Source organism: Ruegeria sp. AU67, assembly GCF_900312795.1.
Lineage (GTDB): Bacteria > Pseudomonadota > Alphaproteobacteria > Rhodobacterales > Rhodobacteraceae > Ruegeria > Ruegeria atlantica.
This window is the reverse complement of the sequence record NZ_OMPH01000040.1, coordinates 1-115,343: the sequence shown is the minus strand read 5'-3', so window position 1 is coordinate 115,343 and position 115,343 is coordinate 1. Positions and strand designations below refer to the sequence as shown.

Sequence of the window (115,343 nt, the reverse complement as noted above, 5' to 3'; positions counted from 1 at the left end):
TCGGATACGAACCGGGCAAAGGTGCGGATCACGTTTCAACTCTTGCGCAGATAGCTGGCGCCGGCCAATCCAGCGCACTGGCCGCGCACTGCCATCTGCCGTGATCACTTCGTCTTCGGGTTCCAATGTTTCAATTAGGCGTCGACCTGACGGCGTAAGGATCAGGGACCCGGAAGTAAAGCAAACGAAAGTTGGAAGTGTATCGTAGACCGAAGGCGACGCAGGGTTTTGTGTCAGTGTGTTGCCTGACAGTACATCGTTGACCGCAACCTGACCGGATGTGACGACGATGTACTGAGTTCCTTGCCATTGCAGCAAAGTAAATGTAACTGGCGATCCGCCGACATTGGCAGTGTAATTCTCAAAAACCTGGAAATCTTCGGAAGTATTCAACCCAGCGATGCCGCTCACATCAAATTGCTGGCTGCCATCGGCGTCCGGGTTTTCAAGTTGGTTGTCATTGTCCGTAATTGCCACCTGAAAGGCGTTCGTGACTGTGACATTCGGATTAAAAAGCGGATCGGCGCTTATTTGATATAGCGTAAAAAAATTCATCGATTAACAATGCCCCTGAAATTGAAACACTCATCTTCGTACCCACCAGAATACACGCAATGCGTGTTTTATATAAGGTGCTGATTACTTGTTTCGGGACCTACGGCACCAATGGCAGAGAGAGACGGGTTAAGTAAGTTCTGAGCATCAGACCTAACCAGAGGGCGCAAAGACAAAAAAAGGCCCCGGTTAATCGCCGGGGCCTTTCTGCATTCAAAGAGGGGCAGATTACTCTGCGCTTTCCTCTTTCTTTTCTTTCTTCTCGGGAACGATCTCTTCGCCGGTTTCCTGATCGACAACTTTCATCGACAGGCGGACCTTGCCGCGATCGTCAAAGCCCAGCAGCTTGACCTTTACTTCCTGACCTTCCTTCAGAACATCCGACGGATGGTTCAGGCGGCGGTTTTCGATCTGGGACACGTGAACCAGACCGTCGCGCTTGCCAAAGAAGTTCACGAAGGCGCCGAAGTCGACGATCTTCACGACTTTACCTGTGTAAACCTGACCTTCTTCCGGCTCAGCGACGATCGAGTGGATCATCTCATAGGCCTTCTTGATCGATTCACCATCAGGCGAGGCGATCTTGATGACGCCGTCGTCGTTGATGTCGACCTTGGCGCCCGACACTTCGACGATTTCGCGGATGACCTTACCGCCCGAACCGATCACTTCACGGATCTTGTCGGTCGGGATGTTCATGGTCTCGATGCGCGGTGCGTGGACCGAGAAATCGTTGGTCTCGGACAGGGCTTTACCCATCTCGCTCAGGATATGCATCCGGCCGTCCTTGGCTTGCGCCAGGGCTTTCTCCATGATCTCGGGCGTGATGCCCGCAACCTTGATGTCCATCTGCAGCGAGGTGATGCCGTTTTCGGTACCCGCAACCTTGAAGTCCATGTCGCCCAGGTGATCTTCGTCACCCAGAATGTCCGACAGGATGGCATAGTCGCCGTCATCTTCCAGGATCAGACCCATGGCCACACCGGCAACCGGTGCTTTCAGCGGAACACCCGCATCCATCATCGACAGCGAACCGCCGCAGACCGACGCCATCGAGCTGGAGCCGTTGGATTCAGTGATCTCCGACACGATACGGATCGTGTAGGGGAAGTCGGTCGCCGCAGGCAGAACCGCCTGCAACGCGCGCCATGCCAGCTTGCCGTGGCCGATCTCACGACGGCCCGGGCCACCCACGCGGCCAACTTCACCAACCGAGTAGGGAGGGAAGTTGTAGTGCAGCAGGAAGTTCGATTTGAAGTTGCCGTGCAGCGCGTCGATGAACTGCTCATCGTCGCCAGTGCCCAGCGTGGTTACGGCCAGCGCCTGCGTTTCACCGCGGGTGAACAGGGCCGAACCGTGCGTACGCGGCAGCATCGAGGTTTCTGCAACGATCGAACGGATATCGGTGGTCGACCGACCGTCGATCCGCTTGCCGCCTTTGACGACGTCGCCGCGCAGAATGCCAGCTTCCAGCTTCTTCATTGCGGAACCGAGGTTGCCGTCTTCCAGCTGCTCTTCGGTCAGTGCTGCTTTGATTGCTTCACGCGCAGCGGCAACAGCGGCGGTGCGCTCTTGCTTGTCGGTGATCGCGAAAGCGGCGCGCATCTGCTCTTCACCGGCAGCTTTGACAGCGGCGGACAGCTCCGAGTAGTCGGGCGCCTGGAAGTCGAACGGCTCTTTCGCGGCGTCTTCGGCCAGCGCGATGATCAGGTCGATGACCGGCTGAATCTGCTCATGTGCGAATTTGACCGCACCCAGCATTTCGGCCTCGGACAGCTCGTACGCTTCCGATTCAACCATCATCACGGCGTCTTTGGTGCCGGCAACAACCAGGTCCAGGCGCTGTTCAGGGTTCAGGCGCAGGTCCTGCATGTCATCGACGGTCGGGTTCAGAACGTATTCACCGTCCTCAAAACCAACGCGGGCACCGGCGATCGGACCCATGAACGGCGCGCCGGAAATAGTCAGCGCAGCCGAGGCAGCGATCATCGCAACCATGTCGGGGTCGTTGACCAGATCGTGGGACAGCACGGTGCACATCACCAGAACTTCGTTTTTGAAGCCGTCAACGAACAGCGGGCGGATCGGACGGTCGATCAGACGCGCAGTCAGCGTCTCTTTTTCAGTCGGGCGCGCCTCGCGCTTAAAGAAGCCACCCGGAACCTTACCGGCGGCATAGTATTTTTCCTGATAGTGGACGGTCAGAGGGAAAAAGTCCTGACCCGGTTTTTGCTGCCGTGCAAAGGTCACGTTCGCCATGACGCTGGTTTCGCCCAGTGTCGCGATCACGCTGCCGTCGGCCTGACGGGCAACCTTGCCGGTTTCCAGTGTGAGCGTCTCTTCGCCCCACTGCATAGATTTTTTCGTTACATCAAACATATGCGTATCCTAGATGGGAGCACTCCCGCCCCTGCGGGTCTCCCGTTTGCATGGCGGCCCCATTGCCGCCGATCCCATTTTAGCTTTCGTCTGAGTGCCGGGATCAGGGCACAACGTCTCAGATACCGCGCGCATACATGAGATTGGTGTAGAAGGAAAGGGGAACCGCGCAGGGCCGGTGGAGGACCGCGCAGCCTGCGCCCGATCCATTTTGGACCGGGCCAGAGCTGTTCAAAAGAGTGCGTGCGCGAGGATCATCAGCACGCCGCATCCCAGAGCATAGCCAGTATCGACCATGATCGCGACACGCTTTTTTGCGCCCAGGCCCGGACCGAGGCCGTCTGCGCCGCCGCTGCAAGGATGGCCAGAAGGGCGACGCCCAGGCTGTTGGTGGTTTCGGTGAGCGCGATCACAGTGGCCAGCAAGATCAGGAACACGATCTGCGCGGCCATCTGAGGCAATGGCGGCGATTCCGGCGGTGTCGGATCAATCCGCGTTCCTTCGGCCCAGCGTTTCTGGAATCCGGCCGGTCCATAGACCAGCCATCCCAGCAGAAAGGCCGCGATCACCCCCGCTGCAAGGGCCAGCCAGTTGATCATAGCGCTGTCTCCAGCGCTGCAAGGATCGCAGCCCATCCGCCCTCATGATTGTCGCGGCTTTCCTGTGATGGGAATCGGACGTGATGCAGGCGCAATTCGGTCCCTGCATCGGTTGGCGTGAAATCCAGCGTCACGGTGGAATCATCCTGACTGTACGGAGAATTCCACGTAAATTGCAGCCGGTTCGGGCGGTCGATGACCTTGTATTCGCCCTCATGTGACAAATCCCCGGCCTCGGGAGCGCGCATTATGATCTTGAACCGTCCACCGACCTTTGCATCGGAATGCGCCTCGGGCACCGTCATACCCGGCCCCGGCAAAATGAATTTGGCCACATATCCGGGTTCAGCCAGGCGTCGAACACCTTTTCAGGTGGGTGCGGGATTGCGCGTGTAATTTCAAGAGACAGATCCGTCATCTTCTGGGTCCTCCAAAGCAGTTCCCAAAGCGTCCAGCCGAAGCGCCCAAATCGAACGCAAACCGGCAAACCATTCATCCACGGCTGACAAGGGATCCATTTGAACCTCGATCAAATGCACGCGCCATTCCGTCCGGCGCCGCACCAGTTCGGCGTTTTCCAACACCTTGATGTGCTTGGATACCGAATTGAGGCTCATATCGAATTGCCGCGCGATGTCCGTCACCCGCAAGGGTCCCTGCTGAGCAAGCATTGTCAGGATCGCACGGCGGGTCGGGTCGGACGCGGCCTTCAATATCGCGCTCAGGTCAGAGCGACTCTCTCGTTCAACCATATGGATGAGTTACTTCCTTCTTCTGCTTCAGTCAACCATTTGGGTGAATAACGCGGATGAAGCCGCTTGGCCAGAAGTTGGGACCAATGATCTCGGTGCCGTCCAAAGTCGTTAATCTAGTCAGATAAATTCACTAACGGGAATGCGTTTGGTGAAATTATGTCGTCAGTGTAAGCTGTTATCGCGAAGCCCGCGGTCGAATTGACGGAGAAACGCCAAGGGACAAAATCTCGTTTCCGTCCGCTGGTCGAATACCTTGGCGTTTGCACTTAGCGAACAGAAGGGCAGACGAATGGCACAAACCAAGAAAATGCTGGATCCGGACCCCCGGATTTATGACTTCGAGACCGAATACGAGCTTGGGCAAGACAACGTCCGGCCATTCGGTCTGGACATCCACAACCCGGTCTTTTTGATCTCGAGTATCCTGATCTTCGCGTTCGTTCTGATCGCGTTGGCCAACCAAGAGGGTACCGCGGCACTGTTTGGCTGGCTACGACCATGGCTCACCAGCACGTTTGACTGGTTCCTGGTCCTGTCGGTCGACGCAATCACATTGTTCTGTCTTGTTCTGATCGTGTTGCCGGTTGGCAAGGTGCGGATCGGTGGCAAGGACGCAAAGCCCGACTATTCCTATGCCGGATGGATTGCGATGATGTTCGCGGCTGGTATCGGCATCGGGCTGTTGTTCTTTGGAGTGATGGAGCCCGTCTATTACAATTTTGCCGAAGACGGCAACGCGGTGCCACTGGGCATCGACATCGCTGTTCCGGGCAATGAATATGCTGGAGTTGTCGGTACAATCCATCACTGGGGGCTGGAAGGGTGGGCGGTCTATGCCGCTGTTGGTCTAAGCCTGGCCATCTTTGCCTATAACCTTGATCTGCCCCTGACCTTGCGTTCAGCCTTCTACCCGATCCTGGGCGAACGCGTCTGGGGTTGGTGGGGCCATATCATTGATACCCTGGCTGTATTTGCGACGCTCTTTGGCCTGACCACCTCGCTGGGTCTTGGCGCGCAGCAGGTTGCGGCGGGCCTGAATGAGGTGTTCGGCATCGAACCCAGCCCAACCGTCACAGTCCTGCTGATCATCGGTATCACGTTGATTGCGTTGGGTTCGGTCCTGATGGGGATGGATGCTGGCGTCAAACGGTTGAGTGAAATCAACATGATCATGGCCGTGGGCCTGTTTATCTTCGTGATTGTTGTTACTGGCGTCGGCACGGCCATCGCACGGTATTTCAACGTGATGGTGGATTATGTGTACCACCTGCCGGCGCTGTCGAACCCGTTCGGACGCGAAGACACCAGTTACTTCCACGGCTGGACGACCTTCTATTGGGCCTGGTGGATCGCATGGTCGCCCTTTGTGGGCATGTTCATCGCCCGCATCTCAAAAGGTCGCACAGTGCGCGAGTTCATCCTTTGCGCCCTGCTGGCACCGACGGCTGTTTGTGCCTTGTGGATGTCGACCTTTGGCGGTGCCGCCATCGACATGTTGAACGCAGGTGGAGCCGAAGGTGTGCGTGCCACAGTGATCGACAGCTACGCCCCTGAAGGTGCGCTGTTCGGTTTCCTCAAGGAACTGCCCCTTTATGGCATCGTGGCCCCGATCGCTTTAGTCCTGATCGTGATCTTCTTCGTCACCTCGTCGGATTCCGGTTCACTCGTGATCGACACGATTACTGCGGGTGGCAAGATGGACGCCCCGGTTGTGCAGCGGGTGTTCTGGTGCACGCTTGAGGGTCTGGTCGCCATTGCGCTGTTGCTTGGCGGCGGTCTTTCCGCCCTGCAAGGCGCCGCGGTCTCGACCGGTATCCCGTTCACGCTGGTGGTTCTAATCATGTGCTACTGCTTGTGGCTGGCGCTGAAATCAGAACGGGCCAAGATGTAAGTTCTTGATCTAGGAACCTTTAAGCGTCCGCCTTTTGGCGGGCGCTTTTTTGTCGCCGGACAACCGAAAAAGCCCGGAAACTTCGAGGCCAAATGGCACGGAACTGTGGCCCTGTCGCTTATGCTTTGGCGTCATTCACGGCAGTTTCTAGCGCCTGATCAAGACTGTTCGCCACTTGATCTACATCGTCGAGTGACAAACAAAGCGGTGGCACCATCCGCAGGCATTGTTGAAACGGACCGGACTTTGACAGGATAATTCCTTGTGCGCGGCAGGCTTCGAAAACCTCTGTGGTCACGTCCTTGCCCGGCGTTTTGCTATCCCGGTCTTTCACGAATTCCAGCGCAAGCATAAGGCCTTTCCCGCGAACATCGCCGATGACCTGATACTTGTCTTTCAAGCCGTGCAGCCTTTCCAGCAAGGCGGCCCCCACTACGCGGGCGTTTTCCTGCAACCCTTCGTCCCGCATGACGGCAAGAACCGCACGGGCTGCCGCCGCCGAGGTCGGGTTGGCACCATAGGTGTGGAACATAAACCTCTCTGCCATGGGCTCGGCGATGTGCTTCTTGGCCACGACCGCCCCGATCGGGAAGCCATTTCCCAGACCCTTTGCCATGACGACGATGTCGGGCACGACGCCGTCCGCTTCGAACCCCCAGAAATTTTCGCCAGTGCGGCCAAAGCCCGATTGAACCTCGTCCGCGATATAAAGACCTCCTGCCGCGCGCACGCGTTCGGCCGCGCCGGACATATAGCCGGGCGGCATTTCGATGATGCCGCCATAACCCTGCACGCTTTCCACAAAGATACCTGCCACCTTGCCGGATGTGGCTGTGGCGATGGTGCGATCGATCTCATCCAGATAGGGCTGGGTTCCAGGTCCAAAGATGCCGCGGTATTGGTTGGGTTCAGGCACAAACGCCACGTTGCCGGGCATGCCCGGGTGGCGCCAGTCCGAGATGCCGGTGATCGATTGCGCCGCAGCGGTCGGACCGTGATAGGCGGTGCGCAGCGCCAGCAAATCCAGATTTCCAGTGTATGTGCGCGCCATGGTCATCGCCAGATCAACCGCCTCGGATCCGGAGTTTGTAAGGTGCACGACCCAGTCATGTCCTTTGGGCATCGTTGCGGCCAATTCTTCGGCCAGATGCGCAGGTGTCGGGTGATAGAACATTGTCGTGCAATGGGTCAGCTCTTGCGCCTGCGCGGTTGCCGCCGCCACAACGCGAGGATGCGAATGTCCGACCGAGATACAGACATTCATGCCCAACAGATCAGTGTATTTCCGCCCCTCCGTATCCCAAAGGTATTGGCCCTGACCTTTCTTGAAAACGATCGGTTCGCGAAACGGCGTGAACCGCGTCAGCGAGGCGGCATAATACTGGTCCCGTCGCGCGGCTGTGTTCGAGAAGTCCCAGTCGGTGTGAAGGGGGTGGTCGGTCATTTGGAACCTCCGGTTTTCAGGCGTGAGTTTTCGGGGTCAAAGGGGGCCTCAGGCAGGATCGTTGCCGGACGATGCTGGCCCAGTATTGAGATGGTCAGCCCCTCGCGCGCGGTCGGGTCACGCAGATAGGCCAAAGCCAAAACCTTACCGGTCCGGTGGCCATAGGCACCCGAGGTGGCGATGCCGACCGGCAGACCGTCTTTCCAGACCGTGTGCGCGTAGAACGGATCTATCTCACCGGCGTCGACCTCAAGCAGTACCATTTCCCATGCGTTGTCCCTTGCTAGTTCGTCGCGTAGGTCCTTGCGGACAAACGGGGTCAGACCTGCCTCAAATGGGCTGCGTTCGGTCGTCAGATCACTGCCCCAACCGCGATAGCCTTTTTCAAGACGCATGGAGTTTGCAGCATAGGCCCCGTAGAATCCCAGACCATGAGGTTTGGCGATCTCTTCAAGCGTCATGAAAAGTTGCACGGCATGTTCTTTAGCCACGTGCAGTTCCCAACCGCATTCGCCCAGATAGGACACTCGCAAGGCGCGCAGGGGAAACCCCGCTACATGGATCTCTTGCGCGGTGAGCCATGGCATATGGTTCAACTCAGGCAACACATCGGCGGATTTGGGCCCCATGACGCCGATAACTGCCAGATTCTCAGAGACGTTTCGGATGGTGACGTCAAAGCCTTTGGCAACCTGTGTCAGAAGATCATGATCGATCTGCTCGGCCGCGGCGGCGCTGGTCAGATAGGCGTGATCCTCGGCCAAGCGGGTGACGGTGAATTCCGACAATACGCCGCCTGCAGGGGTCAGCGCATGGGTCAGGCCGATCCGGCCCGGCGGGATCGCGCGGTTCGCGCCCAATGCTTGTAGGAAGGCCGCGACATCGGGGCCGGTGACGTCGAATTTAGAAAACACCGACAAGTCGGCCATGGCGACGCGATTGTGCGCGGCCTCGACCTCTCGCGCCACGGGTTCGAACCAATTGGCGCGGCGGAAAGTTTCTTCGGCGATTGCTCCGGGCGTGTTTGAGAACCAATTTGGACGCTCCCACCCATAAACCGCGCCCATCACCGCGCCACGTTTGACCATCAGGTCGTGCAGCGGGGACAGCCGCAGGCCGCGCCCTGCGGGCCGTTCCTCATGCGGATAGTGCACACCGAATTGCAGGCCGAAACGCTCGACGGCCTTAGCCACGCGGTAATCGCGATCCGCCCATGACCCGAAACGGCGGCTGTCGACGGCCAGCGCATCCATCGGCGGGGCACCGTGGGTCATCCAATGGGCAAGGAACCATCCGGCGCCGCCACCCTCCATCACGCCCATGGACGAACCGGTCAGCAGCCACGCATTTTCCAATCCATGCGCAGGCCCGATCAGTGGGTTGGCGTCAGGTGTAAAGGTGATCGGTCCATTGATCACCGATTTTACACCACCGGTTTCCAGCGCCGGTATTCGTTCCATTGCGGCCATAATGATGTGTTCCACACTGTCCAGATCCGGCGGCATCAGGTCCGCGCCAAACTCGGGTGGCACACCATCAACGGACCAGACCTTGGCGTCCTTTTCATAAGGCCCCAGGATCAGCCCATCGCGTTCCTGCCGCACATACCAGCTTTCTTCAGGGTCGCGAATGATCGGCAGTTCGGGCAGACCCTCTTTGATCCGGGACGATACGGCCTCCACCGTGTCCGTCACCAGGTATTGGTGCAGCACCGGAACAGACGGGATGTTGAGTCCCATCATATGCCCGATTTCCCAGCCCCAGGTGCCTGCGGCGTTGACCACGTGGGTGGTTTCTATGATCTCCTTCGCAGTCTCAATCCGCCAATGATCCTGCTGACGCTCAATCGCGGTGACTGCGCAATTGCGTATGATCCGAGCCCCGCTACGCCGGGCAACCTCAGCCATTGCGTGGGTCGCCAGCGTAGGGTCTACATGGCCGTCATCAGGTTCATAAATCCCGCCGATCAGCCCATCCAGTTTGGCCAGAGGGAAGAGCTCGGCGATCCGGTCGGGCGTCAGGACCTCCAGCGGGTAGCCGGTGAATTCGGACAGACCGGCCACATGGCGGAACTCATCCATTCGGTCGGGGTTGCGGGTAATCCGCATCGCACCTGAGCGGTGAAAGCCGCAATCGCGTCCGGTTTCCCGCGGAAGTATATCGCGGTAAAGCCGAACAGAGGTGGCGCGCAATTCCTGAATGGTGGGATTATGCGCGAAATGGGTGCACAGTCCCGCCGCGTGCCATGTCGATCCATGGGTCAGGTCGTTTTTCTCGACCAGCAGAACATCGGACCAGCCCGCCTTGACCAGATGATACATCAGCGACACGCCCATCGCGCCGCCGCCGATGATGACAACCTGCGCCTTGATCATGCGCGCATCCTTTCGCCTGAGGGATCAAAGGGCGGTCGGAGCAATGGCTGCGCCAGATAGTCCTGCCCGGCAACCCGAACCGTGAATTTTCGATCGCATGTTTGGGTCAACGTCTCGCCCCGTTGGACCGCGACCATGGCGAAACACAGGTTCAGCCCCGTACGCGGCCCGCGCCCGCCCGAGGTTGTCAGCCCCACATGGGTGCTACCCTCGAACACCGGTTCGTCATGCAACATCAGGGCATTGCCGTGAACCTGCAGAAGGATCAGGCGCTGTTGCAAGCCGTTGGACTTTTGTTGTTCCAGCGCCGCTTTACCCTGAAACTCCTTGGACCAGTCGATGGTGAACCCCAGACCGGCTTCCAGCGGAGTGATCTTGGGGCCAAGTTCATGCCCCCAGTGTTTGAAGCCCTTCTCCAACCGGCAGGCATCCACCGCATAGTGGCCCAGCGGGCGCGCGCCTGCCCCGTGCAGTGCAGAGAACAGCTGAGGGGCCTGAGCGTTGGGCACGGTCATTTCCCAGCCCAACTCTCCGACGAAACTAACGCGCGTGGCGCGGCAGGTGATGCCTGTCAGTTCGGTGGCGGCGGCGTAGCCAAATGCCATTTCCGGGAGGCTGCCAAGACCCTGCAGCAGCGTCCGACTGCCACCTCCCATTACACCGATTGTGCAGAATACTTCGGTCAAATCCTTTACAGACACATCGCCCTTCAAATGCCTGCGCAGGAACATCCAATCGCGCATCCGCGTGGCGGCGCCCGAGGTTAGATGAAACGCATCCCTACCCAACCGCGTGATGGTCACATCCATTTCGATCCCACCGCGCGCGTTAAGTATCTGCGTATAGACAGCCCGACCAATGGGCACATCCATCTGCGCGGTCGTCAGGAGGTTCAATGCCTTCAGAGCATCCGGCCCGGTGATTTCCATTTTGGTAAACGGGCTTAGGTCAATCAGCGCAGTGCCCTGATCCAAGACCGCCGCTTCGGCCTCAACCAGCGGCCACCACACCTGATCTGTTGTTGAATAGGGCTGTGCCGGTCCGTAATACAGCCCGCGTTCCCAACTGGCCGTCAGGCCAAAATGCGCCCCAGCCTCAGCCCAGAAATCGTGCAGTGCTGTGGTGCGCAGACCTCGGCCGGCGTTGGGCTGTTTATATGGCCAATGCAAAGCGAAAAGATCCGCGACGGCCTCTTCCATGCGATCGGCCATATGTTCAGCGCTGGCTGTGTGCGGGTCGACCCGGGCGACATCGACCTCCCACATGTCCATCGGGGGGTGGCCGTCGACCATCCAATCCGCCAGCGCCCGCCCAATCCCCGCCGAAGACATGACCCCGACCGAGTTCATACCCGCAGCCACAAACAATCCATCGACCGTGGTTTCACCAACAAGCGGCCTTGTATCCGCGGTAAAGCTTTCCGGGCCATTCATGAAATGCTGAATGCCGACCGTTTCAAGGCTGGGGCACAGCTCTAATGCGGCCTCCATGAAAGGGGCAAATTGATCCCAATCCTCAGCCAGTTCAAGAAAGGGCCGGTCGCCTTCGGGGCCGTAGGCGTCCCAGCATTTGGCTTTGGGTTCAAAGCCGCCGATCACAAGCTTGCCCGCATCGCCCTTGATGTAGATGCCCCGGTCCAGATCTCGGATCACCGGGAACGTGTTGGGCAGGTCGGGCATGGGTTCGGTGACAACATACATGTGCTCGACCGCCTGTAATGGAAGCGCGACGCCAACATTGGCGGCCAGCTCACGTGACCAAGCGCCGGTGGCAAGAACGACCTGATCGGCGTCTAGTTCCGTCCCATCGGTCAGGGTTACACCCGTGATCCGCTGACCCTTTTTCCGCAGGGACTGAACCCCGGTGTGTTCGCGGATTGAAACGCCACGATCCCGTGCACCTTTGGCGTATGCCATGCACAAATCGACCGGATTCACATTGGCGTCTTCCGGCACATGCAGCGCACCGACATGGTTCCTCAGATCAAGGTGTGACAGGGGCACGTCCGAGGCCTCGATCATGCGTGGGGTCAATCCCAGCGTCTGGCCCAAATCCGCAATCCGGCGCAGCTCGTCCACGCGGGCAGGGTCGCGGGCCAGCCAATAGCCAGAGGTTTGGCAATATCCAGTGGACATGCCAGTCTCGGCCTCAAGGGCGGGAAAAACCTCAAGTGCAGCCATGGCCAATTGGGTCATACTTGGCGTCGCGCGCAGTGGGCCGACAATTCCAGCCGCATGCCAGGACGTGCCCGAGGTCAGCTGATTGCGTTCCAGAACCGTAACGCCGGTCGATCCGCGCTTGGCCAGATGGTAGGCCAGGCTCAGACCAATAGCGCCACCTCCGATGATCAAGATACGGCCCATCAGAAGTAATCCTGATCTGGCTTCTCGGCCTTGCGCTGCGCGATATAGTCCTGCAGTGCGGCGTCGATGCCGGGGTCGAGACCCGGGTCTTGATATGCGTCAAGCTGCTCTTTCCAGATTGCATTGGAGCGGGCTGCGGCATCCAACTCTCCGGTCGCGTGCCATTGTTCGAATGAATTGTCATCCGGGGTCCAGGGCCGGAACAATGCGGACATGAAATTGGCCTGCGTATGCTCGGACCCTAGGAAGTGTTGCCCCGGGCCGGTCGCGGCAATCGCCTCCATCGCCTGAGCGTTCTCGCTCATGTCGATGCCATCGAAGAATCGTCCAACTTTGCCGCACAGATCATGATCCAGGATTGTCTTTTCGAACGAGGTCACCAACCCACCTTCGAGCCATCCCGTGGCATGGTTGATCAGATTGGCACCCGCGAACATCGACATCATCAGGCCCCATGTGGCCTCTTGCTGGCTCTGAGCGTCCGGAACTTTTGAGGCGCTGAGCGTGCCAACCGTGTGCAGCGGCACCCCCAGCCTGCGGGCAAGCTGACCGGCCGCCAAAACCATCAACCCGGCTTCGGGCGTACCAAAAGTGGGTGCCCCGGACTTCATCGACATGGTTGAGGCGAAACTGCCCATCATGCAGGGCGCCCCGGGGTTTATAAGTTGGGTCAGCGTCATCGCCGCCATGGTTTCAGCCAGCACCTGCGCTAACGTACCGGCAACGGTGGACGGCGACATGGCCCCGGTCAGAACCCAAGGGGTGCAGGCAACCGGTTGCCCGGCACGGGCATAGGTTTTCAATGCGCCCGACATGTGGCTGTCCATCACCAGCGGCGCGTTTGTGTTCGAGACACAGTACAGCACGGCATTTTCCGCCACGAAGTCTTCGCCGAACACAATTCGTGCCATGTCGATCGCGTGACCCGCACGTTCAGCCCCGATAAAGGCCCCCATGAAGGCACGATCAGAATAGCGAATGTGGCCATAGAGCATCTCCAGATGGCGTTTGTTGGCCGGTAAATCCACCGGCTCGCAAACCACGCCGCCCGAATGGTGCAGCCAGGGCAGACTGTGATGCAGCTTGACCAGATCGACGAAGTCCCGATGCGAGGCATAGCGCCGCCCCCGGTCCAGATCGTGCACAAAGGGTGGCCCCCAAGCTGGGCATAGCACGCTGGCGTCACCGCCCAATTGAACACTGTTGGCGGGATTTCGGGCGTGTTGAACGAACTGTGCTGGCGCGGTCGCCATGATCGTATTGCGGCAGAACCCCGGCGCGAACCGAACGCGAGAGCCGTCGACGTCACAGCCTGCATCGGCAAAAATGCTCAGGATTTCCGGGTCGTCCTGAAACTCCATCCCAGTTTCAGCAAGAATGGTATCAGCATTGGCCTCGATCTGTTCCAACCCTGCCTCGTTGAGGACATTGAAGGTCGAAAGCTTGCGCAGAATGAACGGCGCGCGCGCCTCGGGAAGAGTGCGAGGTCCAGCGGCCTTGCGGCGTCGAGATGAGCGCGAACGTGTCATGGCCAAAGCGTTGACCGAGTGTTTGACGTAAACCAAGAAAATTCCAACAGTATAAACATTATTTATACTAAGGATGAGCAATGCTGGGTCATCGTAAACTCTCACCAAGTCTGATGCGTTCACTTGAGGTTTTCGTCGCCGTTGCGGAAACGGGTCAAATGCGGGCGGGCGCAAAACTTCTGAATCTGTCGCAGCCGGCGGCTTCCCAGCACGTCACTGCGTTGGAAAAGGCATTCGGCACTGTGCTTTTGGATCGCAGTACGCGTCCGGCGCGGCTGACCTATGCGGGTGCGCGTTTGCATGGAAGAGCGCAGAAAATTCTGGATGCACTTTCCGACATGGAAACGGAACTGCGCCACGTTGGCCAGAAATCCCTGACCTTGCTGCGGGTCGGCATTCAAGCCTCGATCGCCACGACGCTGACGCCCTCTTTGGTCGATTTCGCGCAGCGTGAGTTCAATGTCGAAGATATTACCCTGCATGCTGGCCAAAGCGGCAACCATGAACACCTGCTGCGGACGAAACAAGCGGACCTCGCGATCACATCAAATCCGTTTCTGGATATGGATGGCTTGGAGCGTCATCACGTTCTGACCGAACGATACCTTCTGGTTCTTCCCGAAGCATATGAAGGCCCGACAGACAGCCTGGAGGCGATCCAAACGCGGCTTCCTCTGGTGCGGTTCGGAGATACAACCAACGCGGGCCGCCAGATTGCGCAGCATCTGCGCCGATTGCGTTTTGAGCCCGACAAGGTCATCCAGGCGGACCGCTCCAGCATGGTTACGTCCTGTGTTTCTGCAGGTCAGGGGTTCAGCCTTTTGACGCCGACATTGCTGATCGATGGTCTGGTTGAGAATATGAGCCTGCAGTTGAAAGATCTTCCGGTCTCGGGCCTTTCGCGCACTTTAACTGTTGTCGCCAGAAAGGAAGAGCTGCAGAGTTTTCCGAAGGCGCTTGCAGACATGTCCAGGCAGAAATTGATGCAGCGCATCACCGGCCATATGGGTGACATCGGAGCAAAAAGCGTAGAGTACGATATGGTTTAGCGCGCCGTCACAAGCTGAACAGTGCGGGGAACTTCGGGCTAAGTTTTAGCCCAAAGTCGCTACCTGTTGATGAACTTCGACAACATTGCCTTCGGGGTCGCGAAAGAACACTTGGTGCCACTCTTTCGAAAAGGTAGTGCCATAGTCTGAATAAGGAACCGCGTTTTCATCAAGTATCCTCAGGACCGCGGCAAGATCATCCGTTCGGAACGCAATGTGCCCGCGGCTCACCGGATTGATGACCTGATCATTCTTGAAAGCGACGTCAAAGTCCCGTTCCGCAAGGTGCATCTGCATGCTGCCGTCCGTTGCAAAGCGGATTTGGCCGTCATAACCCGAGTCTTCGGTTGCTTCAGAACGCGGGAAATTCTGTTGCGGAATATCACCCAAACCCAAGACGTTTGTATAAAAGTCGTGTAGGCGGTCAACGTCGTCTGCGACCAGGTTAATATGATGAAATTCCAGCTTCATTTGGTTCCATTTTGCTTGTCGTCACACACTGGATGTGTGCTTGGGGGACTGAGGTATTGAGCAGCGGTTGATCAGGTCCCGGGATAGTGCCGACAGAGTTTGTGAACTGCAAGCCGGATTGAGTTCCACCATACCGCTATTCCGAGCGCGCGTTCCCAGATCCAACAAAAAACGCCCGCCAATTAGGGCGGGCGTCTAAAATCCAAAAGCGGCAGAAACCGGTATTAGCGGCGGATGCCCAGCTTTTTGATCAGGTCCTGGTAGCGCGCTTCTTCTTTGCCCTTCAGGTAGTCCAGCAGCTTGCGGCGCTGGGCGACCATTTTCAGCAGACCGCGACGACCGTGGTTGTCTTTTTTGTGGGTCTTGAAGTGCTCGGTCAGGGTGGTGATGCGCGAGGTCAGGATGGCAACCTGGACTTCTGGCGAACCGGTGTCGCCGTCTTTGGTGCCGAATTCTTTCATGACACGTGCTTTTTCAGCGGCAGTAATCGACATCGGGGTCTCCTTTAAAAGGTTAGAGTTGATGGCGCAGGCCGGGATGTCGTCCAGCACAGGCCCATGGAGAAAACCGCACCGATTCCAATGCGGATGGGCGCGTATAAGCGGATTTCAGGCAAATGGCAAAGGGATTCTATTGCTTCAACTCAGCGCATTGAGCTGCGACAGTTCCTGACCGTTGATCAATTGGATATAGTCCAGGGTCAACCCTTTGGCACCCAGCAGTTGGGCGGCGTCTTGTCCGTCGACCATGACACGGGTCAGGTTTTCGTTTTCAGTGTCTGTTTCAATGTTAATCTCCGGATCTTCCCCGCCTTCCCACGAGATCAACAGCTTGTCCTGCCCGGGTTCAAAATCCATGTCCTTGACGGCATCGTCAACCTGCTCGGGGTTCAGGTGGATGCTGTCAGCGCCTTCGCCTCCAGTTACGATATCACCGCTATGGGCAACAATTGCGTCGTCGCAGGCACCGCCATTCAGAAAATCCACGGAGTCCTCGTTTTCGCCATCCTCACCGGTCAGCACGTCGTCACCGTCGCCGCCAAACAAGACGTCTTCACCTGCGTCACCAGCAAGCTCATCGTCGCCATAGCCCACATGCAGCGCATCCTCGCCCGCGCCTCCGGTCAGCGTGTCGTTGTCCTGACCGCCGTACAACGCGTCATCCCCATCGCCGCCGTCCAGCCTGTCGTCGCCGAAATGACCAAAAAGCTTGTCGTCGCCATCATCACCGGACAGGACGTCATCGTTACCTTCGCCATGCAAAACATCATCGCCTTCGCCGCCCTGGATTGTATCAACGCCATCGCCGCCATGCAGGTTGTCATCGCCCATGCCCCCCGGCACAGTGTCGTCGCCACCGTAGCCGTTGATTTGGTCGTCACCATCTTGCCCGGTCAAAATGTTTGTGTCGTCGTCCCCGGCCACAACCAAATCGCCTTCGAATTCCGAGACTGTGGTCCCGGTCGAGGACCCTTCGACTTCGTCGATGTTTTCACCAATCTCAAGATACCTGCCGTCAGAGACCTCTTGCGGTTCATCTTCGATGATCTCGTCTTCTTCGGTGTCGTCGTCAGCCTCTATAATACCGCCCATCGCATAGGCTGCTCCGCCCATTGCGGCCAGGCTCAGCAATCCGAAAAGAAACATGGCAACCCTCCGAGAACGCACTGCTCCGAGGATGAAATATCCCATGTGATCAGTTAGTTGGTCAAAGCCAACCTGAACTTGTGGTTAACCGTTGGTCACCAAGGTTCGGGCTGTTGGGTATAGGCGATGTAAAGCGGGTGTTTGGGATGCCCGCCCTTGGTCAGCCCTAGATGAAACAGCGGCTGCCTGGTGTCGCGGAGAAGGGATTCAACTGCCGGGCCGCGGTCCAGATGCGCACCATGGGTGCCCCATGCGGCGATGACCTGATCGGCCCATTGAACACCATCCAATATGGCCGCGTCGTTCTCGGGTCCTACCGGGTCGGCAGCGGCGCGCATCTTGCGCGGGTCGGTGTCGCGCCATGCGAAGATGTTGGTTACCTGAAATGCTCCGAACCCCAGCGCCCGCGCGCGGCGTTCGCAACGTTCCACCGTCGGGTCGTTCTGAACCTCGGTCGCGGTTGACGGGTTCAGCATCACGAACAGCGCCTTGCGCCCCGCCGGATCCCAGATGCGGGTCAGGCTATAGCGATACTTCTCGCAATCGGAATAGATGGCGGTCGAGGGCGCGTCGCCCTTGGTGTGGGAACGGGTAATCATGCCCTTCGCCTAGCACGTGGCTTAGGTAACGAACACCCGGCTGGGGTGCAATTCGCCCGATTTGTAGATCCCCACCGCCACGGCCTTGCCGTCCAGCGAAGCCCAGGCTTCATCACCGTATTCGACATCCGAGGCCAGAACCATGCCCGGATTTCCGTTGCGCAGGCGGGTTGCGCCTTCGGGTGTGCATTTCAATTCAGGCAGATCGGCGAGGCCGGTTTCCAGCGGGAGCAGGTAGTCGTCCAGTGCGGTTGTCTTGGCCATTTCATCGATCTGTTCGATGCTCAACCCGTCGTCAACCTCGAACGGGCCGGACCAGACGCGGCGAAGAACTTTGACATGGCCGTGGCATCCCAGCGCCGCGCCCAGATCGCGGGCAATCGAGCGGACATAGCCACCCTTGCCGCAAGTCATCTCTAGCACAACGTGGTCCTCGTCGGGGCGGTCGACCAGAATCAACTCTTCTACCCAAAGCGGGCGGGCGGATAGCTCTACTTCTTCGCCGTCTCGCGCCAATTTATAGGCCCGTTGCCCGTCAATCTTAACGGCCGAGAATTTGGGCGGGACCTGCATGATATCGCCCAGAAACCGGGTCAACGCCTGTTTGATATCGTCATCCGAAGGGCGCGCATCGCTTTGTGCGATCACTTCACCCTCGGCATCGTCGGTGTTGGTTGCTTGACCCAAACGGACGGTGAAGGTGTAGGCCTTCAGCGCGTCAGTGATATAGGGAACGGTCTTGGTTGCCTCACCCAAAGCCACGGCCAGTACGCCGGTTGCTTCGGGGTCAAGCGTGCCCGCATGGCCCGCTTTTTTGGCATCCATCGCCCAACGCACTTTGTTGACCACAGCGGTCGAGGTCATGCCCGCGGGCTTGTCCACCACCAGCCAACCGGAAATGTCGCGACCTTTGCGTTTGCGTCCCATTCTACACCCTGAATCTAACCGAGGCGCGCGACCTAACGGATCGTTCTGCCACTGTCAATTTCAGGGCGTATCTTCGACCACACCTACAATAGGGCCAAGCGAAAACCCGACATCCGACCGATTTCCGGCGCGTTCATACATACGAGAGATATTGCCGTCGAAGAACAGGGCATTTGGCGTTTCAAGGACATCGCGGAACAGGCTGCCGAATTCGTGGAAGGTGACATAGTCATCCGAGATCGCAAAAACTGCCCGCGTGCCATCCGCGCTGGTACCAACGCCGTTGCGCACGTAGCGCGAGGTCGAATCGGGCAGGAATCGCGGGTGCAATTCCCCGTCGATAACCAGCATAGGACCGGATTGCGTGGCGAATTGGCATTGCGGAGCCTGATCAACGTAATCCAAGGTTTCGAACACGTCGGCACGGCCCCCGCGGATGCAAAACACCCCGTTCGGCAGCAAGCCGAAATTGCCGGGACCGGCATTCGGGATCACGCGCATCTGTTCCTGGCCGTCTTCGACGTAGTGCCCGACGGGCGAGCGGTCGTCATGATACATGCCAGCATTCATTGCAAATGCCAGACGCTTTCCTTGTGGGGCCAGTGCCTCGTTCACAGATGAGAAATGGCCCAGCACGTCGCCTTCCTCATCGTTGAGAAATAAACGCAGCTCTTCGCCTGCGGCATCCACCTCGCAAATGGTGTACCGCTTGTCATCATGGGTCACCTTCTCGCATGTGACCGCTGAGGCCTGCGCGGCCCAGAAGACCGCGCCCAAAATGACAAATGCGCGGATCACTCGTCCAGATCGCGGCGCACCGCGTCCTGATCGAACATGCGGCGGGTGTCATCCATTCGGTCAAACGTGTCATCCAGCCGGAACCGCAGATCGGGCGAGAATTTCAGGCCGACCTTCTTGCCGACCGCCCGCCGCAATTCACCCTTGTTGCGGGCCAGCAGCGCGATCACATCCTCCTGCCCCTTTCCGCCCAAGGGCAACACATAGGCGGTGGCAATCTTCAGATCGGGTGAGGTGCGCACCTCACCCACGGTGATCGACATGCGGTTCAGGTCGGGGTCGTGGACATCTCCGCGCGCCAGAACCTCGGACAGGGTGCGGCGGATCAGTTCGCCGACACGAAGCTGTCGTTGGGACGGGCCGGGGCCATCGTGGAATTTGTTCTTTGCCATATCCCCGATCTAAGCCCAAAGCAGGGCTTTGCCAAGCGGGCGCGAACGGGGTAGGAGGCTTTGAGCCGAATTCAACAAAAGGACCAGCGCAATGACCCATATTCCGGGGATCGTCATCACAGGGGCTTCGGGCCGTATGGGGCAGATGCTGATCAAGACCGTAACCGACAGCGATCAGGCGCGTTTGGTTGGCGTGGTTGAGCGGACGGGCCATGACTGGATCGGTCAGGATGTGGGCGAGGCGATGGGCGCTCAGGCGCTGGGCGTCACCGTCACAGACGACCCGCTAGAGGCGTTTTCGCAGGCGCAGGCGGTGATTGACTTCACTGCGCCCGAGGCGACGCTGGAGTTTGCCGCTTTGGCCGCGCAGGCACGTTGTGTGCATGTGATCGGCACCACTGGCATGTCGGATGAGCAGATCGCAGCGCTTGAACCGGCCTCTCGCCACGCGGTCATCGTGCGGGCAGGGAATATGAGCCTTGGCGTCAACCTGCTGGTGCAGCTGACCAAAAAGGTCGCCGCAGCGCTGGATGAAGATTTCGACATCGAGATCATCGAAGGGCACCATCACCACAAAGTCGACGCGCCCTCGGGTACTGCACTGATGCTGGGCGAGGCCGCCGCCGAAGGGCGCGGCGTCGATCTGGCCGATGTGTCCGATCGGGGCCGCGACGGCATCACCGGCGCGCGCAAGCGGGGCGATATCGGGTTCCATGCCATTCGCGGCGGTGACATCGTGGGCGAACACGACGTGCTGTTCGCAGCCCCCGGAGAACGCATCATCCTGCGCCATCTGGCCACCGACCGCGCCATCTTTGCCCGCGGCGCTTTGAAGGCGGCCCTATGGGGACAGGGCAAAGCGCCCGGTCAGTATGACATGGTGGATGTATTGGGGCTGTAAGGGATCCTACCTGAACGCGGCGATTCCCGGCGGTTCTGCATGCCCCAAGTCGATATGCGCGAACAGAGCGTCCAAACGCTGGTCCCATGTCGGGAACTGACCTGTCAACGCATAGGTCAGACGCTCTGCTCCGATTGATATGCCTAACGGTGCGGCCTCGCCGCCGATGATGATCTCTCCGATTTCGGTCCAGTTGGCAGATGGTGGATAGGACTCGGGTGCGGGTTCAGTTTGATTGCCGACGCGGTAATAAACGCCCATCGTGACCAAATAATCCTCGCCAAACGGATCTGGAAAGAAATAGCCTGAGGCGTCGCGGGCGGCCAATGCCTCGGCCTCATCGCGCAGCAGGACCTTTTGCGAGAACGGCAAGTTCATCCCATCCAGAACCGGGCGCACGTCATCGGCCTGAGGCACGCTGACAAAAGCAATGCGGGATGGGTCAAGGCTGAACTCTTCAGTCAGAAGACGCACCATAAGTTCCGTGGTGTCACGCCCGCTGACCGCGCCTCCTGGATGGCAGCCAACCTCGTGAAACAGGGGCAGGACATCGGGGCGGTTTTTTTCTTCCACATCTGCGACGCGAGCCAGCGGTTGTATGACGAAAGCGTTTGGGTGCAATTTCTTTTGCTCGAAATCGTGCCGCAGCCCGCCATTATAGTCGACGTTCCCGGTGACAATCGAAAAAGATTGTGACTCGGAAAACCCGAGCTTGGCGAACGCGGCTTTGAGACCAGCCAGTGTTTCGGCGAACTCGGCCTCGAACGCCTCATTCTGGCCAGTTGCGCCGACAGCAAATCGCGGTAGCGCCGCACTCGCGGTGGCTGCGGTGCCTAGTTGTACCAATTTCCGACGGTTCAATCCCATCTGCGCCTCCCTTGTGCACACACAGGGAGAGTATCACAGAAGTTTGCAGCAAAGGTTAAGGGAATCTGAAAAGCGCCGCCCGGAAGCGACAGGTTTGGCTACAGATCGCGTATCTTGTCCGCGCGCAAGGGGCAGGCAAGGTAAACGCCGAACTCTTTGCCGATATCGGCGCTGACCCGGGCGTGCACCCGGCCCTGCCGATCAAGGAAGCGCTGGTTGTCTTCGACGGGGAATATCCCTTCGTGCCAGATGCCGGGATGAATATAGAGGCCACGCGTGCCGTCACACCAGAATGCGACCACTTTTTCTGGCGTCAGGTTGTCGCCGGGCAGGGCGACAGGCACGATGAAGGGCTTGTTGTCCAGCGGCCAGAACATCTGCCCGCCATCGGGGTGGTAGTTCATGTGCCACAGTAGAACCTGATCGCGCGGTGCCGTCTGCAGGTCGGTCTGCGCCTGTTGTGGATCAGCGGACCAACCCAGAACATAGTGGCCTTTGACGGCCTCGTTCTCACCATAAAGCACGTCACCCTGCCAATCGCATTTGAACGTGCCTTCGACCCAGCCGCCCTCGTCGCCGGTGCCTTCGTCAATCTGGCGCCAGCCCTGTTGGGGCCAGCGAGCGATTTCAATCTCGAAGGTATCGGGGTCATCAACCAAACAGCCATAGCCTTTGACCGACGTGTCCGTGGCCCGGATCAGCGGAACCTCGTGCCAGGGAAGGGACGGTTTTGAACTGGCCTCGAAGATATATTCCGGCGCGCTCATGATGTGCCCAGATGCCTGTCGACCATGCGCTGTACCATCGGTGCGAAATGGGTGAAATCCGGCGTTTCCATGTCAGCCCTCTTGCCTGCCTCGTCCAGATAGCGCACCTGAATGATTTCTTTCAGGTTCGGATTACTCTCGAACTCTGCGACCTCCTCAGCGCTCATCGGCCCGCCCTGCAATTCCAGCGTATGGACCGAAGCGGTGGACAGGCGGTTGAAATATTCAGGCTTGGTGGCGCAGAGATACCGCTTGGCTGCCACGTGATAGCGGCAGCAATCGGTGATGACTGAGGGGAAGAACTGTTCCAGCACCTCAGCGCCCGCATCCTCGTGATGACGGTCCTCGGTGTCATCCGGGTGATAAGTGCCGAACTCAGAGGTGAAATGGCCGATATCGTGCAGCAATGCGCCGACGATGATTTCCTCGGGCTGGCCGTTCTGCTCGGCGATCGTTGCACCTTGCAACATGTGTTCAGCCATGGTGACGGGTTCGCCCAGATATTCCTCACCGCCGCGGCGGTCGAAGATATCGCCGATGAAGGCCACGATATTGCCCCGGCTCAGGGTCGAGAAATCGGGCTTCATTCTGCGGCCTCCGGTTGGCTCATTTCCATTGCGGCCAATGTGGACAGCAGCCCGTCCTTGTCGGCGTAACAGCCCTGCAACCAGCGTGAGCCCGCACCGGAATAGCCCAGACGCGCGTGCAGCACGCGGGTGTTGTCGACGATGAAACTCTCGCCTGGTTCCAGTTTGAACGACACGCCCATGGCAGGGTCGTCGATGATCTCGCCCAATTGACGATAGGCGGCGTAATAGGCCTCCATCTGGTCGAACGGCACGTCGACGAACGGCGCGGATGAGCGGTTGTTGAACCGGATACCGACCAATTCACCATCCGGTGACAGCTCAATCATCGGGCGGCGTGACCGTAGGCAGATACCGTCCGAGCCCTTGTATTCGAACCGGGCGGGATAGCCTGCAAGCAAAGCAAAGCCTTCCGGGTTCTGTTCGCGCAGCTTTTCAGCGGCGCGGAAGCCGTCAACCACGATGGAATCACCACCCTCGGCGCTGTTTTCCAGACAATAGAGGATTTGCAGCGTCGGAACCGGATCACGATAGGGGTTGTCGGTATGCGCCTGCAGACCAAGGCCGGTATAGGCGAGGTTGGTCGGGTTCACCTCGGTTCGGACCTCAAAATAGGGGCCATAGTTGGTTTCGCGCACATAGCCGAACAGATCGGCGACTTTCAGCAGGGATTCCGGTTCGGTCGGGCCGCCGGTCAGCTTGGCAAAGCCGTACTCGGCCACCGCAGCTAGCCATCCGCGTTTGGCGCTGGGATTGGCGTGGACCTCATCCCAATCAGCGCTGGGCGCGTCGATGCCGCGTCCCCAGGTGGTGATGTCGGGAGCCGTCCGACCCATGGGGCGGTTTTGATCGCGGTCATAGCTGTGCTCGGCCAGCCAGTCGGCGGGAAAGGTGACGGTCTTGCCTTCTGGCTGAAAGGTGACTGTCAGATCACCATTGCTGATTTCGGCGGCGCTAACCGAAATGTCTGAGGGGATATCACCGATGGTGATCAGACGTTGGCCATTGCCGGGCGCGCGCGTTTCGGGGTCCAGCGCGTTGTCGCGTAGCCAGATGGCATGAAAGCGAGCCTCTGTGCCGGTGTCGAATTCAACGGTCACAACCGAGGCGTCATGGGTGGCAGAGCGCAGCATGGGGGGTCTCCTGTTCAGCGCGGGCTTTGGTTGAGGAGATACGCCTCTTGTGGCATTACGACAATTAATCCTTCTTTCTGCTGAGGCTTGGAAAAACTTATGGATAAGAAAAAAATCGGGTTGCCGCCCTTGGACTGGCTGCGCGTTTTTGAGGCGGCGGGGCGTCTGGGCGGGTTTTCGGCAGCGGCGAGGGAATTTGGTCTGACACAAGCGGCGGTAAGCCAGCGCATCGGTAACCTTGAGGCCTGGCTTGGGCGCACGTTGTTTGTGCGTGAGGCACGTGGCGTGTCATTGACTGTCGAAGGGGAAAGCTATCTGCCACTAGTGCAAGACAGTTTGCAGGCGCTTGAACGCAATACCGAGGATCTGTTTGGAAAATCCCCGCGCGAATTGCGGGTGGCCGGTTTGTCATCGCACATCCATGCGCTTGTGGTGCCAAGTCTTGCCCGGTTTCAGGAGGTGCAGCCGAAGGTGCGTGTCCTGACCGATTCCGTGGCGCGGCGGTCGTCGCTGGATGAAGAGCGGACATGGCTGCAAATCCGCTATGGTCGCGGTGCCTGGCCCGGGCGGGATTCCGAATTGATCGCAGCCGAAGTGTTGGTGCCGATGGCGGCTCCGGGTGTTGAATGGGGCGCGCCTTTGATTGATCTGCGCGGAGAACGGCCGGGGTGGCGAGACTGGGCGCGAAAGGCAGAGCAGGGCGATGTGACGACGTCGACCATCAGCTTCGATTCAATGGAACACGCGTTGTCCGCGGCACGTCAGGGCATGGGCGTAGCGTTGGGGTCGGTGCCACTGGCCAAGGCAGATCTACAGGACGGACGGTTGCGCCGGTTGCACCTGCCCGAGCTGAAAACGAAGGATGGGTATTGGCTGACATGGCCGGAAGAACGGGCGAAATCAAAGAAGCAGCGCGCTCTTATAGTGGATTTTCTGGAAGCTTTGCGGGGATAGGCGATCAGAAATCGATCGCGATGCCTTTCTTCTCCCAATCGCCATAGCGGGCCGGGTCAGGACCGTCGCGACCGCCCAGTTCCCTTGGCATCTCTTTCGCTTTGGCCTCGGCCTTGCGACGGCGCTCTTCAGCCTCGGCCAAGGCGCGCTGGGCGGCGGGCGGCAGGTCTTTGCGGTCGTCACTCATGACATCGGGTTCCTTTCCGTGCATGGGCTTGATATACGCCCGCGTCCGCCATTGGCAATGCGGGCGAGGATTTATTCAAAGGCGATTCCATGTCCGACAACGCAACAGCGGCGCGACGCAGCGCGATCTATCTGCTGGATCAGATTTTGGGCGAAGGACGCCTGCTGTCCGAATGTCTGGCTGCCGGTGCGCTGGACCGGTTGGCCCCTGAAGATCGCGCGCGGGCGCAACGTCTGACGCTGGAAACCTTGCGCGGGTTGGAGCGTGCGGATCGTCTGCTGGAAAACCACCTGAACCGCACCCCCGCTTTGACTGTGCATAACGCCCTGCGCCTTGGCGCGGTCGAGCTGTGCCACGGTGAAGCGGCACATGGTGTGGTGAATTCAATGGTCGACATTGTAGGGCGTTCACGCAAGCACGGACGGCTGAAAGGCCTGGTGAATGCCGTGTTGCGTAAAGTGGCCGCCGAAGGGCCCGAAGCATGGCCCAAAATGCGCGTGCCGCGTTTGCCCGAATGGCTGCGTGATCCGCTAGTCATGGCTTGGGGTGAGGATGCAATCGCGGGAATGGAAAAGGCGCAATTTGCTGGCGCACCGCTTGACCTGACTGTGAAGCCGGGCGCCAGCGGACCGGGTGAAGTCCTGCCGACCGGTTCGACGCGGCTGCATGATGCCGGTCAAGTCACTGCCCTTCCGGGCTATGGCAAAGGTGATTGGTGGGTGCAGGACGCGGCGGCGGCTATTCCTGTGCGCATACTTGCCCCGAAACCGGGCGAAAAGATCCTCGACCTTTGCGCCGCTCCGGGTGGAAAAACACTGCAACTGGCGGCGGCTGGGGCCGATGTTACGGCGCTCGACGTCTCGGAAACGCGGTTGGCGCGGGTGCATGAGAACCTCAAACGCACCGGGCTGAAAACCACTGTCGTCGCGGGCGACGCGCTTGAACATCAGGGCCAGTATGACGCCATCCTTTTGGACGCGCCGTGTTCTGCCACGGGAACGATCCGCAGGCACCCTGACTTGCCTTTTGGCAAAGACGGATCGGAATTCGGTGAGCTGATCGAGCTGCAGGCCCGGATGCTGGCCCACGCCTGGAGCTTGCTGAAACCCGGCGGGCGGCTGGTCTATTGCACTTGTTCTCTCCTGCCGGATGAGGGCGAGGTGCAGGTCGAAGAAGCGCTGGACCAACACCCGGACATGTCGGTGGATCGGGCGGCTTTGAACATTGCCGGAATCGAGTCCGAATGGATCACCGAAGAAGGCGGCCTGCGCCTGCGGCCCGATTACTGGGCTGATCTTGGTGGAATGGACGGGTTCTATATCGCACGCCTGAACAAATCGGCGTAGTGGCACGCTTTTCGATGACTTGACGATCGCCCCGGTCTATCGTTGGGTCTCAGGCGCCAGCAGAGCGCAAGGGGCAGAGTAACGAGCGTCATGTCAAAGACAGATACCATGACCAATCGGTGGACACGGTTTCAGAACCGTCTCTATGCACGACTCAGCCAGCGGCGCAAAGCGGTCTCGGGGTTTGTTGGCGAGCCGGAACCACGCACGGTTGGCTCATTTGCGCGCGGACGTCAGTTGGTCGCCGGAAATCTGCTATTTGCGGGCTATCTGGTCGAAGCTCAGGATACCGAGCTATGGGATGTGGCCGCGCCCAGCACCGGGTTTGACAATGAACGCCACGGCTTTGCCTGGCTCGACGATCTGGCGGCTGTTGGCGATATGCGCGCGCGTGAAAAGGCCCAGCGGTGGGTCTGGGGCTGGATCAACGCGCATGGTCGCGGTCAGGGGCCGGGCTGGGCACCTGATCTGACCGGTCGGCGCGTCATACGCTGGATTAACCATGCGATTTTCCTGTTGCGCGGCGCAGATGAACATCAAAGCAGGATGTTTTTCCGTTCTTTGGCCCAACAGACATGGTTTTTGTCCAAGCGCTGGAAGGCAGCGACTCCCGGTCTTCCCCGGTTTGAGGCGCTTGCCGGGCTGGTGCAGGCTGGTCTGGCGCTGGAGGGGTTGGAGCAAATGGCTGATCCTGCCCTTCGTGCTTTGGCACGCGAGTGTGACAGTCAGGTAGACGAACAGGGCGGTATCCCAACCCGCAACCCCGAAGAGCTGCTTGAGGTCTTTATGCTGCTTTCATGGACTTCGGCCGCGCTCAGCGCGTTGGGCCGGGGCACGCCCGGGGCGCAGGCAAGTGCCATCAAACGCATGGCCCCCACCTTGCGCAGCCTGCGCCATGCGGACGGGGCTTTGGCCCGGTTTCACGGCGGTGGGCGCGGTGTCGAAGGGCGTCTGGATCAGGCACTGGCGCAAAGCGGTGTCAGGCCACATCACGCCACGGGGCTGTCCATGGGATTTGCCCGACTTTATGCGGCCAGAACCAGCGTGATTGTGGATGCCGCCACTCCACCCAAGGGGGCGGCGTCATACAACGCCCATGCCTCGACCCTAGCTTTCGAACTGACGTCGGGCCGCAGACCGCTGGTGGTCAATTGCGGGTCGGGCGAAAGCTTTGGGACGGAATGGCGACGTGCGGGTCGGGCGACACCGTCGCATTCGACACTGTGCCTTGATGGGTATTCAAGCGCTCGGCTGGCGCCACCGACGCAGGGCGCCGAACGCGAGGCACTGGTGGATGCGCCGCATGAGGTTCCCATTGATTTCGAGGACGCCTTTGAGGGCACGCGATTCATGGCCGGGCATGACGGGTATACCAAGGTCTTCGGACTGACACATGCGCGTACCTTTGAGCTGCGCTTTGATGGGCGTGAGCTGGCCTGCGAGGATATTCTGCTGACGGCCACCGACAAGGCAAAGCGCCAATTTGACAAGGCGATGGACGCCTCGGGCCTGAAAGGCATCGCCTTTGACATCCGATTTCACCTGCATCCAGACGTGGATGCGGCACTGGATCTGGGGGGGGCTGCGGTTTCGATGGCCTTGAAAAGTGGTGAGATCTGGGTTTTCCGCCATGATGGCGTGGGAAAATTGTCCGTAGAACCAAGCGTTTATTTGGAAAAAGGGCGTTTAAAACCACGCGCGACAAAACAGATCGTTCTATCTGGCCGCGCAATGGAGTATGCGACGCGCATCCGGTGGACGCTGAGCAAGGCCCAGGACACAGCCTATGCCGTGCGGGATATACACCGGGACGAGCCCGAGTTTGACTGACGCCAAAAGGACCTTTGACCCCATGACCGATCTTCACCCCGTGCGCCGCGCGTTGCTTTCCGTTTCCGACAAGACCGGGCTGATCGAGCTGGGCAAGGCACTGGCCGAGCGCGGGGTCGAGTTGTTGTCGACCGGTGGTACCGCCAAGGCGCTGCGGGATGCAGGGCTTGAGGTGAAGGATGTCAGCGAGATCACTGGCTTCCCCGAGATGATGGATGGCCGTGTTAAAACACTGCATCCCATGGTGCATGGCGGTCTGCTGGCACTGCGTGACAACGAAAGTCATGTAGCGGCGATGGATGAGCACGGCATCGGTGCGATCGACCTTCTGGTGGTGAACCTCTATCCGTTCGAGGCCACGGTAGCCAAAGGTGCGGGTTACGACGAATGCATCGAAAACATCGATATCGGTGGCCCGGCGATGATCCGCGCGGCCTCGAAAAACCACGCTTTTGTGAATGTAGTTGTGGATGTTCAGGATTACGACGCGCTGCTGGCTGAGCTGGCGGCTAACGATGGGCAGACTTCCTATGCCTTCCGTCAGAACCTGGCGCAGACAGCCTATGCTCGTACCGCCGCCTATGACGCGGCCGTGTCGAATTGGATGGCCGATGCGCTGGCCGCCGAGGCCCCGCGCCGTCGCGCCTTTGCCGGAGAATTGAAGCAGACCTTGCGTTATGGCGAAAACAGCCACCAACAGGCGGTTTTCTACACCGATGGCACCAACCGCCCCGGTGTGGCGACAGCGGTGCAGCATCAGGGCAAGGAACTGAGCTACAACAACATCAACGACACAGACGCGGCATTTGAACTGGTGGCCGAGTTCGATCCGGCGCAAGGCGCAGCCTGCGCGATCATCAAGCATGCCAACCCCTGCGGTGTTGCCAAGGGCGCGACTTTGATCGAGGCCTATAAGGCCGCGTTTGATTGTGACCGCACTTCGGCCTTTGGCGGGATCATTGCGCTGAACCAGCCGCTGGATGCCGAAACCGCGCAGGAAATCACCGGAATTTTCACCGAAGTTGTGATCGCCCCGGGTGCGTCGGATGAGGCCAAGGCAATCTTTGCCGCCAAAAAGAACCTGCGTCTGCTGACAACCGATGGTCTGCCGGACGTGACCGCAGGTGGCAAAACCGTCCGTCAGGTAGCTGGTGGCCTTCTGGTGCAGGATAAGGACAACGGATTTGTCGGCCTGGATGACCTGAAGGTCGTCACTAAGAAATCCCCGACAGAGGAACAGATGCGCGATCTTCTGTTTGCGTGGAAAGTGGCGAAACACGTCAAATCCAATGCCATCGTCTATGTCAAAGACGGAGCAACCGTGGGTGTGGGTGCCGGGCAGATGAGCCGCCTGGACTCGGCGATGATTGCAGCGAAGAAAGCCGGGCGCATGGCCGATGCTCTGGGCTTGGCCCAACCACTGACAATCGGTTCCGCCGTGGCGTCGGATGCGTTTTTCCCGTTCCCGGACGGTCTGATGGAAGCGGCCGAGGCCGGCGCGACCTGTGTTATCCAGCCGGGTGGTTCGATGCGCGATGAAGAGGTGATCGCAACCGCGGATGAGGCCGGTCTGGCCATGGTCTTTACCGGCATGCGCCACTTCCGCCACTGATGCGCTATCGTCTGCTTCTCTGGGCCGCACTGGCTGCGTTACTGATCGACCAAATCAGCAAGTATCTCGTCGTTCACGTGATGCGCGTGGCTGATGGGAACATTGATGTCCTGCCGCCGTTGCTGGTGTTCAAATACGGTGAGAATCGGGGCATCAATTTCGGCCTGTTTCAGGGCAATACCGATGCTGCCCGATGGGCGTTGATCGGAGTTTCCATGGTCATCGCAATCGGTGTGCTGATCTGGCTGATGCGCACAGCCCCGTCGAAACTGATGCTGGTTTGCGGCGGGTTGCTGATCGGCGGGGCGCTGGGCAACGTCGTGGATCGCCTGCTTTATGGTTATGTTCTGGATTTCCTGAACATGTCCTGTTGCGGCATCAACAACCCTTTCGTGTTCAACCTTGCTGATGTGTTCATTTTTGCGGGAGCGATTGGTCTGGTGGTGTTCGAAGGCAAAAAGGCCTCGTGACGCGCCATTTGAAATACGATAAAAGCGCCTGAAACAGGCTGGAGACTCTGATGCGGCTGCCGCGTTCCATATTTGCTTTGACATTGGCCTTTGCGGCTGCAGGCTGTTCCGATATCGGATTGCGCCACTTGGAAGCGCCCGGGCAGGGGCCGGACGAATTCTCGGTCCTGCCTGTCAAACCACTGACTCAGCCCAAGGATTACGCTTTTCTGCCTGCGCCCACGCTGGGTGGTGAGAACCTGACCGATCCGAACCCTAAGGCCGAAGCTGTCGTTGCCCTTGGCGGGAACGAATCTTCGCTGAATGCAAATACGGCCATCCCGTCCACGGACGCCGCCCTTGTGACGGCCTCCAGCCGGTATGGGGTTCCGGCAAATGCCCGGCAGGTGGTTGATGCCGAGGATGCAGAATTCCGCAGAAAGCAGAGCCGCCTGACGCGCTTGCGCTTGTTCAACGTGGATCGGTATTCGCAGGTCTACCGCCGCGAAACGTTGAATCCCGACCGTCAGAATGAGGCAGCACGCCAAGCCGGGATAGAAACACCTTCGGCGCCACCGGTAGATGAATAATCTTTAACTTTTCGTCATTGGCCTTGAACCCGCGTGGTGCCACCGTAGTTTGAACAGCATAAATCAAACGGAGGACGCCCTATGGTTCGGGCCCTGGCATTGTCGGCAGCCCTGATGGCCGCAACCCCTCTTGATGCAAGCGAGGGGCACGAAGCGGTCACGACCTTTACGTTGGACAACGGCATGGATGTCGTCGTGATCGAGGATCACCGCGCCCCTGTTGTGCAGCATATGGTCTGGTATCGCGCAGGGTCAGCAGATGAGCCCGTGGGATCATCGGGCGTGGCGCATTTCCTGGAACACCTGCTGTTTAAAGGCACGGACACTCTGGCCCCGGGCGAATTTTCGGCCACCGTTGCGGCCAATGGCGGCACCGACAACGCGTTCACTTCGTATGATTATACCGCGTATTTCCAACGGGTTGCCGCCGACCGGCTGGAACTGATGATGCGGATGGAAGCGGATCGGATGCGCAATATTCGCCTGAGCGAAAATGATATTGTCACCGAACGCGACGTGATCCTTGAGGAACGCAACCAGCGCACCGACAACAGCCCGCGCGCCCTGTTTGGCGAACAGATGAGCGCGTCGCAGTATCTGAACCATCGCTACGGCGTGCCAATCATCGGCTGGCGACACGAGATGGAGACGCTGGACATGGAGGACGCGCTGTCCTTCTACCAAACCCATTATGCGCCCAATAACGCCATTCTGGTCGTCACCGGTGATGTCGAACCTGACGAGGTCAAATCGCTGGCCGAGCAATATTACGGTGTGATCCCCGCCAACCCTGACTTACCCGAACGGGTCCGGTCGCAGGAACCGCCGCAAACGGCAGAACGCCGTCTAACATACAAGGATGCGCGCGTGTCGCAGCCTTATGTTCAGCGTAGCTATCTGGCCCCTGAACGAGATCCGGGCGAACAGGAGAAAGCAGCCGCTCTGTTTTTGTTGGCAGAACTGTTGGGCGGAAGCACGACATCCTACCTGAACGAAAAGCTGCAGTTCGAGCAGCAGAAGGTTGTCTACACCGGGGCGTTCTATCGGGGTGTCTCGCTGGATGATACGACCTTTGACCTTATCGTAGTCCCGGCCGCAGGCGTTTCCCTGCAAGAGGCCGAAGATGCAATGGATCAGGTGGTTGCCGACTTCATCGCTGAGGGTGTGAACGAAGAAGACCTCGATCGGATCAAGATGCAGCTGCGGGCGTCGCAGACCTATGCGCGCGACAATGTGGATGGGATTGGCAACCGCTATGGCCGCGCGCTGACCAGCGGCCTGACGGTTGAGGACGTGCAGGCCTGGCCCGATATTCTGCAAGCCGTCACTGGGGATGAGATCATCGCCGCTGCCCGCGAGGTAATACAACCGGAAACATCGGTCACAGGTTGGCTGATGCGCGATGACGAGGTGACGCAATGAAACGGATATTCGCAACCCTGATCGCGTTCGTTGTCGCTCTGCCCGCGTGGGCCGATATCGAGATCGAAGAGGTTACTTCTCCTGGTGGTATCACCGCCTGGCTGGTCGAGGATCACTCGATCCCCTTCACCGCGCTGGAGCTGCGTTTTCGCGGCGGCACATCGCTGGATGACGCGGACAAACGCGGTGCGGTCTACCTGATGAGCGGCCTGATTGAGGAAGGCGCAGGTGACATGGATGCCCGCACCTATGCGCGTGAGCTGGAATCGCTGGCGGCCTCGTTCCGGTACGGTGCAACCGATGACTCGGTGTCGATCACCGCGCAGTTCCTGACCGAGAACCGGGACAACGTGATCGACTTGCTGCGCACCACCGTTCACGAGCCGCGCTTTGATCAGGATGCAGTGGACCGGGTAAAGGCGCAGGTGTTGTCCGGCCTTAAATCCGATCAAACCGACCCGAATGACATTGCGGGTCGTAACTTTGCCCAAATGGCCTATGGCGACCACCCTTATGGCACCGAAGGTAAGGGTACGATCGAAAGCGTGACCGCGCTGACGCGCGATGACGTGGTCACCGCCTATCAGGATGTCTTTGTCCAAGACCGGATGTATGTCGGCGCGGTGGGTGACATCACACCCGAAGAGCTGGGCGCGTTGCTGGATAAACTGCTGGCCGACCTGCCAGAAACTGGCAAGCCGATCCCTGAACGTGCCGATGTGTCCATCCCCGGTGGTGTCAGCGTAGTCGAGTTCGACACGCCGCAATCTGTGGCCCTGTTCGGACATGCAGGCATTGACCGCGATGATCCCGATTTCTTTGCCGCCTTTGTTCTGAACCACATCCTTGGCGGGGGCGGGTTTGAAAGCCGCCTGATGCAGGAAGTTAGAGAAAAGCGTGGCTTGACCTATGGAATCGGCACTTATCTGGTGCCCAAGGACCTGGCCTCGGTCTATCTGGGGTCCGTGTCGTCCAGCAATGATCGCATTGCCGAAGCGGTCGAGGTGATCCGCGACGAGTGGGCTCGCGCCGCGTCCGAAGGTGTAACCCAAAAAGAACTGGACGATGCCAAAACCTATCTGACGGGCGCTTACCCTCTAAGGTTTGATGGCAATGGCCAGATCGCGGGGATCATGGTCGGGATGCAGATGGAAGATCTGCCCATCGACTATATTGCCACCCGCAACGACAAGGTGAATGCGATCACGCTGGAAGAGATCAACCGGGTCGCCAGCGAATTGCTGGACCCTGATGGGCTCCACTTCACCATTGTCGGCAAGCCTGAAGGTCTGGACGGCTAAACCCGTTCAGGCCGCGACGGGCTGTTTCTGTGCCCGAAGCGTATGCTTGTTGCTGCTCAGAAGCTTTTGCCGCGCATGCCTGAAATGCGCGGCTTTGAGCGCATCGTCGATATGCCGGTTGCGGCGTAGCAGGCGGGAAAGACGGAAATTGTCGAACACCAGGCAAGTTGTCGGCTCTGAGGCGATGACGGTGGCTGTTGCGGGCAAACCAAGACCGAATGTCAGCTCTCCCAGTGTCTCGTCCGAGCCGCAAATATTGATGACCTGACCATTTTGCAGGATGGTTGTTCGCCCGCTCAGGACATAACCAAGGAAATCTGTTGTTCTGGCTTCTTCGATCAGAATGTCGCCTTTGGCGAACTCCTGAACCGACGCAGTGTTCAATAGCTTTCGGGCGTGATGCGGTTTCAGTGACCCAAGATGATGCGAGATGAACTGGCGCTCGGCTGCGGAAAAGCGAATGAGATGCCGCGACAGGTATCCGCGCAGCAATCCGATGACCGAGATTGCGATATAGGCCATCTGTATGATCGAACCAGCAAGATTGAATTCTTCAACCATGCTGATCAGAACGCAGCTTGCGGCAACGATAACCAGAACCGGGTAGAGCACGCCATTGCCTCGGACTATGCCGATTTGCAGTAAAAAGTAGTTCAGAATGTAAAGGCCAGCCCCAGCCACGCCGATTATAGTGGCCAATTCGACAAACTCGGTAAATTCAAATGGACTATTCAGCATGTACGGACCCACCCTCGCAATGAATGGGTCTTACGCTGTGCCAATTACGTGAAGCCGTAAATGAATAACCTCACAGGTTAATGGGTTTTATGAGCGTACTTTCGCCTGCGCGCGCAACAGTTGCCCCATCATCTGTCCGAACTTGCCCGAACCACGCTGGTACAACGCGCCATCGACGGCCAGAACCGTGCCGCTGATATAGCTGGCCAGATCAGAACTTAGGAACATACAGGCGTTCGCCACGTCCTGCGGCTGACCCCAACGGCCCAAGGGGACGTCCTTGCGCAACGCTTCTCCAGCATCTGGCGTAGGGGCCAAACGCTTGGCCCCTTCAGTGCCTTCGATAAAGCCCGGCACGACCGAGTTCACGCGGATACCCTCGACGCCCCATTCCATCGACAGGGTGCGGGTGATCTGATCCACGCCTGCCTTGGCGGCACAGACATGGGCCTGGCCTTCGTAAGGCAGGTAGGATTGCGGGGCCGAGATGTTGATGATGCTGGCACCCGGACGCTTGAGGAAAGGATAGGCCCCCTTCATCACGTGGATCGTGCCCATCAGGTCGATATCGATCACGGTCTTGAACGCATTGACCGACATCTCTGCCGCCAATGCCGGGAAGTTGCCCGCCGCGCCCGATACCAGCACGTCGAAGTCACCGAACGCGTCGTGGAACTGTTTCAGCCCGTTTGTCACGGCCTCCGGGTCACGTACATCGAACGCCGCACCGATGGCGTCTTGGGCCCCCGCAGCTTTCAGCGCAGCAACGGTGTCATCGACCTTTTTCTGCGACCGGCTGGCGACCGCCAGATTGGCACCCGAGGCCGCAAAGGCCTCGGCAATGCCGCGATTGATACCGCTGGTTCCGCCGATGACGACGACGGTTTTTCCTGAAAAGTCCATGTAGGCCTCCCTTGGCGGGGAGCCCTACTCGCCGTAGGGCACCCAGATGTTTTTGACTTCGGTCGCAGCCTGCAGGAAGCGGCGGGAATGGTCCACGCCCCAATCGATTGCCGTCGCGTTATTCACCCAGGTCCGTTTCAGGTTCCCGGCCGAGACGACCTCAATCTCTTTTGAAAGATCGGTGGACGAGAAGGACCAGACTGCATCGACGTTCAGGTGCGAAGCCAGCGGTTTCGCCAGTTCCGCGTGGCTGCCGGTCAGGATGTTGACTACACCGGCGGGCACGTCCGAGGTTTCGAGGATTTGGTAGAAATCGGTAGCCGCCAGCGGGTAGGGCTCTGAGGCCACCAGGACTGTCCGATTCCCCATCGCAATCGCCGGGGCCATGGCCGAGACCAGACCCAACAAAGGCGCCTCATCCGCACAAAGCGCGCCGATGACACCCACGGATTCCTTCATGGCAATCGCCACGCCACGGATCGGAACGCCGTGCACCTGACCGTCATATTTGTCGGCCCAAGCGGCGGCGGAGAACAGGCGCTGGATTGAAGTTTGGACCTCTTTCGCACCGTCTTTCTTGCCGGTCATTGCGTCGATGCGAGCGGCAAACTCGTCGGCGCGGGCCGAGAGATTTTCGCCGATGTAATAAAGGATCTGTGCCCGCAGATGGCCGGTGGTCTTGGACCAACCTTTGGCCCCTGCCGCAGCTTCAACCGCATTGCGGACGTCCTTGCGATTGGCGAGGCCCACGTGGCCCAACAGCCCGGATTTACCCCAGACGGGTTTCGAATAGCCGCTATCGGGCCGTGCCTGCTTGCCTCCGACATACATCTTGGCGGTACGGTCAATCGGATCGACCGGAGAGCCCTCGCCGATGGCCGCTTCGACCTTCGCCAACGGCTTAGCTTTGCCTTTGAGCCTGGTATAGGCCGTCAGCCCTTCCCAGCCGCCTTCACGGCCAAAGCCGCTTTCGCGCACGCCGCCGAAACCAGCGGCCGCATCAAACAGATTAGTGGCATTCACCCAGACGACACCCGCAACCAGCTTGGGCGCGATATCCAGTGCAAGGTTTACATTCTCGGTCCACACGGTCGCAGCCAACCCGTAACGGGTGTTGTTGGCCAGCTCGACCGCCTCTTCCGGCGTGCGGAAGGTTGAGGACACCAGCACCGGGCCAAAGATTTCTTCCTGCATCAGCGGGTCGGAAGTTTCGAGGCCCGAGATCAGCGTGGGTGGGTAATAACATCCGTTCGCAGGCAGATCGCACGCGGCTTGGTGCACGTGACCAGCGGTGTTGCTTTCGACCATGCTTTTGATGGTTTGCAGTTGGACCGGGTCTACAACCGCGCCCACATCAATGCATTTATCCAGCGGGTCACCGATGCGCAGCGAGTCCATCCGGGAACGCAGCTTCTCGTGGAAACGGTCCGCGATGCCTTCCTGCACCAACAGGCGCGAGCCGGCACAGCAGACCTGTCCCTGATTGAACCAGATCGCGTCGACCAGACCTTCGATGGCACTGTCGATATCGGCATCATCAAAGACGACGTAGGCTGACTTGCCGCCCAGCTCCAATGTCAGTTCCTTGCCGGAACCCGCGGTTGCTTCACGGATGCGGCGGCCCACAACTGTCGAGCCAGTAAAGGCGATCTTGTCCACGTCCGAGTTCACGATCATCTCACCCACCGCGCCGTCTCCGGTGACGATGTTGACCACGCCTTTGGGCAGTCCGGCTTGGGTGCAGATATCGGCGAACAACAGGGCTGTCAGCGAGGTGTACTCGGCAGGTTTCAAAACCACCGTGTTGCCCATGGCCAGGGCCGGGGCAATCTTCCACGACAGCATAAGCAGCGGGAAATTCCACGGAATGATCTGCCCGCAGACGCCGAGCGCTTCAGAATCCGGCAGTTCGCTTTCCATCAGCTGCGCCATGCCCGCGTGATAGTAAAAATGCCGCTGTGCCAGCGGGATGTCGATATCACGTGACTCCCGGATCGGTTTGCCGTTGTCGAGGCTTTCCAGCACGGCAAACAGGCGCGAATGCTTCTGCAACAGGCGCGCGATGGCATAGAGGTACCGCGCACGGCCTGCACCGCCCAGCTTCTCCCATTTCGGTTGCGCCTTTCGGGCGGCAGAAACGGCAGCATCCACATCGGCCTGTTTGGCCTGCGTCAGCTTGGCCAAAACCTCTCCGGTCGCCGGGTTGCGGCTGTCGAACCCTTTGCCGGGTTTGGTGAACGCACCATCGATATAGTGACCGAACTTGTCGCCCTGATCGACCAGCCAGGCCAGAGCCTCGGCGGCACTTTCGGGGGCAGGGCCGTAATCCATGGTTTCGAATATCTCTTTGACTGTCATTGTTTTTGTCCTCAGCCCATGGAGTGACGGTAACCGGCGGAGTATGCGCCAGTTACATAGTGTTCCAACTGCCGCTCGATATCGCCCAACAAGGACGAAGCGCCAAAACGGAACAGGTCCGGCTCCAGCCAGCGGTCGCTCAGTTCGTCCTTGATCAGCGACAGGTAAACCAGCGCGTCCTTGGCTTTTGAAATCCCGCCCGCAGGTTTGTACCCGACCCGGTATCCGGTGCGGTCATAGTAGTCGCGGATTGCACGGATCATCACCAAAGACACAGGCAGGGTGGCGTTGACGCTTTCCTTGCCGGTCGAGGTCTTGATGAAATCCGCCCCGGCCATCATGCAGACCAGCGAGGCGCGCGCGACATTGCGCAGGCTGCCCAGTTCGCCGGTGGCAAGGATGGCTTTGACATGCGCATCACCGCAAGCCACGCGGAACGCCTTCATCTCGTCATACAAGGCTTGCCAGTCGCCCGACAGCACGTGACGGCGCGAGATCACGATGTCGATCTCTTCGGCGCCGGCTTTCACACTTTCTTCGATCTCGGCCACGCGCAGATGGAATGGCGATAAACCAGCCGGGAAGCCGGTGGAAACCGCGGCAACAGGTATGCCGGTGCCATGCAGCGCGTCCACGGCGGTTTCGATCATGTCGTGATAGACGCAAACGGCCCCGGTTGTGATAGGCGGCATATCCAGCGCCTTCAGAACCGAAGGTGCAACGGGTTGCCGTGCCTTGGCACACAGACGGCGCACTCGTCCGACCGTGTCGTCACCCGACAGGGTGGTCAGGTCGATCATCGTGACCGCCTTCAGCAGCCACGCGGCCTGATACTCTTTCTTGACGGACCGACGACCGGGCAGGGTCGCGGCGCGGCGTTCAATGGCCGAAGTATTGACCTGCACGGCGCGTACCCAGTCCAGATCAAGATCCATACCGGGGTTTCTGGGCTCGGTCACTTGCGGCAGATGCGCGGTGCGCACGGGGCTTTCTGAGCTCTGCGTTTCCATCTTCACATCCTTTGGGAGGTTTGCGCCAAATTCGCACGGCTTGGCGCTAATTGGAAGGCATAGCGGCCTTCCGTGTGCAATTTTTTTGACCAAATGGACAAATTTGAGGTTTTCTTGCGAATAATTCGCAATAGCGTTGACTTAGTTGCGAATGGTTCGCATATTCATTCTCAAGAGGATACCTAAATGGGGTCAGAAATGATTCGTCGTAGTTTTCTTGCGGCTTTGGCTTTTGCCGCCGCTTTGCCGGTCGCAGCCTGGGCTGAGGCACCGCTGAAAGTGGTTGCTACCACGGGCATGATCGCTGATGCGGCACGTCAGATCGGTGGCGATCAGGTTGAGGTCAAAGGCCTGATGGGCCCGGGCGTCGACCCGCATGCCTATCGACAGACCCGCAGCGATATTGTTGCAATGACCCGTGCCGATCTGATCCTGTGGCACGGTCTTTACCTTGAGGCGCAGATGGAAAACTTTTTCCATGATCTTGGGCGCAAACGCCCGGTTGTTGCTGTTGCCGAGGGGGTAGATAAGTCCAAGCTGCGCGCGCATGACGATTATGCCGACAAGTATGATCCGCATGTATGGATGAGCCCGGCCGTTTGGCGCGATGTGGTGGTCGAGGTTCAAAAAGCCCTGACAGACGCCCGTCCCGAGGCGGCGGATGCTTTCGCGGCCAACACGCAAGCCTTTCTGGCTGAAATCGATCAGTTGGAAGCCTATGGCAAACAAGTGCTGGCCGAGGTGCCGGAAAACAACCGTGTGCTTTTAACGGCGCATGACGCCTTCGGTTATTTCGGTGAGGAATACGGCTATGAGGTGCTTGGCATTCAGGGTATCTCGACCCAGTCCGAAGCCGGTCTGAACCGGATTGGTGAGCTGGTCGATACCTTGGTGGATCAGCAGCTGACGGCCGTCTTCGTGGAAAGCTCGGTTTCTGATCGGTCCATGCGCGCGCTGATTGAGGGTGCGGCGGCCAAAGGTCATGATGTTGGCATCGGCGGAGAGTTGTATTCCGACGCTATGGGAGAACCGGGCACCTACGAAGGCACCTATATCGGTATGCTGGATCACAACATCTCTGTGATTGCCGGAGCGCTGGGCGCAGACGTGCCCGAACGCGGCATGAACGGCAAATTGTCGGCGGGGTCTTGAACGATGCTGTCGCTGGCTGCGCATCAGGGTGCTTCGGTTGCTGAGAAAATTACAAAGGACTGCCCGCTGGCCATTCGCGGTCTGACTGTTTCTTACGGTCAGAAACCTGCCGTGTTTTCGGTGGATATGACCGTGCAGCCCGGCGCGATGACGGCGATCATCGGACCAAACGGAGCGGGGAAGTCTACGCTTCTGAAGGCGGCGCTGGGCATCGTTTCGCCCCTGTCCGGGCAGGTGTCCGTCTTTGGTGAACCGCTGGAGAAACAGCGCGCCCGAATTGCCTATGTGCCGCAACGCGCAAGCGTCGACTGGGATTTTCCGACGCGCGTGATTGATGTTGTGTTGATGGGTCTGTCCCGCGAACTGGGCTTGCTGGGTCGTGTCCGTGCCCGGCATATGTCCCGGGCCATGGACTGTCTTAACCGGGTCGGGATGCGCGATTTTGCCGATCGTCAGATTGGTCAATTGTCCGGCGGCCAGCAACAGCGCGTTTTTCTTGCCCGTGCTCTGGCGCAGGATGCTGATCTTTACCTGTTGGATGAGCCATTCGCAGGTGTCGATGCAGCGACGGAAAAAGCAATCATCGCAGTGCTGAAGTCGCTGAAAGAAGCGGGCAAGACCGTTGTTGTCGTACATCACGATCTGGCCACCGTGACTGATTATTTCGACCATGTATTCTTGATCAATACCCGCAAAGTGGCTGAGGGAACTGTGGCCGAGGCCTTTACCGCCGAAACCCTGCAATCGGCGTATGGCGGCCGTTTGGCCACAGCCCAGATCGACCAGATTTCGCGCGCATTGGGGTAATGCATGCTTTGGGATGCTCTGACCCTTCAGCTGGGCTATAACGCCACGCTGGTCGCGATTGGTGCGACCTTGCTGGGTATATCCGCTGGTGTAACCGGCACATTCCTTTTCCTGCGCAAACGCGCGCTGGTCAGTGATGCGATCAGCCACGCAACGCTGCCTGGCGTTTGCCTTGGGTTCATGGTTTTGGTCGCTCTTGACGGCGATGGGCGCAACCTGATCGGTCTGCTAGCCGGATCGGCCGTGTCGGCCTGGGTCGGTTTGCTTTGCATGAACTGGCTGACACGCCACACACGACTGGCCGAGGATGCTGCCATTGGTGCCATCCTGTCGGTGTTCTTCGGTCTTGGCATCGTGCTGTTGACCGTGATCCAGACCATGGGCGTCGGTCGTCAGGCAGGGCTGGAAGGGTTCCTGCTGGGCTCGACCGCAGGGATGTTGTGGGCGGATGCGCTGGTCATCGCAATCGGTGGGGCAGCAACGCTGTTGCTGGTCATGATCATCCGGCGACCTATGACCATGGTGGCTTTCGACCCGGAATATGCCGCTGCCCGGGGGCTGCCGGTGCACCGGATTGATCTGGCGATGATGGGGCTGGTCATGGCAGTTACTGTGGTGGGCCTGAAAATTGTCGGGCTAATCCTGATTGTGGCGCTGCTGATCATCCCACCTGTCACGGCGCGGTTCTGGACGGACCGCTCGGACCGCGTGGTGCTGCTAGCTGGACTGGCCGGAGGGTTGGCGGGCTATCTGGGTGCGGCGCTGTCGGCCTCGGCCCCCAATTTGCCCACCGGCCCGATCATTGTTCTGGTCAGCTTTGGCTTTTTCGCACTGTCCCTGTTACTTGCGCCTGTTCGGGGTGTTCTGGCAGCGGTTCTGCGGTACCTGCGGTTCCAGCGCCGGGTTCATATTCGGCAGGGTCTGCTGGCACTGGCGCAAGGGCAAAAGATCTATGAGCCGTTGACCTTGCGCCTGTTGCGGCGTGCCGGTTTGGCGCGGGCGGATGGCGTGGCCACCGAAACAGGCAAGGCGCGCGCGGCCAAGGCGTTGCGCGATGAAAGGCGCTGGGAAATCGTCAGGGCTGATCAGATGCATGAGGCAACGGCAGCGCTGTACGACGGGTTGCGCGATATCGAAACCGTCCTGACCCAAGATCAGATCGCCGAGATCGACCGTCAAATCGGCGGCCCGCAGGAGGTTCCGGCATGAGCGGTGAAGAATTCGTACCCCTGTCTTTGACACCCTTGCTGATCGGCACGTTTGCCGCCATCGCTTGCGCTTTGCCCGGGAACTTCCTGGTCCTGCGCAAACAGGCCCTGATCGGGGATGCGATCAGCCATGTGGTGCTGCCGGGTATTGTCGTGGCCTTTCTGCTGACCGGAACGATTTCAACCTGGCCAATGATGCTGGGCGCCGCGAGCGCGGCGGTGGTGGCCGTGGTTCTGATCGAAGCCGTCAGGCGGCTGGGGCAGATCGAGGCGGGTGCCGCGATGGGGGTGGTTTTCACTACGATGTTTGCTGCTGGTGTGCTGCTGCTGGAACAAACCGATACTTCGACTGTGCACCTGGATGTTGAACATGCGCTGTATGGCAATCTGGAAAGCCTGATCTGGTTGGACGCTGTGGGCTGGTCTTCGGTGTTGGATCCTGTGGCGCTGGCGGGGTTGCCGCCGGAATTGCCTCGGATTGCGCTGACTTTGCTGGGGGTATCTGTCTTTGTATGGCTGTTCTGGCGGCCGCTGAAAATTTCCACCTTTGACGAAGGGTTCGCGCGCACCATTGGTGTCCGGACCGGAGTTCTGGGCATGGCCCTTGTGATCACGGCAGCTATTGCCGCCGTGGCGGCATTTGACGCCGTGGGTTCGATCATTGTGATTGCCATGTTTATCTGTCCCCCGGCGGCGGCGCGCATGATGACCAACCGGCTCGAAACCCAGATCGCGTGGAGCATCGTCTTTGCCATCCTGTCGGCTGTCTCCGGGTACGTGCTGGCTGGATATGGTCCGCTCTGGCTGGGGGCGGCGGACGCGGTCAGTGCAGCGGGCATGATCGCAACGATGTCTGGTCTGATCCTTGCGTTTGCGGCTTTGTGGGGGCCGTGCCGGACTCGGGCGGGTGCACCCGGAACCGCTTGACCCGGCATTTTCCCGCCGCTGGGTCCTGCGTGGTATCGGCCAAACTTCGCCACCCGACTTGAGGCCCCGAGAGTCTTCGCATCGTGAAACCGTATTCGTGGTATGAATTGACCCATTGATTATTGGATGACCACCACTCACTCCGGATCGTTCGAGCAATCGCGCCCAGACTGGCCGCAAGTCTAGGCTGGCACGGTGCGATTGTTCGAACGCCCCCTCCTCACACTAAATGCAAGCCAAAGCGGTGGCAGAATCGTGCGCGAATGTGCTAGGTCTGGTGGTATGGCGCAGGCACACCCCAATATCAGCGAAAATCGACCGGTCATCCGGCAACTTGACGACGCAGCAATCAACCGTATTGCGGCAGGCGAGGTTGTTGAACGTCCGGCTTCTGCGGTCAAGGAATTGGTGGAAAATGCCATCGACGCAGGTGCAACCCGCGTCGCGATCGACGTTGCCGATGGGGGTAAGACGCTGATTCGCGTCACCGATGATGGCTGTGGGATTGCTGCTGAGGATCTGCCATTGGCCTTGTCGCGCCACGCGACCTCGAAAATTGATGGGTCCGATTTGTTGAATATCCACACCTTCGGGTTTCGGGGTGAGGCGCTGCCATCGCTGGGTGCCGTCGGGCGCCTGACCATTACCAGCCGGGTGCCGGGGGGCGAGGCGGCTTCGGTCCATGTGGCGGGTGGTCGGATCGAGGCGGTGAAACCTGCCGCCTTACGTGCTGGCACAGTGGTCGAACTGCGCGATCTCTTTTTCGCAACGCCTGCGCGATTGAAATTTATGCGCACCGACCGGGCCGAAGCACAGGCAATCTCCGACACCGTCAAAAGGCTGGCCATGGCCGAGCCTTCGGTGACTTTCACTTTGCGTGACGTCTCTGGTGGTGGAGAGGGGCGCGTGACCTTCCGCGCTGACCGCGAAAATGGTGATCTGTTCGACGCACTGCATGCCCGGCTGGCCCGCGTCATAGGGCGCGAGTTTGCTGAAAATGCCCTGCAGATCGATGCCACGCGCGAGGGGATCCGGTTGTACGGTTACGCCGCCCTGCCGACCTATTCGCGCGGTGCGGCGGTGGCGCAGTATCTGTTCGTCAATGGTCGTCCTGTGCGCGACAAGATGCTGACGGGCGCGCTGCGGGCGGCCTATTTCGATTTCCTCAGCCGGGATCGTCATCCGGCAGCAGCATTGTTCATCGACTGCGATCCGACGTTGGTCGACGTGAATGTGCATCCGGCAAAGTCCGAGGTCCGGTTCCGCGATCCGGGCGTCGCGCGCGGGTTGATCGTCTCGGCCCTGAGGCACGCGCTGGCCGAGGCCGGGCACAGGGCCTCCTCCACAGTGGCCAATGCGACACTGGGCGCGATGCGTCCTGAACCCGCACAACCTGCGCCAGCACGCGTTTATCAGATGGACCGACCTTCGCCATCTGCACGGCAGGCGGCGTATCAAGCGCAGGCGCAGGGGTTTGCCGAGCTGTCACAAGACTACAGCGGCAACGTGGTCGAGCCGGCCCCAGTGCCAACCGCTGAAGCTCCGGTCGAAGATCTGCCTTTGGGCGCGGCACGTGGGCAGGTACATGAAAACTACATCATCGCCCAAACCGCAGACGGCATGGTGATCGTCGATCAACATGCGGCACATGAGCGGCTGGTTTATGAAAAGCTCAAAAAACAGATGGCCGAGAATGGGGTTGCTGCGCAGGCGCTTTTGATCCCGGAAATTGTTGAACTGTCCGACAGCGATTGCGCGCTCTTGATGCAGGTGGCTGATGATTTGACGAACCTGGGGCTGACCATTGAACCTTTCGGCGGCGGTGCCGTCGCGGTGCGTGAAACTCCTGCCATTCTGGGAGAGGTGGACGCGCGGGCGATGATCCTCGATATCCTCGACGAACTGGCCGATCAGGGCGAAAGCCAGACCGTGCAGGCGCGGATTGAGGCGATTCTCAGCCGGGTGGCCTGTCATGGGTCGGTCCGGTCGGGTCGCCGTATGCGGGCCGAAGAAATGAACGCCCTTCTACGGGAAATGGAGGGCACGCCCCATTCCGGTCAGTGCAACCACGGGCGGCCGACTTATGTGGAATTGAAGCTGAGCGATATCGAGCGATTGTTCGGCCGCAATTGATCCATTGGCTTGGTTGGGCTATTGAGAATAAAACAAGAACACCCGAGGCGACATGATCGAGATTGCAGGAACCCAATATGCGCTGAACGACCCCGTGATCCTGACCGTGGGCGGGGTTGTTACGCTGATCCTGCTGTTGCTGTTTTTGTCGCTGCGCGCAGCCAACCGGTCGGCCCGGATGGCGGAACCTCTGTCCCGCCAGATGGCGCATCTTGGCCAGCATGTGCAGCAATTGGGGCAGGGGCAGGAACAATTGCGCGGCGGATTGCAGCATGTTTCGGACACGCAGGCCAATGCGCAGGTGCAGGTCATCCAGACGGTTGAATCCCGTCTGTCCTCGGTCCAGCAGCAGATGAATGACCGACTGGCGGACAACGCGATGAAATCGGCGCGCGCCCTGGCCGAGATGCAGGAGCGGATGAAGGAATCGCTGCACGGGTCCTCGAAACAGACAGCGACTTCGCTGACACAGTTGCAGGAACGTTTGGCCGCCATCGACAAAGCGCAGGACAATATTACCAAACTGTCGGGTGATGTATTGTCTCTGCAGGATATCCTGTCGAACAAACAGACCCGTGGTGCGTTTGGAGAGATCCAGTTGAACGATATCGTGTCCAAGGCGCTGCCTTCGGATAGTTTCAAGCTGCAGGCAACCCTGTCGAATGGACGGCGCGCAGATTGCCTGATCAACCTCCCGAACCCTCCAGGACCGATTGTCATCGACAGCAAGTTCCCGTTGGAGGCCTATGAAGCGCTGATCGGTTCGACCAATGACATGGAGTTGAAGACGGCGGTTCAGATGTTCCGCAGCACGGTGCGCAAGCACATTACAGATATTTCCGAGAAGTACATTCTGGACGGTGAAACGGCTGATGGTGCACTGATGTTCCTACCGTCCGAGGCGGTCTATGCCGAACTTCATGCCAAATTTCCTGAACTGGTGCAGGAGAGTTTCACCAAACGCGTGTGGATCGTCTCGCCCACCACCTGCATGGCGACACTGAACACGATGCGTGCGATCCTCAAAGACGCGCGGATGCGGGAACAAGCTGGGGCGATCCGCAAAGAACTGGGTTTGCTGCACAAGGATGTTGAGCGTTTGGGTGATCGGGTCGGCAATCTGGACCGCCATTTCGGGCAGGCGGCCAAGGATATCTCGGAAATCAAGATCAGCGCGGAAAAGGCTGGCCGCCGGGCACAGCGGTTGGATAACTTCGATTTCGAGGAACTGGCGCCTGACGATCAGACCAACGTTGTGCCTCTGGGCCAGTCCGAAGGCTAGGCATTACTGGATTGACAGATCCAGATTGTAGCCGACCGTCTTGTCCGTATCGCGGTCATTGCCCATCAGGTAGACCCGGATCGTGTAGTCGCCATCCTCAGGCAATTCGATGCGCGCGGTATTCCCGTCGATCGAGCCGTTGTAGATCGCGAAACCATCACTGTCTGGCGGCAGGATGTTGAAGTAGATCACGCCATAGCCATTTGTGTCGCTTACCTTGAGGTCGGCGAACATCTCTTGCCCGGCTTTTGCACCCAACTTGTAGTCGAAGTACTCGTTTCCAGTGACGGTACCATTGACCATTGTCCCGAAATTGCCCGGTTCAAACTTCACGTCAGCGACCAACTGGGCAGAAGCGACAGATGAAAAACCCATAAGGGTAAGAATAAAGAACATAGTCCGGATCATTTCAAATGCCTCCAACAATCAGCTTGCAGGGCAGGGTACCACATGAGCGCTGATTGCGTCAGATCTTCAGGAACGGTTGGAACAGACGCGGCATCAGCTTGTTGAATTTCAGCGGCGCGTCAGTGACCGCCAGGCAAATGCAATCCCCTGAAATGTCTGCTGTAGGAGTATGGTGGAGGTCTTCATCTGCAATTTCGACATCGCCACGGGCGAATTGGTCGACTTCATCCGAAAACGCGCCCTGCAGAACCATTGTCAGCTCTACACCATTATGGCTGTGATCCGGAACTGCGGTGCCCGCCGGAATGAACAGCAACCGAGCTGTTGCATCACCGGTCGTCGGCAGGATCGCCTGCTTGACCCCCATGCCGATTGGTCGCCAGCGGATGTCGTTCACATCGCCGCCAACGTAATCCTGCAACGGGGTTGGCAAAACCGAGCAGCCGGGTCGCCTGGGTTTGGCAATCGGCGCACCGTTTGCGATCAAAGCCATCGTTTCCGCAAGTGCCTTGTCGTTCATCGCAACGGTCTCGTCCTGTTCTTCCAGGACATATCCGCCAACGGCGTCAAAGCTTTCGGCCTGCGCACGACATTGATTGCACAGGGAAAGATGTGTCGCGACCATCAGGTCGAAAGCCTCGGGCAGAGTGCCTGCGGCGTAAGCCATCAGCAGGTCGTCTGTCAGGTGATGTTTGATCTTATTGCTCATATCCGTCATCTCAATTCATCGCATGGCGCAAGCGGTCCAGCGCCAGCCGTATCCGTGATTTGATCGTTCCCAGTGGCAATCCAGTTTGAGAAGCGATTTCTCGATGGCTCAGATCGCCAAAATAGGCTTTCTCGATCAGTTGTCTTTGCGCCTCTGGCAGCGCGGTCATCGCGTTGCGCAGCTGCGCGGTTTCCTGTTGCAGCACGAGTATGTCGTCCTGCTCCGGTTCAGCCTCGGGTCCCCATCCCAGTTCTTCGGGCTCGGGGCGGCGTTGTTTGCGCAGGACGTCGATGCGCTTGTTCCGGGCGATCGTGAACACCCATGTGGCCACGGTTGCCCGCGTGGGGTCGAACAAATGTGACTTGTGCCACAGCGTGACCATCACCTCTTGTGCGCACTCTTCGGCCATGGCCGCATCTGAGCCCGACTTGATCAGGAACGCCTTGATCCGCGGCGCGAAGTGCTGAAACAACTCAGCAAACGCTGCCTGATCCTGCGCGTCCCTAATACGTCTGACGTGGTCCACCCACTCAGCTCGTTTGTCACACTTGTCTTGCGCTCGGTTCACCGGTTTACCCTTGATGCGTTTCTTTGCGCGCCACGGTTTCTGTGAAGGCCTGCTGGCCACCGGTTCATCCAAGGTCGCGGTATCGATCTCGGTAAACATAACAACATTACGCGGTAAGGCCCAAGCTGGATCACATTGTGATGCGATTTTAATCCGAACCGGACCATGTTTCGTATGATAAGTATCTACATGTCGAAGAAAACAGCGCCGTTTGAACGGCTTGCAGGCGAATTGGAACACTGACGAGAATGAACAGGATCGACCATATTTCAGGCCATACTTACCACGGTCGAAAAGGCGGGATCGAGAATGCGTTCCGGTATTCCATCGACTACATCCTATTGGACCCCGAAGCCCGGCCTGACACACCGCTTTTGTTTTCGATGAACCGCGTAAATGCGATGTATTGGCGAGATCGTGACCATGGCGGTGAACCCGGCAATGGGAAGGGTGCGGCGTGGTTGCGAGCCAAATTCAACGAAATGGGTGTGACGCAACCTGCAAGACTTGAGTTGCTGACGCAGCCAAGGGTGCTGGGGCATGTCTTCAATCCGGTCAGCTTCTGGTTCTGTTTCGATGCCGATGAACAACTATATGCGGTGGTAGCAGAGGTTACGAACACTTACGGCACGCGCCACAGCTATCTTTGCAACAATCCCGGGTTTGCCCCGATCCAGCCGACTGATCGCATCGTTGCGGACAAGCTGATGCATGTCTCACCGTTTCAAAAGATCGAAGGGACGTATGAGTTCCGGTTCGACCATCGCCCCGAGCGTATCGGCGTCTGGATTGACTATGGTCGAAAAGCGGGTGGATTGATTGCCACCCTGACCGGGCCGCGCGCGCCGCTGACCAACCGGGCAATCCTGTGGTCGTTGCTGCGGCGTCCCTTCGGTGCGCGACGTGCGTTTTTCCTGATTGTCTGGCAGGCGATCAAACTTAAGATCAAAAAGGCCCGGTTTGTTCCGTTCCGAACCGCCCCTGTGCCCGATCAGCCGATATCCCGCAGTCGCAAGCCTTAGCCCCTGGGTCTTTGCTTAAGATCAAAGACTCAGCCCCCTCCTCATGGTTGTGGTATTATTGAAACCGCGAATACGAGGAGCTGGGTCATGATGGAAATTTCGCCAAGGAAAATCGCTCAGGTTGCGATGATGGGGCGCGAGTTGGGTCGCGCCGAGGGCGAATTGCGCGCCTTCATCGACCGGATGAGCGAGGACGAACAGGCCGAACTGGTGGCTGTCATGTGGGTCGGGCGCGAAAGCTTTTTCGCCGAAGATCTGCCTGAGGCCATCGCAACCGCCAAGTCCGAGGCTTCGACCCCTTGCGCGGACTACCTGATTGGTACGCCGCACTTGTCGGATCACCTTGAAAATGGCTTGGATGCACTGGGCATCTCGGCTGAGGATGTGGAAAACGACCTGATGTAAGTGCTCCGGCTATGTGCAACCGGTGCAGCCCGCAAATTGCAAACCATTCGCCGAATAGCCAGTTTTTGGATAACATGATCAGGAAACCCGAAAGCCCGCATTCAGGCTGGGGTGCTTTTAGACGGAGCGTGATCCATGTGGCGCGTCTTGCAAATGCTTGCGGTACTCGCGCTTTGCGTGGGCTTCCAGTCCCGCCCGGCTCAAGCCTGCGGCGTCTGCGTTGAGCTTCCGGAATATTCTCTGGCGGACCGGATTCTTTCTGCTCGTGTGATCGTGCTGGCGGCACCATCACCAGACAACCCTTTCAGGTTCACCCCCGTTTCGGTTTTGAAAGGCACGCCGGAACAGGTTGAGGCTTTGCCCGAAATACCTTTCCTGGTCGACAGCGTCATGCGATCCGCCTTTCGTGCGAATCCGGACAGAACGGTTTTGATGGTCTACGGGACGGGGTATCAGGACAAGGCCGGTCGCAGCCTGCCCAGCGGTTGGACCAAGGGGTTCTTGATGACACCGGATCGGACCCACTTCCTTGAAACACTGCGTGCCGAAGGGCAGGGTTGGGCCACTGGCGCGCCGGATCGCGCGGCGCAGATTGCCTTTTTTAGTGCCTATCTCACACATGAAGATCGCCTGTTGCGCAACACGGCGTTGATCGAAATCCATCGCGCGCCCTATTGGCTTTTGACCCACCTGACCGATGCCGTGCCAATCGCCCAATTATTGCAGGACCTGCGCAATCCCAATCGTCTAGCTTACGCACCGGCACTTATCCGATTGTTGGGTCTCCAGTCGGATCCAAAGGCCAAAGAACGCGTAAGGCTTGGCTATCAAAGCGCGCTTCGCAATGGAGGCCTCAACCTGTACGACTGGGGTTTGGCGGGTATCGCAGTGGATGGTAATCAGGCAATACTTGAAATTGAAAAGTCGCTGGAGCGGTCTGAACGCACTGCTGACGAAAAGCGATTCCTGATCCGCAGTCTGGCCGATGGCGGAACGACCTATCCCGATTTGCGACCCCGGATACTGGATGTGTTTAGGCATCAGTTGAACAAAGACAGCACGGTTGCGATCTGGGTTGCTCTGGCTGTCCGGCACTGGGACACCGACGCACTGAACCCAAACTTTGAGGCTATCATGGCTCAAAATGATCTGGACCCGGCGACGCTGTTTCTCATGCGAGCGGCAATTGAAGCTGACGAACCGGGCTAACGTCGCGGTGACGCTCCTCATAGTTCCAATTTGCTTCCGGGAACAGATGGGGCAGCGCTTTCGCCAAGCAAATGCATCCCAACAACATCGACGCAATCGATTTCAGAAAAATATCGCGCTCGATCAAAATCGTCTTGTATCTGGTCGACATGCAAGGATATACCCGCCAGCGGAGACGTGGCCGAGTGGTCGAAGGCGCTCCCCTGCTAAGGGAGTAGGCCCGGAAGGGTCTCGAGGGTTCGAATCCCTTCGTCTCCGCCACAATATCTTATAAGATATTGTTATTAAATAATAATTATATGTTGGCATCAGATTACATGCCAAAATACGTGCCAACCTGAAAATAGCCCGCAGTCTTGCCCAATCTATTGTATAGCCTGCCCCGACACCGCCCACGGGGGCCTTAGCCTGTAATCGCGGACTACAAGTTCCGGCACTGAGTTCCCGATGTTTCGTCTAATGTATTTCCAAAGTTCACACACTTGCTCCCGCGCAGTCATAGAACTGTGCGGACTTGGCTGGGCGTTTTTTGATATGAGCCAACGCTACTGGCGTACTCTATAAGCACATGTAAAACGGCCGAGACTAGGTGCACCGCTTCCTCAGAGACCGCGAAGTTGTTGAAATAACGGTGTTGTCCGTACTGGAAGTGACTTCTGTAACCTGTAGCTTCTTGGGGCTTGGCACGGGGGCAAAGTGGCGCAGTCATTGTTTGTTGCCGGGCGCCCGACATCCCGTCTAAGGTGCAAAAAACAAAAGAATTATTCGATTTGCTACTCTTGTAGCGTTTCGCGGCTTCGGGGAACAACCTCATGGATAAACGATCACTAAGTGAACGTGATATTTGTACAAAGTTCATTACACCCGCGCTGCGTAAGTCGGGTTGGGATGAAATTAACCAAATCCGGGAAGAAGTCAGCTTCACGAAGGGCAGAATTATCGTCAGGGGAAAGCTGGTCAGTCGCGGGAAAGGGAAACGCGCTGACTATGTTCTTTCGGTCAAACCGAACATTCCGATTGCGGTAATTGAGGCAAAAGAAAATACGCAAGCAATTGGCGCTGGGTTGCAGCAAGGTTTGGAATACGCAGAAACACTCGGAATTCCGTTTGTGTTTTCTTCCAACGGCGACGGTTTTGTTTTTCATGATCGAACAGGCCTGAGTCCAAGTCCGGAGGTTACGCTAACTTTGGATCAATTTCCTTCGCCTGCGGAACTTTGGGCACGGTATCGCCAGTGGAAGGGCTTGTCGGACGATGCGTCGGCGGTTGCCCTTCAAGACTATTTCGACGATGGCAGCGGCAAAACCCCGCGTTACTACCAAGTAAACGCTGTGAACACAGCGATCGAGGCGATCGCCAAGGGACAAGATCGGGTTCTGTTGGTGATGGCTACCGGCACAGGCAAGACATACACCGCGTTTCAGATTATTTGGAGGCTGTGGAAAGCGGGTCAGAAAAAGCGCATCCTTTTCCTAGCTGATCGCAATGTGTTGATAGACCAAACCATGGTGAACGACTTCCGGCCGTTTGCGGGCAATATGGCTAAGCTATCGACTCAAGCGAAAACGATTGAGCGTGCCGACGGCACCTCTACCGATTTGACGCTCGCTTTAGACAAGCGCCGCAGGATCGACACTTCCTATGAAATCTATCTCGGCCTTTACCAAGCTATTACCGGTCCAGATGAAAGTCAGAAGCTTTACAAAGAGTTCTCGCAGGACTTCTTTGACTTGATCGTAATCGATGAGTGCCACCGAGGCAGTGCTGCTGACGATTCCGCATGGCGTGAAATCCTTGACCACTTCACTTCGGCGACCCAGATCGGCCTGACTGCGACACCAAAGGAGACCGAGTACGCTTCGAACATCGATTACTTCGGCGCACCGGTTTACAGCTATTCCCTAAAACAGGGCATTCGCGACGGATTTCTGGCGCCATATAAAGTGATCAAAGTTCACATCGACCGGGACGTGCAGGGTTACCGCCCAGTCCAAGGTCAGTTGGATCGCGATGGCGAAGAAGTTGAAGATCGTATTTACAACAGCAAGGATTTCGACCGCACGCTGGTCCTCGACGATCGAACCAAGTTGGTCGCGCGAAAGGTGACAGAGTTCCTAAAGCAAAGCGGCGACCGGATGGCCAAGACCATCGTTTTCTGTGTCGATCAGGAACACGCAGCGCGAATGCGGCAGGCTCTGATCAACGAGAACGCTGATATGGTTGAGCAAAACCATCGCTATGTCATGCGTATCACCGGGAGTGATAAAGACGGGCTGGACCAACTGGGGAACTTTATCGATCCTGAAGCACCTTATCCGGTGATTGTGACGACATCCCGGCTTTTATCAACCGGTGTCGACGCGCAGACATGTCGTCTGATCGTACTCGATCGAGAAGTTGGTTCCATGACTGAGTTCAAGCAGATTGTTGGTCGCGGCACCCGAGTACACGAGGATACCCAAAAGTTGTTCTTCACGGTCATGGATTTCCGGGGGTCGACCAGCCACTTTGCCGACCCGGAATTCGACGGTGAGCCGGTTCAAATTTACCAGCCCGGTCCTGATGATCCGATTACTCCTCCTGATGATGCCCCACAAACTGACGATGAGGGGGAGCCACTGTTGCCTGAGCCCGGGAGTGATGAAACTGTTCTGATCGATCCGATCGATCCTGTTGATCCGTTCGGCGGTACCACAGGCGGCGGGCCCAACCGTAAGGTTTACGTAGATGGGGTTGGGGCGGTTATCGTCGCTGAACGCATCGAATACCTCGACGAAAACGGCAAGTTGGTGACAGAATCTTTGCGTGACTACACCCGCAAAGCCCTCCGGCGCCAGTTTGCGAGCCTTGATGATTTCCTCAAGCGCTGGAACGGCGAAGGGCGCAGACAGGCTGTATTCGAAGAACTCGAAGCAGAGGGATTGCCGCTCGACGCGATTGCGGACGAACTGGGCAAAGATCTCGACCCCTTCGATATGATCTGCCACGTCGCCTTTGATGCAAAACCTTTGACCCGGCGTGAGCGGGCCGAAAGTGTAAAAAAACGCGATGTTTTCACCAAATATGGGCCGCAGGCGAAAGCCGTTCTTGAAGCCTTACTGGAAAAATATGCTGACGAAGGAGTCATGGACCCCGACGATCTTAGCGTCCTAAAGATCGCGCCCATTAACGAGATGGGTAGTGTGGTTCAACTGGTCCACGCATTCGGAGGAAAATCTGAGTTCAAGCAGGCCGTCAATCATCTACAATCCGAATTATATGTTGGCAGGGCCTAATGGAAACCATTGGATCAAAACAGATTTATTCATTTCTTGAAGTATCTGAGCACGCTGAAATTGCTTCAAACACTAGAGTGCGAAAGGATACTGGTCACCTAGTAAAAAGTTACGTGGACCTTGCTAGAAAGGTCGCAGAGCTCCAGTTTCGCAATCGCGATTTAGTATTCCTGTTCAGGGGGCAAAGAAAAGATTACAGAAACAAGCAGCGAAACACGTCGCTAAGACCTACGTTGCTTAGAGAAAGTCGCAGTTCACAAGCCTATGAAAAGTTGCTTCGTGCGGAAGGCTTGTTGATGAAGCGGTACACTCTTACAGGCAGGGATCGAATTGCGCGCCATCAGGCACTTCGTTGGTCAATCCTGCAGCACTATGAGGTTTGTGGTACTCCCTTACTTGATGTGACTCAGTCGCTCCGTATCGCGGCATCCTTCGCGACTGACAAATCATCTGAACAAGCATTTGTTTATGTTCTTGGAGTTCCACATATTAGTGGCGCTATAACTGCGCATGACGATGCTGGGCTTGAAGTCATACGACTTTCGAGCGTTTGCCCTCCAGAGGCGATGCGTCCACATCTCCAAGAGGGATTCTTGCTTAGCGAGTATCCAGAGCTGGCAAGTCTTGGACAAAAGCAGCATTACGAGAACCACGAGCTTGATTTTGGAAAGCGTATTGTTGCCAAGTTTGTATTCAACCCAAAACTTTTTTGGCAAAAGAGTCAGGCTTTTCCATTAGTTGAGCGCGATGCAATCTATCCTTCTGGGGCTTCAGACCCGCTTCTATCGCTAACTCAAAAAATAAAATCAGAAATCGAGTAAGAAAAACATGTCCGTCCGTACCCTCGTTAAATCCATTCAGGATATCATGCGCAAAGACACTGGCGTCGATGGTGATGCCCAGCGCATAAGCCAGCTATGCTGGATGTTCTTCCTCAAGATCATCGACGATCAGGATCAAGAGCTCGAACTAACCAAAGACGACTACACCTCACCCATCCCCGATGCCCTGCAATGGCGCGCTTGGGCCGCAGACCCTGAAGGGATCACAGGTGACACGCTGTTGGATTTCGTCAACAACACCTTATTCCCCGAGCTGAAATCCTTGCCCACCAACGCGGGACCCCGCGCTAAGGTCGTCCGCGATGTGTTCGAGGATGCCTACAACTACATGAAATCCGGCCAGCTGATGCGGCAGATGGTCAACAAGATCAACGAGGTAGATTTCAACAATCTGACCGAACGCCAGCACTTCGGCGATATCTACGAACAAATCCTCAACGACCTGCAAAACGCGGGCAACGCGGGCGAATACTACACCCCGCGCGCGGTCACCGCTTTTATGGTGCAACAGATCGACCCGAACCCCGGTGAAATCATGTTTGACCCAGCCTGTGGTACTGGTGGCTTTCTAACCTGTGCGATGCGCCACATGCGCGAGAAATACGTCAAACGCCCGGAGCATGAAGCGACGATGCAAGACGCCCTGCGAGCTGTTGAAAAGAAACCACTGCCCCACATGCTTTGCGTTACCAACATGCTGCTAAACGGTGTCGAGGAACCGGACTTCGTTCGCCACGACAACACGCTGGCCCGTCCGCTGGTCAGTTGGACCCGCGATGAACGTGTCGACATCGTTCTGACCAACCCGCCCTTTGGCGGCAAAGAAGAAGACGGAATCGAGTCCAACTTTCCGACCTTTAAGACCCGCGAAACCGCCGATCTTTTTCTTGCCCTGATCATCCGCCTGCTCAAACCCGGTGGCCGCGCCGCCGTGGTGCTGCCGGACGGTTCGCTGTTCGGAGAGGGGATCAAGACCCGGCTCAAGGAACACCTGTTGGAGGAATGCAATCTGCACACCATCGTGCGCCTGCCCAACTCTGTGTTCAAACCCTACGCCTCTATCGGCACGAACCTGCTGTTCTTCGAAAAGGGCGCGCCAACGCAGGACGTCTGGTATTGGGAGCACCGCGTGCCAGAGGGGCAAAAAGCCTATTCCATGACCCGGCCCATCAAGCTTGAGCATCTGGATGATTGCGCCGCATGGTGGGGTGGGGTTGCGCGTGAGGGACGCGTGGAAAACGAGCAGGCTTGGAAAGTCTCCATCGACGCGATCCGCGAGCGTGGCTTCAACCTCGACATCAAGAACCCGCATGTGGTCGAGGATGACCACGGCGACCCGGAAACTCTGCTGAATGATCTTAACAAGACCGAAGCATCGGTCGAAAGCCTGCGTGCCGAGCTCAAAGCGATCTTGACCGAGGCGCTCACACGATGACAACGCAATCTATTCCCGAAAATGCCATGGGACGTCTTCGGGCCGCCAAAGCTGCAATGCTGGACCGCGAAGACACACGTGAAATTCTGGAGGCCAAGGACGAGGTTCTGGCGCGTTACAGCCCCGTTTTCCAACCGGGTACCATCGGCACCATCGACGAAGATGTTTTGCGATCTTTTCTCTACTTCGAAAACAATCACCACTGGTCCGGCCTGAATCGTCAGGTCAACCGCGTCTGTGGTGACATGCCGACAACCCGTGCGGCCCTTGCTCATCTGGTCGACGAAACCCGCCCAATCGCGGACCGGATGCAGCCTGTCACCGATATCAAAGGCATGGGCAAGGGGATCATCACCGCGATCTTGCATGTCGCCTATCCGGACCAATACGGCGTCTGGAACAACACCTCCCACGACGGGCTGCTTGAACTCTGCCTCCTGCCGCAAACCCCACGCGGGGCCAGCTTTGGCGAACGCTACGCTGCTGTGAACGAGGTCTTGTTGCGCCTTGCTGACGTACTCGAAGTCGATCTCTGGACCCTCGATGCGGTTTGGTGGTTTTTGCATTCGGATGCCGAAGACGAAGACCCGGATCAGCCGGGCATGGCCTTCGCTGATGAGCCAACCGGAACACCAAACACCAAGACCACCCGCTTTGCGCTGGAACGGCATTTACATGACTACATGTTCGACAATTGGGACATGCTGGACCTCGCGCAGGAGTGGGACATCTACACCCGTGACGGAGAGCCCGAGGCCGGATATGAATTCCGCACCTCTATCGGGCGCATCGACCTGTTGGCCAAACACAAACGCGACCCACGCTGGCTGGTCATTGAACTCAAGCGAGAGAAATCCTCGGACGCGGTTGTCGGTCAGGTGCTCCGCTATATGGGTTGGGTGCAAAAGCATTTGGTTGAAACCGGTGAAACGGTGGGCGGCCTTGTCGTCGCCACTGAGGGCGATTCGCAACTGCACTACGCGCTAGAAGTCATGCCCTCTGTGTCGTTCAAATCCTACGAGGTCGAATTCCGCCTCAAGAACGGCCCGACCTTTGAGGAGTTCGCAAAGCCATGAATGCTAAACTCCTTTTGGAGGTTTACGAGCGGATCAGCGAAGCGCCGGACGCCATCACGCGGCTCCGGCGTTTTGTGCTGGATTTGGCGATACGTGGGAAGCTGGTAGAGCAGGATGCAACGGATGAACCCGCGCATATGCAATTAACCCGCATCTCGAACTTCCGCTCCCAAACCCCCACCAAGGGTAGAAAAGGAAAGAAAAAACTGGTCGACCCTACATTGACCGAGATTTCCTTTGATTTGCCCGAAGGATGGGAGCAAGCGCCTCTGTCTGAGTTATTACGGGTGGTGAATGGGCGTGCCTTCAAGAAAACTGAGTTGCTCTCGGAAGGCACTCCCGTACTGCGCGTCGGGAACCTCTTCACCTCAAACCACTGGTATTACTCAGACTTATCTTTGGATGAAGACAAATACTGCGACGCGGGTGATCTAATCTACGCTTGGTCGGCGTCGTTTGGGCCTTTCATTTGGAGCGGGCCAAGAGCGATTTACCATTACCACATCTGGAAGCTGCCGCTGTTCAGTGACGCCGACCTTAGCAAACAATATATCTACCTTTATCTCCTGCAGAAAACTCGCGAAATCAAAGATGCCGGACACGGCATTTCGATGATCCATATGACCAAGGAGAAAATGGAGCAACTCGCAGTTCCGCTCCCCCCCCTTGCCGAGCAGCATCGGATCGTGGCGAAGGTTGATGAGCTCATGGCGCTTTGTGATCGGTTGGAGGAGGCCCGCAAGGCCCGCGAAGAGACGCGCAACAAGCTCACCGCCGCCAGCCTCGCCCGCCTGACCGCCCCCGACACCACACCCGAGGATTTCCCCGCCCACGCCCGCTTTGCCCTCGACACCCTCCCCGCTATCACGTCCCGCCCCGACCAAGTCAAATCCCTCCGCCAAACCATCCTAAACCTAGCTGTCCGTGGGAAGCTGGTGGAGCAGAATGCAGAGGATGAACCAGCGTCGGACCTCTTGGTGAAAATTGGCGCCGATAAAAATAAAATGCGCTCCGCGAAAGTCGTGGCCCCCGATCTCCCTTTTGTCCTGCCTGAAGGATGGGCGAGCGCGAGCGTGCAGGACACTTTAATGCGCGATCGAGAAATCTCGTATGGCGTTATCAAGTTGGGAGCTGAGCCCAAGTCTGGAGGCATTCCAACACTTCGTTGCAGCGATGTGCGACCGGGCTTCATCGACGAACGTAAAGTTCGGAAGGTCCAAGAAGACATCGAAGCCCAATACATCCGAACGAGGCTCGTGGGTGGGGAGGTTTTAATCAACATCCGCGGAACTTTGGGAGGAGTTGCAGAAGTCCCGAAGAAGATGGCTGGATACAACATCGCACGTGAAGTCGCGGTTATCCCAGTCTCTAATCAAATGTCGGCACGCTATATCGTCTATTTGATGCTTTCACCGTTCTTCTGGGATCATATCCAAGGCAACTTACGGGGCATTGCATACAAGGGCCTTAACCTCGGAACTCTTAGGGCTCTGCCCATCCCGATCCCACCCCTCGCCGAGCAACACCGCATCGTGGCCAAAGTCGACGCCCTCCTAGCCCTCTGCGACTGGTTGGACGCCGCCCTAACATCCGCCGACACCACCCGCACCCACCTCCTCGAAGCCCTCCTTCACGAGGCGTTGAACCCAACAGAAAAAGAACTGGAAGCCGCCGAGTGACCGAAATCCGAGCGGTTCATAAATTCTTCCCCGTAGGCCAAGGTCTGTTTGCGGCGGGTTCGATAGAGTTCTGGCCACCCCCGCCAAGGCGGCGCAGAATTGAGATCGAGGGTTATGAAAAGCCGCCCGTACAATCGCCCTATCGTTGGGTTTATGACTGCGGCAGCTCGACGGCGAAGCGCCTTGTCACCAACGCCATCACTGATCTGAAAAGCGATTGCGGTGGTCAGAAGATTGACCTTCTGACGATATCGCATTTCCACAATGACCACATCAGCGGCGTGGTCGACTTGCTGAAAGCGATCGGCGCCAAGACGGTCATGTTACCATGGGCTCCGCTCTGGCATCGTCTGCTGATCGGCTTTGACCAAGGCTTGCGGGCAGATGACGCCGAGATGCTGTTCTTCGTCGATCCAGTCCAATACTTGATCCAAGAGGCTGGTGACGGCTTTGAACGAGTTTTATTCGTCATGCCCTCTGACGGCGATGGCCCGCCGTTTTCCACCGAACCAACCTTTGAGCCTGAACCACCAGAAGACCTAGATGACACCGACAAGGTGTCTGGGCCGGGGGATACAGTGCCATATGGCGATTTGGACCTGACATACGATCACGGGGATCGACGCGTGCGCATGTTGAGGCCCGGTCAGGCAATTCCCGTCTTTGGCGTTTGGGAGTTCATTCCCTATAACGATCCTGATACGCGCCCGTCTGATCCGACAGGCTTTGAAGCGCAGGTTACACCCCATCGACAGGCGCTGTTGAGCAGGAACGACATTGACCGCAAAGCCGCGCTGAAAAGTCTGCGGGGCCTTTACGAAGCGACGTTCGGCAAGACGGCCATGAATGATGTCAGCCTGACGCTCTATGGTGGGGCGATCGGCACGTGGCGCGGGCATCGCTACTGCGAATGTCGCCTCCATCGCTTTCTCGGCCATCGCGATTGCTGGCAAGAACACGAAACGAAGGCTTCAATCATGCTTACCGGAGATGGCAATCTGAGCGGCGTTTCCAAGTGGGACGCATTGGAACAATACCTTGATCGCCGCAGGGCAGTTCGAACGAGTGTCTTTCAGGTGCCCCATCACGGTGCGCGTGCGAACTGGTATGACGGTCTGGCAGCTGCGGCATCGCCTGTAATTAGTGTATTCAGCTCTGATCCCAGTCACAGCTATGGTCACCCGCACGCAGAAGTTCTGCGCGATTTTTGGAACCGCCGCCCAATTCAAGTCGACCAGCATTCCGGTTTCGCAATGTACATGTTCTTAGAGCGCTGAGTGGAATTTCGGCTTGATCGACAAGCTGGATTTAGGAGGTAGAAGTTGTTGATATCAAGCGTTTTCTCATTGGTAGCTTAGAAGGCGATTGCAACCAATCGGCTCCATTGCAGAGTTGAATTTCTATTGGACGAGGTAATCCAACATTTCGGCCGACAATATCTCCGACGTCTTGAAGTCGGGCTTCGGTAATAGAACCTCAATGAGTTCAAATACTGGACTTGTTGGCGGACCTGCCGACGCCATAGCCTCTTCATCAATACCCATTGAAGTCAAAGCCATCCTCCAAGCTGCTCGAACATTCGCAAAGTCTTGGAGAAAGCTGCCTGAAATCTCGGGATCGACACCAGCGAAAAAAAGGAACCTGAGAACATGTTCTTTCAGATCCGCCTCAACAGCCATGGCCAAGCACATCAATCCTTCCATCGCTTCTGAAAAACGAACGTCGGTTTGGACATACGTTAATTTGGGACAGCTGCGGATCAAGCGAAGTCTTTCATTATCGTCGCCACGTGAAAGAGCCTCGACACATGCAACGACGCGCTGGTCCGGGGTTAGACTTTCGTAGACCATGGGCGGAATTCTATTCATGTAACACCCAACTTTACGGCACGCTCTAGCGCATTGATCCGGTCCTCATATTCGGAAAGCTCCAGCACACGTCTAAAGCCCTCTACGAGGTTCATGACTGCAGCGCCTTCAAGTGGAGTTACATCGCCTTGGGAAACAGCCCGCAGAACAGCCTGAGCGGACGCGGCGGCGTCCCGGGCGCTATTCATGAGTGGGAGGTCAAAGCTGACAGCAGAGTCTTTTTTTGGCGGGGCGATGCGTTCTAGACAAAGGCGCATTGCGGTGGTGTCACCTTTGAGAGCGAGTTCAATGGCTTTGCGGGCCAACCCTTCTGCCTCATCTTCCAGCAGGCTCTCAACTGCTAGCAAGTATTTGTTCCGCGAACCTTTAGGTCGTCCGGGATTGCCAGCAGCAAATTTCCCGGTTTCATCAGTGTACGTTCTTCCAACGTTGTTTCGTGTCATTTTATGCTCCCGTTACTTCGCCTCGTTGAACGCAGTTCTGTGTACTGCGAAAACGCATAAGCCCCACGCCCCTAGAGCCTCCGAGAACCGCGCCAATGGGACCGATCGCGCACTCTTGGCCGATCTGTAAAAAGATGCAGAGAAACGCCCGTACCAATAGTGCGCTGAGACCAGTACCCCCTTGGTAGATAAGGTTGTCATGATATCTAGGACGGTCGAGTTCTCAAAATTGCCCAAAACGTCCTCATTTTGATGACAGCCTGTCCTCATTTTGATGACGGTCTTGATTGAGCCGTCCTCATTTCTATGACGGTACTGTCATCATTTTGATGATAGGTTTTTAATTTTCCATTTGCGCCACTCAGATTGTTCCGCCGCGACTTATGAATCGGAAATTCTCGATCTTTCGTCCACTCCTTGTAGAGCCGCCTCCCGCCTCGCTTGGCGTCGTGCGGCAACTCTAGTTCGGTCAGCTCATACTCAGTCGATTTTCCATAACCTTCACAGCCAAGCACGCCGGATTTGGTGACACAGATGAAACCTTTTGCTTGTAGGTCATGAAAGGCTCTTGCTGCGGCATCGGTGGAGCAACCCATCCGGTCAGCAGCTTGACGAACACTGAGGCTGATCTCGCCGTTATTGTTATTCTGGGGGCCGCGCCATTCCAGCCTCAGCCACGGATATAGCGCCTGTGCGATGGGTGAAAGTGCCTGCCAAGCAGGCGTTTCCATCATATTGCGCACCAATTTGGTCCAGTGCTCTGTACGCTGTTCGTTTCGCTTATCGCGGCCCATTACGCAGCCTCGCCTCGTGAGGTGGCCCACTTGTCGATCTCATCAGCTTTGAAACGTGTGCATCCGGGCGAAAGCTTGACCGCTCTCGGGAATGTCGGGTCTCCGCGATGCCAACGCCACACAGTCGGGCGTGCTACGGCGAAGCGGTCAGCGACCTGTTTGTCCGAAAGATAAAGCTGGTTTTTAGTCATTTTAGTTCGTCTCCATTCAATTTTATTGAATGGCCGATGCCTAAAACGAACAACGCCCACCCCATTTTTCAATAGGATGGGCTTCATTGCCCTACACCTGTGTCAGATCGTATCTGACTTAGGTGAACAATACAGATTGCGACGAGTCATTTCAACTCCGCATTTGCACAACCTTGGAACTGGCCTCGCCACTTAGAAATCGGCCCCATGCAGCCATCATTCCTCGCCGTTTCTCGACAAGATCCCCGCGTCGGTATGCGCGTTCGACTTCAGAGCCTACGCTATGCGCGAGACTTATCTCGGCCATGTCGCTCGGAAATTCAGTGCGTTCAGCTGCCCAATCCCGGAACGTACTGCGCAGGCCGTGCGGTACCGCAGGACGCCCAGAACGTTCATCCACATAACCATTCACACGAGCGGCGTGAATGCGCTTCATACAGGCTGATAAAGCCGCATCAGATAACTGCCCACCCCTCGGGGCCGCGAAGATGTATGGCGATCCTTCAAGCCTCGGCATGCCGTCGACAAGCGCCAGCGCTTCGGTGGTTAAAGGCACACGGTGCTCCTTGCTGGCCTTCATCCGATCGCCGGGAATAGTCCATAGCGCGCTGTCCCAGTCCAATTCATCCCACCGTGCACCGCGTATTTCACCGGATCGCGCGGCTGTCATCGCCATGAACTCCAGTGCTCTTGTTGCCGTTCCAGATCGCCCCCGCAGATCAGCAAGCCAAGTTGGTGCGTCGGCGAGACTCAATGCCGGATGGTGCTGGACTTTGGCAAGCTTCGTTGGCTTGGCCAACACCGCGTCAAGATTGCCCCGCCATCTGGCTGGGTTGTCGCCTGTCCGGTGCCCTTTGACTGTGGCCCAGCTCAAAACCGCCTCGATCCGACCTCTGAGCCGTGACGCCGTTTCTGTTTTCGTTTCCCAAATCTGCGATAGAGTGTGAACAATGTCCTGCACCGTGATTTCATCGATCGGCATGTCGCCCAGATTAGGCACGGCGTATTTATCCAGTGTCGCGCGCCATTGTTTTCGATGCTTGTCGTTGTCAAATTCGGCCAGTTTTACCGCCAAGTATGACTCCATAGACTCTTTGAATGTCATGCCCCGCTGCGAAGAGGATCTCAGTGTCTCTTGAGACGCTCTCTTGTGCTCGATGGGGTCAATACCCTCGCGGATCATATCCCGAGCCGCACGCGCCCGCTCACGCGCATTTGCAAGCGTTACATCTGGAAACGGACCAAGCCCGAGATTCCGTCGCGTCCCGGCAATCATGCACCGTAACAGCCAAGACCGCGCACCGGTTGGCGTGACCTGCAACAGAAGGCCATCAACGCCGCCAACAGCGAATGTCTTATTGCCGCCTTGGCCGGGGTGTTTGAGGCGTTTAACATCGAGTGCCGTCAGTTCTCGGGCTTTCTTAGGCATGGTTCGAATCCCAAATTATGGGTTGGCGCTCCATTACACGCCAACCTACATGCCAAAAGAAATGATATTGAATGCAACAAGACGCAACAGAATATTACATCACATCATGTTAATATATTGAAAATAAATGAATAAAACACCGAATTGAGACGCGCTGCAACTGCGTGGTGGCGGCCTTCGTCTCCGCCATAACTACCTGAGAAAGAATGATAATTACTTTACGCTGCGCTGCAGAATTTCCCATAATTACGTGAATTTAGCTGCACGATTTTCACATTGATTTAATGTAGTTTCTCTGAAAAGCGCTGGAAAATTGGCACAAATCTGGCACAGAATCGGAATGGTTTGCTTTTTTGTAAAGAACTTTTCTGGCTTGATTTTGCACTTGCAGCAAGGACGGCTGACGCAACAACTCGATCATTTCGCGGGGCGTCATGTAGTGCGCACCTAGCGATCACACCTTACTTTCCGACAAAGAGAAGTCTGGAAGTGCACAAGCAACCTGCTACACCTCGCTTCGCGCCAAGACACGTTTTCTCAGTTGATCGCCGCGGGGGACTCAGTGAAATTCACGCTAAATCTTGCCAAGATCGCTAGGTGCGCGTCGGTGGTAACTAAGCAGACCTTGGCCATGTAGAACTTCAAAGTCCAGAAAGTGGGCAAAGCTAACCTTCTCCGCGCCTGTTTCACTAGCGCTTTCGGATAGTGCATCAACAATAGGCAGCTACAACAAAACTTGAGCACTAACCCAAAACTCTGACAAAAAAAGTCTCGCGCAGCTTTCATGGGCAGATTGGTTGACTTTAGGCGAGTGTTCCACGATCAACTCAACTGAGTTTTTCAGGGGAGGTATTGGGATGCACATAAAACAAGTTGTACTCGAAAGTTTAGAGATTGGTAACGGAGTTGCAGAACTAGAAAGATCAGTTTTGAGCTCATTCTTTTTTGAAAGTATTACCTGGAAAAAACTTCGAAAGGACAAAATTGACTTCATCCTTGGCCCAAAAGGATCAGGGAAGAGCGCGTTGTACTATTACTTACTGGATCATGAAGCGGAACTTCACAGCGAGGGCAGCTTTATTGTGTCTTCCGAAAACACTTCAGGTGAATCAGTTTTTTCAGCTTTGACTGATGAAGCCGGTTTTGAGGAGGCCGACCTCATAAGGATTTGGAAGCTCTATTTCTTAACTTTAATTTTGGACACATGTAAGAAAAACGGGATCACATCGAAAGTATCGCAGCAGACTGAAGAGCTTCTTAAGCAGGAAGGTATTTACGAGAACGGTTGGAGCATTTCACAGCTCTTCGCCAATATTTCAAACTATATTCGTTCGCGCCTATATTTTGACGCAGCAGACGGAGAGCTTGAGATTGATCCCTCCACAGGTCTTCCAAAAAAAATCAAGGCGAAGCTCACGTTTGGATCTCCCACCACTACACAACAAAAACAAGGTATTATCTCCATCGATGCCCTTCTACAGGCCTACAATAATTTGCTGGTCGAAAACAATCGAAAGGTATGGATTCTACTTGACCGCTTGGATGCCATATTTCCAAACGATAGAAAAAAGGAAAAAAGTGCACTCCGATCTCTAGTGCGCGTTTACGCAGCCACAAGAAATCTACCCGCAATTCGCCTAAAAATCTTTATGAGAAACGATCTTTGGAGTTCTATCACAAAGGAAGATGGCTTCCGGGAAGCTTCACATCTTGCGCCTGTAACTGCACGACTTGATTGGGATAAGTCAACTCTTGGAGAGATGTTGCTAAAGCGCTTTTTGCTGTCTGTGGAGTTCAGGAAGTATTTTCGCAAAGACGAATCATTTATTAAGTCAAACTCAAACGACAAGCATAACTTTCTCTACTCTCTTTTTCCCGATAATATGAACCTATATGGCAATAAACCTCAAAAATCTTTCGATTGGTTGGTTATGTATACCCAAGATGGTCTGGGTGTGAGTGCCCCGCGGGACCTTATTGAGCTGGTAAATTCTGCGATTGAATACGAGATAACTCGTCTTGAAAAAGGCGACACTCCGTATAAGCAGAGAAATTTGATTTTCAATCATGAAGGTTTGATTTCCGGAGGGGGCGTTCTATCGAAAACGAAGATGGAGCAAACCATATTCGCTGAGTTCCCTGAATGCAGAAGGTACATAGAAGCTTTCATTGACAGTTCAGGCAGGAATTTTGATGATGACAAGTTGGCTAGTGTCTGGGGCGTTGACAGAGACCAGGCTGATAGAATGGCTTCCTATCTCTGTGAGATAGGTGTGCTGAAGAAAAGTAGCGCTAAATCCGGTGCGACAAATTACCTGATACCGGTCCTATATACCAATTACCTTGGCATTAACCCTTCGCGAAAAAGCAAAGTGGGATAGCCGGCATATATAGGAAGAACTATGTAATAGAAGCGGGGAATCGTGCCAGGTGCATCATTGGGCTCCAAGCAGATGATCTCCGCGGCGTCAACACGTGACCGCTTCTTGGAGTTGCAATCATAGTGAATGCAGTTTCCTACCGGCGACATGCGCTCAATATTCCGGGATCGCGTTGTTCAAATCATAGAGATTTTGCATGCAGCAAAGTGACTCAATCCGTTCCGTGGTTCGCTAATAGCTTCGTGCAAAACAAATTATAACGTGCAGGTCATCGAGGCACTGAAAACTTCTGATGTAATTGGGAAATAGGAAATTTTTGCAGAGACGCTCGAAAACTAAGACGAGGTAATAACCATTAAGCCGTGCAAATTGGCACAAAACTGGCACATGGATTGAAGAAAAAGTTCGTAAGTTTTTGTTTTATATGAATTTAATTTCTTAAACGATTGCCCTGCTAAGGGAGTAGGCCCGGAAGGGTCTCGAGGGTTCGAATCCCTTCGTCGCGCGCGTCCCGATAGGACAGCGGATATCTGCATTCCCATCGTACCGCCAACAGAATGACTTCCTTGGCAAATCGGTGATACCTCAATAGATAACGGCGCGAAATCAGAACCTCATTTCAAAACCGTGAGACTATCGCTGTCAACTTCAGTTAATGCAACAGATCCTCCACGAGAGATAAGGGAATTTGCTACGACATTCTGTCGTAGAAGCCTTCTTCAAAACCATTGCCACATTGACACAATAGCCTTTGAATTTGTGTGTCTTTAGAGTTCGTACATAGAAATATTCGGAGCGTCTGCACTATCATGAAATCCTAACAAAATTTACTTTGGATCTGATCAAATTGCCTATACGCATCAACACCGTCGCTCTAATCGTTGCTTCAATTTATCCGGCAGTCTCGATGGCGGGCGACACTGAGGTTTCCAGTGCCTTAAAGCCGTTCGAACAGCCGGCCGTGCTATCTGATTCGGGCGTCGACTGGACAGGTTTTTCCATAGGTTTAGAGCTTGGCTATGCTCCCGACGTGGAAGGCTCCAGCGGCCCGATTTATGGCGCGAAATTTGGTTGGGACTACGATTTTGGCAAGGTCATTGCCGGGTATTTCTTGCAATACACCCGGACGGTATTGGACATTGACCCCGGTTTCGAACTTGGCTCGTATACTCGTTTCGGTGCGCGAGGCGGCTTCGACAGTGGGTTGAACATGTACTACGCCAGCGCTGGCTATTCTGTACTCGACACTCACGCAAGCGGCGACATAAACCCGGGCGAGGGCAGTGGTTATTTCGTAGGCCTTGGTTATGAACGCTTCATTCGAGAGGAGGTTACGCTTGGGGCAGAGGTGGTTTATTCTGTGTTCTCAGATTTTGAACGTGAGTTTGAAGACTTGGCAGTAACTACGCTTGCTTTTTCATTGAACTACAGATTCTGATTTCGGGCGGGAAATCTGTTGGCCTTCTTTGTTTCTGCTCGATGATTTTTGTATAAGCACCGCAGTTTAATCCGTTGAAATGGGTGAGGCCAATGGTATCTAAAATACGCCGACACCCCTTTCCTATGTTCCGTCGGAGAGTTCCTTCATGCGCGAACTTTGCGCGACAGCAAAGGCGCACTTGCGCTGCAAGCGTTATTGGTAAGAAGGCGTAGCAAATCGGTGCCAGTTTATCCTACATTGAAGACCGTTTTTGTTCATATTCCCAAAACCGGGGGGTCAACCATCTCGACGATTCTACGTCGTCCGAATCCCTTACGTCTAAGCAAACACGATCCTTCTCCAGCGATTGACAAACACTCGTCAGTATTTGAGCACTTAGAGCATTTGGGACCGGTGGCCGGAGAGTACTTCAAGTTCAGTTTTGTTCGGAACCCTTGGGACCGATTGGTATCCGCCTATCACTATATATGATCGCGCGGCGCCCAGAATTTGAACTGGTGGCAAATCATGACAACTTTGAAAGCTTCTTGGCTTCATTCATTGAAACGCCCTCGCAGTACCTCGATATTCCATATTTTCGACTCCAATCTAGTTTTCTCTTAGATGACAATGGAGAAATGCCATTGGATTTCCTAGGTCGCTTCGAAACCTTCGAGAATAACCTCAGGGTTTTGCTTCGAGAGATCTACTGCAGGCGTACGTTCTTTAAGCATCGAAAAAAGTCAAAAAGACGGGACTACCGAGAGTATTATTCCGCTGAGAGTAACAAAGCTGTTGGCGACGTATTCATCCGTGACGTTGAAAACTTCGGGTATCATTTCGATGACGGTATTATTCGCAAGAAATCTCGTCCTCTTCGAAAATTGTAGCACTGGATGGTGCCTGCAGACGAGGCGCAGGCTTGTTTCGGTTCTGAGATTGAGATTACCCTGCGTACTGCGGGAGTAAGGCGAGTGCAAATTGCAGAAGCGATTCCGGCTCGACGCTGAGTTTGCTGTGCAGAGACGATGCGTCCGCTGTCGCCTCCTCTGGCAACGTCGCTACAAGCTTCACGGATTGCACCTTACCGCTCTTTCTAATTTTGGATCAGTTTGTGACTTTAAGGTCAAAGTCATCCTGCGTTCTACACACGAGCAAACCCCGAACCTGCCGGTGCGTGAACGGAGCACTAGGTCTCGGCCAACGTGCCAGCATCTGCTCAGAACACCCCAGAAAAATCCCCGTTCTCAATAGTCCCAAGACCGTCTCTTGCCAGCTAGGGCAGGGGTCATGACACGGTGACACTGAAATGACTGCTAGTACCGCGATTTCCGCGGAGGTGGGGCGGATGCAAAGCCCTTCCACCAGCTGCAAACGTCACCGGTTCGTGGCTGAGCGGGTGCAGCTGGTTTCCCAGATGACCCGTCTCAAGAATAGGATCCATTCGGTAATGCATGCCAATCTGATCCCGCCGTACAATGCGTCTCTTTTTTCAAAGCGTGGGAGGAAATGGCTGGAGGAACAACCCGTCGCGCACGATCAACGCCGCGTCATCCTCCGTCATGCCGGCGAGCTGGACCGTCTCGGTCTCGAGTTGAAACAGATCGACGAAGACCTTGCACAGACAGCGCTTCAGGAACCGCGCGTGAAACAGTTGATGACAATCACCGGCGTCAACATGATCGTCGCTCTGAGCGTTCTGGCGGCAATTGGCGATATCGGGCGCTTCTCGTCTCCGGAGAAACTCGTCAGCTATTTCGGTCTCAATCCCCGGGTACGCCAATCTGGAGACAAAGCCGCCTAATGTTATCGGATAGGAATCGCCGGACAATTGTATTGAACGACGTTGGATTATTAATGATCTCAGCCCTCGGGAGTATACCAAATTGGCGAAGTGTAAGCACGTTCCTGTGTTGACGTTGGCACCTCGGGCGGTAGTTCATCCCCGAACCGAACCTCGTCGTAAATTGTCCACCTCGGGGTAGGAATTTCCAAGACACGAGCATAGTAGAATGCCCGCACAGAGGGATCGAATTCGGGGTCCTGCCAAACAGTTATTAGTTCCGGGGACCCTATTGAATTAGTAAACGTACCCGTTGCAACATCTACTGTATTCCCCACCGCTGGTAATTTGCCGTCCGCATCTTGTTCTCGGTTTCCCGACCAAGCCACATCATAAACTTGCTCTTCGGTGTCACCGTTGGAATTCAACCAACCTTTTACAATCTGAATGCGGTCCAGATTGCCGGAAAACGGGTCTTTCAATGCAGCAATGAGGAAAGTTGGAGCGTCCGCGTCTGCAGGTGCTTCTGCGAGGTCCCCGCCCATCGGTACGCCTTTTTTGTATCCTATTTCGGCGGGCAAACGAGATTTTGCATCGGCATCCGAAAAGTCCCAGGCACCGAAGAAACGAACCGCAATACGACTACCGGTCGTCCCATATACTTCTTTCCGTTCCATTGCGTCGAATATTGCTTCACGTGTGTTATCTTCAGCCCAGACCGCCGCGTAGCCAGAGGCTGCCATTTCCCACCCTAGAATCCTTAACGCGTCAAATTCGCCAACGACATGTTGCCAACGGCCAGGTTCTGGTTCGACACCGGAGTGTTTGCCAAAGAAATTGTCTTCTTCCGCAGTCGCCAAAGCAGTATGACTGTCAGTCGAGCCCACGACTCCAAATTTGTATGGATTGGTGCCTAGTTGAGCCTCTAGCTTTAAGCCGTTCTTCAGAGCCTCGCGTGCATACTCGTATTGGAGCATCCAGTCTTCCTTGGGTGTCGGACCGAGGTTGGATTTATCCCATGTTTCATAGTCTGCAAACTCATCGTTCGGGCTTAGAAACGGATGAGCTTCTCCATCACCCTTGATCTGGGTGATCTCATACATTGGTTCCCACTTTGCACGTCGTTCTGCGTAGTCTTCGGTCAATGGCTCACCCGTTTCCGGATTTGTCTCGACCGGAAACATTAGACCGTTGGAGACATTGCCGTTGTGGGCAAGTGCCAGCACACGCCCGCCAGTCTCTTGTTCATATGTTTCCAACCAGTCCCATAACCGTTCCGGATTAAAGGTTTCTGAGGTTGTGAAAGGTAGCATTTGCCGCGCGCGAATGGCATCATCTCGGTAGATCACGTTGCGGTGGAGGTTGTTTCCAGCTTCAGTGGATGTCCACTCGTATCCGATGAACGCAGTGAAAGTCCCAGGGTCGTTATGGTGATCCGCAGTTTGCGTGAAGTTGTCCCAGACGGATTGTACAAATCTTCGATCTGAAACTGCCTCGGGAAGTGCATCTCCTGTAATACCTGCGAAAGTTTCAATGACTTCCATTGTTGCGCCCAGAGCAACGTCTCCGCCGGCGTTAAGTCGTTCGCTCCAGTCTCGAAGCGTCGGGTCACGCATCAATGTTGAGTTTCCGGCGATGATTTCATTCATAGCGCCCATGGCATCAGAGTGATCGGCAACGACAAGCCAGTCGAGCGGGCGCGATAACTGCACGCGCAGGCCGTGCGATGTCGTGACTTCCTCACCGCGTGCAAATCTATAGGCATCGTCCGGGCTCAGAATGACTCCAAATCCGCGCGCGTCGAGCGAATTTGACGTGTGAATGTGGGTGTCACCCCACAGAGGACGCGTAGGAAAATCACGCCCAGCGTACGGTGAGAAATCAGCCGGTGCAGGTTCGCGCATATCATCAACCGATATAGTCATCTCCCCAACTTGCCCACCTTGTGCAGCCTCTTGAGCATTTGAAGCGCTTGCTATGAACGTGGCAGAAACGATTGCTGTCGATGTCAAAAAATACTTCATTGGAACCTCCCAGCAGAGCTGAATGCCAGCCTATGGCAACATCTGGCGCGGCTGTTCGTCAAGTAAAACAACGGTTTTTCTAATTTGGGCACCAGCGATCCTGAGAGAGGTTCGCCCATAACGTTGACGCTCAGCCGTCTTGCTTCAGGTGCCGCAGTGAGTAGCTGTTCTTGACGATGGGTGCTCTTGTTCGTCAGTCTTAGGCCTGTGATCTTGATTGGAGGCGTTGTCATGAAGTGGTTCTCACGAACATTCCTACTGTCCTTTTTTCTTCTATTTGCCACAGTTGCCTCAGCTCAAGACAAACCCAATATCGTATTCATATTTCTAGATAACTTTGGTTGGGGTGAACCAGGATTCAACGGTGGAGGCATAATCCGCGGTACAGCGACTCCCGAAATGGATGCCCTGGCTGCAGAAGGATTGAGGCTCACGAACTTTAATGTGGAAAGTCAGTGCACTCCCTCTCGAGCTGCGACTATGACTGGGCGTTACGGCATCCGGAGCGGCAACCATACAGTCCCACTGGGCGGCGGCGTCTACGGTCTGCCTCAATGGGAAATCACTATGGCCGAGATGCTAAAGGATGCGGGATACAACACGGCCATGTACGGAAAATGGCACCTCGGCTGGTCTGCAGGGCGCTATCCAACGAATCAAGGGTTCGACGAGTTTTACGGCGTCGAAACCACTGACGTTACAGTCTGGCGAACGCTTTCGGGGTTTGCTGAAGCCGAGATGGAAGAGCCCGTCGTCAAGCAAGGTGTTTCGGGTGAGCCAGCATCCATAGTGCGGGACTATGATCTGGACTATCGCGGCGAGATAGATGGTGACCTGACAAAAAAGGCTATAGAATTCATCGAAGCGAAGAGCGCGGACGACGCACCCTTTTTCATTTATCTTGCTTATACGCAGACCCACTATCCAAACATCGCGTCCGAGGAATTCGATGGTGCCACCGGAAACGGTGTTTGGGCCGACATTCTACTTCAGACTGACACCTACATCGGGCGTATCGTTGATGCGTTAGAGACTGCGGGTATTTCGGATGATACCGTGGTGATTTTTACTGCAGACAACGGCCCTGAAGCCCTGCCAGTTGGAAACGCGAACGTCTCTCCAGTCCCTGCGGTTCATGGCACCGCAGGGCCTTGGCGTGGCACTCTCTTCACTAGCCTCGAGGGAAGTATGCGCGTACCTTTTGCAATCAAATGGCCTGGGAAAATCCCTGCCGGTTCTGCGAGTAACGATGTTGTCCACTCGATGGACCTCTTTCCGACACTCGCGGAGTTTGCAGGCGGTAAGGTGCCACGAGACCGAGCCTTTGATGGCATCGACCAATCCCAATTCTTTCTCGGTGCCCAGCCAAATTCAAATCGAGATGGCGTGATCGTTTACATGGGTGAACAGATTTTCGGCGTTAAATGGAAGGATTGGAAAGTCCTATTCAAAGAGAATACGACAGCTTTTGGTGTGACAAATTCCTTTGACACACCAAGAGTCTACAATCTTCTGAATGATCCGCACGAGCGCGAAAGCGTACTCTTCCCCCACACATGGGCGGTCGAAAAGGCGCTACCGCAGTTGCAGGAGCACATCGCAACGTTCAAGGAGTACCCTCCGGTCCCGCCGGGAACGCCAGACCCCTATGAACCACCAAATGACTGAGCGGCGATTTTGTCCGCAAAGTGGACATTCGCCACGATTGAGCGAATGACCGCACCGAGCCCAAGGCAGCCAGTCGTGCACCAGCCTGTGCCTCCGCAATCATTGCGCCACTTTATCTTCAAGTGGTTGGCTTCGGTCAATTCCGCTTACCCTTGTATGGGCCGTCCTGTGACTTCCAAAGAGCTGCCTCCTCTTTGATCTTTTTGAGCTGAGAATCTGTCAGTTTGTGTTTAGACTTGATTTCTGGTGACATGCGATAAACTGGAGTGTCGTCCTCTAGGTTATAGCTAGGTCGTCTTTGCTTCTTCGGCTTGTCTGCAGAATTAGACTTAACGTCACTGGACGAACTAGCTTTAACTTTTTGACTCAGTTCGCTGGCCATCTTTTCGACGGCTTCAAGGAAGTCTTCAGCCACATCATGGAACTTCGCCTTCTGTGCTTTTTCAATGAACGCTTCGAACCTCGGCTTGATATCTTTCATCAAGGCGTCAACGTCACCTTGGTCCGTGCGTCTTCGAAAATCTCTGACCAGTCTCTTTCATCACTCTGTGCCATTAGTTACTCCAAATGATCCGAAAAGAAACGGTAAGATGCGCGCTCCAATCAATCAACGGAAGCTTCGTCCGAGTCGCAGTGAATGACTGCACCGAGCCCAAAGCAGGACAGCTTTAAAAGGGAATGTCACGCAAAAATTCAGCCACTGGAAATGAGTTTACATCGAATTTGGTAGAAATAGTACGAGCCAAGGAAAAAAGACAATAATCAAAAGTCGAAGGATATCCACTACCCAGAAAGGAGTGACACCTCGAAATATCACAGATGTGGGGACATCCTTAACGACACCTTTTAGTACAAAGACATTCAAGCCGACCGGCGGAGTGATCAGGCTGATCTCGGTGACCACGACGACAACAATACCAAACCAAACCGGATCAAACCCGAGACTGGTTACTACCGGAAAGAAGATGGGCACCGTAAGCAGCAGCATAGACAAGCTTTCAAAAACGCACCCAAGAAGAACGTAGACCAGCAGGATCAACACAATGACTAGTGTCGGCGACAGCCCCTGGGAAAGAACGAAGTTGCTAAGTGCCTCGGGCAGCCCCGCAAGATTGACAAAGTTCGAAAATATCCACGCTCCGATCAAAACCGCAAACAGCGTGGCTGCTGTCTGCACAGTTTCGATCAATACCTCCATGGTCGACGAGAAACTCAAGGCTCTTCTGGACAATGCAATCAGGAAAGCGCCAGCGGCCCCCATTCCTGCAGCCTCGGTCGGGGAAAACGTTATGAAGAAGGGCCGGACATCCAACACACCGTAGAGCCCGCCAATCACTAGGAAGAACAGCAGTAGCACCGCCCAGATATCCCTGAGCGACAAAAGCCGTTCTCGCCATGAAACCTGTTCGCCGGCTGGTCCGGCATCCGGGTCTCGGGTCACCGAAAACCGGACAGCGACAAGATATAGCAAAACGCCCAGCAACCCTGGAAAAACGCCGGCGACAAAGAGCTTTCCGATGCTTGTTTCCGTCAACAGGCCATAGATTACCAAGATTACCGAGGGCGGTATCAGGATGCCCAAGGTGCCCCCCGCCGCAATGGACGCAGTCGCCAGACTGTCTGAATACTTGTATTTTCGCATCTCCGGCATGGCGACCTTCGACATTGTCGCAGCTGTCGCAAGGGAAGAGCCACAGATTGCGGAGAAGCCAGCGCAGGCCACAATCGTCGCCATTGCCAATCCACCACGCATATGGCCGAGAAATGCGTAGGACGCGCGATAAAGCTCATTTGAAAGGCCACCCTTGTTCACAAAGAGACCCATCAGGATGAAGAGAGGCACCACCGACAACCCGTAATCCTGAGCCGTGTCGATTATTAGTCGGCCGACCATCGAGATTGCGGCGCGAAACCCGCGTAACTCCATAAACCCCAGGAAGCCGACTAGCCCCATGGCGATTGCAATGGGCATGCGCAGGAAAACTAGAATTAAAACTGCTCCGAGCCCCAACAACGACAGAGTCATTCGGTGTCCTCTGTTTTGGAGATTAGGCGCACAACACTGCGCGCCAGAAAGGCAATTGCGGTGAGTGCGACAAAGACCGAGATGAACCACCCGACGTAAAACTGGGGCAGCTTCAGATACTCTGTGACGTCGCCATACTGACGCGCCCGTTCTGCAAGTTCCCACACCCGTATTGCCGGCCAGATGAGAACTATCCCGCAGATTGCATCGATCAGGCTATCGCGCATTTGAGCCAGTCGTTCGCTGAAGAAAGGGTCAAGCAGGTCCACGACGATATTCTCACCTTTCCACGACACCAGAGGTAGGGCGGAAAATACAATGATAGCCATAAATAGCCGGGTTAGTTCCGTCGCGCTTTCAATTGGGTTGTCGAAAGCGCTCCGCAAAACTACGTCTAGGAACGTCATGCACATCAGCACGAATAGTGTACCCGCCGCGGTCCATGTGGGCAGATGAAGAACAACGTACCAGGGATTGCGCAGCTTCTGTTTCTGAATGTCAGCCATGCCTGCCTCGCAAAACTGCGGTCCCTTTTCCAGAGCCAGCAGTGTTTCTTTGTTAGGGGTCAGTTGCCTGACATTTGCTCGGCAATGAAGGTTTGTACTGTCGCGGCGTCGATCCCTTTGTCCGACACCTCGGTAAGAACGCTTTCAATGATCGGGCCCGTCATTTCGTTCCAGGTTGCGACGTCAGATTCGCTGGCTTCAGTCCAGGAGTTGCCCTCGTTGGCTTCAATGGTTTCGATTCCAATCTGGTCAATCTCGTCCCACATGCGCCCGGCCACCTGAGAAAGCGCTTCGCCCGCTATGGTGTCCAACGCGGCGCGGTCTTCATCTGATAATCCATCGTATTTTTCTTGGTTCATCACGATTGCAAACGAGCCGCGATAGAACCCCCCGGGCACAGAATAGCTGTGTGGGGCAACCTCAAACAGCTTGAATCCTGCGCGGGCCTCCATGGGCATCATGACACCGTCGGCTGCTTTCGAGGCCAAAGTTTCATAGACCTTTGGCGCCGGCACCCGGATGCCGGTAGCCCCGAGCGCTGCGCCCACGTCACCTGAAACCCCGCCACCAAGCCGCAGCTTCATGCCAGAGATATCATCCAGCGAGGCCACTTTGGTCTCCGAGTGAAGGATGCCGGGGCCGTGGGTCATCATGGCAAGAACCTTCACACCGTCATGTTCGTTCGCTTCGGCGAGATATTTTTCATACGCTCGCCAATAGGCCACTGACGCGGCCTCGGCATTGCCTTCGTAACCAGGCAACTCGATCATCTTGGATGCCACAAAACGTCCTGGATTGTATCCGTGAAAAATCCAGGTGACATCCGCTACCCCGTCCAGAGTAAGGTCGAACTGTGCCGGCGGCGCTCCCAATCCGTACTTTACTTCTGCGCTGATACGGCCTTCGGTGGCCTCTGCCAGCATTTTCGTGAATTCAGGCCAGAGTTTCGCATTCATGCCATGCGTCGGCGGCGCCCATGACGAGATTGTAAGAACAGTGTCCGCAGCCATAGCTGCGCCGGCCGTCAACGAAATTCCAAAGGTCAGTAAAGTCGATCTGATGAGATGTTTCATGTTTCCTCCCGGTTTTTCTTGAGCCTATCGCTTCCGTAGAATTCCTTTCTGTGGTTTAGATCTTTTTGTCCGCTTGGTGGACAGATGCGCCCTGTGCCATTTGCGCCGCTATCTGATGGGCCAAATCTGTCATCGGGCCGGCATAGCGGTTGATTGCTTCAGTCATTGAAAAAGCGCTGGCGATCCAAATGATCGAAAGGCATCCAAGAACGCGATCCTCACGGATAATTGGGACCGCCAAACTCGATGTGTCAGGTCGAAAGGTGCGCGGACTGCGCGTCGCGTACCCTTGTTTGCGGTATTGATCTAGGCGCGAGGCAATCCAGCTTTCCAGCAAAAACCTCTCGTCTTCCGGGTCGTTCTTATTGCGAAGCAGATCAAGAATGATGCTTCTTTCCTTATCTTCCAAGAAGGCCAGAAAGGCGCGCCCAGCCGAAGACCTGAGTATCGGCAAGGACAATCCGGCCATGTTCCGATCAATCGAGAACGGGCTGCGCCAGTGCGTGGTTTCTTCGATGACCATGTGCAGATCGCGATACACCGAAAGATCGAGCGGCCATGAATGCACGTCGGTGAATTCCGCAAGGCCCGGGGCCGCGACACGGCAAATGTGCGAATGAGCAGCATATTTGTCGCCCAGACCAGACGCACGAGGCGATACCCTGACCCGGGTGTCGGACGCCGACATCAGAATGTAACCAGCCTCCTCCAGCGTGTGGAGTAACCGATAGACCGTCGGTCTCGGCACGCCAATCGCAGCGGCGATTTCGGCAGGCTTTGCCGAACCATGACTGTTCACGAACCGCAACAGTTCCAGACCGCGTAGCAAGGCACGAATGCTGGGTTGGTTGTCTGCCGCCATCCTCATCCTTCAGACTGTCCTGTTGCACATTCTCATGCGGCGGCGACCTTTTGGTCAATAGCCCCGAAAACTGACTGCCCTGAGGGGTCGTGCATCTCAAATCGGACGGTATCCCCGGGCTTCAAAAATCGCGTCTTTGCCGTGCCACTGGCAATGATTTCAATCATCCGCTTTTCGGCAAGGCAGGACGATCCGACACGTTCATGATCGGTGTTCGATACCGTACCCGATCCAATGATGGTGCCTGCACGCAATTCTCTGGTCTTTGCGGCATGCGCAATCAACTGGGCGAAATCAAAATTCAGGTCGATACCAGCGGGAACCTTGCCAAAGCACTTACCGTTGTAGACAGTTTCGAGCGGCAGGGTAACTTTTGCTCCGGTCCAGTATTCACCCAGTTCATCCGTTGTGACGCAAACAGGCGAAAACGCACTCGCAGGTTTTGACTGGTAAAAGCCAAACCCCTTGACCAGCTCCGGTTTCATAACATTGCGCAACGAGACATCATTGCACAGCATGATCAGTTTGATGTGGCCAGCCGCCGCCTCGGCAGAACATCCGATAGGCACGTCATCGGTAATCACGGCAATCTCGCCCTCAAAATCCAGGCCCCAGTCTACGTCAATGCAGGGAATGTCATCGGTCGGTGCCAAAAAATAGTCACCGCCCCCCTGATACATCAGTGGATCGGTCTCGGCCCCGGGAGGCATGTCAGCCCCGCGGGCTTTGCGTACCAGGCGCATATGGCTGAGATATGCACTTCCGTCAGCCCATTGATACGATCTCGGCAACGGACTGGCCAATTGGTCCACGTCATAGGCCATAGTGTCGATCTCATTTTGTTCGACCAAGTCCGAGATCGTTTTTAGCGCAGCGGCTGAACTTTTCCAGGTCTCGATCGCTTGCTGCAACGTTTGCACAACTGATGCCGCTGATGCCATTCTGGTCAGGTCTTTTGACACGACGACAAGTGATCCATCGCGACCACCGGATTTAAGTGATGCCAGTTTCATATCTATCTTTCGTTTTTTCAGGCTCAAAAAGGGACAAGGCTTGTTCTGGAAGTTCCAAGAGGGTTTCCGCGACAGCCGCGACGTACCGGTCGGGTCGCACCCAGACGGCATTTGTTCCAATATCTGTCAGCACGGCGTCCAGTTGGGGATGATCAAACGCATTCAGTGCGACAGCGTCATCGCTGCATTCCGGCAATGAGGCGCGGCTGACAAGAAGATGCTTGTGCCCGACTGCATCGTCCAGCCGCTGTCCGTCGATATCAAGACGCACTTGGGGAAAGGGACGCCCCACAGACGGGTTATTTGTCTGCACCTCCATCAGTGCGCTCTGACCAAGCTTGGGCGCAATAGATCTCATGGCACCTGAACGCGAACCGTCTGCAAGTTGCAGGGCACTTTCCCGATCAAGCGAGTTGATCAGGCCGCCCAGACGAACCGCAGTTTCAATATAGCTGCGTGCGTGGGGCTGTCGTTCATCCTGATAGCTGTCAAAGAGCATCTCTTCATCGCCGCCATTGAGTGCTTTGATGAGCTTCCACGCCAAATTCGCCGCGTCTCGAATACCGGTGCACATTCCTTGGCCCATGAAAGGCGGCGTCAGGTGGGCGGCATCTCCGGCAATCAGAACCGGTCCCTTTCGCCAGGCTTTCGCGACCTGTGACCGGAACGTATAGACAGCACTGCGCTCAATCTCGGCATCGTCTGGCGTAATCCACCGCGATAGCAGATCCCAGAGGCGCGAATGTTCCATTATCTCGGCGTCGGTTTCACCGTCCAAGACCATGATTTCCCAGCGGCGGCGAATGCCGGGGGCCCGGCAATAGGTCATCGGTCGGTTCGGGTCGCAGAATTGAATGGAATGATCGCCAAGCTCTGGCATTAGATTTTTGAGGCACAAATCGACAACCAGCCAGCGTTCTTCAAACCCCAGATCTTCCATTTCGCCGCCGATCCAGCGACGCACGGACGAATTGGCCCCGTCGCAGCCAACAACGTATCGAGCTTCAATGGTGGACTTGCAGTAGTTTGTCTTATCCAGTGCAGTTAACTCTACGCCTTGCCCTGTGGGTTCCAGATTTACTACGTTGTGAAGTTCCAGCGTGGTAGCCGTCGGGGAACGCGCCAGTTCGGCTCTCAACAGCGTTTCGAGGTCAGGCTGATGCAATCTGTAGCTTGCGTGCCACCCATTTTTCGTAACGCTTTGTGGTCTTGGCCAGTCCAGCAGCAACTCATTGTTTTCATCGATGAACTTCATGCCCGGGTTGATGTGCACCAGCTTATAAAGCGCGTCAGCTATCCCGACCGTCTGGAACACGCGCATCACTTCGTCATCGAAATGCACGGCGCGGGGCAGATGATACATCTGAGCCTCCCGGTCCAGAACCACAACTGATAAACCGCTTTTTGCCAGAAGATTGGCAAGCGTCGCTCCGGTAGGGCCGAAACCGATAATCGCAACGTCATACATCGCTCAGACCTCGGGGATTTGCCCGTAGAGCCAGGGGCAATTCACAACACTTGGTGCCCGGTGCCCCGCGGCTGCGGTTGCCAATCGCTTATCCCGAAAAGCGGCACGTTCCTGTTCGTTCAGGTAGAGCCGCTCGTGGCCCCAAAAACTGGGACCGACATTTGTTTCACAAGCCTCCCACGTGGCTGGATCGATGATCCTCCCACCCCAACCGCTTTCTACAAAAAAGCCTGACGGCGTATGGGCATAAAAGCTTGTCATGTAATCGTTGGTGTGCCGCCCTAGTGTGTAGGCAATTTCGGCAAGACCATTCTGGGCCAGATCATACCCCTGACCCACGTCGTCCAGATTGTCGTATTCCACCATGAAGTGGTGAAATCCTGCCTGGCCTGACCCAACTATGGCAAAGCTGTGATGCCGACCGTTGACGTGAAAGAAATAGAGGGGAATTGGCTTTAAGCCATAGTCGCTTAAATGGAAGCCAAGTACATCGCTATAAAATGGCACAAGCGCTTCGGCGTCCGACACATGCAAAACAGCGTGCCCCATGCCATATGGTCCGGTCTTGAACCCTTCAATGGGTCGTCCCGGGATAAAGGGATCTGTCGTTTTCTCTGGCTTCCAGACAAACTCAAGCCGATTTCCGGCAGGGTCGATGCAAGTAATGATTTCAGTCACGTACCGGCGGTTCGCCAGACCGCCATCCCCCAGGGTAACATTGTGCCCGGCAGACTCTAGTCGGGCGGCAATCTTTTCCAGGTCGGACTTCTTGCCAACCTCCCACCCGATATAGGCCAGGGTATCGCCGGGTTCATCTGATACGATTAGCCGTTGGCTTTGATCATCCATCCGAAACGCGGTATTGCGACCACCGTGATCCACAACCTGCATGCCCAGCACATTGCCGGCGAACTGCTGCCAATCGTCTGACTTGTTGGAACGAATACCTAAGTAGCTTAGCGCGGTGATCATACTATTCTTCTCCCGAAGACATTGCTTCCGCAATTCGAGGCAATACGCATGACGCAAAATACTTTTGTCCGCCAGGCGAACGGAAGCGGAGGATTGCGTTGCTCTATCTAGCTGGCTCCTCTAGCTAGCGTGTTTGTTTTAGATTTTCATACACGATGGCACGGAAGAGCATTTTATTGCATTTTCTTCGCCACAAAAACGGAACACGATCAGTGAAGAAGTTGCCAGCAGTTTGCTGGAAGTAAAGGTCAGCTTAGTCCGAAAAATAGACATTTTTCACGTCGGGACTGAGCGACCGCTCTGCGGACCAGACGACATTCGCGGCACTCTGCATGAGTGACCGCTATGTGTTTCACATGCGGGCCTACCATTATATTCTAACCTTGGGATTTGCCTCGCCTGACATCGAATTGAGTGCGGTGCTTTAGGTGATATTACTCATACAGCTTTCATTTTAATATATATTTTGTAGTGATTTGCGTAATTAGTTAACTGACTTCGTCTCCGTCATTACACTCTCAATCGGACGTCATCGCGAACTCATTTGTTACCGATATTGCGCGACGTTTTTGTCCGACGCGTGTGGTCCGGGTTAGACTTTCATCTCTAGTCGCGCATCTTGGAAACGGTTTAGAACGCTCGGCATATCTCCGTCAGTCAGTGCGCACAGGGCTGTTGAAAGCCCATCGGCGAGCGCTGCGGAGTTTGCAGATACCGACAATACCCGGCGCGCTGGTGTTTGCCCGGTGGGGCTGAGGATGTGACCGTGAGCGTCAGTCAGCATCAGGTTACCGGAATCAGAGGTCGCAACAGCTCGGTCGCGCAGAGAGATACGCTTAGTGATCTGACTTTCGGGGCCTGCCAAACTGACTTGCCAATCGCGCCCATCGTGAGGTTGTCCCAGGGCCACGACTTCCCCCATATCGACCAAAACGTCTTGTAGCCCCTTTGATCTGAGCAGCGCAGCAATGCGATCTGTGATTGCCCCTTGCGCTACTCCATTCAGAGTCAGCGCCGAATGGCCGGGATAGGGCAGGCGCACGGCATCACTGTTAGCCGAGACCTTGTTCCATCCGATGGTTTTCCGGGCGGTAGCGCTGTCGGTACCACTTACCAAAGCAGTCCATAGAGGTTGGATTGTTGGGTCGAATGCGCCCCCTGAATTCTGGTGCAAAACTGTGCACAGGCTGAACAGGCTCAAGAGCTCGGGCGCTGGTTGCATAAGAAACCCATCGCGGTTCAGGCGCGAAAGTTGGGATTTTGGGCGATACAGGCTGAAGATATCTTCCAGCCGTGTGACTTCGGCTTCGACAGCGGCAAAAAGGGGGCGGGCTTGGGTATCTGTCAGCCCGACCAACTGCATGCTTGCCGGTGCGCCCAATGCGGAACCGCGCCACCGTGCTGCTGTAGCAGCGCTAGCGATTGTAGGGCAGGCCGCGCTTGCAGCCGAGATGGTCAGAAACCGGCGGCGGGACAGAAAGGTCATGCGGGTGTCTCCAGTAGTAAGCCTAGGTCGACCGGGCCTAGCACCTCGGTATCAGGAATCTCGGACAAGGGCAGAGCGGCACCGCCATACTGGTCGATGAATGATGCGGCATCGGCTGGGTTGGAAAATGGCACCACCTCACGCGCACCCATGCCGCCCGCGACGTCGGAGCCGACAACAAAAGTGGCGACATCGGCGGCGATCCAGTTGGACACACCTGGTTGCTGCCAGTTGGGCGCGACACTCATATCACTGACATAAATGGCAGTTATGTCGGCGTCTCGCTCCGGGCTTTTGAGATAGGCCACCATGTCCCGCACCTGTGCAAAGAACAGCGGGGCGGGATAGCCTTCCAGATGAATCTGTCCTTTGGGCCCGCCATGTTCGGCGATGTTCATCTGACAGAAAAAGCTCAGCGCATCCGGGGTCAGATCGACCGGGTCGGGGGCAACGGCGACCTCTTCTTTGCAAGCCGTCAGAGCAATCAGCGCGATTAAGCACAGGCGTTTCATGGCTCGACCCTCCGGAAAGCCAGGCGCGCAAGAGCAAAGCCCAGTATCGGCCAGATCAGCAGCGAGGCGGGCGCGGCCCAGACGGGCAGAGCTTGGGCCGCACCGGTCATGCCGGACGCCATTGCGACGCCTTCGGTCGCGGCGATGTTCCACAAACGAAATGCGTCGGCCGGGTTGGCCACCATCACCCATGGAAAGACGGATTGGGTGAATGTGCCGCCCTCATCCATGACGACCGCTCCCAACAAGCCAAGATCATAGAGGACGACAAAGACCAGCCAAAGCCCGGCCGACAGACCTGCCGCCGCCGTAGCGCCCCTTGCCAGAGCAGACAGCAGGTACCCCAGTGCCAGAAAAACGGCGCCCAGCAAGATGGAGGTAAGGATTAGGCGCGCCAGAGCCATCAGGCTTTCGGGGCCCGCGCCACCGAACCACGCTGCCACTGCGCCTGCGGTGCCGAAACCGATGGTCATGGCAAAGGCCAATGCCGCCAGATGGGCGGTGAATTTGCCCAGCAGGATTTCTCCGCGTCCGGCGGGGTAGGACAGCAGCAACGACAGACTGCCGCGGTCCACGTCGCCTGCGATGGCGTCGAAAGCGATCATCAGCGCTAGCAGCGGCGCAAGATAGACCGAAAGCGTGGTCATCGAAGCGACCGAGACAGTCAGCATATCGACGCCCAGCGTGCCGGTCGGCGCGCTGCCTGCAAAGGTCAGGGCCAACGCGAACAGCACCATGATCAGCGTGGCCATCAACAGCCAGCGGTTGCGGCGCAGGATCAACATCTCGGCGCGGGTGATGGCGAGGAAGCGGGTCATTGCATCTCCTCCTGTGCATAATGGCGGTAGAGGTCTTCAAGTTTGGGCGGGGTCATTTCCACATCCGCCACGGCGTCGCCCAGTCCGGCGATGCGGCGCAGGGCCTCCATCTTGTCATCCGGCGAGCAGAGCAGCTCAACAGATGCTCCGTTGATCCGGTTGCCGCCCAGTTCGGCGGCAAGTGCTTCGGGGTTCGCGCTGGCACGCACTTTGAGGCGGATCGGCAGACCAGCCAGCGCCGACAGATTGTTGAGAGTGTCATCCGCGACCATTCGGCCTTGGCGCATGATGGCGATGCGGTCGGTGCGGGCTTCGACCTCGGTGAGAGCGTGGGAGGCAATCAGGACCGCTGTGCCTTGCCCGGCCAATTCATCGATGATGGCATAAAGGTCTTGCCGTGAGATCGGGTCCAAACCACTTGTTGGCTCATCCAACAGCGCCACTTTTGGCTGGCCCAGCAGCACTTGCGCCAAACCCAGACGTTGGCGCATGCCTTTGGAGTAGGTTCCGATCCGGCGGTCCAGAGCGTTGCCAAGGCCCACGCGGTCAAGCAGGCCGGGGACATCGGCATTGGACCCGGAAAGCTGCGCAAATAAGGTCAACTGCTCGCGGCCCGTCAGCGCAGGATGAAACGACACTGCCTCAGGCAAATAGGCAGTATCCCGTCGCGCCTGCGCACTGCCGGGAGTGGCATCTCCGATCCGGATGGTTCCGACATGGATCGATGTCAGACCGAGGATAGATTTGATCAGGGTCGACTTGCCCGCGCCGTTATGGCCCAGCAGCGCCACGCGCTGACCAGGGGCAAGTGACAGGGTGATATCGTCAAGAACGCGGGTTATCCCTCGGTCCTTGCAGACATGGTCGATAGACAGGGCCTTATCCGTCATGAGGCACCTTTTTCATTGCTGGGGGTTCAGGGGCTTGCATCAGTGGGTTGCTGTCCATCACACCGCCCGGCAACAGCGCCGGGAAGGCCGATTGGGACCAGCGCACCAGTTGCACGGCGGGGGAGCCGAGCAAAAGTTTGGCCGCGGGTTGGGTCCACAGCACATGGTCCATACTGTCATTGGGGCGATAAGGGGCGTCGGCGATGCCGTCGCCGTCCACGTCATAGGCGGCAAAATCGGACCAGTAATTGCCGCGCCCGTCTTCGGACCACTCGACCCATTTGGTCGAAACGTATTTCACTTGGGTCCGGTTGCCGACAAAGGCGTTTCCGACGATCCGGTTGCGCTCGGATCCGGCGGTAAAGTGGATGCCGATGCCGCATCCCTGGAACCAGTTGTCGGTGAATTCGTTTTTGTTGGAGTTATAAAGGAAGGTGCATTTTTCCTTGGCACCGATCACGACATTGCCGGTGATCTCGCTCTTGTTGGCGTAGTTCAACATCACGCCATGTTCACGGTCACCGATTGAGACGTTGTCGGCGACTTTCACATTGGTCGTGAACATCACCGCATAACCCAGATCGTTGCCGATCGAGACATTGTCACTGACAACTGAGTCGTCGGCATACATGTAATGCACCGCAAAACGCAGGTCGCGGAACAGGTTGCCGGTGAAGGTGTTCTTTTTCGACGAGTTCACAAAGATCCCGTCGCGGCCATAGCGGATGTCATTGCTATCCACCACGGAACCGGGCGCGTTCCAGACATAGACTCCGTTTCCCCGGTCGTTCATTCGCTGGTCTTGGCGACCTTCAATGCGGTTACCACGAACGATGCTGTCCTTGGCACCATGAATGTCGACGCCATAAAGATTGCCCAGTAGCACGTTATCCTCGACCACCGGCGCCTTGGCCGTTTTAGTCAACTGGATGCCGCTGTCGATCCCATCATGGCTTGAGCCCGAACCGATCACTGTCAGACCCCTCACGATTACGCCGGGCCCAGTCACTGTGATGACACTGCCTTCACCTTGTCCGTCGATGGTGGCCTGTCCCAGCCCGTCGATGGTGACGGGCCGGTCCAGCACAAGTGTTTCGGTGTAGACACCGGGGCTCAGGCGAAGGGTGTCTCCATCCGCCGCCTGCGCCAGTGTTTCATTGATGGCCCCCGCCCGGTTGGGCACATCCCAGTCCGCCGCCCAAAGGGGCGAGCCGAGCAGGAGCGGTATGAGCAGGGGCCAACGCATGGGTTATGCTCCCGCCGGTTCGACCAGCATCCGGCCGCGCATTTCCATGTGCAGCGCGTGGCAGAACCACTGGCAATAGAACCAGTGCACGCCCGGACGGTCAGCAGTGAAGGTAACCGAAGCGGTTGCCATCGGGGCGACTTCCATCGCGATGCCGTAGTTGCCCAGGCAGAAGCCGTGGGTTACATCGTCCACGTCATCCAGGTTGGTGATGTAAACCGTTACCTCGTCACCCTGTTTAACAGTGAACTTCTCAAGGCTGAAGATCGGGGCCTGCGAGGTCATGTAGACCCGTACTTTGTTGCCGTCCCGGATCGGTTCTTCAGCTCCGTCTTCCAAATCGATGCCATCAGCCTCGGCCTGTTTGCGGGCGTCTTCCCATGTGACATCGGCGCGGTCCCAGACGTTGACCGGGTTGACGATGTCGGCGCGAACCATGATCGAGTCGTGCGGCTCAGCAAAGGTCGGACCGTCGTGAACCACTTTCATCTCGTTGGATGAGATGTCGATCAGCTGTTCATTTTCAGGCTTCAGCGGGCCCGTGTTCAGGAACCGGTCTTTCGAGAACTTGTTCATCGAAATCAGCCATTTGCCGTCGGCCTCCTTGGTTTCACCCATGGTGGTCGAGTTGTGGCCCGGCTGATAGTGCACATCAACCTTCGAGATGATCGGGTCCACGTCCTCACCGGCATAGGCCTTGATGGCGTCTTCGATGTTCCACTTCACGATTTGACTGTCGAGGAACAGCGTGGTGAACGCATTGCCCTGACCGTCATAGGCGGTGTGAAGCGGGCCAAGACCCAACTGCGGTTCACCCACAATGCAGGAACGTGGGTCGGCGTCGCTTTCGAACAGGGCGTCCAGCTTGGTCACATCCATGATCGATACGGTGGGCGACAGCTTACCGTTGATGCAGACGTGCTTGCCGTCAGGCGCAGTGTTGATACCGTGCGGCGAGTTCGGGATCGGGATGTAACGGGTGTACTTCTTGTTCTGACCCTTGCGTCCATCCAGAACCTTGACGCCTTTCAGTTCCTGATAGTCACCGGCCTCAATCCCTGCTTCGATTTCTGCGAGGTTGAAGACAACGACATGATCCAGCTCGTTCTCGGTCATCTCGGCCAGGTTCATACCCATTTCCGAATTGTACGAGGTCGAATAAGCGTACTTACCCTGATAGTCGCAGTCGGTGTTGTCGAGGTTACCCGACACGATCACCTGCCACGCGACCTCCATGGTGTCGCCGTCCAGCGCGGTGAAGATGTTCACGTATTGCGACGGATCGTCCAGCACTGTGCCATCGTTGACCAGCGGGGTTTCATCCTCACCATTGGCAAAGACATAACCGGTACGCGGGAATTTTTGCGGACGCAGACCGTGGATCGCCTTGGCGTTCGGGATCTCGGTGATCTTGTCGCATTTCATCACGTCGCAGCGCACGCGGGCAACGCGGGTGTTGGCCTTGTCGTTCATGAACAAGTAACGGCCGTCATAGGTGCCGTCGGTGAACGACATGTGCGGGTGGTGCAAATCGCCGTTGTCATAGGTCTTCATGCCGCGCTTGGCGAGAAACTCTTTGGTTTCCGGCAGCAGACCATCGGTCATGATTTTCAGCGACTCGTTGGTCTGACCCCACCCGGTGGCGGAGCAGCGGTTGAAAACTGGCACCCGCATCAGTTCACGCATGGACGGGAAGCCTAGGATGCGCAATTCACCGGTCTGACCCGAGGACCAAAAGCCGTAATATTCATCCAGCTCACCAGGCTGCAGATTGGCATTGGCCGCAGCGCTGGCCTGCTTTGCGGTCATCAGGGTCGAGCCCAGACCTGTCCCGGCTAGCACGGCGCCGGTTGCGGTCGCACCCAGCATCCCACGGCGTGTGATGTTCAGTTTGTTTTCATTGTCCGACATGATCGTTCCTCCTTTTTTAGGAAACGGATTGCGGTTTGGCGTTCGGATGGTTCGCCGGTGGTTGCCCGAGGGGGGTCTTGAGGTCGACCGACCCTGTCTTGGCCCGCCGTTTCAGTTGGCGGATAACTACGGGACATTTGTCCTCGGACTGGTAGAGCACCTGACAATGCAGGCAGGTGACGCACTCGTTCGGATTGATCTCACCGGTGGGGTGGATGGCTTGAACGGGGCATTCGTTGGCGCAGGTCTGACAGGGGGTGCCGCATTCCTTGTAGCGGCGCAGCCAGTCGAACATGCGAATACGGGCAGGGATCGCCAGCGCTCCGCCCAGCGGGCAGAGGTAGCGGCAGTAGAACCGTTCGATGAACAGCCCGATCCCCAGCAAGGTCAGCGCAAAGACCACGAATGGCCAGTCGCGCATGAATTTCAGAATGATCGCGGTTTTGAACGGCTCTACCTCGGCATATTTCTCGGCCAGCGGGATCGAGACGAAGCTGAGGCCGAACAATCCGAGGAAGATCATGTATTTTGCGGGCCAGAGGCGTTCGTTCAGGCCCCAAGGCAGCGTCCATTGCGGGACGCGTAAGGCCCGCGCGATCTTGTTGGTCAGCTCCTGCAGCGCGCCGAATGGACACAGCCAGCCGCAGTAGGCACCACGGCCCCAGAATAGCAACGCGGCGGCGACGGCAAACCATTGGATGAAGACCAGTGGATCCAGCAGGAACGCATCCCATGAGAAGCCGGTCCGCAGACTGCCTGCCAATGCCATCAGGTTCACCACGCTCAGCTGCGCATTGGCGTACCAGCCGATAAAGAACAGGGTCATGGTCAGATACCCGATGCGGAACCAGTAGAAGACCCGTGCATTCATCGTCGCGTGAAACTGGAAGAAGAAGGTTGCGGTCAGCACCAGCAGCATGACGCCAAGCACGGCGATCTCGACCGTGCGGTCCTTCCAGATGCGCTTCCAAAGTGCGGCTTTGGCCGCGGCTTCGCCCGTGGCATCGTCAACAACCGCCGGGGCGGTGACGGGCAGCAGGTATTGCTCGGGCAGCTTGTAGCCCAGATCGAAGGTCAGGAACGTCTTCTCAACCGCGCCCACGGCCCGTTGTACCAGCAATTGCAGGCGGAACGGCTCGGCGGGGTCAAACTCGGCCTCGGCAGGGATCTTGAAGATATCCAGTTCGGTGAAGCTGGGCGCATCCGGGGCCGCAACCTTGCCAAGACGCTCTTGCTGCTTGTCAAAGAACCGCACCGAATTGTCGCCCTGAATAAGCTGAATCCGGTCGAAAATTCCGCCGCGCACATAGCCTGAACCCTTGAAGCTGTAAGCCCCACGCCCCAGCACCAGAATGGCCTGTTCACCTTCGTCCAGCCGCTCGGTCAGATTCTGATATTCGGCCTCGCCCAACAGGGACTTGCCGACCGATGGGACCGAGACCAGCGCCACATGCATGTCGATGAACGTGTCATCCGGCTCGCCCGGTTCCGGGCGTTTGATGGCGCGCTGATCGCCTGTGGCTGCAAAGGCGGCATTGACCTGACCGACATCCAAAGTCAGGCGCCGGACCGAGCCATCGCCGGACAGATTGGTCCAGTCATAGACTGAGTTCTTAGCCATATCGATTTCGCGCTTGGGACCATCGGCCTGTAGCGGCGACAGACCACCCAGACCCAGCGCGCGAGCTACCTTGATGCCGCCACGAACCAGGCTGTCATCAATCACCATGATCGTCACAGTCGCGCCCGAAATGATATCGAGGTCATGCCCCTCACCACCGGTCTCGGCTTCGACTTTTAGGTCCAGCCCGGCATAGCCTTCCGTCAATTTTACCATGCGCGAATTGGGGATGCCGATCAGAACAATGGGTTCCGAGTGTTTGACCAGTTTCACTCCGGCCAGAACTGCGTCGTCGTCGATGGCGGCGACCACGTGGATGGGCTTGCCGGAATAGCCGGTGGTGCCGACGAAATCCGAGGTCAGGAAAGCCCAGGCGACGGTCTCGCCGCCCTTTAGAACCGGAGCAACGGGCACGTCACCGCGCACGGGACCAAAGGCATCGGCTTCGGGGACTAACTCAGAAGGGGTGATGTCAGGCAGGAAGCTGGCGAGGCTGTCAGCATGGGCACTGATCGCCATCAGGCAGGACAGGGTAAGGGCCAGCAGGAATTGGATTGCGCGACTTACGGCCACAGCGCACCTCCGGATACTTGGATTGACGCTATGGACGCGCGCTGGGCGCGTTCGATGTATTTCTTGGGTGCAGCCGGGGGGCCACGGGTTTCAGGCCACAATCGTTTCAAGCTGCAGACCTCAACCAGATCGCGGGGCGAAGGGTGTTCGGTGTGAATAACGTTGCCCCGTGCGAGTACAGGCAAGTTCGGCACCGGGGCCGCCGAGGTGACAGCACACAGGGCGCAATCGGCGCATTTGGGGCAGGGCGCGGTTGGGTCCAGGTCTTCCTCCTCAAGGTCTATCTGGACCCAGACCGCCCCTGCCTCCGAGCAGATTTCCACCCACATGCTTTGGCCGGGACTCGCCAGCGCGGGACCGATCGTTTGCAACAACAGCATAAGGATACCCGCCAACGCACACGTCGCACGTAACGCGCGAACAGGGAGGCTGTGCAGAGGGCTAAGGGCGGGCATGGAGAATCCAACTCGGAAATCGTTCCTAAGTCGTAGGGGATTCTCGCTTGGTGATACTTGACTTCGGTTAGGCTGCAGGAAATTTCGCGTTATTCGTCCGCTTCATCCATCAGCCCGCGCAACCAACGCCCTGCCAACCACGCGGCGGGTACGCCCAGGGGAATTGACCACAGGATCGCGGCTACAGGCGTAATCACGCCAAACCCGGCGCTGTTGGCGATCAGCCCCGCTAGAAACAGGTTGATGGCCACGGTCAAAGCCGTGGCCGGATACAAAAGGATGGCCAGTTTCCAGACCGGCCAATTGCCCTCAGTGGCTGGTGCCTTCCGAGAAGGTGATTTTGTTCCAGACATTGTATTTCCCTGAAGGTTTGCGCATCGGCAGGCGGCGGACCTCTTCCAATGTTTGCGCGTCATAGACAATAACCGCGCCATCATCTTCCCAGATGGACACGAGTGCGTGGCTGCCATCTTTGGTGAATTCCACATGAGCCACGGTTTGACCGGGGGCCGGGCGCAGAGTCTTAACGATTTCAAGACTCTGCTTGTCGATCACATGCATAGCGTCCTTGTTGGGTCCAAAGAACACATCGGCCCAGACGTAAGGAGAATTCTCATGGCTGCGCATGAAAAACCCCGGCCCTTCGGTTTTGATCTGCTTAACAGTTTTCCAGGTCTCCATATCGATCACGGAAACGGTGCCATCGGTCAGGTGCGGCGTTGCCATCACGGTCGTATCGCCATACCTCCACGTGATCCCCGAGCCCAGGTGCGGCATCCCCGGCAGATCCAGATCGGCGACCTTCTGACCGATGACCAGATCAATCACCTGACCGCCCTCGCCGCCGCGGGATGCGCCCATGACGTATTCATAGCTCTGGTCGAAAAAGAAATCATCCAGATAGTCCGGCGTGGTGATCTTGCGCACCGGGAAAGGGTCAGGGTTTTTGAATTGTCCTTCGATGCGGAAATCATGACCGATACCAAATTGAGGAGGATTGGCCCCGTAGAAGACCTCCCAGATCTCGGGCACATCCTTGAGGGCCAGAACAAAGCTCTCGCGTGGGGGGGCCTGATAGACCGCCGAAACGCGGCTGGGCTTGCCCTTCTTGCTTTTGATGTTGATGACCTTGACCACGGACAGGTCTTCGGTCGACAGCAAGGTCAGGCTGTTGGGCAGGTAGTTTGCCACTGCCACCCATTTGCCATCGCCCGACATGGCGATGTTGCGACTGTTTAGGCCAGCGCGCACGCGGCCAACCTGTTCCAAGGCCCAAATGTCATACTTCTGGACCCAGCCATCACGTGACATGATGAACACATATCGCCCGTCTGGGCTGAATTTTGGACCGCCATGAACGGCAAAGGGTGTCTCGAACCGGTCCAAAACCTCGAAAGTGTCACCGTCCAGCACGCTGACATGATGGTCCCCTGTCTCAACAGCCAGAGTAATGTTCATCGGGTCGCTGTCCCAGATGGGTGCTTCAACTGCGACGTAATTCTCGTCCAGAATTCGGCTGGCCATTATGTCGGCCTCACCCCACTCGGGATCGCTTTCCAGCGGTGATTTCAACCAACCCGCCAGTTCTTCAATTTGCAAAGCGTCGAGCTCGTGCGAGAAGGCAGGCATTTGGGTTGCGGTCCGCCCTTCGGCGATAACTGCGGCAACGCGAGGACCGCGCATCCGCTTCAGCGTTTCAGGGATAAGCGCCGGACCCACGCCGCCTAAGCGGTTTTCGCCGTGGCAGGACGCACAAAATTCAGCGTAATCCGAAGGAGCGTCAGCCCATGCGGTTCCGATCAACAACAGCGAGCAGAGAGTGCCGAGTTTGAGTGTCTTAGAAAAACTGATGCGCCGGATCATGGCGTTTCCCCCGGAACGGCGTGACCTGCAGGCGTTCGCCCGCGTCATCCACGCCGATTTCTTGGTTTGACAGATAGCATGCTGGATCTTCCGCCCACGGGTCGCCGGTCACCTGCAAAGCTCGGATACGGGTGTTGCCACCACAGACATCCTTGAGCTGACAGGCACCGCAGCGCCCTTTCAGGGGGCGGGGACGTGTACGCAGCATGGCCAGCATTTGATCATCGCTGGTCCAAAGTTCTGAGAACGACCGGGTCTTCACGTTGCCGACCGTGTAGTCCGACCAGTAGGTGTCGGGGTGTACGCGGCCCAGATTGTCGATATTGGCCACGCCCAGGCCGCTGGAGTTGCCACCCCACGCCGCCAGATGTTCGCGTACATGAGCTGTTTTTTCAGCATCGAAACGCGCGCGGACCCAGTTCAGGAAATACCCCGCGTCAGCGTCATTATTACCGGTCACGATATCCAGAGGATGATCACCTGAGGCAGCCTCCCATGCGCGCTCCAACAGCAGGTCCAGCCCGTTCCGTGTGCGCAGATGTTCAGCATCTTCGCCTCGGTTCTTGTCTCCACGACCGGCATAGACCAGATGGGACAGGTAGAACTTGTCGACACCCTCGTCATCGCACAGCTGCAGCAGATCGGGCAGATGGTGTTGAGTACCTTCAGTCAGGCAAAACCGAAGTCCCACCTTGATGCCGCGTTTCTTACACTCACGCACGCCGCGCAGGGCGTCGGCAAAGGCGCCTTCGACCCCTCGGAACCAGTCATTTGTGGCCCCGATACCGTCCAGCGAGATACCCACATAGTTGAACCCCACATCGGCAATCATATCGGCGGTTTCGTCATAGATCCGCGTGCCGTTGGTCGACAATGCCAGCATCGGCACCAGATCGCGGGCCCGTTTGGCGATGTCAAAGAAATCGAACCGGTCCAGTGGTTCTCCACCCGAGAGGATCAGGGCCGGGACGCGAAATTGGCCCAGATCCTCAAGGGTTACCATGGCTTGCTCATGGCTGAGCTCACCGGGGAAGGCCACATCCGCTGAAACGGTATAGCAATGGCGGCATTTCAAATTACAGCGCCGCGTCAGGTTCCAGATAACCACCGGTTTCACCGGGCCGGAGCGGCGTTTGCGCACCAAGGTCGGATTGACCAGTTGGTGCATGTATTCGGTCAGGCGGAACATGTCTCAACCTTTCGCTTTCAGGCGCAGCCCGGTCTTTTTCAGGATGCGCGTGGAATAAAGGATATCTTTGACCCGGCAGGCATCGCCCAGAATGGCAGCAATTTCGGCGCGCTTTGCTTCGACCTCGTCACGATCAGCGCCGTGTACCATGGCGAACAGATTGTATGGCCAATCGGGCAGGGCGCGGGGGCGTTCATAGCAATGGGTGACAAAGGGCAACGCGCCGATCCGGGCGCCTAATTCGGTGATCCGGTCGTCATCCACATCCCAGACGGTCATCCCGTTCGATGTCATGCCCAATTTGTAGTGGTTCGGCGCGGCAGCGATGCGACGGATCACACCGCGCGACTTGAACTCGGCCAAGCGGTACAAAAGGGCATCTTCATCCATGCCAAGTATCTCGGCCACCTGCGCATAAGGCGCGGGCACAAGGGGCAGCCCGCCTTGCAGCGCCTCGATAATCTCTCGATCTGTTGCGTCGATCATGCCGCCACCCGAAAGCCGATGAAAAATTCCTGTAGTTTGGGGAAACGAAGAACGCAGATCCCCGTTTCCCGTTCGATTGCATCAGCAGTGCCCACGATCCCCTCAGGAGTTTCAGTGGCCAGCACGAACCACATGTTCAGCCGGTGCGTACGTTCATAATTGTGGGCAACCTCTGCATGCGCATTGACTTTGGTCAGGACGGTTTCGAATTCTTCAGTTGGCACCGCCATTGCACACAGGCAAAAAGCGCCCCCCATGGCGGCGGCGTCGAAGAACGGACCAAAGCGCGTGATCACTCGGCTGTCTTTCATACGAGTCAGGCGGTTAAGCACTTCGCTTTCAGGAATGCCCAACTCCTCTGCCACGGCTGCATAAGGGTGCGATACCAAGGGTAGATCGTCCTGCATCCGGTTCAGGATCGCGCGATCGGTTCCATCCAGTTTCATGCGGCGGCCTCTTTCGGTTGGATCAGCGCGCCGGTCTGTTTGAAACAGCGCGTCGAGAACAAAACCTTGTGCTGCGCGCCAAACAGGTCCGGCAGCGCGCGCGCACTGGCCAGAATCTCCAGCGCTTCGCTGCGGGTGCGGGCGTGGATCATTGAGTAAAGGCGATAAGGCCAGACCCCTTCGGCCGGACACCGTTCATAGCACAAGGTCACTCCGGGGTGGGCTGCAAGGGCAGGACCGGCGGCGTCGATCTGTTCGGATGGCAAGTCCCAGACAACCATTGCATTGGCTGACCATCCGAGCGCACGGTGGCGCACGATCACGCCCAGACGCGAGATGATACCGGCTCTGTGCAGTACCTCGATCCGATCCATCACACCCGCAGCGTCGCGACCTATTGACTGGGCCAGCACGGCATAGGGTTCAGCGACCAGCGGCAAACCCGAACTGAGGGCTTGAAGCAACGCGCGATCGCCGTCTTGCAAGACCGATCGATCTATCTTGCGCGGGCTTGGAACGTTTCGGGTCTTGCCGGACATGCGAAACCCCAGATCCACGTTGAACGGACGAACCAACCGAAGGTCGAGAACCTGCAGCCCTGTGCGCTGGGCGATCCGAGCCAGCGTGTCATTTACATGCGCCCGGTCTGGACCGGTTGCCACGAACCAGAGGTTCCATTTGTCCTCGCGCTGGTAGTTATGGTTCACACCCGGTTCGGCGTCGATCATAGCGGCCACTTCTTCCAGGCGTTCACCCGGTGCAGCGACGGCGGCCAGAGTGCTGGCAGAAACCGCGCCAGGGGCAATGGTCGCGCCGACTCTCGTAATCCGGCCGGTCGCCCGCATTCGGGTTAGGCGATCCAACACTTCAATCTCGTCCAGCCCCAACGTGAAAGCCAAAACCTGGAAAGGGCGGTCCGTTACCGGAAAATTGCGTTGAAATTCATCCAGCAGGCGGCGATCGATCGGGTCGGTGATATGTTCCATCGCCTACAGCCCCGTTTTGTGCGCGCGGGCGGTGAAGAAGATGCCAGATGGGCTGTCCGCCTCGATCTCGCGCAGCTTTTCGAAGGTTTGTGTGTCGTAGACGATTACCTTGTTGGCATCCCGCACGCTGATCCAGACCTCATGCCCACGCGAGGTGAACTCCATATGCAGCACTGCAGGCCCCGGTTTGAATTCATGGATGATCTCCTTGCTGACGCTATCGATCACCTGGATCGTGTCGTTCAGCGGGTGGGCAAAGTTCACCCAGACCTCTCGCCCGTCCGGTCGCGACATGGCAAAGACAGGCTGGCCATGGGTTTGGGTGCGCCCGGTTTCCGTCAGGGTATCGGCGTCGATCCAGAGCACCTCGTGATGGCCGACGGCGGGCAGCACAAACTCGCGCCCGGTTAGTGCCCAGCCTTCCAGATGGGGCATCTTGTAGACGGGCATCTCTTCCTGACCACGACCATAGTCGGGTAACACGCGGATCGGTTCGGGGTTGTCGGCCCAGAGGTCCAGCGCTGTCAGCCCGTCTTCGCCGAATAGCCCGGTGATGTAGGTCCGACCATTGGCTGTGATAAGCGCGTCATAGGGGTTCTTGCCCATGTCGAAGATCTTGGTGATTTCTGGCTTGCCCGCCGAGAAATCGGTAATCCAGGTCTCGCCCGTGTCCCACATGGTGAACACGAACCGGCGGCCTGGTGCGTCGACCAGACCGATGGTTTTGCCATCGGTGGGGATGTCGGCAACCATTTCAAGCGTGTCGGCATCAAAGACCCGCACACCGCCGGGTTCATAATTTGATACGGCTACCAATTGGCCGTCATCCGAAATCGCGCCGCCAATAGCATTGCCCGCCTGCACGACTCTGTTCACGATCTGGCGTGTAACGATATCGACCTTGGTCAGGCCCCCATCACGGCCAAAAACATAGGCAAAGCGTTCATCAGGCGAGTATACCAGCGAGGCATGGGACAGGTCGCCAAGCCCTTCGATCCGCGCCAGCGCGACACGGTCTGATTGATCAATCAGCAAGACCGAGCCCTTGGCCCGTTCGATCACCAGGCCTAAGTCGCCAGTGGCGGTGGGTTCGGCTTGCGCCGTTGTCATCATCAGGATGGCCGCGAGGCCAAGGAAAAAGTGTTTCATTGTTCCTCCTGTTCCAGCAGGTAATGGGCGATCCATTCGGCCTCTTCTTCGCTGATCAGGGGCCGCCACGGGGGCATTGCAGTGCCGGGGATACCGTCAAGGATGACGTCGGTCAGAACGTTTGCATCGTAATGCTCCAACGATTTGGACCGCAGATCCGGCCCAAGACCGCCTTTCAGAGACAACCCGTGGCAAGAGCCGCAATCCTGATGCACAAGCAGTTTGAGCGCGTTGCCATCAAGCACATCGGCGGCAAGGGCTGACGTTGCTATGAGGACGGCCGTTGTGAGTAAAGCGCGTGAGGCCCATGCCGGAAGCCCGCCATTCGATTGGAAGACACTAACCATGGGCCTGCTCCAGCAGGTTCGTCACGGGTTGATCCGCATAAAGGGTAACCACTTGCCCGACGATAAACAGCGTCGGGGCCTTCAGATCCGCCTCGCGCACATCCGCCGCCAATTTGTCCAGTCTTGAAACAAGTCGACGCTCGTCTGGCGTTGTCGCTTTGCCTACGGCCAAAACAGGCGTCGAGCCAGGCAGGTTTTCCGTCATCAGGCCCATGGCGATCTGACCGATATTTGCGACACCCATGTAGATGACTAGCGTCGCGTCAGGATCGGCCAGCCGTTTCCAATCTAGGTCCAGCACTTTGTCGGCTTGCCTGTGACCGGTGACATATTGAACCGATGTTGCCAGGCCGCGATGGGTCAGCGGCACGCCAGTGGAACTGGATGCCCCCTGTGCCGCTGTGATGCCTGGCGCGTATTCAATGGCGATACCGTGCGCCATCAGATACGCGGCCTCTTCAGAGCCGCGGCCAAAGATCATCGGGTCGCCACCCTTCAAACGCGCTACGGTGAGGCCAGCGCGGGCCTCTTTTGCCAAAATGTCATTAATGCGGTCCTGCGGCACCGTATGGCACTTGGGCGCTTTGCCGACCGGGATCAGCCGCGCGCCGGGGGCATGCAGGTCCAGAATGTCGGCCGAAACCAGCCGGTCATACACAACCACATCGGCCTCTTGCAGCATGCGCAGTGCGCGCAGGGTCATGAGTTCGGGGTCGCCGGGACCGGCACCAATCAGAAAAACCTTACCGCTCATGTGCAAACTCGCTTGGTCTGAATGTCTTCGAAACCCGGGTCCATTCGGCGAATTGAGGACGTCGCTGGGCCAACCGGGCGTGTCATGCTGGTAGGTTTGCGCATTAACTGCGCTGTTTCCTTGACTAAAGTTAAGGAGCGCGGGATTTGCGCCCGCGCTCCTTTCTTTCTGCCTGTATTTTTGCCTCGGCTCAGGGTTCGACTGTGATCATTCCGATCATGTTCTGTGTTTCCCAATGCGGGCCACACAGGTATTCCTGCGGACCCGGGGTAAGGAAGGTTATCTCGACCGTTTCTTCAGGGAACAACCGGTCGCTTTCCGACTTACCGCCATCCTTCAGCAAGACCGAGTGGCTGGTCCGCTTGTCGACATTGACCCAGCGGACAGTGGTGCCGGCCTTCACGGTCAGTTCGGATGGGCAGAAGTTGTACTTGTACATCAGCACCACCTCGGCATCCTCGACCGCCGAGGTTGGCTGGCCAAAAAGCGTGAGATAACGGTCTTCGGCTTCGGCGCACAGCTCGGCAGTGTCCTCGGCCCATACTGGCGCGGACAGAAAAAGCAGGGCAGGAAGAAGGTGTTGGGGTTTCATCGTCCAAGTCTCCTTTCCAAAATGGGGTGGGGCCGGAGTGCCCGGCCCCGATCTGTTATTGTTTGACCACGTTGATGAAGGCGTCGTCGTCGTCCAATGCCAGGCTGGTGTCCAGCGTGACATGGTGGAACCGGGCGGCGGCGAAATCGTCATGGATCGCAAAACCAACCGTATAGGTCTGGCCGGGCTCGAGCGGGACGTCACCCGGCGCGCCCGAGTTCAGCGGCCGGGTAAAGACCACGGTCCACATGCCACCGGACAGGTTCGCCGAGGCGGCGATTTCACCGTCATTGACCACGCGCTGTTCCAGCAGATAGCCGTTTGTCGCGCTGCCATCGGCGTAGACGCGCATCAGGTCTAGATAGGTGCCATCGGCCAGGTACTGCTCGATCTGTGCTTCGGCCTCCAGCTTGTCCCAACCGCCTAGTGCTTTGCCACGGCGGCCTTTGATTTCGACATCCGTGCGGCTTTCGCTGATGTATTTGGTCACGGTGTCCTGCGCGGACATGCGACCTGCGACGTCGCCATTGGCGGCAATCGCATCCGCGCCGGGGTCAAAGGGCATATAGCTGTTGTCGGCGTGGCACGAAGCCCAGCAGCCTACCTGATCACCCAACTCGATTCCGGTGCCGGTGATCATCATGGCGACCTTTATCTGGTTGTCGGGATCCATTTTGCCGCCATCCACGAAGGGTGCAGGGTTGTGGTCTGCATCCGGCCATTGCAGGCGGACATACAGGTTTTCGTCATCATGTGCTGCCTGAACGGTTGCGTCGATTACGCCGCGTTTGCCGGGGATCGGTGTCGGTTCCAATTCGCCGCCTGCAACAACCTTGTTGCCGATCGTGTCCAGCTCTTTGGCGTGGCAGGTCGTACACTGGTCTCCACCTTTGGTCAGAGGGCGAGCGCCGCCGTGGAACTTACCGTTCTGGACCCATTCAAACGAAGCCTGACCTGGGTAGAACAGTTTCAAATCGGCGGCGGCAACGGCGTTCCAGTCGATATCCGCGCCGACATCATCACCACCCCCGCTTGCGGGCGCTGCTGCTTCCTCACCGTTGGATTTGGCACGTTCTTCGGCCACGGCCGCATCCACCGCCGCAGCGATTTGAGCCTGCACGGCTTCATGTTGCGCCTGTTTGGCGGCTTTCTCGGTCTCGGCTTCTGCGGCTTCCTTGGCTTCGATCCGTTCAAGGCTCGCCATATATTCCGGCGGGATCTGACGGATAAAGTCCGGGTTCGGCGCTTCAAGTTCTTCCAGATACTCTTCGTCGGCCCGGTCGCGGGCGTCCGAGTGCGCAATCCCCTTGTGACAGTCGATACAGGTCTGGCCCACAGTCATCGCGTTCAGGTGCTGTTGACGCGCGCGGGGTTTCTGGAATTCAGGCATCATCGATTCAAAGTCGTGACAGTTGCGGCATTCACGCGAGTCGGTGGCCTTCATCCGTTCCCACTCATTCATCGCCAAATGCACGCGTTTGGCTTCGAACTTCTCACGCGTGTTGATGGTGCCAACCACCTTGCCGTACAGCTCTTTGGACGCCTTGATCTTGCGGATCATCTTGTGGGTCCAGTCCTTGGGCACGTGACAGTCGGAACAGACCGCACCGACACCGGACCGGTTCACGTCATGGATCGTGCCGGTGTATTCTTCATAGACAAAATCGCGCATCTCGTGACAAGAGATACAGAAATCTTTGGTGTTGGTGGCTTCCATGGCGGTGTTGAATCCGCCCCAGAAGATGATGCCGCCGACAAAGGCTGCGGCAATACCGGCCACGGGCATTCCCCACAGGAAATACCGGCGCCAGATCGGTTTTTTCTTATCCGGTTCGGAAGTCATATCCGGGCTCCGTTTTGGCTGTCTTGTCTGGCCTTGGATGGCAGGCCGGTGAGTTTGGCTGAGTGAACAAACGAGGAAAGGGCGGGCGAGGGGCCCGCCCTTTCCGAAGTTGGTAGAGAATCCGTCAGGTTACGTGGTTCGACCGGTTGTAGACGTTGAATTTTCCGGTCGGTGCAAACAGCCCCTTCACGCGGCCAATCTCTTCCAGCGTCTTGGCGTCGTAGATCACGATCTCACCGTTCGCTTCCTTCGAGGTCGAGCGGTTCCACTTGGAAACCCAAACCTCGGAACCGTCCTGGTTGAACTCGAAGTGGACGGCGACGTTGCCTTCCTCTTCTGTGATCTGGATCGTTTTCACGATCTCACCGGTTGCCTTGTCAATGACCTGCACCGATTGCTGAACCTCAGGCTCAGGGTGCTTGGTCTGGTCGGCCCAGATATAGTCCGATTCCGGGTGTGTCCGAATGAACAGACCGGGTCCGTCGGTTTCCACCTCGTAGCAGACTTTCCAGGCGTCATCCGGACGACCTTCGGGGTCGTTGCCCCACACGGTGACAGTGCCTTCGCCCAAGTGGGTCGTACCGGCAACCGGGCCACAATTCGGGTCTTCCCAGTTGGCGCCCGGGCCGGGGTGCGGCAGCGGCGCCGTGTCGATCATGGCTTCCAACTTGTGGGTTTCGGTATCGACCACAACCATCTTGTTCGACGCGTTCGCGGCGATCTGGAAGTAACGGCCGGTTGGATCAAAGAACCCGTCATGCAGGAACTTGGCGCTGTCGATCTTGTCGATCCGCAGGTTGTCCAGGTCTGAGTAATCCACTTGCCAGAGCTGGCCGAGTTCTTTCACAGCTACGATCCAGGTTGGCTCGTTCGGAGTGGTGTAGATCGCGGCAACACGCGCCTCTTCCACATAGTCCCCGTCCACGTTGTAGCCTCGGGTCGAGACAACCTTCTTAGGTTCCATCGTTTCGGCATCGACGATTGCGAAGTGCGGCGGCCAATAGGCCCCACCGATCACGTATTTACCATCACCAGAAACGGCCACGTCGCGGGCGTCATAGCCAATGGTGACCTCGGCCACGAGCATATTCTCAGGCTCTTGCCACAGGTCGATCTTGGTCATCTTGCCGTCGCGGCCCATGGTGTACCAGAAGCGGCCCGGGTTTTCCGGCTCTTCCAGTTTATGGTGCTCGGACGCTTTCAGAACGTGCACGGCATAGCCTGTCGGAATATGCGCCAGCACTTCCTTGGTGTCGCCGTCGATCACAGCCACCTTGCCCACGTCACGTTCGATAACCACAAAAAAGTTTTCCCAGTTTCGGCCATGCAGTGGCTCGCTTGGGTAATCTTCGGGTTCGACATAGACCTTACGGGTCGCCATCATTTGCTCAAGCGACATTTCCGGCGGCTTGGGTGGCTCCATCTGGATGTAGGTCGCCATATTGCTGATCTCGTCCTCGGACATCACGTCCGAGAAGTTGTTCATCCCGCCTTCGGTGCCCCAGGCGATAATTTTTTCGAGCCGTTCCTGTCCTAGTTTGAGGGTGCCGGATTCGGTCACGGTGCCGTCGGCGTTTTTCGTTTCCACCAATGGTTCAAGGCTTTTGCCCGTCGCACCTTTGCGCAACACGCCGTGACAGCCAGCGCAGCGTTCAAAGTACAATTGTTTTGACGATTCAAAGGCGTCCTTATCAAGGGTTGGCTCTTCGGCGAGTGTCGGAGCAGCGACGCTGCCCAGCAGCATCGCCAAACCGACCCCAAAGACACGGCCAGTTTTTTTGTAGCTGATTCCAAGTGACATGATCACTCTCCATTTGCTGGTGAGGCAGGGCCAAGGTTGGCGCATCGCAGCCTTCGGCTCCTTGACGAAAGTCAACGGATGGGGCGTAAACCGGGGTAGAGATGCAAAAATTTGCCCCAAAAAACCTCAGAAAATCTGTGTTTTGGGGGCATGTTTTCCGCCGGTTTTGATTTTGGTTAAGTGCCGTGAACAAGCAGGCTGCTAGGGCTTGGAAAAACGACCTAGGAGAGCAGCCATGCCCGCAGTCATCACCCGTATTTTTGGTGAGGGGTTCCGCGTGTTTTTTCTGTCTGCCGGGCTGTATGGCCTTTTTGTCGGACTAGTCTGGGGATTGTGGCTGACGGTGCCTTACATGGCGCCGGATTACGGCATGACGCCGCCTATGTGGCATGCGCATGAGATGATCTTTGGCTATGCCACTGCAGCGCTGGGCGGGTTCTTTCTGACGGCGGTGCCAAACTGGACCGGTGCACCTGACGCGCGCGCGCGGTTCATCGCCCTTGCGGCAGGGGTATGGCTGGCAGGCCGGATGGCAATGTGGTTTTCCGGTATGCTGCCGCCGGTTATGGTTGCCGTGATCGACCTTGCGTTTGTTCCGATCCTTGCAGCCAAGATAGCGACGCAATTGATCCGTCGGCCGAAACCGCAGAACATGATTTTCCTACTGTTGCTCAGCCTGATCTGGATCGCGGACTTGCTGACTCATTTTGAGTGGATCGGAATGAAGGATGACACGTTGCAATCCGGGCTGCGGATGGGTTTGCTGGCGCTCTGCGCGATGATTGCCGTTCTGGGCGGACGGATCACGCCGGCTTTTACCCGCAACGCCATGAAACGCGCCGGGGTGTCTGAGGCTGACTGGCCCGTTTCCGTCGGTGCGCTGAACAAGGCCGGAATGGGATTGTCGCTTATCCTGCCGCTAAGCGTTCTGGCTTCAGGCGATTGGGAAATTGCCGGGGCTGTTGCCCTAACGTTGGGCGTTGTGCAAATCCTGCTTATGGCTCGGTGGCGGACAATTTGGGCTGCGCGTGAACCGATCCTGCTGGCGCTGCATCTAGGGCTGGGCATGTTGGCGCTGGGTCTGATCCTGTGGGGCTTGGCGGTGCTGGGTCTTGGCAATGAGGTTGCCGCCCTGCATGTCCTGGGTATCGGTTGCGTAGGTGGCATGACGCTGGCAGTCATGAGCCGCGCCGCGCTTGGACATAGTGGTCGCGCGCTGGTCGCACCCGGACCAATGGTTGTGGCCTATGGATTGATGGCGGCGGCGGCGCTGTCGCGTTGGATCGGGGCCGAGTTGGACACGGGCTATCTGGTTGCGATGCTCTTGTCGGACGGTCTGTGGGTCACTGCTTTCGCGCTGTATCTGGTTGCGATGTGGCCCGCATTGACAGGACCGCGCGCGAAGCAAGACTAGGTACTTTAGCGTTTCAAACGATCGAAATCATTCGATCAATGAGCGGCTGTTCTTGATGTGGCGTTGCACCATGTGTCGGACCTGCTTGCCTTTGCTCGGGATCGGACGCGCGGATGGCGGCACAAAATCTTTGGTGGCCAGGGCAGGAAACAGCTCCAGCATTTCTGCCCGGGCTGCAAGTGGCACGGTTCTGAGCGCTTCGGCTCCGGCGAACAGGCTTTCTGATGGGGCGCCTTCGGCAAAGACGATCTCATGCTGTTCGAACAGCATGTGAAAATACTCGACCGACTCTGCGTTTTCCTCGACCGTTATGCCGGGAACGCCAACCAGCGCATGAGCAGCCACCAGAATTTCGCTGGTGTTGAACATTCGGATCGCGATGGCCGAGCGCACCAGCATCCGATGCTGTGGCGATACCAATAAGTCGCGCTGCGGCAGTCCGCTGCCCAATGTTCCAGCCGCGATGCGGATCGGGCGAAGTTTGGGCTTTTCCGACAGCTCCTGGCCGGTCAATGCGCGTGCGCCGATCCAGCGAATACGCTGCGGACCCCTGTCCATCGTCACCACCTCATCCCCGACTGCGAGCGTCTCGATAGGGCGCATGCCATCTGGCGTCTCGATCAGCGTACCCTTTGTGAAACACGGCACAATCGTATCAACCGGAATGTCCGGGCCATTGTCGGTCAATTCGATAATAGTGAGCGTCGTGTTCAGAGGAGGGACGCTGCCGCCAATAAAGCCAAGGAAATAACCCTGCTCAGCGGAGTTGGTATTCATAGATCCGTTGTTGTTGGTGTCCCAATCCATGACGCCGATTTCATAAGTATTGCCATCTTCATCACGGACCCGGATGGTGTAATCCCAATCAAACGCGCGCCCAAGATATGTCTGGGTTGGGTCATTGGGAGTTTCATTGGATACGTTATCCCCATCGATGATCGTAGGATCGGCACCGTCGGAAATCGTAATCTGGCTGTATTGAGATATCTGGAAAGTAGTATTGACTTGGTAAAGCTGCGCCTGACTGGTCGACATCGTCGAGTCAGAACGGAATGCACCGTAAATATCAATTGCCATCGTTACCCTGACCTTTGTGTGCTTTGCTTCTGCGAGGCCGCGCAAAAGCGACGCTACTGAGTGCTCACGAAAAAATGTTGCTAAGTCTGGCGACGTTTTTCAAGGCGTTAAAACGGTATTTTTGGGGTATTTAGGCCAATTGGAAGTGCAATAGTCTCCCGCAGGCCACACTCGGATTGGCCTTTTTGTTGCGGGCTCTGGGTGCTTCATCAACGATGTTTGCCAGTCTTGACTTTCGTTAAGGCGCTGCACGGTCCCCAACTGCATGCTGATCTTCACAAGCTAATCTGCGCAAAGGAGAGCGCGATGCGAGAAGTCATGACCAAGAGCATGGCCCGCAATATATTCTATGGCGGGTCACTGTTCTTTATTCTTATCTTTCTGGCTTTGTCGGCCCATTCCCACTGGTACATCGTGAATTCCGAGAATGCCGCGAATCTTGATGACAGCGTGGTGCGGGGCAAACACGTCTGGGAAAAACACGCCTGTATCAATTGTCACACGATTCTGGGTGAAGGGGCTTACTTTGCCCCCGAGGTCGGCAACGTGATGACGCGGTGGGATGTTCTGGATGATCCGGAATCGGCCTTTGATGCCCTCAAGGGATGGATGGAAGCACAGCCCACAGGCATTCCTGGTCGTCGGCAGATGCCCAATTTCAACCTCAGCGACGAAGAAATCCGTGATCTGACCAACTTCCTGATCTGGACGGACAATATCGACGCTCAGGACTGGCCGCCCAACGAGGCCGGCTGAGGAAGGGAACAGAGTAATGAAATACGAATCCCAAAAAATTGCTTATGCCTACTTTGCCGTAGCGATGGGCTTGTTCGCGATCCAGGTAATCGGCGGTCTGATCGCCGGCTGGATTTATGTGTCGCCTAATTTCCTGAGCGAGCTTCTGCCGTTCAACATTGTGCGGATGCTACATACAAATGCGCTGATCGTCTGGCTGATCCTGGGCTTCTTCGGCGCGGCCTATTTTCTGATCCCGGAAGAGGCAGAGCGTGAAATACATTCGCCCATGCTGGCATATCTGCAGCTGATCATTCTGGTGGTCGGTACACTGGGCGTGGTTTTGACCTATACGTTCAACCTGTTCGAAGGAAACTGGCTGTTGGGCAAAGAGGGGCGCGAGTTCCTTGAGCAACCCAAATGGGTCAAGGCCGGCATCGTCGTGGCCGCACTGATCTTCCTTTACAACGTGTCGATGACCGTTCTGAAGGGCAAGAAGACCGCGATCACCAACATCCTGCTGCTGGGTCTTTGGGGGCTGGCGCTGCTGTTCCTGTTTGCCTTCTACAACCCGGGCAACCTGTCCCTGGACAAGCAATACTGGTGGTATGTTGTCCACCTGTGGGTCGAAGGCGTGTGGGAACTGATCATGGCCTCGATCCTTGCCTACCTGATGCTGAAACTGACCGGTGTTGACCGTGAGGTGGTCGAGAAATGGCTTTATGTCATCGTCGCGGCCGCGCTGTTCTCGGGCATCCTTGGAACTGGGCACCACTACTATTGGATCGGGACACCCGCCTACTGGCAGTGGATCGGTTCGATCTTCTCCAGCCTCGAAGTGATCCCGTTCTTCGCGATGATGGCCTTTGCTTTCGTCATGGTCTGGAAGGGCCGTCGTGACCACCCGAACAAGGCTGCACTGCTGTGGTCGCTGGGCTGTGCCACGCTGGCGTTCTTCGGTGCCGGGGTATGGGGCTTCCTGCATACACTGCACGGGGTAAACTACTACACCCACGGCACGCAGATCACCGCCGCGCACGGTCACCTGGCCTTCTACGGTGCCTATGTCTGCCTCAACCTGGCGATCTTCAGCTATGCGATGCCGATCCTGAAGAACCGTGATCCATACAATCAGGTGATGAACATGGGCAGCTTCTGGTTAATGACCAGCGGCATGGTCTTCATGACCTTTGTGTTGACCTTCGGTGGAACCGTGCAAACACACATGCAACGCGTGGTCGGAGACTACTTCATGGACGTGCAAGACCAGATCGCGATCTTCTACTGGATGCGCTTTGGTTCTGGCGTCGTGGTGGTCCTTGGTGCGCTGTTGTTCATCTACTCGGTCTGGGTGCCTCGCAAAGAGATCATCGAGCCGGGCGCAGCTGAAACCCCTGCGGAGTGATGCAAATGGATGGCTCCATTCAAATGGGAACGGGGGCGGCTGACGCCCCCTTCTACCTACCCCAAAGCGATGAATGCGATGTGTTCACCGCCGCCTATGCCAACAACTTGCCGGTCCTGCTGAAAGGTCCGACAGGCTGCGGAAAAACCCGCTTTGTGGCTCATATGGCCGCGCGCCTTGGCCGTCCGCTTTACACAGTGGCTTGCCACGACGATCTGGCCGCGGCCGACCTGATCGGGCGATACCTACTGAAAGGTGGCGAAACCGTCTGGGTCGATGGCCCGCTAACCCGCGCGGTGCGCGAAGGCGCAATCTGTTACCTCGATGAAGTCGTCGAGGCCCGCAAGGACGTGACTGTCGTGCTGCACCCATTGACCGACGACCGGCGCATCCTGCCGATCGACCGCACAGGTGAAGAGCTTGAGGCTGCGCCTGGTTTCATGTTGGTGGCGTCTTACAACCCCGGTTATCAGAATATCCTGAAAACCCTGAAACCTTCGACTCGGCAGCGGTTTATCTCGCTGGAGTTCAACTTCCCGTCGCCCCAGATGGAGGCGGAAGTCGTTGCGCAGGAAAGCGGTCTGCCGCTGGAGCGCTGCAAACCACTGGTGCGCCTTGCAGGCAAGCTGCGCGGCCTCAAGGGTCAGGATCTGGAGGAAGGCGTTTCCACCCGTCTGGTCGTCTATGCCGCGACGCTGATCGCACAAGGCATGTCCACCGACCGCGCCATCCTTGCCGCAATGATCGAACCTCTGACGGATGACGAGGATATCAAACGCGGGCTCCTCGATCTTGTCACGGCTGTCTTTGGGTGAGGCCGGCCGATGGTCAAGATCGACTTTGAGCCATGGGAACCCGAAGAAACGATCGGGAAACTGTGGCACACCCTCGCCAGCCGCCTTGATGCACCTGAGGTGCACGTAGGAGCCGCGGTCGACCTCTCTGAGGTCGCGGGGCGGCTGGCAGTCCTTTTCCGAGGGCTGGGAGGTAGTCCGGGCGTTGAATTGCGTCCGGTCTCACCCGAGGTTTCCCGTCATCGTTTGAGCTGGCGTCGCCGGCTGGCTACCGAGACTGAATTGATGCCGCGCGCCTCGTTTGATGGCGAGGTTCTGCGCCTGCCAGATCGTCTGGCGGTGTTTCCCGTGCGCGCGGCCAACGGCGCACTGTACGTCTGGCTGGCGGCTGCGGCCGCCCATGCCGGAACCCGAATTGATGACTATGATCCGTTACGCGCCGACTTGACTGCGCTGATCGCCGCTCGACACATGGTCGAGGCGACACTGGAGGACGCCCCCGGCTTGCGCCCACTTTACGCCGAGCTTTGCAGAGGGGTGCTGCATCAACGCGACATTCCCAGCCTTCCACCCGCCGAGGCGGCTGTCGAAGAGCTGATCCGATATAACCTGGGCGAACTGCATCCGTTGTCTGAAAAAGCCGAACAGTTTCTGAAGCTGGACGATGACGTGGTCGCCCCGCGCGGCTATCAGCCGATGCGCCCGATACCCTTGTGGCCCGAACTGCGCGCCGTCGGCTTTTCCGAACACAACGAGGTCGAAAACCCAGACACTGAAGGTCCGCCCGAAGAATCCGGCGAGAAAACTCACCGTGCCCGCCGTCGCAAATCCGATCAGGCGTCCCGCAGCGACAGCTTTATCCTACACAAGTTCGAAGCCATCCTCAGCTGGGCTGAGTTTCTAAACATCAATCGCCGTATCGATGACGATGATCCCGACAACGCCAAAAAGGCTGCCGACGACCAAGAAGAGATTGGCCTTGGACAAATCTCAAAAGCCCCGCCCACCAAGCTGAAACTGCATCTGGACCTCGCCCCTGAGGATGTGAACCGAGAGCGTTTGTCGGGCCGTATCCTCTATCCCGAATGGGATGTGCGTACGGGTCGGTATCTGCCCGATCACGTCAATGTTCTGCTCTCGGATGCAGATATCCGCGAAGACGCGGCGGAGTTTGGCAAGGACCCAGCCACCGCCCGCCGTATCCGCGCGGTCAAGCGCCAGTTCGAGGCGTTGCGCCCCGGTCGTATCATGACGCGCGGCCATCTGGATGGCGACCAACTGGATATCGAGGCCGCCGTACGGGCACAGGTTGATCGCTGCGCAAATGGTGAAGGAACCGAGCGTATCTGGATGCAATCCCGCCCCGAAGCGCGCGACCTTGCCGTCTCGATCCTGCTGGATGTCAGCCGCTCCACTGAAAGCGCCGTCACAGGACGGGCCGTGATCGACATCGCGCGCGAGGCACTGGCCGCGCTGGCCTGGGGCTTGAACGCCTGTGGTGACGATTTCGCCATCCACGCCTTCAGTTCGCTAAAACGCCAACGCGTCTACGTCCAGCGCTGCAAGCGCTTTGATGAGCCGATGGGTACGACTGTCGAACAGCGCATCGCGTCGCTGCGGCCGGGCCATTACACGCGGCTTGGGGCCGCGATCCGCCATTGCTCGGCCGATCTAGCAGGTCAAAGCCGAAAGCGGCGGTTGCTGTTGGTCATCACCGATGGCAAGCCCAATGATCTGGACCATTACGAGGGGCGCCATGGTATCGAAGATACCTGCATGGCCGTCCGCGAGGCGCGCCGCGCCGGGCATTCGGTGTTCGGTGTGACCATCGACAAAACCGGCAAAAGCTGGTTCCCGCGAATGTTCGGACAAGGTGGGTTTGCGGTCATCCCCGACCCGCACCGCCTGACCATGGCGCTGCCGCAGATCTACCGCCAATTGGTCGGCGCATGAGCGATACCTCCCTGATCGACGAGCTTCCAGGTGAGTTGTTGATGTGGGTGCTCATCATCTCGGAGCTGTTGGTATTCGGGGCAGGCTTGATCGCCTTCATGGCCGTTTGCCTGACCGACCCTGCGGGCTTTGCCGAGGCGCAGTCGCATCTTTATCGCACGGGTGCGGCCTTCAATACAGCAGTGCTGGTCACGTCAGGTTACCTCGCCGCGCAGGCGCTTCTTTGGCGCAAGGTGGCACGCCGTGGTGCCGCACGTCTTGCCTTGATCGGTGCTGCCCTGCTGGGAGTAGTGTTCCTGATCATCAAAGGGGTCGAGTACACGGGAAAAGCGGCGCAGGGGATCACGTTTGAGACCCACCCGTTTTTCATGTTCTACTACCTGCTGACCGGGTTTCACGCAGCACATGTGTTGGCAGGGGGGGGTATCCTGGTGCTCGTTGCCTGGCGCGACGATGCACGTAACATCGAGGCTGGCGCTCAGTTCTGGCACATGGTCGACCTGGTATGGATCATGCTGTTTCCCGTGATTTACCTTCTGGGATAGGCACCGTGTCACAGGCTTCATCTTTTTTCAAATGCGCCCGCCAGAGGCTCCCGAACTCACTCCTGCGTGCTTGGCTTACGTTGCTCGCGCTAAGCCTTGTTTCCGCATTGTTGACCATGCTGCCCGTACTACCGGAGCTTCTGGGCGCCGGTATCCTGATCCTCGCGCTGATCAAAGCCCGCGTTATCCTTGCATTGTATCTGGACCTCGCAAAAAGTCAGGTTTGGCTGCGCGGGTTCACAGCGGTGCTGACCGGCTTTATGCTCGTCATCTTTTCCCTCTACCTCATGTGATCAAAGAAAAAGCCGCCTTCAAGAGCGGCAAGTTCTCAGGTGCGATTGGGCACCATGGCTATTGCGCGGCCATCGGCATCCGCGCGATCTGGCAGCGGTGCCACAGGGCCGACAGGGCGCCGACCAGATGGTCAATATCCTCGTCCGTATGCACAGGCGAAGGGGTGATCCGCAAACGCTCGGTCCCTTTGGGCACGGTTGGGTAGTTGATCGGCTGGATATAGATACCGAACTCTTCCAACAGCGTATCCGAGATGAATTTGCATTTCACCGGATCGCCTACCATCACGGGGATGATATGGCTGGGGTTAGGAAGGTGAGGAATTCCTTCGGCATCCAGTCGGGCACGTACCTGCCCCACGCGTGCTTTTTGAAGATCACGTTCGGTATTCGACTGTTTCAAATGCCGGATCGAGGCCGCAGCACCAGCTGCAATCGCGGGGGGCAGGGCCGTCGTAAAGATGAACCCGCTGGCAAAGCTGCGCACGAAATCGCACAGCGCAGCCGAAGCGGCGATGTAACCGCCAACCACGCCGAATGCTTTGCCCAGCGTGCCTTCGATCACGGTCAGCCGGTCCATCAGCCCCTCACGCTCGGCAATGCCACCGCCACGGGGGCCGTAAAGACCAACGGCGTGAACTTCATCCAGATAGGTCATCGCGCCGTATTTGTCGGCCAAATCGCAGATACCCTTGATCGGAGCGATGTCGCCATCCATTGAATAGACAGATTCAAACGCGATCATCTTGGGCGCGTTGGGGGCGGCCGCGGCCAGTTTCGCCTCGAGGTCTTCAAGGTCGTTGTGCTTCCAGATGACCTTTTGCGCGCGCGAATGGCGGATGCCTTCGATCATCGACGCGTGATTCAACGCATCAGAGAAAACGATCAGGCCGGGGATTTTGGCCGCCAGAGTTCCCAGCGCGGCCCAGTTCGAGACATAGCCCGAAGTGAACAGCAGCGCGGCCTCTTTCCCGTGCAGATCGGCCAGTTCATTTTCCAGCAGCACGTGGTCATGTGTTGTGCCCGAGATGTTGCGCGTGCCACCCGCACCTGCACCGCAGCGATCCAGTGCGTCATGCATCGCACCAATCACCTCCGAATGCTGCCCCATGCCCAAATAGTCGTTGGAACACCAGATCCGCACATCTCGCTGCACCGTTCCATCAGTCTGGCGCGCGTTCGGGAAAGCCCCGCAGTTCCGTTGCAGATCTATGAAAACGCGATAGTTTCCTTCATCCCGCAAGTCATCAAGGCTCTGGGTGAAAAATCGCTGGTAGTCCATCTCACACACTCCCGGGAATACTGGCTTTGACCTGAGGTTAGGCATGGTGGCGGTGTGATGACATGACAATTGTCAAGTTGTGGCGCAGGAAAAAGCTGGTGCAGAGGATTCAGGTTTGGCATAGCCATAAGGCAACGAATGTACCGGCTGAGAGATTGGCCAGGGAAAAAGGGGGCACTTCTTGGCCCATGAAACACAAAAGGCAATCGCCAGACAGTCGTTATTGCTGAAAAGCCTGCCAGAGCACCATATCGACAAACTGCTTAGCCATGCGATCTGGCGGCGCTACGATCGGGGTGAGACGATCTTTCTGCAGGAGGAAGAGGCCAAGGCCGTACACGTGGTTCTGGCGGGTTGGGTCAAGCTGTTTCGCATGGCGCCCACTGGGGCCGAGGCCGTCGTCAGTGTCTTTACCCGTGGCGAAAGCTTTGGTGAGGCGGTCGCGCTGCGCAATGTGCCTTACCCAGTCTCTGCCGAGGCTGTTTCGGCGTGCGAAATCATGCATATTCCCAGCCCGCTTCTTTTGTCCCTGATGCGCGAAGACCCTGAGATTGGCGTGTCGATTCTGGCTTCGACCTTTACCCATTTGCATTCACTGGTCGCGCAGCTGGAGCAACTCAAGGCCCAAACCGGCGCGCAAAGAGTGGCCGAGTTTTTGCTGAACCTGTCCGACAAGGTGTCTGGCGGCTGCGAGGTTGAGCTGCCTTATGATAAAATGCTGATTGCCGGGCGCTTGGGCATGAAACCCGAAAGTCTGAGCCGGGCGTTTTCGCGACTCAAGCCGGTGGGTGTCAAGATCAATCGCAATCACGCAGAAATCGCGGATATCCAATGCCTGCGTGACTATGCCGAACGCGACTCGTCCGAGAAGTAGCGCACATTCCGCTTCAATAGGGTTATTAGCGCAGACATTTTGGCATATTTGCTAGCGTTTTTTCGCATATTTGTGTACAATGATGCCAGTTCTGCCGCGTATTTCGGCGGGGGGTGCAGCATGACACACGACCGCAACGGTGGCCCTGACAGGCCGCCCTTGGTTGCGCTCAGCGTCGCCAAGGTCGCTCTTTCGGTTCGGGCCAAGCTGCTGGTGGCTTTTCTAGGAATAACCGGTCTGCTGGTCTGTTTGGTGTTGTTTGGTCTATATGCCTTGCATCAGGCCAATCTGCGGTCCGAGACGATGATGCGCGATCAGGAGCGTATTGCGTTTTTTAATGACACCCACACGACGATCTCGAACCTGAACACACATCTACTGTCCTTGTTCGTTCCGCAGAACCTGAAAGACTTTCCTCGTCAGAACGGAATTCTGGGAGCTTCTACGCGTTCGATACTTCACGTTTCGGCGGCGCTGGAGCGTAACCTTGCCCTTGGTTTTCGCAGTTTTGGACAGCCGGGAATGCCGGATGCGCAGGCGATCGCGAACCTTCGATCTGACCTTCAGGACATTTTACCGGCAATCACTGAACTGCGCCGTCTGAACCGCGAAGGCGATCTGTTAGCCGCAGCGCAACACGGTATCGACCACATGTTCGAGCCGCTCCAAGCCATGCAGCGCGAGGCGTATACCGTGGCGCAGGATGTCGAACAGGAAGTGCGCGAACTGGCGCGTACAACAGAACAGGCATATTTGACCTCACGTCTAAGCATCGCGGCTGCGGCGATCGCAGCGATTGGGATTGCCCTTTTGTTGGGATATTCGATTTCGTCGTCCCTGTTGTGGCCGATCGAACGCATCCATGCGGTGCTCAGCAAGCTGTCCCGGGGTGGGTTCGACAACCGGATTACGGTTCCCAATCGGGACGAACTGGGCGAGCTGGCAAACCACGTGAACCAAACCAGCGAAAAACTGGGCGCGCTCTACGGTCAAGTCGAAGTGCAAAAAGCCCAGCTGGCCGATTTGAATGCAGCGCTGGAAACTCGGGTCGCCAACCAGATAGAAGAGATCGAGCGCACCAATCGTCTGAAACGTTTCCTGCCGGCGCAGGTGGCCGCGATGATTGTCGGCGCGACGGATGAGGCGGATGTCTTGAGAACCCGTAAGGCCGAGATCACGGTTCTTTTTGCCGATCTGCGCGGTTTCACGGCCTTCGCCACCGTAGCCAATGCGGATCAGGTTGTCGCGGCGCTCAACTCATTTCACGGCACTTGTGGACCGCTTGTCGAAGCCTGCGGGGGAACATTGGAACGGTTTCTCGGCGACGGTTTGATGGTTTTGTTCGGCGCGCCGGTGCCGCTGGATGATGCTGCGCAGCGAGCCGTTGATCTGGCCCAGAAAATGCAAGTTGATGTTCGAAAGGCGATGGTCCCATACAGGGCGGGTATAGCGCAGCATGGTCTTGGCCTCGGCATTGGGGTCGCAACGGGCGCAGCAACCTTGGGTCGGATCGGTTTTGAGGGTCGTCTGGATTACTCGGCCATCGGGCCTGCGCCCAATCTGGCGGCACGCCTGTGTGAAATCGCCAAGGACGGTCAGGTGCTTGTCTCAAATGCAACTGCGCGTCAGGTCCGGATAGATATGACCCCGGCGGGACCGTTCGATCTGAAAGGAATAGGAAGCCGCGTTTCGGCCTTTGAATTGGCGCGTCTGGTCGAAAGCCGGGCGGCGCCTCACGTTTGTGCCCCCTATCCCTGACAAATGAAGGGAGTTGCGCCCGTCGTAACTTCAAAAGGCGGGGCCAGGCGGTCATGTGCCAGCGGGGAGCGCGCCAACAATCTACAAGACTGAGCTAACCAAAACGACTTCAGTGCGCACTCTGATGACGGCCCAATGGGAACGGCAACTCACCCGATGCGTGGGTCAGCGAGTGTGTTTGAATTGAGGTGGGGTGACGAACCAACTGTTTGCCGGGGCGCGGTTCTTTTCGTCCTACCTGGCGGATAACTGTCCCGCAAAGCGTTGATTTCGGATGTCGTCCGGGGATGTCTTGTAATGGGCGCGAAAGGCGCGACCCAAAGCGACGGCAGAAGAAAACCCGGTGGCTGCCGAAATCTCTCGCTGCGACAGATCCGTTGTCCGAAGCAACGTGTCAGCCCGTTCCAGACGCAACTCTCTGTACGTTGTCAAAAGCTTTGTCCCGGTTCTGTTTAGAAATCGACGCTGCAACTGTCGGGTAGACGTACCCAGCATTTGCGCCAGATCCGAGATCCGCAATGGCTCCTCAAGATTATCACTCATCGTTTCGATGGCTCGGCGCACTTGTGGATCGGCCTCGGACCGTTGGAAAAGCCGGATTGCAAGATGGCTCTTGGCGGTCCTTTTAGGCTCGGACAGTCCGATGTATCCGCGCAGAGTGTCTGCGAGGTGCTCTCCGTGATCGATCGAAACGAAATTGGACAACAACCGTAATGCGCTTAACCGGGTCGATGCGCTGTGCAAACGGTTATCATAGGCCATGTGGATACCCGATCCATCTTCGATCAGTCCGATTTCCTGCGCTGCGGCCGTGAAGTTGGGGTGCACCGCGGCGACTGTTTTTTCTGCCCGCCCGATCTGAGCAAGCAGCAAAACGGCGCTGCCGACAAGTATTGTGCGCGACGACAGGTTCACAATCTGTGAGGTCCAGGATTTCTCAGAGTCATCCAACCGCCAGTTTTCGTGGATATCCCCCCAAAACAGTGCCGTTCGCCCAGACCAGTACAGTGGCCCTTCGACCGGATCTTTAGCCAACCTGCGAATGTTGATGATGTAAGAATGATGTTCGACCAGCCTGTTCAAAGCATCAAAGAAATCCAGGACGATCTGTGCAGATGCTTCGGTGTCCTCGCCAGAGAGGACAACATCGACGTGATGATTTCTGTTGGGTATTTGCCTGGCAACGCAGGCTTGCCGTGAACGGACATTTTTGAGGACATAGTGTTTCATTGTTCCTCCACCTGATGGTCTTCGGCTTTGCCCTTCGGGGCACCGCCCATTTCTTATGGCCGACCCCCATAATTTCGGGGGTCGGTCGTGAGTTTCAGCTCGCTTACTCAGCGGCTTCTTCGTAAGCGTCCATTGGGGGGCATGTGCAGATTAGGTTTCTGTCGCCATATGCGTTGTCGACGCGGTTTACGGGGGACCAGTATTTGTCGACGCCCATGGAGCCTGGGGGG

The 115,343-nt window shown here is 57.0% G+C and carries 105 protein-coding genes and 1 tRNA gene (1 of these 106 running past the window's edge); 41 read left to right on the top strand and 65 right to left on the bottom strand.

The annotated features are described in order from the left end of the window. The 5 genes from DK510_RS19965 to DK510_RS19945 form a co-directional block, all read right to left on the bottom strand. Positions 1-555, bottom strand: partial view of a Hint domain-containing protein gene (locus tag DK510_RS19965; protein ID WP_109313599.1) — the 5' portion only. Its footprint begins 465 nt before the window's first position; only the first 555 of its 1,020 coding nucleotides appear in the window; it begins with the start codon at positions 553-555; its stop codon lies beyond the left edge, outside the window. A 228-nt stretch (positions 556-783) separates the two neighbouring features. Then, on the bottom strand, positions 784-2,934 hold the full coding sequence (gene pnp, locus DK510_RS19960; RefSeq protein ID WP_109313598.1) for a polyribonucleotide nucleotidyltransferase: 2,151 nt from the start codon (positions 2,932-2,934) through the stop codon (positions 784-786). 257 nt (positions 2,935-3,191) lie between these two features. Further along, positions 3,192-3,533, bottom strand: coding sequence for a DUF1761 family protein (locus tag DK510_RS19955; RefSeq protein ID WP_234999169.1), 342 nt, complete (start codon positions 3,531-3,533; stop codon positions 3,192-3,194). Next, positions 3,530-3,868, bottom strand: coding sequence for an SRPBCC domain-containing protein (locus DK510_RS19950; RefSeq protein ID WP_234999167.1), 339 nt, complete (start codon positions 3,866-3,868; stop codon positions 3,530-3,532). The genes DK510_RS19955 and DK510_RS19950 overlap by 4 nt, the downstream gene beginning before the upstream one ends. Before the next feature lie 63 nt (positions 3,869-3,931). Beyond that, a complete protein-coding gene (locus DK510_RS19945; RefSeq protein WP_109313596.1) occupies positions 3,932-4,285 on the bottom strand; it encodes a helix-turn-helix transcriptional regulator in 354 nt (117 codons plus the stop codon). Between the two features lie 292 nt (positions 4,286-4,577). Here DK510_RS19945 and DK510_RS19940 point away from each other — a divergent pair, with 292 nt between their 5' ends. After that, the gene (locus DK510_RS19940) at positions 4,578-6,179 is read left to right on the top strand and encodes a BCCT family transporter (protein WP_109313595.1); all 1,602 of its coding nucleotides are present in this window, start codon (positions 4,578-4,580) and stop codon (positions 6,177-6,179) included. A 118-nt stretch (positions 6,180-6,297) separates the two neighbouring features. Here DK510_RS19940 and DK510_RS19935 read toward each other — a convergent pair whose 3' ends face one another. The 4 genes from DK510_RS19935 to DK510_RS19920 are packed head-to-tail and all read right to left on the bottom strand — an operon-like array spanning position 6,298 to position 13,890. Further along, positions 6,298-7,623, bottom strand: coding sequence for an aspartate aminotransferase family protein (locus DK510_RS19935; protein ID WP_109313594.1), 1,326 nt, complete (start codon positions 7,621-7,623; stop codon positions 6,298-6,300). Beyond that, on the bottom strand, positions 7,620-9,998 hold the full coding sequence (locus DK510_RS19930) for an FAD-dependent oxidoreductase (RefSeq protein ID WP_109313593.1): 2,379 nt from the start codon (positions 9,996-9,998) through the stop codon (positions 7,620-7,622). Before DK510_RS19930 ends, DK510_RS19935 begins: the two co-directional genes overlap by 4 nt. After that, entirely contained in the window at positions 9,995-12,361 is a 2,367-nt protein-coding gene (locus tag DK510_RS19925) for an FAD-dependent oxidoreductase (RefSeq protein ID WP_109313592.1), read from the bottom strand. Before DK510_RS19925 ends, DK510_RS19930 begins: the two co-directional genes overlap by 4 nt. Next, a complete protein-coding gene (locus DK510_RS19920; RefSeq protein WP_109313591.1) occupies positions 12,361-13,890 on the bottom strand; it encodes a trimethylamine methyltransferase family protein in 1,530 nt (509 codons plus the stop codon). Before DK510_RS19920 ends, DK510_RS19925 begins: the two co-directional genes overlap by 1 nt. Positions 13,891-13,970: 80 nt before the next feature. Here DK510_RS19920 and DK510_RS19915 point away from each other — a divergent pair, with 80 nt between their 5' ends. Further along, positions 13,971-14,939 carry a LysR family transcriptional regulator gene (locus DK510_RS19915; protein WP_234999166.1) on the top strand — a complete coding sequence of 323 codons (969 nt, stop codon included), beginning with the start codon at positions 13,971-13,973 and terminating at the stop codon, positions 14,937-14,939. Between the two features lie 45 nt (positions 14,940-14,984). Here the strand turns inward: DK510_RS19915 and DK510_RS19910 are convergent, their stop codons facing one another. The 7 genes from DK510_RS19910 to rbfA form a co-directional block, all read right to left on the bottom strand. Continuing rightward, positions 14,985-15,410, bottom strand: a complete 426-nt coding sequence (locus DK510_RS19910) for a VOC family protein (RefSeq protein WP_109313589.1) — start codon at positions 15,408-15,410, stop codon at positions 14,985-14,987. Positions 15,411-15,634: 224 nt separating this feature from the next. Beyond that, on the bottom strand, positions 15,635-15,904 hold the full coding sequence (gene rpsO, locus DK510_RS19905; RefSeq protein ID WP_039543122.1) for a 30S ribosomal protein S15: 270 nt from the start codon (positions 15,902-15,904) through the stop codon (positions 15,635-15,637). A 144-nt stretch (positions 15,905-16,048) separates the two neighbouring features. Further along, positions 16,049-17,056 carry a calcium-binding protein gene (locus tag DK510_RS19900; RefSeq protein WP_109313588.1) on the bottom strand — a complete coding sequence of 336 codons (1,008 nt, stop codon included), beginning with the start codon at positions 17,054-17,056 and terminating at the stop codon, positions 16,049-16,051. Positions 17,057-17,151: 95 nt separating this feature from the next. Then, a complete protein-coding gene (locus DK510_RS19895; RefSeq protein WP_109313587.1) occupies positions 17,152-17,655 on the bottom strand; it encodes a DUF1643 domain-containing protein in 504 nt (167 codons plus the stop codon). Positions 17,656-17,676: 21 nt separating this feature from the next. Continuing rightward, complete coding sequence (gene truB, locus DK510_RS19890; RefSeq protein ID WP_109313586.1) at positions 17,677-18,582, bottom strand: tRNA pseudouridine(55) synthase TruB; 906 nt, start codon at positions 18,580-18,582, stop codon at positions 17,677-17,679. A 60-nt stretch (positions 18,583-18,642) separates the two neighbouring features. Next, a complete protein-coding gene (locus DK510_RS19885) occupies positions 18,643-19,380 on the bottom strand; it encodes a phosphodiester glycosidase family protein (protein WP_109313585.1) in 738 nt (245 codons plus the stop codon). Then, the gene (rbfA, locus tag DK510_RS19880; protein WP_058274960.1) at positions 19,377-19,772 is read right to left on the bottom strand and encodes a 30S ribosome-binding factor RbfA; all 396 of its coding nucleotides are present in this window, start codon (positions 19,770-19,772) and stop codon (positions 19,377-19,379) included. Before rbfA ends, DK510_RS19885 begins: the two co-directional genes overlap by 4 nt. 91 nt (positions 19,773-19,863) lie before the next feature. Between rbfA and dapB the strand changes: the two genes are divergently transcribed. Then, positions 19,864-20,673 (top strand): 4-hydroxy-tetrahydrodipicolinate reductase, encoded by an 810-nt coding sequence (gene dapB / locus DK510_RS19875; protein WP_109313584.1) that lies wholly within the window; start codon positions 19,864-19,866, stop codon positions 20,671-20,673. A 6-nt stretch (positions 20,674-20,679) separates the two neighbouring features. On the opposite strand, the gene DK510_RS19870 is transcribed toward dapB, so the two are convergent. From DK510_RS19870 to DK510_RS19855, 4 genes are all read right to left on the bottom strand, one after another. Further along, on the bottom strand, positions 20,680-21,540 hold the full coding sequence (locus tag DK510_RS19870) for a hypothetical protein (protein ID WP_109313583.1): 861 nt from the start codon (positions 21,538-21,540) through the stop codon (positions 20,680-20,682). 98 nt (positions 21,541-21,638) lie between these two features. Continuing rightward, positions 21,639-22,307: an ureidoglycolate lyase gene (locus tag DK510_RS19865; protein WP_109313582.1), complete on the bottom strand. Its 669-nt coding sequence runs from the start codon at positions 22,305-22,307 to the stop codon at positions 21,639-21,641. Continuing rightward, positions 22,304-22,894: an HD domain-containing protein gene (locus tag DK510_RS19860; RefSeq protein WP_109313581.1), complete on the bottom strand. Its 591-nt coding sequence runs from the start codon at positions 22,892-22,894 to the stop codon at positions 22,304-22,306. Before DK510_RS19860 ends, DK510_RS19865 begins: the two co-directional genes overlap by 4 nt. Then, positions 22,891-24,027: a gamma-butyrobetaine dioxygenase gene (locus tag DK510_RS19855; protein WP_109313580.1), complete on the bottom strand. Its 1,137-nt coding sequence runs from the start codon at positions 24,025-24,027 to the stop codon at positions 22,891-22,893. The genes DK510_RS19860 and DK510_RS19855 overlap by 4 nt, the downstream gene beginning before the upstream one ends. 99 nt (positions 24,028-24,126) lie before the next feature. Between DK510_RS19855 and DK510_RS19850 the strand changes: the two genes are divergently transcribed. Beyond that, positions 24,127-24,981 (top strand): LysR family transcriptional regulator, encoded by an 855-nt coding sequence (locus tag DK510_RS19850; protein WP_109313579.1) that lies wholly within the window; start codon positions 24,127-24,129, stop codon positions 24,979-24,981. Positions 24,982-24,985: 4 nt separating this feature from the next. Here DK510_RS19850 and DK510_RS19845 read toward each other — a convergent pair whose 3' ends face one another. Next, positions 24,986-25,168 carry a DUF1674 domain-containing protein gene (locus DK510_RS19845; RefSeq protein ID WP_058275228.1) on the bottom strand — a complete coding sequence of 61 codons (183 nt, stop codon included), beginning with the start codon at positions 25,166-25,168 and terminating at the stop codon, positions 24,986-24,988. Between the two features lie 89 nt (positions 25,169-25,257). Between DK510_RS19845 and DK510_RS19840 the strand changes: the two genes are divergently transcribed. The 7 genes from DK510_RS19840 (at position 25,258) to DK510_RS19810 (ending at position 33,718) form a co-directional block, all read left to right on the top strand. After that, the gene (locus DK510_RS19840) at positions 25,258-26,514 is read left to right on the top strand and encodes an RsmB/NOP family class I SAM-dependent RNA methyltransferase (RefSeq protein ID WP_109313578.1); all 1,257 of its coding nucleotides are present in this window, start codon (positions 25,258-25,260) and stop codon (positions 26,512-26,514) included. Positions 26,515-26,604: 90 nt separating this feature from the next. Further along, positions 26,605-28,344, top strand: coding sequence for a heparinase II/III family protein (locus DK510_RS19835; protein WP_109313577.1), 1,740 nt, complete (start codon positions 26,605-26,607; stop codon positions 28,342-28,344). A gap of 22 nt (positions 28,345-28,366) precedes the next feature. Beyond that, the gene (purH, locus tag DK510_RS19830) at positions 28,367-29,956 is read left to right on the top strand and encodes a bifunctional phosphoribosylaminoimidazolecarboxamide formyltransferase/IMP cyclohydrolase (protein ID WP_109313576.1); all 1,590 of its coding nucleotides are present in this window, start codon (positions 28,367-28,369) and stop codon (positions 29,954-29,956) included. After that, complete coding sequence (gene lspA / locus DK510_RS19825; RefSeq protein WP_109313575.1) at positions 29,956-30,426, top strand: signal peptidase II; 471 nt, start codon at positions 29,956-29,958, stop codon at positions 30,424-30,426. The genes purH and lspA overlap by 1 nt, the downstream gene beginning before the upstream one ends. A gap of 50 nt (positions 30,427-30,476) precedes the next feature. Continuing rightward, positions 30,477-30,995 (top strand): DUF3035 domain-containing protein, encoded by a 519-nt coding sequence (locus DK510_RS19820; protein ID WP_109313574.1) that lies wholly within the window; start codon positions 30,477-30,479, stop codon positions 30,993-30,995. A gap of 81 nt (positions 30,996-31,076) precedes the next feature. After that, positions 31,077-32,417, top strand: a complete 1,341-nt coding sequence (locus DK510_RS19815; RefSeq protein ID WP_109313573.1) for a pitrilysin family protein — start codon at positions 31,077-31,079, stop codon at positions 32,415-32,417. Next, positions 32,414-33,718 carry a pitrilysin family protein gene (locus tag DK510_RS19810; protein WP_109313572.1) on the top strand — a complete coding sequence of 435 codons (1,305 nt, stop codon included), beginning with the start codon at positions 32,414-32,416 and terminating at the stop codon, positions 33,716-33,718. Before DK510_RS19815 ends, DK510_RS19810 begins: the two co-directional genes overlap by 4 nt. A 6-nt stretch (positions 33,719-33,724) precedes the next feature. On the opposite strand, the gene DK510_RS19805 is transcribed toward DK510_RS19810, so the two are convergent. The 4 genes from DK510_RS19805 to deoC form a co-directional block, all read right to left on the bottom strand. Beyond that, positions 33,725-34,456: a cyclic nucleotide-binding domain-containing protein gene (locus DK510_RS19805; protein ID WP_109313571.1), complete on the bottom strand. Its 732-nt coding sequence runs from the start codon at positions 34,454-34,456 to the stop codon at positions 33,725-33,727. 87 nt (positions 34,457-34,543) lie between these two features. Next, complete coding sequence (locus DK510_RS19800) at positions 34,544-35,359, bottom strand: SDR family oxidoreductase (RefSeq protein WP_109313570.1); 816 nt, start codon at positions 35,357-35,359, stop codon at positions 34,544-34,546. Between the two features lie 24 nt (positions 35,360-35,383). Beyond that, positions 35,384-37,717 carry an aldehyde dehydrogenase family protein gene (locus DK510_RS19795; RefSeq protein ID WP_109313569.1) on the bottom strand — a complete coding sequence of 778 codons (2,334 nt, stop codon included), beginning with the start codon at positions 37,715-37,717 and terminating at the stop codon, positions 35,384-35,386. A gap of 11 nt (positions 37,718-37,728) precedes the next feature. Continuing rightward, positions 37,729-38,727, bottom strand: coding sequence for a deoxyribose-phosphate aldolase (gene deoC / locus DK510_RS19790; RefSeq protein ID WP_109313568.1), 999 nt, complete (start codon positions 38,725-38,727; stop codon positions 37,729-37,731). Positions 38,728-38,925: 198 nt separating this feature from the next. Here deoC and DK510_RS19785 point away from each other — a divergent pair, with 198 nt between their 5' ends. From DK510_RS19785 to DK510_RS19760, 6 genes are all read left to right on the top strand, one after another. Next, the gene (locus tag DK510_RS19785) at positions 38,926-39,879 is read left to right on the top strand and encodes a metal ABC transporter solute-binding protein, Zn/Mn family (protein WP_109313851.1); all 954 of its coding nucleotides are present in this window, start codon (positions 38,926-38,928) and stop codon (positions 39,877-39,879) included. 3 nt (positions 39,880-39,882) lie between these two features. Next, positions 39,883-40,686: a metal ABC transporter ATP-binding protein gene (locus tag DK510_RS19780; protein ID WP_058274943.1), complete on the top strand. Its 804-nt coding sequence runs from the start codon at positions 39,883-39,885 to the stop codon at positions 40,684-40,686. Positions 40,687-40,689: 3 nt separating this feature from the next. Continuing rightward, positions 40,690-41,895: a metal ABC transporter permease gene (locus DK510_RS19775; RefSeq protein WP_109313567.1), complete on the top strand. Its 1,206-nt coding sequence runs from the start codon at positions 40,690-40,692 to the stop codon at positions 41,893-41,895. Then, entirely contained in the window at positions 41,892-42,821 is a 930-nt protein-coding gene (locus DK510_RS19770) for a metal ABC transporter permease (RefSeq protein WP_109313566.1), read from the top strand. Before DK510_RS19775 ends, DK510_RS19770 begins: the two co-directional genes overlap by 4 nt. A gap of 282 nt (positions 42,822-43,103) precedes the next feature. Continuing rightward, positions 43,104-44,954, top strand: coding sequence for a DNA mismatch repair endonuclease MutL (gene mutL / locus DK510_RS19765; protein WP_109313565.1), 1,851 nt, complete (start codon positions 43,104-43,106; stop codon positions 44,952-44,954). Between the two features lie 52 nt (positions 44,955-45,006). Then, positions 45,007-46,236: a DNA recombination protein RmuC gene (locus DK510_RS19760; protein ID WP_109313564.1), complete on the top strand. Its 1,230-nt coding sequence runs from the start codon at positions 45,007-45,009 to the stop codon at positions 46,234-46,236. Positions 46,237-46,239: 3 nt separating this feature from the next. Here DK510_RS19760 and DK510_RS19755 read toward each other — a convergent pair whose 3' ends face one another. From DK510_RS19755 to DK510_RS19745, 3 genes are read right to left on the bottom strand one after another with little or no spacing between them, the layout of a single operon-like run. Beyond that, positions 46,240-46,644: a hypothetical protein gene (locus tag DK510_RS19755; protein ID WP_234999164.1), complete on the bottom strand. Its 405-nt coding sequence runs from the start codon at positions 46,642-46,644 to the stop codon at positions 46,240-46,242. Positions 46,645-46,702: 58 nt separating this feature from the next. Then, positions 46,703-47,353, bottom strand: coding sequence for a ChrR family anti-sigma-E factor (locus tag DK510_RS19750; RefSeq protein WP_109313849.1), 651 nt, complete (start codon positions 47,351-47,353; stop codon positions 46,703-46,705). A 10-nt stretch (positions 47,354-47,363) separates the two neighbouring features. Then, positions 47,364-48,020, bottom strand: coding sequence for a sigma-70 family RNA polymerase sigma factor (locus DK510_RS19745; RefSeq protein WP_109313563.1), 657 nt, complete (start codon positions 48,018-48,020; stop codon positions 47,364-47,366). Between the two features lie 149 nt (positions 48,021-48,169). On the opposite strand from DK510_RS19745, the gene DK510_RS19740 reads away from it, so the two are divergent. From DK510_RS19740 to DK510_RS19695, 10 genes are all read left to right on the top strand, one after another. Then, positions 48,170-48,943 carry a DUF1365 domain-containing protein gene (locus DK510_RS19740; protein ID WP_109313562.1) on the top strand — a complete coding sequence of 258 codons (774 nt, stop codon included), beginning with the start codon at positions 48,170-48,172 and terminating at the stop codon, positions 48,941-48,943. 87 nt (positions 48,944-49,030) lie between these two features. Continuing rightward, the gene (locus tag DK510_RS19735) at positions 49,031-49,348 is read left to right on the top strand and encodes a DUF3775 domain-containing protein (RefSeq protein WP_058275224.1); all 318 of its coding nucleotides are present in this window, start codon (positions 49,031-49,033) and stop codon (positions 49,346-49,348) included. A 135-nt stretch (positions 49,349-49,483) separates the two neighbouring features. Continuing rightward, positions 49,484-50,557: a hypothetical protein gene (locus tag DK510_RS19730; RefSeq protein WP_109313561.1), complete on the top strand. Its 1,074-nt coding sequence runs from the start codon at positions 49,484-49,486 to the stop codon at positions 50,555-50,557. Between the two features lie 171 nt (positions 50,558-50,728). Further along, positions 50,729-50,818 (top strand) — tRNA-Ser (locus tag DK510_RS19725). Between the two features lie 551 nt (positions 50,819-51,369). Beyond that, positions 51,370-53,832 carry an EcoAI/FtnUII family type I restriction enzme subunit R gene (gene hsdR / locus DK510_RS19720; RefSeq protein WP_109313560.1) on the top strand — a complete coding sequence of 821 codons (2,463 nt, stop codon included), beginning with the start codon at positions 51,370-51,372 and terminating at the stop codon, positions 53,830-53,832. Then, the gene (locus DK510_RS19715; protein WP_109313559.1) at positions 53,832-54,653 is read left to right on the top strand and encodes an FRG domain-containing protein; all 822 of its coding nucleotides are present in this window, start codon (positions 53,832-53,834) and stop codon (positions 54,651-54,653) included. The genes hsdR and DK510_RS19715 overlap by 1 nt, the downstream gene beginning before the upstream one ends. A 7-nt stretch (positions 54,654-54,660) precedes the next feature. Next, entirely contained in the window at positions 54,661-56,109 is a 1,449-nt protein-coding gene (locus DK510_RS19710; protein ID WP_109313558.1) for a class I SAM-dependent DNA methyltransferase, read from the top strand. After that, positions 56,106-57,185: an endonuclease NucS domain-containing protein gene (locus DK510_RS19705; protein WP_109313557.1), complete on the top strand. Its 1,080-nt coding sequence runs from the start codon at positions 56,106-56,108 to the stop codon at positions 57,183-57,185. The genes DK510_RS19710 and DK510_RS19705 overlap by 4 nt, the downstream gene beginning before the upstream one ends. Further along, positions 57,182-58,864, top strand: a complete 1,683-nt coding sequence (locus tag DK510_RS19700; protein WP_109313556.1) for a restriction endonuclease subunit S — start codon at positions 57,182-57,184, stop codon at positions 58,862-58,864. Before DK510_RS19705 ends, DK510_RS19700 begins: the two co-directional genes overlap by 4 nt. Further along, positions 58,861-60,141 carry an MBL fold metallo-hydrolase gene (locus tag DK510_RS19695; protein WP_160116575.1) on the top strand — a complete coding sequence of 427 codons (1,281 nt, stop codon included), beginning with the start codon at positions 58,861-58,863 and terminating at the stop codon, positions 60,139-60,141. Before DK510_RS19700 ends, DK510_RS19695 begins: the two co-directional genes overlap by 4 nt. Before the next feature lie 123 nt (positions 60,142-60,264). Here DK510_RS19695 and DK510_RS19690 read toward each other — a convergent pair whose 3' ends face one another. The 5 genes from DK510_RS19690 to DK510_RS19665 all read right to left on the bottom strand — a co-directional run bounded on the left by DK510_RS19690 (position 60,265) and on the right by DK510_RS19665 (position 63,589). Beyond that, complete coding sequence (locus DK510_RS19690) at positions 60,265-60,714, bottom strand: hypothetical protein (protein WP_160116574.1); 450 nt, start codon at positions 60,712-60,714, stop codon at positions 60,265-60,267. 14 nt (positions 60,715-60,728) lie between these two features. Next, positions 60,729-61,175: a DUF5681 domain-containing protein gene (locus tag DK510_RS19685; RefSeq protein WP_109313553.1), complete on the bottom strand. Its 447-nt coding sequence runs from the start codon at positions 61,173-61,175 to the stop codon at positions 60,729-60,731. Positions 61,176-61,441: 266 nt separating this feature from the next. Beyond that, on the bottom strand, positions 61,442-61,969 hold the full coding sequence (locus DK510_RS19675; protein ID WP_109313551.1) for a hypothetical protein: 528 nt from the start codon (positions 61,967-61,969) through the stop codon (positions 61,442-61,444). Continuing rightward, positions 61,969-62,160: an AlpA family phage regulatory protein gene (locus DK510_RS23660; protein ID WP_109313550.1), complete on the bottom strand. Its 192-nt coding sequence runs from the start codon at positions 62,158-62,160 to the stop codon at positions 61,969-61,971. Before DK510_RS23660 ends, DK510_RS19675 begins: the two co-directional genes overlap by 1 nt. Before the next feature lie 151 nt (positions 62,161-62,311). Then, a complete protein-coding gene (locus DK510_RS19665; protein WP_109313549.1) occupies positions 62,312-63,589 on the bottom strand; it encodes an integrase arm-type DNA-binding domain-containing protein in 1,278 nt (425 codons plus the stop codon). An 857-nt stretch (positions 63,590-64,446) separates the two neighbouring features. On the opposite strand from DK510_RS19665, the gene DK510_RS19655 reads away from it, so the two are divergent. From DK510_RS19655 to DK510_RS19635, 4 genes are all read left to right on the top strand, one after another. After that, the gene (locus tag DK510_RS19655; RefSeq protein ID WP_109313547.1) at positions 64,447-65,970 is read left to right on the top strand and encodes a P-loop ATPase, Sll1717 family; all 1,524 of its coding nucleotides are present in this window, start codon (positions 64,447-64,449) and stop codon (positions 65,968-65,970) included. 832 nt (positions 65,971-66,802) lie between these two features. After that, entirely contained in the window at positions 66,803-67,408 is a 606-nt protein-coding gene (locus DK510_RS19650) for an outer membrane beta-barrel protein (protein ID WP_109313546.1), read from the top strand. A gap of 222 nt (positions 67,409-67,630) precedes the next feature. After that, entirely contained in the window at positions 67,631-67,882 is a 252-nt protein-coding gene (locus tag DK510_RS23655) for a sulfotransferase family 2 domain-containing protein (protein ID WP_370247414.1), read from the top strand. Between the two features lie 958 nt (positions 67,883-68,840). Continuing rightward, positions 68,841-69,194, top strand: a complete 354-nt coding sequence (locus tag DK510_RS19635) for a transposase (protein WP_160116573.1) — start codon at positions 68,841-68,843, stop codon at positions 69,192-69,194. A gap of 59 nt (positions 69,195-69,253) precedes the next feature. On the opposite strand, the gene DK510_RS19630 is transcribed toward DK510_RS19635, so the two are convergent. Beyond that, positions 69,254-71,197, bottom strand: a complete 1,944-nt coding sequence (locus tag DK510_RS19630; RefSeq protein WP_109313542.1) for a DUF3604 domain-containing protein — start codon at positions 71,195-71,197, stop codon at positions 69,254-69,256. A gap of 186 nt (positions 71,198-71,383) precedes the next feature. Between DK510_RS19630 and DK510_RS19625 the strand changes: the two genes are divergently transcribed. Next, positions 71,384-72,865: an arylsulfatase gene (locus tag DK510_RS19625; RefSeq protein ID WP_200833265.1), complete on the top strand. Its 1,482-nt coding sequence runs from the start codon at positions 71,384-71,386 to the stop codon at positions 72,863-72,865. Positions 72,866-73,001: 136 nt separating this feature from the next. On the opposite strand, the gene DK510_RS19620 is transcribed toward DK510_RS19625, so the two are convergent. The 28 genes from DK510_RS19620 to DK510_RS19485 form a co-directional block, all read right to left on the bottom strand. Beyond that, positions 73,002-73,346 (bottom strand): hypothetical protein, encoded by a 345-nt coding sequence (locus tag DK510_RS19620; RefSeq protein WP_109313540.1) that lies wholly within the window; start codon positions 73,344-73,346, stop codon positions 73,002-73,004. Between the two features lie 231 nt (positions 73,347-73,577). Further along, entirely contained in the window at positions 73,578-74,891 is a 1,314-nt protein-coding gene (locus tag DK510_RS19615) for a TRAP transporter large permease (RefSeq protein ID WP_109313539.1), read from the bottom strand. After that, positions 74,888-75,397 (bottom strand): TRAP transporter small permease, encoded by a 510-nt coding sequence (locus tag DK510_RS19610; RefSeq protein ID WP_109313538.1) that lies wholly within the window; start codon positions 75,395-75,397, stop codon positions 74,888-74,890. The genes DK510_RS19615 and DK510_RS19610 overlap by 4 nt, the downstream gene beginning before the upstream one ends. Positions 75,398-75,456: 59 nt before the next feature. Continuing rightward, entirely contained in the window at positions 75,457-76,470 is a 1,014-nt protein-coding gene (locus DK510_RS19605) for a TRAP transporter substrate-binding protein (RefSeq protein ID WP_109313537.1), read from the bottom strand. A 55-nt stretch (positions 76,471-76,525) separates the two neighbouring features. Then, positions 76,526-77,332 carry a DNA-binding transcriptional regulator gene (locus DK510_RS19600; protein ID WP_109313536.1) on the bottom strand — a complete coding sequence of 269 codons (807 nt, stop codon included), beginning with the start codon at positions 77,330-77,332 and terminating at the stop codon, positions 76,526-76,528. A 32-nt stretch (positions 77,333-77,364) separates the two neighbouring features. Further along, positions 77,365-78,345, bottom strand: a complete 981-nt coding sequence (locus tag DK510_RS19595; RefSeq protein WP_109313535.1) for a fumarylacetoacetate hydrolase family protein — start codon at positions 78,343-78,345, stop codon at positions 77,365-77,367. Further along, entirely contained in the window at positions 78,326-79,813 is a 1,488-nt protein-coding gene (locus DK510_RS19590; protein WP_109313534.1) for a bifunctional 3-(3-hydroxy-phenyl)propionate/3-hydroxycinnamic acid hydroxylase, read from the bottom strand. The genes DK510_RS19595 and DK510_RS19590 overlap by 20 nt, the downstream gene beginning before the upstream one ends. Positions 79,814-79,816: 3 nt before the next feature. Continuing rightward, positions 79,817-80,785 carry a VOC family protein gene (locus tag DK510_RS19585; protein ID WP_109313533.1) on the bottom strand — a complete coding sequence of 323 codons (969 nt, stop codon included), beginning with the start codon at positions 80,783-80,785 and terminating at the stop codon, positions 79,817-79,819. A 592-nt stretch (positions 80,786-81,377) separates the two neighbouring features. Then, positions 81,378-82,271, bottom strand: a complete 894-nt coding sequence (locus DK510_RS19580; protein WP_109313532.1) for an FAD:protein FMN transferase — start codon at positions 82,269-82,271, stop codon at positions 81,378-81,380. Further along, positions 82,268-82,783, bottom strand: a complete 516-nt coding sequence (locus DK510_RS19575; RefSeq protein ID WP_109313531.1) for a nitrous oxide reductase accessory protein NosL — start codon at positions 82,781-82,783, stop codon at positions 82,268-82,270. Before DK510_RS19575 ends, DK510_RS19580 begins: the two co-directional genes overlap by 4 nt. Then, on the bottom strand, positions 82,780-83,601 hold the full coding sequence (locus DK510_RS19570; RefSeq protein WP_109313530.1) for an ABC transporter permease: 822 nt from the start codon (positions 83,599-83,601) through the stop codon (positions 82,780-82,782). The genes DK510_RS19575 and DK510_RS19570 overlap by 4 nt, the downstream gene beginning before the upstream one ends. Next, positions 83,598-84,491: an ABC transporter ATP-binding protein gene (locus DK510_RS19565; RefSeq protein WP_109313529.1), complete on the bottom strand. Its 894-nt coding sequence runs from the start codon at positions 84,489-84,491 to the stop codon at positions 83,598-83,600. Before DK510_RS19565 ends, DK510_RS19570 begins: the two co-directional genes overlap by 4 nt. Then, positions 84,481-85,737: a nitrous oxide reductase family maturation protein NosD gene (locus tag DK510_RS19560; RefSeq protein WP_109313528.1), complete on the bottom strand. Its 1,257-nt coding sequence runs from the start codon at positions 85,735-85,737 to the stop codon at positions 84,481-84,483. The genes DK510_RS19565 and DK510_RS19560 overlap by 11 nt, the downstream gene beginning before the upstream one ends. A gap of 3 nt (positions 85,738-85,740) precedes the next feature. Then, a complete protein-coding gene (gene nosZ / locus DK510_RS19555) occupies positions 85,741-87,648 on the bottom strand; it encodes a TAT-dependent nitrous-oxide reductase (RefSeq protein ID WP_109313527.1) in 1,908 nt (635 codons plus the stop codon). A 16-nt stretch (positions 87,649-87,664) separates the two neighbouring features. Next, the gene (locus DK510_RS19550; protein ID WP_234999186.1) at positions 87,665-89,788 is read right to left on the bottom strand and encodes a NosR/NirI family protein; all 2,124 of its coding nucleotides are present in this window, start codon (positions 89,786-89,788) and stop codon (positions 87,665-87,667) included. A 44-nt stretch (positions 89,789-89,832) separates the two neighbouring features. Beyond that, the gene (locus tag DK510_RS19545) at positions 89,833-90,297 is read right to left on the bottom strand and encodes a hypothetical protein (protein ID WP_058277299.1); all 465 of its coding nucleotides are present in this window, start codon (positions 90,295-90,297) and stop codon (positions 89,833-89,835) included. 89 nt (positions 90,298-90,386) lie between these two features. Further along, positions 90,387-90,650, bottom strand: a complete 264-nt coding sequence (locus DK510_RS19540; RefSeq protein WP_058274926.1) for a hypothetical protein — start codon at positions 90,648-90,650, stop codon at positions 90,387-90,389. Beyond that, positions 90,607-92,160 carry a nitrite reductase gene (locus tag DK510_RS19535; protein WP_109313525.1) on the bottom strand — a complete coding sequence of 518 codons (1,554 nt, stop codon included), beginning with the start codon at positions 92,158-92,160 and terminating at the stop codon, positions 90,607-90,609. The genes DK510_RS19540 and DK510_RS19535 overlap by 44 nt, the downstream gene beginning before the upstream one ends. After that, positions 92,135-93,349 carry a heme d1 biosynthesis radical SAM protein NirJ gene (gene nirJ / locus DK510_RS19530; RefSeq protein WP_109313524.1) on the bottom strand — a complete coding sequence of 405 codons (1,215 nt, stop codon included), beginning with the start codon at positions 93,347-93,349 and terminating at the stop codon, positions 92,135-92,137. The genes DK510_RS19535 and nirJ overlap by 26 nt, the downstream gene beginning before the upstream one ends. Positions 93,350-93,352: 3 nt before the next feature. Beyond that, entirely contained in the window at positions 93,353-93,835 is a 483-nt protein-coding gene (locus DK510_RS19525) for an AsnC family transcriptional regulator (RefSeq protein WP_109313523.1), read from the bottom strand. Continuing rightward, positions 93,832-94,281, bottom strand: a complete 450-nt coding sequence (locus DK510_RS19520; protein ID WP_058274922.1) for an Lrp/AsnC family transcriptional regulator — start codon at positions 94,279-94,281, stop codon at positions 93,832-93,834. The genes DK510_RS19525 and DK510_RS19520 overlap by 4 nt, the downstream gene beginning before the upstream one ends. Continuing rightward, on the bottom strand, positions 94,278-95,267 hold the full coding sequence (locus tag DK510_RS19515) for an AsnC family transcriptional regulator (RefSeq protein WP_109313522.1): 990 nt from the start codon (positions 95,265-95,267) through the stop codon (positions 94,278-94,280). Before DK510_RS19515 ends, DK510_RS19520 begins: the two co-directional genes overlap by 4 nt. Before the next feature lie 3 nt (positions 95,268-95,270). After that, positions 95,271-96,416: a cytochrome D1 domain-containing protein gene (locus DK510_RS19510; protein WP_109313521.1), complete on the bottom strand. Its 1,146-nt coding sequence runs from the start codon at positions 96,414-96,416 to the stop codon at positions 95,271-95,273. Further along, positions 96,413-96,763, bottom strand: coding sequence for a cytochrome c (locus tag DK510_RS19505; RefSeq protein WP_109313520.1), 351 nt, complete (start codon positions 96,761-96,763; stop codon positions 96,413-96,415). The genes DK510_RS19510 and DK510_RS19505 overlap by 4 nt, the downstream gene beginning before the upstream one ends. After that, a complete protein-coding gene (gene cobA, locus DK510_RS19500) occupies positions 96,756-97,517 on the bottom strand; it encodes a uroporphyrinogen-III C-methyltransferase (RefSeq protein ID WP_109313519.1) in 762 nt (253 codons plus the stop codon). Before cobA ends, DK510_RS19505 begins: the two co-directional genes overlap by 8 nt. Positions 97,518-97,707: 190 nt before the next feature. Then, a complete protein-coding gene (locus tag DK510_RS19495) occupies positions 97,708-98,109 on the bottom strand; it encodes a plastocyanin/azurin family copper-binding protein (protein ID WP_109313518.1) in 402 nt (133 codons plus the stop codon). 55 nt (positions 98,110-98,164) lie between these two features. Then, the gene (locus DK510_RS23545) at positions 98,165-99,952 is read right to left on the bottom strand and encodes a NapC/NirT family cytochrome c (RefSeq protein WP_109313517.1); all 1,788 of its coding nucleotides are present in this window, start codon (positions 99,950-99,952) and stop codon (positions 98,165-98,167) included. Between the two features lie 124 nt (positions 99,953-100,076). Continuing rightward, positions 100,077-101,753, bottom strand: a complete 1,677-nt coding sequence (locus DK510_RS19485) for a cytochrome D1 domain-containing protein (protein WP_109313516.1) — start codon at positions 101,751-101,753, stop codon at positions 100,077-100,079. Between the two features lie 235 nt (positions 101,754-101,988). On the opposite strand from DK510_RS19485, the gene DK510_RS19480 reads away from it, so the two are divergent. After that, positions 101,989-103,167: an NnrS family protein gene (locus tag DK510_RS19480; RefSeq protein WP_109313515.1), complete on the top strand. Its 1,179-nt coding sequence runs from the start codon at positions 101,989-101,991 to the stop codon at positions 103,165-103,167. 27 nt (positions 103,168-103,194) lie between these two features. Here DK510_RS19480 and DK510_RS19475 read toward each other — a convergent pair whose 3' ends face one another. Continuing rightward, positions 103,195-104,244 carry a Hint domain-containing protein gene (locus DK510_RS19475; RefSeq protein WP_109313514.1) on the bottom strand — a complete coding sequence of 350 codons (1,050 nt, stop codon included), beginning with the start codon at positions 104,242-104,244 and terminating at the stop codon, positions 103,195-103,197. A gap of 306 nt (positions 104,245-104,550) precedes the next feature. On the opposite strand from DK510_RS19475, the gene DK510_RS19470 reads away from it, so the two are divergent. The 6 genes from DK510_RS19470 (at position 104,551) to DK510_RS23405 (ending at position 109,969) form a co-directional block, all read left to right on the top strand. Then, the gene (locus DK510_RS19470; RefSeq protein WP_058275223.1) at positions 104,551-105,000 is read left to right on the top strand and encodes a cytochrome c; all 450 of its coding nucleotides are present in this window, start codon (positions 104,551-104,553) and stop codon (positions 104,998-105,000) included. A gap of 16 nt (positions 105,001-105,016) precedes the next feature. Next, complete coding sequence (locus DK510_RS19465; RefSeq protein ID WP_058274912.1) at positions 105,017-106,384, top strand: cbb3-type cytochrome c oxidase subunit I; 1,368 nt, start codon at positions 105,017-105,019, stop codon at positions 106,382-106,384. 5 nt (positions 106,385-106,389) lie between these two features. Continuing rightward, positions 106,390-107,199, top strand: coding sequence for a CbbQ/NirQ/NorQ/GpvN family protein (locus tag DK510_RS19460; protein WP_109313848.1), 810 nt, complete (start codon positions 106,390-106,392; stop codon positions 107,197-107,199). Positions 107,200-107,208: 9 nt separating this feature from the next. Continuing rightward, on the top strand, positions 107,209-109,131 hold the full coding sequence (locus tag DK510_RS19455) for a nitric oxide reductase activation protein NorD (RefSeq protein ID WP_109313513.1): 1,923 nt from the start codon (positions 107,209-107,211) through the stop codon (positions 109,129-109,131). After that, a complete protein-coding gene (locus DK510_RS19450) occupies positions 109,128-109,676 on the top strand; it encodes a cytochrome c oxidase subunit 3 (RefSeq protein WP_109313512.1) in 549 nt (182 codons plus the stop codon). Before DK510_RS19455 ends, DK510_RS19450 begins: the two co-directional genes overlap by 4 nt. A gap of 116 nt (positions 109,677-109,792) precedes the next feature. Continuing rightward, positions 109,793-109,969 (top strand): nitric oxide reductase F protein, encoded by a 177-nt coding sequence (locus DK510_RS23405; protein ID WP_109313511.1) that lies wholly within the window; start codon positions 109,793-109,795, stop codon positions 109,967-109,969. Between the two features lie 58 nt (positions 109,970-110,027). Here DK510_RS23405 and hemA read toward each other — a convergent pair whose 3' ends face one another. Continuing rightward, positions 110,028-111,251 (bottom strand): 5-aminolevulinate synthase, encoded by a 1,224-nt coding sequence (gene hemA, locus DK510_RS19440; RefSeq protein WP_109313510.1) that lies wholly within the window; start codon positions 111,249-111,251, stop codon positions 110,028-110,030. Positions 111,252-111,432: 181 nt separating this feature from the next. On the opposite strand from hemA, the gene DK510_RS19435 reads away from it, so the two are divergent. Together DK510_RS19435 and DK510_RS19430 are read left to right on the top strand one after the other, a co-directional pair. Then, positions 111,433-112,125, top strand: a complete 693-nt coding sequence (locus DK510_RS19435; protein WP_109313509.1) for a Crp/Fnr family transcriptional regulator — start codon at positions 111,433-111,435, stop codon at positions 112,123-112,125. Positions 112,126-112,245: 120 nt separating this feature from the next. Then, positions 112,246-113,883, top strand: coding sequence for an adenylate/guanylate cyclase domain-containing protein (locus DK510_RS19430; protein ID WP_109313508.1), 1,638 nt, complete (start codon positions 112,246-112,248; stop codon positions 113,881-113,883). 234 nt (positions 113,884-114,117) lie between these two features. On the opposite strand, the gene DK510_RS19425 is transcribed toward DK510_RS19430, so the two are convergent. Further along, the gene (locus DK510_RS19425) at positions 114,118-115,113 is read right to left on the bottom strand and encodes a helix-turn-helix domain-containing protein (protein WP_109313507.1); all 996 of its coding nucleotides are present in this window, start codon (positions 115,111-115,113) and stop codon (positions 114,118-114,120) included. Positions 115,114-115,343: the final 230 nt, after the last annotated feature.

Bases quoted from the DNA above. Each gene is read 5' to 3' on its own strand.
- DK510_RS19850 (WP_109313579.1), top strand. From the start codon at position 24,127: ATGGATAAGAAAAAAATCGGGTTGCCGCCCTTGGACTGGCTGCGCGTT.
- DK510_RS19685 (WP_109313553.1), bottom strand. From the start codon at position 61,175: ATGACACGAAACAACGTTGGAAGAACGTACACTGATGAAACCGGGAAA.
- DK510_RS19425 (WP_109313507.1), bottom strand. From the start codon at position 115,113: ATGAAACACTATGTCCTCAAAAATGTCCGTTCACGGCAAGCCTGCGTT.
- DK510_RS19455 (WP_109313513.1), top strand. From the start codon at position 107,209: ATGGTCAAGATCGACTTTGAGCCATGGGAACCCGAAGAAACGATCGGG.
- DK510_RS19740 (WP_109313562.1), top strand. From the start codon at position 48,170: ATGAACAGGATCGACCATATTTCAGGCCATACTTACCACGGTCGAAAA.
- DK510_RS19715 (WP_109313559.1), top strand. From the start codon at position 53,832: ATGGAAACCATTGGATCAAAACAGATTTATTCATTTCTTGAAGTATCT.
- DK510_RS19700 (WP_109313556.1), top strand. From the start codon at position 57,182: ATGAATGCTAAACTCCTTTTGGAGGTTTACGAGCGGATCAGCGAAGCG.
- DK510_RS19485 (WP_109313516.1), bottom strand. From the start codon at position 101,753: ATGTCACTTGGAATCAGCTACAAAAAAACTGGCCGTGTCTTTGGGGTC.
- DK510_RS19855 (WP_109313580.1), bottom strand. From the start codon at position 24,027: ATGCTGCGCTCTGCCACCCATGACGCCTCGGTTGTGACCGTTGAATTC.
- DK510_RS19465 (WP_058274912.1), top strand. From the start codon at position 105,017: ATGAAATACGAATCCCAAAAAATTGCTTATGCCTACTTTGCCGTAGCG.
- DK510_RS19785 (WP_109313851.1), top strand. From the start codon at position 38,926: ATGATTCGTCGTAGTTTTCTTGCGGCTTTGGCTTTTGCCGCCGCTTTG.
- DK510_RS19520 (WP_058274922.1), bottom strand. From the start codon at position 94,281: ATGAAACTGGATGGAACCGATCGCGCGATCCTGAACCGGATGCAGGAC.
- DK510_RS19840 (WP_109313578.1), top strand. From the start codon at position 25,258: ATGTCCGACAACGCAACAGCGGCGCGACGCAGCGCGATCTATCTGCTG.
- deoC (WP_109313568.1), bottom strand. From the start codon at position 38,727: ATGGAAACGCAGAGCTCAGAAAGCCCCGTGCGCACCGCGCATCTGCCG.
- DK510_RS19800 (WP_109313570.1), bottom strand. From the start codon at position 35,359: ATGGACTTTTCAGGAAAAACCGTCGTCGTCATCGGCGGAACCAGCGGT.
- DK510_RS19760 (WP_109313564.1), top strand. From the start codon at position 45,007: ATGATCGAGATTGCAGGAACCCAATATGCGCTGAACGACCCCGTGATC.
- DK510_RS19535 (WP_109313525.1), bottom strand. From the start codon at position 92,160: ATGATCCGGCGCATCAGTTTTTCTAAGACACTCAAACTCGGCACTCTC.
- DK510_RS19525 (WP_109313523.1), bottom strand. From the start codon at position 93,835: ATGATCGACGCAACAGATCGAGAGATTATCGAGGCGCTGCAAGGCGGG.
- DK510_RS19565 (WP_109313529.1), bottom strand. From the start codon at position 84,491: ATGACGGATAAGGCCCTGTCTATCGACCATGTCTGCAAGGACCGAGGG.
- DK510_RS19635 (WP_160116573.1), top strand. From the start codon at position 68,841: ATGCATGCCAATCTGATCCCGCCGTACAATGCGTCTCTTTTTTCAAAG.
- DK510_RS19745 (WP_109313563.1), bottom strand. From the start codon at position 48,020: ATGTTTACCGAGATCGATACCGCGACCTTGGATGAACCGGTGGCCAGC.
- DK510_RS23660 (WP_109313550.1), bottom strand. From the start codon at position 62,160: ATGACTAAAAACCAGCTTTATCTTTCGGACAAACAGGTCGCTGACCGC.
- DK510_RS23405 (WP_109313511.1), top strand. From the start codon at position 109,793: ATGCTGCCCGTACTACCGGAGCTTCTGGGCGCCGGTATCCTGATCCTC.
- DK510_RS19630 (WP_109313542.1), bottom strand. From the start codon at position 71,197: ATGAAGTATTTTTTGACATCGACAGCAATCGTTTCTGCCACGTTCATA.
- DK510_RS19665 (WP_109313549.1), bottom strand. From the start codon at position 63,589: ATGCCTAAGAAAGCCCGAGAACTGACGGCACTCGATGTTAAACGCCTC.
- DK510_RS19955 (WP_234999169.1), bottom strand. From the start codon at position 3,533: ATGATCAACTGGCTGGCCCTTGCAGCGGGGGTGATCGCGGCCTTTCTG.
- lspA (WP_109313575.1), top strand. From the start codon at position 29,956: ATGCGCTATCGTCTGCTTCTCTGGGCCGCACTGGCTGCGTTACTGATC.
- DK510_RS19655 (WP_109313547.1), top strand. From the start codon at position 64,447: ATGCACATAAAACAAGTTGTACTCGAAAGTTTAGAGATTGGTAACGGA.
- DK510_RS19505 (WP_109313520.1), bottom strand. From the start codon at position 96,763: ATGGTTAGTGTCTTCCAATCGAATGGCGGGCTTCCGGCATGGGCCTCA.
- DK510_RS19780 (WP_058274943.1), top strand. From the start codon at position 39,883: ATGCTGTCGCTGGCTGCGCATCAGGGTGCTTCGGTTGCTGAGAAAATT.
- DK510_RS19560 (WP_109313528.1), bottom strand. From the start codon at position 85,737: ATGCGTTGGCCCCTGCTCATACCGCTCCTGCTCGGCTCGCCCCTTTGG.
- DK510_RS19550 (WP_234999186.1), bottom strand. From the start codon at position 89,788: ATGGCGATCAGTGCCCATGCTGACAGCCTCGCCAGCTTCCTGCCTGAC.
- DK510_RS19940 (WP_109313595.1), top strand. From the start codon at position 4,578: ATGGCACAAACCAAGAAAATGCTGGATCCGGACCCCCGGATTTATGAC.
- DK510_RS23545 (WP_109313517.1), bottom strand. From the start codon at position 99,952: ATGACTTCCGAACCGGATAAGAAAAAACCGATCTGGCGCCGGTATTTC.
- truB (WP_109313586.1), bottom strand. From the start codon at position 18,582: ATGGGACGCAAACGCAAAGGTCGCGACATTTCCGGTTGGCTGGTGGTG.
- mutL (WP_109313565.1), top strand. From the start codon at position 43,104: ATGGCGCAGGCACACCCCAATATCAGCGAAAATCGACCGGTCATCCGG.
- DK510_RS19580 (WP_109313532.1), bottom strand. From the start codon at position 82,271: ATGACCTTTCTGTCCCGCCGCCGGTTTCTGACCATCTCGGCTGCAAGC.
- DK510_RS19450 (WP_109313512.1), top strand. From the start codon at position 109,128: ATGAGCGATACCTCCCTGATCGACGAGCTTCCAGGTGAGTTGTTGATG.
- nosZ (WP_109313527.1), bottom strand. From the start codon at position 87,648: ATGTCGGACAATGAAAACAAACTGAACATCACACGCCGTGGGATGCTG.
- DK510_RS19470 (WP_058275223.1), top strand. From the start codon at position 104,551: ATGCGAGAAGTCATGACCAAGAGCATGGCCCGCAATATATTCTATGGC.
- dapB (WP_109313584.1), top strand. From the start codon at position 19,864: ATGACCCATATTCCGGGGATCGTCATCACAGGGGCTTCGGGCCGTATG.
- DK510_RS19795 (WP_109313569.1), bottom strand. From the start codon at position 37,717: ATGACAGTCAAAGAGATATTCGAAACCATGGATTACGGCCCTGCCCCC.
- DK510_RS19430 (WP_109313508.1), top strand. From the start codon at position 112,246: ATGACACACGACCGCAACGGTGGCCCTGACAGGCCGCCCTTGGTTGCG.
- DK510_RS19870 (WP_109313583.1), bottom strand. From the start codon at position 21,540: ATGGGATTGAACCGTCGGAAATTGGTACAACTAGGCACCGCAGCCACC.
- DK510_RS19675 (WP_109313551.1), bottom strand. From the start codon at position 61,969: ATGGGCCGCGATAAGCGAAACGAACAGCGTACAGAGCACTGGACCAAA.
- DK510_RS19920 (WP_109313591.1), bottom strand. From the start codon at position 13,890: ATGACACGTTCGCGCTCATCTCGACGCCGCAAGGCCGCTGGACCTCGC.
- DK510_RS19475 (WP_109313514.1), bottom strand. From the start codon at position 104,244: ATGGCAATTGATATTTACGGTGCATTCCGTTCTGACTCGACGATGTCG.
- DK510_RS19835 (WP_109313577.1), top strand. From the start codon at position 26,605: ATGTCAAAGACAGATACCATGACCAATCGGTGGACACGGTTTCAGAAC.
- DK510_RS19805 (WP_109313571.1), bottom strand. From the start codon at position 34,456: ATGCTGAATAGTCCATTTGAATTTACCGAGTTTGTCGAATTGGCCACT.
- DK510_RS19750 (WP_109313849.1), bottom strand. From the start codon at position 47,353: ATGAGCAATAAGATCAAACATCACCTGACAGACGACCTGCTGATGGCT.
- DK510_RS19845 (WP_058275228.1), bottom strand. From the start codon at position 25,168: ATGAGTGACGACCGCAAAGACCTGCCGCCCGCCGCCCAGCGCGCCTTG.
- DK510_RS19615 (WP_109313539.1), bottom strand. From the start codon at position 74,891: ATGACTCTGTCGTTGTTGGGGCTCGGAGCAGTTTTAATTCTAGTTTTC.
- DK510_RS19605 (WP_109313537.1), bottom strand. From the start codon at position 76,470: ATGAAACATCTCATCAGATCGACTTTACTGACCTTTGGAATTTCGTTG.
- DK510_RS19925 (WP_109313592.1), bottom strand. From the start codon at position 12,361: ATGGGCCGTATCTTGATCATCGGAGGTGGCGCTATTGGTCTGAGCCTG.
- DK510_RS19945 (WP_109313596.1), bottom strand. From the start codon at position 4,285: ATGGTTGAACGAGAGAGTCGCTCTGACCTGAGCGCGATATTGAAGGCC.
- DK510_RS19895 (WP_109313587.1), bottom strand. From the start codon at position 17,655: ATGATTACCCGTTCCCACACCAAGGGCGACGCGCCCTCGACCGCCATC.
- DK510_RS19770 (WP_109313566.1), top strand. From the start codon at position 41,892: ATGAGCGGTGAAGAATTCGTACCCCTGTCTTTGACACCCTTGCTGATC.
- DK510_RS19730 (WP_109313561.1), top strand. From the start codon at position 49,484: ATGTGGCGCGTCTTGCAAATGCTTGCGGTACTCGCGCTTTGCGTGGGC.
- DK510_RS19755 (WP_234999164.1), bottom strand. From the start codon at position 46,644: ATGATCCGGACTATGTTCTTTATTCTTACCCTTATGGGTTTTTCATCT.
- hemA (WP_109313510.1), bottom strand. From the start codon at position 111,251: ATGGACTACCAGCGATTTTTCACCCAGAGCCTTGATGACTTGCGGGAT.
- DK510_RS19860 (WP_109313581.1), bottom strand. From the start codon at position 22,894: ATGAAGCCCGATTTCTCGACCCTGAGCCGGGGCAATATCGTGGCCTTC.
- DK510_RS19600 (WP_109313536.1), bottom strand. From the start codon at position 77,332: ATGGCGGCAGACAACCAACCCAGCATTCGTGCCTTGCTACGCGGTCTG.
- DK510_RS19810 (WP_109313572.1), top strand. From the start codon at position 32,414: ATGAAACGGATATTCGCAACCCTGATCGCGTTCGTTGTCGCTCTGCCC.
- DK510_RS19590 (WP_109313534.1), bottom strand. From the start codon at position 79,813: ATGTATGACGTTGCGATTATCGGTTTCGGCCCTACCGGAGCGACGCTT.
- DK510_RS19495 (WP_109313518.1), bottom strand. From the start codon at position 98,109: ATGAAACCCCAACACCTTCTTCCTGCCCTGCTTTTTCTGTCCGCGCCA.
- DK510_RS19540 (WP_058274926.1), bottom strand. From the start codon at position 90,650: ATGTCTGGAACAAAATCACCTTCTCGGAAGGCACCAGCCACTGAGGGC.
- DK510_RS19710 (WP_109313558.1), top strand. From the start codon at position 54,661: ATGTCCGTCCGTACCCTCGTTAAATCCATTCAGGATATCATGCGCAAA.
- DK510_RS19820 (WP_109313574.1), top strand. From the start codon at position 30,477: ATGCGGCTGCCGCGTTCCATATTTGCTTTGACATTGGCCTTTGCGGCT.
- DK510_RS19900 (WP_109313588.1), bottom strand. From the start codon at position 17,056: ATGTTTCTTTTCGGATTGCTGAGCCTGGCCGCAATGGGCGGAGCAGCC.
- DK510_RS19815 (WP_109313573.1), top strand. From the start codon at position 31,077: ATGGTTCGGGCCCTGGCATTGTCGGCAGCCCTGATGGCCGCAACCCCT.
- DK510_RS19545 (WP_058277299.1), bottom strand. From the start codon at position 90,297: ATGCCCGCCCTTAGCCCTCTGCACAGCCTCCCTGTTCGCGCGTTACGT.
- purH (WP_109313576.1), top strand. From the start codon at position 28,367: ATGACCGATCTTCACCCCGTGCGCCGCGCGTTGCTTTCCGTTTCCGAC.
- DK510_RS19480 (WP_109313515.1), top strand. From the start codon at position 101,989: ATGCCCGCAGTCATCACCCGTATTTTTGGTGAGGGGTTCCGCGTGTTT.
- DK510_RS19690 (WP_160116574.1), bottom strand. From the start codon at position 60,714: ATGGTCTACGAAAGTCTAACCCCGGACCAGCGCGTCGTTGCATGTGTC.
- DK510_RS19775 (WP_109313567.1), top strand. From the start codon at position 40,690: ATGCTTTGGGATGCTCTGACCCTTCAGCTGGGCTATAACGCCACGCTG.
- DK510_RS19930 (WP_109313593.1), bottom strand. From the start codon at position 9,998: ATGATCAAGGCGCAGGTTGTCATCATCGGCGGCGGCGCGATGGGCGTG.
- DK510_RS19865 (WP_109313582.1), bottom strand. From the start codon at position 22,307: ATGAGCGCGCCGGAATATATCTTCGAGGCCAGTTCAAAACCGTCCCTT.
- DK510_RS19515 (WP_109313522.1), bottom strand. From the start codon at position 95,267: ATGGAACATATCACCGACCCGATCGATCGCCGCCTGCTGGATGAATTT.
- rbfA (WP_058274960.1), bottom strand. From the start codon at position 19,772: ATGGCAAAGAACAAATTCCACGATGGCCCCGGCCCGTCCCAACGACAG.
- DK510_RS19570 (WP_109313530.1), bottom strand. From the start codon at position 83,601: ATGACCCGCTTCCTCGCCATCACCCGCGCCGAGATGTTGATCCTGCGC.
- DK510_RS19620 (WP_109313540.1), bottom strand. From the start codon at position 73,346: ATGAAAGATATCAAGCCGAGGTTCGAAGCGTTCATTGAAAAAGCACAG.
- DK510_RS19610 (WP_109313538.1), bottom strand. From the start codon at position 75,397: ATGGCTGACATTCAGAAACAGAAGCTGCGCAATCCCTGGTACGTTGTT.
- DK510_RS19910 (WP_109313589.1), bottom strand. From the start codon at position 15,410: ATGAAGCTGGAATTTCATCATATTAACCTGGTCGCAGACGACGTTGAC.
- DK510_RS19705 (WP_109313557.1), top strand. From the start codon at position 56,106: ATGACAACGCAATCTATTCCCGAAAATGCCATGGGACGTCTTCGGGCC.
- nirJ (WP_109313524.1), bottom strand. From the start codon at position 93,349: ATGTTCCGCCTGACCGAATACATGCACCAACTGGTCAATCCGACCTTG.
- DK510_RS19575 (WP_109313531.1), bottom strand. From the start codon at position 82,783: ATGAAACGCCTGTGCTTAATCGCGCTGATTGCTCTGACGGCTTGCAAA.
- DK510_RS19510 (WP_109313521.1), bottom strand. From the start codon at position 96,416: ATGAAACACTTTTTCCTTGGCCTCGCGGCCATCCTGATGATGACAACG.
- DK510_RS19460 (WP_109313848.1), top strand. From the start codon at position 106,390: ATGGATGGCTCCATTCAAATGGGAACGGGGGCGGCTGACGCCCCCTTC.
- rpsO (WP_039543122.1), bottom strand. From the start codon at position 15,904: ATGTCGATTACTGCCGCTGAAAAAGCACGTGTCATGAAAGAATTCGGC.
- DK510_RS19595 (WP_109313535.1), bottom strand. From the start codon at position 78,345: ATGAAACTGGCATCACTTAAATCCGGTGGTCGCGATGGATCACTTGTC.
- DK510_RS19915 (WP_234999166.1), top strand. From the start codon at position 13,971: ATGCTGGGTCATCGTAAACTCTCACCAAGTCTGATGCGTTCACTTGAG.
- DK510_RS19935 (WP_109313594.1), bottom strand. From the start codon at position 7,623: ATGACCGACCACCCCCTTCACACCGACTGGGACTTCTCGAACACAGCC.
- DK510_RS19735 (WP_058275224.1), top strand. From the start codon at position 49,031: ATGATGGAAATTTCGCCAAGGAAAATCGCTCAGGTTGCGATGATGGGG.
- cobA (WP_109313519.1), bottom strand. From the start codon at position 97,517: ATGAGCGGTAAGGTTTTTCTGATTGGTGCCGGTCCCGGCGACCCCGAA.
- DK510_RS19585 (WP_109313533.1), bottom strand. From the start codon at position 80,785: ATGATCACCGCGCTAAGCTACTTAGGTATTCGTTCCAACAAGTCAGAC.
- hsdR (WP_109313560.1), top strand. From the start codon at position 51,370: ATGGATAAACGATCACTAAGTGAACGTGATATTTGTACAAAGTTCATT.
- pnp (WP_109313598.1), bottom strand. From the start codon at position 2,934: ATGTTTGATGTAACGAAAAAATCTATGCAGTGGGGCGAAGAGACGCTC.